Source organism: Citrobacter europaeus (assembly GCF_037482245.1).
Lineage (GTDB): Bacteria > Pseudomonadota > Gammaproteobacteria > Enterobacterales > Enterobacteriaceae > Citrobacter > Citrobacter europaeus.
This window is the reverse complement of sequence record NZ_CP148084.1, coordinates 2,531,407-2,646,749: the sequence shown is the minus strand read 5'-3', so window position 1 is coordinate 2,646,749 and position 115,343 is coordinate 2,531,407. Positions and strand designations below refer to the sequence as shown.

At 52.0% G+C, this 115,343-nt stretch carries 98 protein-coding genes and 4 pseudogenes (2 of these 102 only partly in view); 43 read left to right on the top strand and 59 right to left on the bottom strand.

Annotated features, from left to right (window positions below; all coding sequences use genetic code 11):
* Positions 1–292 carry the end of an aminobutyraldehyde dehydrogenase gene (gene patD, locus WHR59_RS12450; protein ID WP_043016261.1) on the top strand. It extends 1,136 nt beyond the left edge of the window, so the window shows 292 of its 1,428 coding nt (coding positions 1,137–1,428); its start codon lies beyond the left edge, outside the window; the stop codon is at positions 290–292.
* Between the two features lie 195 nt (positions 293–487).
* Here the strand turns inward: patD and WHR59_RS12445 are convergent, their stop codons facing one another.
* Positions 488–1,612, bottom strand: coding sequence for a multidrug effflux MFS transporter (locus tag WHR59_RS12445; protein WP_338843086.1), 1,125 nt, complete (start codon positions 1,610–1,612; stop codon positions 488–490).
* A gap of 98 nt (positions 1,613–1,710) precedes the next feature.
* On the opposite strand from WHR59_RS12445, the gene WHR59_RS12440 reads away from it, so the two are divergent.
* The gene (locus WHR59_RS12440; protein ID WP_043016263.1) at positions 1,711–2,490 is read left to right on the top strand and encodes an AraC family transcriptional regulator; all 780 of its coding nucleotides are present in this window, start codon (positions 1,711–1,713) and stop codon (positions 2,488–2,490) included.
* Positions 2,491–2,609: 119 nt separating this feature from the next.
* Here the strand turns inward: WHR59_RS12440 and yncL are convergent, their stop codons facing one another.
* Entirely contained in the window at positions 2,610–2,705 is a 96-nt protein-coding gene (yncL, locus tag WHR59_RS12435) for a stress response membrane protein YncL (RefSeq protein ID WP_071524268.1), read from the bottom strand.
* A gap of 192 nt (positions 2,706–2,897) precedes the next feature.
* Between yncL and WHR59_RS12430 the strand changes: the two genes are divergently transcribed.
* Positions 2,898–3,071, top strand: coding sequence for a GhoT/OrtT family toxin (locus tag WHR59_RS12430; protein WP_016153148.1), 174 nt, complete (start codon positions 2,898–2,900; stop codon positions 3,069–3,071).
* A 19-nt stretch (positions 3,072–3,090) separates the two neighbouring features.
* Here WHR59_RS12430 and WHR59_RS12425 read toward each other — a convergent pair whose 3' ends face one another.
* From WHR59_RS12425 to WHR59_RS12415, 3 genes are read right to left on the bottom strand one after another with little or no spacing between them, the layout of a single operon-like run.
* Positions 3,091–5,250 carry a virulence factor SrfC family protein gene (locus tag WHR59_RS12425; RefSeq protein ID WP_338843085.1) on the bottom strand — a complete coding sequence of 720 codons (2,160 nt, stop codon included), beginning with the start codon at positions 5,248–5,250 and terminating at the stop codon, positions 3,091–3,093.
* Complete coding sequence (locus tag WHR59_RS12420) at positions 5,247–8,228, bottom strand: virulence factor SrfB (protein ID WP_338843084.1); 2,982 nt, start codon at positions 8,226–8,228, stop codon at positions 5,247–5,249. Before WHR59_RS12420 ends, WHR59_RS12425 begins: the two co-directional genes overlap by 4 nt.
* 4 nt (positions 8,229–8,232) lie before the next feature.
* On the bottom strand, positions 8,233–9,540 hold the full coding sequence (locus WHR59_RS12415) for an SrfA family protein (protein WP_338843083.1): 1,308 nt from the start codon (positions 9,538–9,540) through the stop codon (positions 8,233–8,235).
* Positions 9,541–9,822: 282 nt separating this feature from the next.
* Here WHR59_RS12415 and WHR59_RS12410 point away from each other — a divergent pair, with 282 nt between their 5' ends.
* Both WHR59_RS12410 and WHR59_RS12405 read left to right on the top strand, forming a co-directional pair.
* Positions 9,823–11,421, top strand: a complete 1,599-nt coding sequence (locus WHR59_RS12410) for an ABC transporter substrate-binding protein (RefSeq protein ID WP_075146196.1) — start codon at positions 9,823–9,825, stop codon at positions 11,419–11,421.
* A gap of 17 nt (positions 11,422–11,438) precedes the next feature.
* Entirely contained in the window at positions 11,439–11,672 is a 234-nt protein-coding gene (locus WHR59_RS12405) for a YdcY family protein (protein WP_043016267.1), read from the top strand.
* A 57-nt stretch (positions 11,673–11,729) separates the two neighbouring features.
* Here WHR59_RS12405 and WHR59_RS12400 read toward each other — a convergent pair whose 3' ends face one another.
* Both WHR59_RS12400 and WHR59_RS12395 read right to left on the bottom strand, forming a co-directional pair.
* The gene (locus WHR59_RS12400; RefSeq protein WP_043016268.1) at positions 11,730–12,179 is read right to left on the bottom strand and encodes a DMT family transporter; all 450 of its coding nucleotides are present in this window, start codon (positions 12,177–12,179) and stop codon (positions 11,730–11,732) included.
* The gene (locus WHR59_RS12395) at positions 12,176–12,694 is read right to left on the bottom strand and encodes a GNAT family N-acetyltransferase (protein ID WP_043016269.1); all 519 of its coding nucleotides are present in this window, start codon (positions 12,692–12,694) and stop codon (positions 12,176–12,178) included. The genes WHR59_RS12400 and WHR59_RS12395 overlap by 4 nt, the downstream gene beginning before the upstream one ends.
* A gap of 37 nt (positions 12,695–12,731) precedes the next feature.
* Here WHR59_RS12395 and WHR59_RS12390 point away from each other — a divergent pair, with 37 nt between their 5' ends.
* Both WHR59_RS12390 and WHR59_RS12385 read left to right on the top strand, forming a co-directional pair.
* Positions 12,732–13,307 (top strand): XRE family transcriptional regulator, encoded by a 576-nt coding sequence (locus tag WHR59_RS12390; RefSeq protein ID WP_338843081.1) that lies wholly within the window; start codon positions 12,732–12,734, stop codon positions 13,305–13,307.
* 58 nt (positions 13,308–13,365) lie between these two features.
* On the top strand, positions 13,366–14,403 hold the full coding sequence (locus WHR59_RS12385) for an NADP-dependent oxidoreductase (RefSeq protein ID WP_043016271.1): 1,038 nt from the start codon (positions 13,366–13,368) through the stop codon (positions 14,401–14,403).
* 31 nt (positions 14,404–14,434) lie between these two features.
* On the opposite strand, the gene pqqU is transcribed toward WHR59_RS12385, so the two are convergent.
* On the bottom strand, positions 14,435–16,555 hold the full coding sequence (gene pqqU / locus WHR59_RS12380; protein WP_338843080.1) for a TonB-dependent receptor PqqU: 2,121 nt from the start codon (positions 16,553–16,555) through the stop codon (positions 14,435–14,437).
* Positions 16,556–16,813: 258 nt separating this feature from the next.
* Here pqqU and WHR59_RS12375 point away from each other — a divergent pair, with 258 nt between their 5' ends.
* Both WHR59_RS12375 and WHR59_RS12370 read left to right on the top strand, forming a co-directional pair.
* Positions 16,814–17,875 (top strand): YncE family protein, encoded by a 1,062-nt coding sequence (locus tag WHR59_RS12375; protein WP_043016273.1) that lies wholly within the window; start codon positions 16,814–16,816, stop codon positions 17,873–17,875.
* 137 nt (positions 17,876–18,012) lie between these two features.
* On the top strand, positions 18,013–18,234 hold the full coding sequence (locus tag WHR59_RS12370) for a YgdI/YgdR family lipoprotein (protein WP_043016274.1): 222 nt from the start codon (positions 18,013–18,015) through the stop codon (positions 18,232–18,234).
* A gap of 41 nt (positions 18,235–18,275) precedes the next feature.
* Here WHR59_RS12370 and ansP read toward each other — a convergent pair whose 3' ends face one another.
* Both ansP and WHR59_RS12360 read right to left on the bottom strand, forming a co-directional pair.
* Entirely contained in the window at positions 18,276–19,718 is a 1,443-nt protein-coding gene (gene ansP, locus WHR59_RS12365; RefSeq protein WP_047411154.1) for an L-asparagine permease, read from the bottom strand.
* A 280-nt stretch (positions 19,719–19,998) separates the two neighbouring features.
* Positions 19,999–21,540, bottom strand: coding sequence for a methyl-accepting chemotaxis protein (locus WHR59_RS12360; RefSeq protein WP_213732501.1), 1,542 nt, complete (start codon positions 21,538–21,540; stop codon positions 19,999–20,001).
* 515 nt (positions 21,541–22,055) lie between these two features.
* On the opposite strand from WHR59_RS12360, the gene WHR59_RS12355 reads away from it, so the two are divergent.
* The 7 genes and pseudogenes from WHR59_RS12355 (at position 22,056) to WHR59_RS12325 (ending at position 29,371) form a co-directional block, all read left to right on the top strand.
* Positions 22,056–23,054 carry an MsnO8 family LLM class oxidoreductase gene (locus tag WHR59_RS12355; RefSeq protein WP_080625203.1) on the top strand — a complete coding sequence of 333 codons (999 nt, stop codon included), beginning with the start codon at positions 22,056–22,058 and terminating at the stop codon, positions 23,052–23,054.
* On the top strand, positions 23,054–24,175 hold the full coding sequence (locus tag WHR59_RS12350; RefSeq protein ID WP_047411164.1) for an amidohydrolase: 1,122 nt from the start codon (positions 23,054–23,056) through the stop codon (positions 24,173–24,175). Before WHR59_RS12355 ends, WHR59_RS12350 begins: the two co-directional genes overlap by 1 nt.
* Before the next feature lie 25 nt (positions 24,176–24,200).
* Positions 24,201–26,459, top strand: a pseudogene (locus WHR59_RS12345) (NtaA/DmoA family FMN-dependent monooxygenase).
* Positions 26,460–26,469: 10 nt separating this feature from the next.
* Positions 26,470–26,979 (top strand): GNAT family N-acetyltransferase, encoded by a 510-nt coding sequence (locus tag WHR59_RS12340; protein WP_172863025.1) that lies wholly within the window; start codon positions 26,470–26,472, stop codon positions 26,977–26,979.
* A 9-nt stretch (positions 26,980–26,988) separates the two neighbouring features.
* Positions 26,989–27,915, top strand: a complete 927-nt coding sequence (locus WHR59_RS12335) for an amino acid ABC transporter permease (protein ID WP_043016282.1) — start codon at positions 26,989–26,991, stop codon at positions 27,913–27,915.
* The gene (locus WHR59_RS12330; RefSeq protein WP_199994709.1) at positions 27,899–28,672 is read left to right on the top strand and encodes an amino acid ABC transporter ATP-binding protein; all 774 of its coding nucleotides are present in this window, start codon (positions 27,899–27,901) and stop codon (positions 28,670–28,672) included. Before WHR59_RS12335 ends, WHR59_RS12330 begins: the two co-directional genes overlap by 17 nt.
* An 81-nt stretch (positions 28,673–28,753) precedes the next feature.
* Positions 28,754–29,371 carry a glutathione S-transferase family protein gene (locus WHR59_RS12325; protein WP_199994708.1) on the top strand — a complete coding sequence of 206 codons (618 nt, stop codon included), beginning with the start codon at positions 28,754–28,756 and terminating at the stop codon, positions 29,369–29,371.
* Positions 29,372–29,441: 70 nt separating this feature from the next.
* Here WHR59_RS12325 and WHR59_RS12320 read toward each other — a convergent pair whose 3' ends face one another.
* Entirely contained in the window at positions 29,442–30,752 is a 1,311-nt protein-coding gene (locus WHR59_RS12320; RefSeq protein ID WP_043016285.1) for an MFS transporter, read from the bottom strand.
* Positions 30,753–30,825: 73 nt separating this feature from the next.
* Entirely contained in the window at positions 30,826–32,022 is a 1,197-nt protein-coding gene (locus WHR59_RS12315) for an L-talarate/galactarate dehydratase (protein ID WP_043016286.1), read from the bottom strand.
* Positions 32,023–32,293: 271 nt separating this feature from the next.
* Between WHR59_RS12315 and WHR59_RS12310 the strand changes: the two genes are divergently transcribed.
* Both WHR59_RS12310 and pptA read left to right on the top strand, forming a co-directional pair.
* The gene (locus WHR59_RS12310; RefSeq protein WP_370867313.1) at positions 32,294–33,346 is read left to right on the top strand and encodes a LacI family DNA-binding transcriptional regulator; all 1,053 of its coding nucleotides are present in this window, start codon (positions 32,294–32,296) and stop codon (positions 33,344–33,346) included.
* Between the two features lie 34 nt (positions 33,347–33,380).
* The gene (gene pptA, locus WHR59_RS12305; protein ID WP_338843070.1) at positions 33,381–33,608 is read left to right on the top strand and encodes a tautomerase PptA; all 228 of its coding nucleotides are present in this window, start codon (positions 33,381–33,383) and stop codon (positions 33,606–33,608) included.
* A gap of 38 nt (positions 33,609–33,646) precedes the next feature.
* Here pptA and WHR59_RS12300 read toward each other — a convergent pair whose 3' ends face one another.
* Positions 33,647–35,623: an alkyl/aryl-sulfatase gene (locus WHR59_RS12300; protein ID WP_043016289.1), complete on the bottom strand. Its 1,977-nt coding sequence runs from the start codon at positions 35,621–35,623 to the stop codon at positions 33,647–33,649.
* A gap of 214 nt (positions 35,624–35,837) precedes the next feature.
* Positions 35,838–36,410, bottom strand: a complete 573-nt coding sequence (locus tag WHR59_RS12295) for a flavin reductase family protein (RefSeq protein WP_338843069.1) — start codon at positions 36,408–36,410, stop codon at positions 35,838–35,840.
* A 157-nt stretch (positions 36,411–36,567) separates the two neighbouring features.
* Here WHR59_RS12295 and nhoA point away from each other — a divergent pair, with 157 nt between their 5' ends.
* The gene (gene nhoA / locus WHR59_RS12290; RefSeq protein ID WP_043016291.1) at positions 36,568–37,413 is read left to right on the top strand and encodes an N-hydroxyarylamine O-acetyltransferase; all 846 of its coding nucleotides are present in this window, start codon (positions 36,568–36,570) and stop codon (positions 37,411–37,413) included.
* A 58-nt stretch (positions 37,414–37,471) separates the two neighbouring features.
* On the opposite strand, the pseudogene WHR59_RS12285 reads toward nhoA, so the two are convergent.
* The 7 genes and pseudogenes from WHR59_RS12285 to WHR59_RS12255 form a co-directional block, all read right to left on the bottom strand.
* Positions 37,472–37,645, bottom strand: a pseudogene (locus tag WHR59_RS12285) (PhzF family phenazine biosynthesis protein); the annotation flags it as partial.
* A gap of 39 nt (positions 37,646–37,684) precedes the next feature.
* Positions 37,685–38,365: a respiratory nitrate reductase subunit gamma gene (gene narI / locus WHR59_RS12280; RefSeq protein ID WP_003833047.1), complete on the bottom strand. Its 681-nt coding sequence runs from the start codon at positions 38,363–38,365 to the stop codon at positions 37,685–37,687.
* Positions 38,362–39,057, bottom strand: a complete 696-nt coding sequence (narW, locus tag WHR59_RS12275) for a nitrate reductase molybdenum cofactor assembly chaperone (RefSeq protein WP_079937278.1) — start codon at positions 39,055–39,057, stop codon at positions 38,362–38,364. The genes narI and narW overlap by 4 nt, the downstream gene beginning before the upstream one ends.
* Entirely contained in the window at positions 39,057–40,601 is a 1,545-nt protein-coding gene (gene narH, locus WHR59_RS12270; protein WP_008784807.1) for a nitrate reductase subunit beta, read from the bottom strand. Before narH ends, narW begins: the two co-directional genes overlap by 1 nt.
* A complete protein-coding gene (locus WHR59_RS12265) occupies positions 40,598–44,338 on the bottom strand; it encodes a nitrate reductase subunit alpha (RefSeq protein WP_080625200.1) in 3,741 nt (1,246 codons plus the stop codon). The genes narH and WHR59_RS12265 overlap by 4 nt, the downstream gene beginning before the upstream one ends.
* Positions 44,339–44,424: 86 nt before the next feature.
* Entirely contained in the window at positions 44,425–45,810 is a 1,386-nt protein-coding gene (locus WHR59_RS12260; protein WP_043016294.1) for a NarK family nitrate/nitrite MFS transporter, read from the bottom strand.
* 212 nt (positions 45,811–46,022) lie between these two features.
* On the bottom strand, positions 46,023–46,601 hold the full coding sequence (locus tag WHR59_RS12255; protein ID WP_043016295.1) for a TetR family transcriptional regulator: 579 nt from the start codon (positions 46,599–46,601) through the stop codon (positions 46,023–46,025).
* A 117-nt stretch (positions 46,602–46,718) separates the two neighbouring features.
* Here WHR59_RS12255 and WHR59_RS12250 point away from each other — a divergent pair, with 117 nt between their 5' ends.
* Positions 46,719–48,206, top strand: coding sequence for an MFS transporter (locus WHR59_RS12250; protein WP_087053337.1), 1,488 nt, complete (start codon positions 46,719–46,721; stop codon positions 48,204–48,206).
* On the opposite strand, the gene WHR59_RS12245 is transcribed toward WHR59_RS12250, so the two are convergent.
* From WHR59_RS12245 to yddG, 3 genes are all read right to left on the bottom strand, one after another.
* Positions 48,207–48,587, bottom strand: coding sequence for a GFA family protein (locus WHR59_RS12245; RefSeq protein ID WP_100194941.1), 381 nt, complete (start codon positions 48,585–48,587; stop codon positions 48,207–48,209).
* A 143-nt stretch (positions 48,588–48,730) separates the two neighbouring features.
* Positions 48,731–49,825, bottom strand: coding sequence for a porin OmpC (gene ompC, locus WHR59_RS12240; protein ID WP_043016298.1), 1,095 nt, complete (start codon positions 49,823–49,825; stop codon positions 48,731–48,733).
* Between the two features lie 459 nt (positions 49,826–50,284).
* Positions 50,285–51,166 carry an aromatic amino acid efflux DMT transporter YddG gene (yddG, locus tag WHR59_RS12235; protein WP_338843067.1) on the bottom strand — a complete coding sequence of 294 codons (882 nt, stop codon included), beginning with the start codon at positions 51,164–51,166 and terminating at the stop codon, positions 50,285–50,287.
* 287 nt (positions 51,167–51,453) lie between these two features.
* On the opposite strand from yddG, the gene fdnG reads away from it, so the two are divergent.
* The 4 genes and pseudogenes from fdnG to WHR59_RS12215 form a co-directional block, all read left to right on the top strand.
* Positions 51,454–54,501 carry a formate dehydrogenase-N subunit alpha gene (gene fdnG / locus WHR59_RS12230; protein WP_146040266.1) on the top strand — a complete coding sequence of 1,016 codons (3,048 nt, stop codon included), beginning with the start codon at positions 51,454–51,456 and terminating at the stop codon, positions 54,499–54,501.
* 13 nt (positions 54,502–54,514) lie between these two features.
* On the top strand, positions 54,515–55,399 hold the full coding sequence (gene fdnH, locus WHR59_RS12225) for a formate dehydrogenase N subunit beta (protein WP_003833024.1): 885 nt from the start codon (positions 54,515–54,517) through the stop codon (positions 55,397–55,399).
* The gene (fdnI, locus tag WHR59_RS12220; RefSeq protein WP_003020054.1) at positions 55,392–56,048 is read left to right on the top strand and encodes a formate dehydrogenase-N subunit gamma; all 657 of its coding nucleotides are present in this window, start codon (positions 55,392–55,394) and stop codon (positions 56,046–56,048) included. Before fdnH ends, fdnI begins: the two co-directional genes overlap by 8 nt.
* A gap of 129 nt (positions 56,049–56,177) precedes the next feature.
* Positions 56,178–56,778, top strand: a pseudogene (locus WHR59_RS12215) (inorganic diphosphatase); the annotation flags it as partial.
* A 45-nt stretch (positions 56,779–56,823) separates the two neighbouring features.
* Here WHR59_RS12215 and WHR59_RS12210 read toward each other — a convergent pair.
* The 3 genes from WHR59_RS12210 to WHR59_RS12200 form a co-directional block, all read right to left on the bottom strand.
* Positions 56,824–57,108, bottom strand: a complete 285-nt coding sequence (locus tag WHR59_RS12210) for a HigA family addiction module antitoxin (RefSeq protein WP_043016302.1) — start codon at positions 57,106–57,108, stop codon at positions 56,824–56,826.
* On the bottom strand, positions 57,108–57,386 hold the full coding sequence (locus WHR59_RS12205) for a type II toxin-antitoxin system RelE/ParE family toxin (protein ID WP_003833016.1): 279 nt from the start codon (positions 57,384–57,386) through the stop codon (positions 57,108–57,110). The genes WHR59_RS12210 and WHR59_RS12205 overlap by 1 nt, the downstream gene beginning before the upstream one ends.
* Before the next feature lie 220 nt (positions 57,387–57,606).
* Entirely contained in the window at positions 57,607–59,322 is a 1,716-nt protein-coding gene (locus tag WHR59_RS12200; protein WP_075146177.1) for an ABC-F family ATP-binding cassette domain-containing protein, read from the bottom strand.
* A 464-nt stretch (positions 59,323–59,786) separates the two neighbouring features.
* Here WHR59_RS12200 and WHR59_RS12195 point away from each other — a divergent pair, with 464 nt between their 5' ends.
* On the top strand, positions 59,787–60,689 hold the full coding sequence (locus tag WHR59_RS12195; RefSeq protein ID WP_043016304.1) for an endonuclease/exonuclease/phosphatase family protein: 903 nt from the start codon (positions 59,787–59,789) through the stop codon (positions 60,687–60,689).
* A 69-nt stretch (positions 60,690–60,758) separates the two neighbouring features.
* Here WHR59_RS12195 and maeA read toward each other — a convergent pair whose 3' ends face one another.
* Positions 60,759–62,456, bottom strand: coding sequence for a malate dehydrogenase (maeA, locus tag WHR59_RS12190; RefSeq protein ID WP_043016305.1), 1,698 nt, complete (start codon positions 62,454–62,456; stop codon positions 60,759–60,761).
* A gap of 180 nt (positions 62,457–62,636) precedes the next feature.
* A complete protein-coding gene (sra, locus tag WHR59_RS12185) occupies positions 62,637–62,777 on the bottom strand; it encodes a stationary-phase-induced ribosome-associated protein (RefSeq protein WP_043016306.1) in 141 nt (46 codons plus the stop codon).
* Between the two features lie 227 nt (positions 62,778–63,004).
* Between sra and osmC the strand changes: the two genes are divergently transcribed.
* On the top strand, positions 63,005–63,436 hold the full coding sequence (gene osmC, locus WHR59_RS12180; protein ID WP_042308368.1) for a peroxiredoxin OsmC: 432 nt from the start codon (positions 63,005–63,007) through the stop codon (positions 63,434–63,436).
* Between the two features lie 47 nt (positions 63,437–63,483).
* Here osmC and WHR59_RS12175 read toward each other — a convergent pair whose 3' ends face one another.
* From WHR59_RS12175 to WHR59_RS12150, 6 genes are read right to left on the bottom strand one after another with little or no spacing between them, the layout of a single operon-like run.
* A complete protein-coding gene (locus WHR59_RS12175; protein ID WP_043016307.1) occupies positions 63,484–64,254 on the bottom strand; it encodes a 3-hydroxybutyrate dehydrogenase in 771 nt (256 codons plus the stop codon).
* An 11-nt stretch (positions 64,255–64,265) separates the two neighbouring features.
* Entirely contained in the window at positions 64,266–65,660 is a 1,395-nt protein-coding gene (locus tag WHR59_RS12170; protein ID WP_196770167.1) for a GntP family permease, read from the bottom strand.
* 43 nt (positions 65,661–65,703) lie between these two features.
* Entirely contained in the window at positions 65,704–66,627 is a 924-nt protein-coding gene (locus WHR59_RS12165) for a 3-hydroxyacyl-CoA dehydrogenase family protein (protein ID WP_043016309.1), read from the bottom strand.
* The gene (locus WHR59_RS12160) at positions 66,617–67,822 is read right to left on the bottom strand and encodes an acetyl-CoA C-acetyltransferase (protein WP_043016310.1); all 1,206 of its coding nucleotides are present in this window, start codon (positions 67,820–67,822) and stop codon (positions 66,617–66,619) included. Before WHR59_RS12160 ends, WHR59_RS12165 begins: the two co-directional genes overlap by 11 nt.
* Positions 67,823–67,832: 10 nt before the next feature.
* On the bottom strand, positions 67,833–68,489 hold the full coding sequence (locus WHR59_RS12155; protein WP_047411246.1) for a CoA transferase subunit B: 657 nt from the start codon (positions 68,487–68,489) through the stop codon (positions 67,833–67,835).
* A 2-nt stretch (positions 68,490–68,491) separates the two neighbouring features.
* Positions 68,492–69,199 (bottom strand): CoA transferase subunit A, encoded by a 708-nt coding sequence (locus WHR59_RS12150; protein WP_043016312.1) that lies wholly within the window; start codon positions 69,197–69,199, stop codon positions 68,492–68,494.
* Positions 69,200–69,341: 142 nt separating this feature from the next.
* On the opposite strand from WHR59_RS12150, the gene WHR59_RS12145 reads away from it, so the two are divergent.
* Positions 69,342–70,232, top strand: coding sequence for a LysR family transcriptional regulator (locus tag WHR59_RS12145; RefSeq protein WP_286523326.1), 891 nt, complete (start codon positions 69,342–69,344; stop codon positions 70,230–70,232).
* 30 nt (positions 70,233–70,262) lie between these two features.
* Here the strand turns inward: WHR59_RS12145 and WHR59_RS12140 are convergent, their stop codons facing one another.
* From WHR59_RS12140 to WHR59_RS12110, 7 genes are read right to left on the bottom strand one after another with little or no spacing between them, the layout of a single operon-like run.
* Positions 70,263–71,198, bottom strand: a complete 936-nt coding sequence (locus WHR59_RS12140) for an oligopeptide/dipeptide ABC transporter ATP-binding protein (protein ID WP_172863032.1) — start codon at positions 71,196–71,198, stop codon at positions 70,263–70,265.
* Positions 71,191–72,177, bottom strand: a complete 987-nt coding sequence (locus WHR59_RS12135; RefSeq protein ID WP_043016315.1) for an ABC transporter ATP-binding protein — start codon at positions 72,175–72,177, stop codon at positions 71,191–71,193. The genes WHR59_RS12140 and WHR59_RS12135 overlap by 8 nt, the downstream gene beginning before the upstream one ends.
* Complete coding sequence (gene ddpC / locus WHR59_RS12130) at positions 72,174–73,070, bottom strand: D,D-dipeptide ABC transporter permease (protein ID WP_043016316.1); 897 nt, start codon at positions 73,068–73,070, stop codon at positions 72,174–72,176. The genes WHR59_RS12135 and ddpC overlap by 4 nt, the downstream gene beginning before the upstream one ends.
* The gene (locus WHR59_RS12125) at positions 73,067–74,089 is read right to left on the bottom strand and encodes an ABC transporter permease (RefSeq protein ID WP_338843058.1); all 1,023 of its coding nucleotides are present in this window, start codon (positions 74,087–74,089) and stop codon (positions 73,067–73,069) included. The genes ddpC and WHR59_RS12125 overlap by 4 nt, the downstream gene beginning before the upstream one ends.
* A gap of 44 nt (positions 74,090–74,133) precedes the next feature.
* Positions 74,134–75,696 carry an ABC transporter substrate-binding protein gene (locus tag WHR59_RS12120; protein ID WP_080625191.1) on the bottom strand — a complete coding sequence of 521 codons (1,563 nt, stop codon included), beginning with the start codon at positions 75,694–75,696 and terminating at the stop codon, positions 74,134–74,136.
* Between the two features lie 15 nt (positions 75,697–75,711).
* Positions 75,712–76,299 (bottom strand): D-alanyl-D-alanine dipeptidase, encoded by a 588-nt coding sequence (ddpX, locus tag WHR59_RS12115; protein WP_087050545.1) that lies wholly within the window; start codon positions 76,297–76,299, stop codon positions 75,712–75,714.
* Positions 76,300–76,313: 14 nt separating this feature from the next.
* Entirely contained in the window at positions 76,314–77,180 is an 867-nt protein-coding gene (locus WHR59_RS12110) for a MurR/RpiR family transcriptional regulator (protein WP_080625189.1), read from the bottom strand.
* Positions 77,181–77,578: 398 nt separating this feature from the next.
* Here WHR59_RS12110 and hdeB point away from each other — a divergent pair, with 398 nt between their 5' ends.
* The 5 genes from hdeB (at position 77,579) to WHR59_RS12085 (ending at position 82,338) form a co-directional block, all read left to right on the top strand.
* Positions 77,579–77,908, top strand: a complete 330-nt coding sequence (hdeB, locus tag WHR59_RS12105) for an acid-activated periplasmic chaperone HdeB (RefSeq protein ID WP_043016321.1) — start codon at positions 77,579–77,581, stop codon at positions 77,906–77,908.
* A gap of 155 nt (positions 77,909–78,063) precedes the next feature.
* Positions 78,064–80,010, top strand: coding sequence for a methyl-accepting chemotaxis protein (locus WHR59_RS12100; protein ID WP_087050546.1), 1,947 nt, complete (start codon positions 78,064–78,066; stop codon positions 80,008–80,010).
* 176 nt (positions 80,011–80,186) lie between these two features.
* On the top strand, positions 80,187–80,501 hold the full coding sequence (locus WHR59_RS12095; RefSeq protein WP_032943458.1) for a helix-turn-helix domain-containing protein: 315 nt from the start codon (positions 80,187–80,189) through the stop codon (positions 80,499–80,501).
* A complete protein-coding gene (locus WHR59_RS12090) occupies positions 80,494–81,765 on the top strand; it encodes a type II toxin-antitoxin system HipA family toxin (RefSeq protein ID WP_047411265.1) in 1,272 nt (423 codons plus the stop codon). Before WHR59_RS12095 ends, WHR59_RS12090 begins: the two co-directional genes overlap by 8 nt.
* Before the next feature lie 54 nt (positions 81,766–81,819).
* Positions 81,820–82,338, top strand: coding sequence for a DUF6622 family protein (locus WHR59_RS12085; RefSeq protein WP_075146170.1), 519 nt, complete (start codon positions 81,820–81,822; stop codon positions 82,336–82,338).
* On the opposite strand, the gene WHR59_RS12080 is transcribed toward WHR59_RS12085, so the two are convergent.
* From WHR59_RS12080 to WHR59_RS12060, 5 genes are all read right to left on the bottom strand, one after another.
* Positions 82,335–83,702: a glycoside hydrolase family 10 protein gene (locus WHR59_RS12080; RefSeq protein WP_338844050.1), complete on the bottom strand. Its 1,368-nt coding sequence runs from the start codon at positions 83,700–83,702 to the stop codon at positions 82,335–82,337. The two genes, WHR59_RS12085 and WHR59_RS12080, sit on opposite strands and share 4 nt — an antisense overlap.
* A gap of 12 nt (positions 83,703–83,714) precedes the next feature.
* A complete protein-coding gene (locus WHR59_RS12075) occupies positions 83,715–84,002 on the bottom strand; it encodes a VF530 family DNA-binding protein (RefSeq protein ID WP_087050548.1) in 288 nt (95 codons plus the stop codon).
* Positions 84,003–84,124: 122 nt separating this feature from the next.
* On the bottom strand, positions 84,125–85,453 hold the full coding sequence (locus WHR59_RS12070) for an HlyD family type I secretion periplasmic adaptor subunit (RefSeq protein ID WP_170928000.1): 1,329 nt from the start codon (positions 85,451–85,453) through the stop codon (positions 84,125–84,127).
* Positions 85,453–87,192 (bottom strand): type I secretion system permease/ATPase, encoded by a 1,740-nt coding sequence (locus tag WHR59_RS12065; protein ID WP_338844049.1) that lies wholly within the window; start codon positions 87,190–87,192, stop codon positions 85,453–85,455. The genes WHR59_RS12070 and WHR59_RS12065 overlap by 1 nt, the downstream gene beginning before the upstream one ends.
* Before the next feature lie 10 nt (positions 87,193–87,202).
* The gene (locus WHR59_RS12060) at positions 87,203–92,533 is read right to left on the bottom strand and encodes a peroxidase family protein (protein ID WP_338844048.1); all 5,331 of its coding nucleotides are present in this window, start codon (positions 92,531–92,533) and stop codon (positions 87,203–87,205) included.
* A 657-nt stretch (positions 92,534–93,190) separates the two neighbouring features.
* Between WHR59_RS12060 and WHR59_RS12055 the strand changes: the two genes are divergently transcribed.
* The 3 genes from WHR59_RS12055 (at position 93,191) to WHR59_RS12045 (ending at position 95,940) form a co-directional block, all read left to right on the top strand.
* Positions 93,191–94,348: an OmpP1/FadL family transporter gene (locus WHR59_RS12055; RefSeq protein ID WP_338844047.1), complete on the top strand. Its 1,158-nt coding sequence runs from the start codon at positions 93,191–93,193 to the stop codon at positions 94,346–94,348.
* 236 nt (positions 94,349–94,584) lie between these two features.
* Positions 94,585–95,214 carry a winged helix-turn-helix transcriptional regulator gene (locus tag WHR59_RS12050; protein WP_043016330.1) on the top strand — a complete coding sequence of 210 codons (630 nt, stop codon included), beginning with the start codon at positions 94,585–94,587 and terminating at the stop codon, positions 95,212–95,214.
* A gap of 108 nt (positions 95,215–95,322) precedes the next feature.
* The gene (locus tag WHR59_RS12045) at positions 95,323–95,940 is read left to right on the top strand and encodes an outer membrane beta-barrel protein (protein WP_338844046.1); all 618 of its coding nucleotides are present in this window, start codon (positions 95,323–95,325) and stop codon (positions 95,938–95,940) included.
* Positions 95,941–96,004: 64 nt separating this feature from the next.
* Here the strand turns inward: WHR59_RS12045 and WHR59_RS12040 are convergent, their stop codons facing one another.
* On the bottom strand, positions 96,005–96,274 hold the full coding sequence (locus WHR59_RS12040) for a hypothetical protein (protein WP_223306639.1): 270 nt from the start codon (positions 96,272–96,274) through the stop codon (positions 96,005–96,007).
* Positions 96,275–96,634: 360 nt separating this feature from the next.
* Here WHR59_RS12040 and WHR59_RS12035 point away from each other — a divergent pair, with 360 nt between their 5' ends.
* The 4 genes from WHR59_RS12035 to WHR59_RS12020 all read left to right on the top strand — a co-directional run bounded on the left by WHR59_RS12035 (position 96,635) and on the right by WHR59_RS12020 (position 101,522).
* Positions 96,635–98,617, top strand: a complete 1,983-nt coding sequence (locus WHR59_RS12035) for an alkyl/aryl-sulfatase (protein ID WP_338844045.1) — start codon at positions 96,635–96,637, stop codon at positions 98,615–98,617.
* A gap of 275 nt (positions 98,618–98,892) precedes the next feature.
* A complete protein-coding gene (locus WHR59_RS12030; RefSeq protein ID WP_043016333.1) occupies positions 98,893–99,609 on the top strand; it encodes a YebC/PmpR family DNA-binding transcriptional regulator in 717 nt (238 codons plus the stop codon).
* 900 nt (positions 99,610–100,509) lie between these two features.
* Positions 100,510–100,800 carry a hypothetical protein gene (locus WHR59_RS12025; protein WP_338844044.1) on the top strand — a complete coding sequence of 97 codons (291 nt, stop codon included), beginning with the start codon at positions 100,510–100,512 and terminating at the stop codon, positions 100,798–100,800.
* Between the two features lie 179 nt (positions 100,801–100,979).
* Positions 100,980–101,522, top strand: a complete 543-nt coding sequence (locus tag WHR59_RS12020) for a DMT family transporter (protein WP_338844043.1) — start codon at positions 100,980–100,982, stop codon at positions 101,520–101,522.
* Positions 101,523–101,531: 9 nt separating this feature from the next.
* Here the strand turns inward: WHR59_RS12020 and WHR59_RS12015 are convergent, their stop codons facing one another.
* Positions 101,532–102,053 (bottom strand): GNAT family N-acetyltransferase, encoded by a 522-nt coding sequence (locus tag WHR59_RS12015; RefSeq protein WP_338844042.1) that lies wholly within the window; start codon positions 102,051–102,053, stop codon positions 101,532–101,534.
* Between the two features lie 98 nt (positions 102,054–102,151).
* Between WHR59_RS12015 and WHR59_RS12010 the strand changes: the two are divergent.
* Positions 102,152–102,628, top strand: a pseudogene (locus WHR59_RS12010) (trans-aconitate 2-methyltransferase); the annotation flags it as partial.
* 131 nt (positions 102,629–102,759) lie between these two features.
* Entirely contained in the window at positions 102,760–103,137 is a 378-nt protein-coding gene (locus WHR59_RS12005) for a GFA family protein (protein ID WP_047411299.1), read from the top strand.
* On the opposite strand, the gene WHR59_RS12000 is transcribed toward WHR59_RS12005, so the two are convergent.
* From WHR59_RS12000 to sad, 7 genes are all read right to left on the bottom strand, one after another.
* Positions 103,134–104,048, bottom strand: coding sequence for a bestrophin family protein (locus WHR59_RS12000; RefSeq protein ID WP_043016339.1), 915 nt, complete (start codon positions 104,046–104,048; stop codon positions 103,134–103,136). The two genes, WHR59_RS12005 and WHR59_RS12000, sit on opposite strands and share 4 nt — an antisense overlap.
* Before the next feature lie 207 nt (positions 104,049–104,255).
* Positions 104,256–105,707, bottom strand: a complete 1,452-nt coding sequence (locus WHR59_RS11995; protein ID WP_043016340.1) for a tagaturonate reductase — start codon at positions 105,705–105,707, stop codon at positions 104,256–104,258.
* A gap of 106 nt (positions 105,708–105,813) precedes the next feature.
* Positions 105,814–106,341, bottom strand: coding sequence for a GNAT family N-acetyltransferase (locus tag WHR59_RS11990; protein WP_075146161.1), 528 nt, complete (start codon positions 106,339–106,341; stop codon positions 105,814–105,816).
* Positions 106,342–106,420: 79 nt separating this feature from the next.
* On the bottom strand, positions 106,421–106,780 hold the full coding sequence (locus tag WHR59_RS11985) for a DUF4186 domain-containing protein (protein ID WP_286523308.1): 360 nt from the start codon (positions 106,778–106,780) through the stop codon (positions 106,421–106,423).
* Positions 106,780–107,706, bottom strand: coding sequence for a glutaminase B (gene glsB / locus WHR59_RS11980; RefSeq protein ID WP_043016343.1), 927 nt, complete (start codon positions 107,704–107,706; stop codon positions 106,780–106,782). The genes WHR59_RS11985 and glsB overlap by 1 nt, the downstream gene beginning before the upstream one ends.
* Before the next feature lie 62 nt (positions 107,707–107,768).
* Complete coding sequence (locus WHR59_RS11975) at positions 107,769–109,346, bottom strand: methyl-accepting chemotaxis protein (protein ID WP_043016344.1); 1,578 nt, start codon at positions 109,344–109,346, stop codon at positions 107,769–107,771.
* Positions 109,347–109,449: 103 nt separating this feature from the next.
* On the bottom strand, positions 109,450–110,838 hold the full coding sequence (gene sad, locus WHR59_RS11970) for a succinate-semialdehyde dehydrogenase (protein WP_338844039.1): 1,389 nt from the start codon (positions 110,836–110,838) through the stop codon (positions 109,450–109,452).
* Positions 110,839–110,940: 102 nt separating this feature from the next.
* On the opposite strand from sad, the gene ptrR reads away from it, so the two are divergent.
* Entirely contained in the window at positions 110,941–111,816 is an 876-nt protein-coding gene (ptrR, locus tag WHR59_RS11965) for a putrescine utilization regulator PtrR (protein ID WP_043016346.1), read from the top strand.
* Here ptrR and WHR59_RS11960 read toward each other — a convergent pair.
* The 3 genes from WHR59_RS11960 to dtnK are packed head-to-tail and all read right to left on the bottom strand — an operon-like array spanning position 111,813 to position 114,799.
* Complete coding sequence (locus WHR59_RS11960; RefSeq protein WP_043016347.1) at positions 111,813–112,574, bottom strand: DeoR/GlpR family DNA-binding transcription regulator; 762 nt, start codon at positions 112,572–112,574, stop codon at positions 111,813–111,815. The genes ptrR and WHR59_RS11960 overlap by 4 nt on opposite strands.
* Position 112,575: 1 nt before the next feature.
* Positions 112,576–113,562 (bottom strand): D-threonate 4-phosphate dehydrogenase, encoded by a 987-nt coding sequence (locus WHR59_RS11955; RefSeq protein WP_338844038.1) that lies wholly within the window; start codon positions 113,560–113,562, stop codon positions 112,576–112,578.
* Positions 113,555–114,799, bottom strand: coding sequence for a D-threonate kinase (gene dtnK, locus WHR59_RS11950; protein WP_100194391.1), 1,245 nt, complete (start codon positions 114,797–114,799; stop codon positions 113,555–113,557). The genes WHR59_RS11955 and dtnK overlap by 8 nt, the downstream gene beginning before the upstream one ends.
* A gap of 171 nt (positions 114,800–114,970) precedes the next feature.
* On the opposite strand from dtnK, the gene WHR59_RS11945 reads away from it, so the two are divergent.
* Positions 114,971–115,343 carry the start of an iron-containing alcohol dehydrogenase gene (locus WHR59_RS11945; protein ID WP_100194392.1) on the top strand. 797 nt of this gene lie beyond the right edge of the window, so the window shows 373 of its 1,170 coding nt (coding positions 1–373); its start codon is at positions 114,971–114,973; its stop codon lies off the right edge, out of view.

The following is a 115,343-nucleotide window of genomic DNA, read 5'->3' as shown; positions in this document are numbered from 1 at the left end:
TTTCGGCCCGGTGGTCAGCGTAACCGTATTTGAGGATGAGGATCAGGTGCTGGCGTGGGCTAACGATTCGAAATACGGCCTGGCCTCTTCCGTCTGGACCCGGGATGTGGGACGCGCGCATCGATTTAGCGCTCGCCTGCAGTATGGTTGCACCTGGGTCAATACTCACTTCACGCTGGTTAGCGAGATGCCGCACGGTGGGCAAAAACAGTCTGGTTATGGCAAGGATATGTCGGTTTATGGACTGGAGGATTACACGATTGTTCGCCATGTCATGATCAAGCATGAGTAATTTCTTAAGCGCGAACGGTAAAGGGGGCACGGATAGCTAAATACTGGCAAACGTGTGTCTATACTATTCGCGCCACTGGCCTCGTCGCCATCGGACGGCGGTAAGTTGGAAATATCCGCGAGGTCAGGCTAATTGAAACAACAAAGCCCCAGCTTAATGTCGGGGCTTTGTGCTTTCTGGTTTACCGTCCGGGTATCAGCGGCGTAAGCTGCAAAGCCAGGCGAGTAGCGCACAGACGCTCAGAACCAGCCCCAACTGTTGCACCATGCCTGCCAATCCCAGCATCATTCCCAGTAACAGGTAATAGCTCAACCCGAACAACGCACCGGCAGCACCGGCTTGTTCACGGTAGTGACGCAGCGCCTGACTCAGCACATTAGGAATCGCGATCCCATAGGCTAACACCACGCCGAACACCGGTAACAGGATCCACGCGCAGTGCTGTAGCCACCACGCGACGAGACCTGACAACGCTGCCAGCGCACAGGCATAACGTACCAGTTGTTCCGGTGTAAGACCTGACGTTAGCAACCTCCGGTTCAGCAGGCTACCCGACAGTGAAGCAAACGCAAGCAACAACCCCGTCCAGCCAAAGGCTCGGGAACACCATCCTAATTGCCCGAAAAGAAACGGTGCCAGGCTGTAATAGCTAAACAGCATGGTATTTAGCAACGCAACCAGCATGATATTTTTCCAAAGATCGCTGTCCCGCCTCATGCGGGAGAGCAGTGCGATAAGCCTCGGGTTGAGCGTATGCTCGGGCCGGGTTTCTGGCAGTATGGTCGCTGTCAGTATTAGCAGTAGCAGCGCCAGCAGCATAAGGGCAACAAATACACCAGTATGACCGTACAGGCTTACCAGCCAACCTCCGCTTAGCAGGCCGAAAACCGGACTCAATGCCAGTGCGGCGCCCATCACAGAAAAGACGCGGGATAGCGCGGGTGATTCATAACTGTCCCTTAGCATGGTCTGTACCACCACTGACCCGGCAGCCGCTCCGATGGCGGAGACCATCCGTGCCAGCAGTAAAACGCTGAAGTCGGCGGCAAAAATGGCTAAGGCACAGCCTGTTCCATAACAAATAAGTCCTGCCAGCATAGCCCAACGTCGCCCGATGCAGTCGCTCAGCCAACCCCACATCGCCACACCGACGGCGAAGGCAGCAAAGTAAACGGAGAGTGTTTGAGCCGCACGCTCACTGCTGATGTGAAAAGCAGTGGCGATACCTGGCAGTGCCGGGCTGTAGATGGTTTCCACCAGTTGCGGGAACATAATCAGTAGCGTAAGAAGCCACAGCGGCGGGCGGCGAAGCGTATTCATACAATATCCAGAGAAACAAAACAGGCGGGCATTATTGCTGAAAGGGCAATGTCTCATTACCATTATCAGGACATTAAATATCAAATATCGGACAGATAATGAAAATTGCGCCTGATGATGCTTTCGATGCGGATAGCTTTGACAAACCGGTAATCGGTATAGCCGCCGATATGGGGCTACATGATTCAGGACGGCACAGCCACCTTCGTCATCAGCTACTTTTTTCGGCTGCGGGGAGCATTACGATCGAGCTGGAGCAGGCTCTGTGTCTGTTACCGCCACGGCGTGCGGTTTGGATCCCGGCCGGGACGGTACATCGCGCCATAATGCGAGGGGGGATGGCTTATCGTTCTTTGTACTTTTCAACCGCATTGCCATTATCTGAGTTACCGCTGCAGATAGTCGAGGTTAACCCTCTCTTTTTTGAAGTGATAGAACGTATGGCTTTCTGGCCATGGGATATGCCAGCCGCGCAGCAGGCCAGCCTCATCACCGTTTTTTGTGAGGAAATACGCGCTGCCCGCAGTGAAAACTGGACGTTGCAGTTTCCCTCAGATCCGCGGTTGAACGTGTGGCTAGAGGGATTACGTATGGGCGAACTCCCACCGCGACTGAATCAATTGTCCCGACGGGTTGGGGCATGTGAGAGAACAATCGGTCGAATATTTACCCGGGATACCGGGATGAATTATCAAAACTGGCGGCAGCAATTCAGGTTGCTAAAAGCCATGGAGATGCTGGCGGATGGATGCCCTATTAGCCAGGTGGCGCAATATCTGGAGTTTGTCAGCGACAGCGCTTTTATCGCGTTCTTCCATCAACATACCGGCACAACGCCGAGCCGTTATTCGGGCAATATAATGCCGCAGAAGGATTAGGGACATTACATACTAAGGATAATTTACCCGGCGGCGGGAGAGTGGGAAGATCGTGCACTAATGGCAGAGAGAAGACCCCCTCTGCCAGCGGACGCTGCAATTAATCAACAAGAATCACATCAAGCAAACCAGCCGAACCTTGCGGAAATCAGACTGAAAAGTCCTACAGCAGCAAATATATTTATCAGCACCACAGTTTTACTGGAAACATTCATTTGTGCCACCTTTCGTTATAACCCCTATGGGTATAGTACGGGTTATAACTATCCGCAATAGTACGGATTCTGAACATAATGAAAACGGCTTGTTTTCCCGCTGTTTCCCTTAAAATAATTAATAAAACTTGATGTGGGTCATGAAAAAGAGCATATTGCGCGCGATTTTACCTTTCGGCCCGGACGCCTTACATGTCTCTGTACCAAAAAATGTTGGTTTTTTACGCGGTGATGGCCGCTATCACGGCAATCATCACCTGGTTTCTTTCACGCGATAAAAAGCGAATTCGTTTTCTCAGCGCGGTATTAGTCGGGGCGACCTGGCCGATGAGTTTTCCCGTCGCGTTAATGTTTTCTCTCTTCTGATGACGGCGTTAACGCCGTTTCAGGAGGAAAACAGGGCATCTAATCGTTTTTTATCGGCTTCGCTGACATCCTGCGGATGCTGATATCCTACGTTTTCATTGGCGCGGGTATACAACGCGACCAGCCAGTCGTAAACGTACCGGCTTGCGCCGTGCGAAGGTTGTTCATCCAGCTTCGTCAGGCGTAACATCGGCTGTTGCTTCGGCGCGCTAAAAATAGCCGATCCTTTTTGGATCCTGCTGGCAGGACGCTGTTCTTCGGCGACATTGGCAAATCCAAGCCAGGTAATAAAATCACCAATATCGGCGTGAAGCTGCGCGGCGCAGACGTTTTCTCGCTGCATAATGCGCTGTAAGCGTTGCGGCATCTCCAGGCGATAGCTGGCGGTGACGAGGATATCGGCGACCTGCCTTAGCGTGCGCGGTTCGAGACGTAAACGACGGGCATTATTCTCATCGCGACACCACTGGCGCACGTGATTAACCCACATTTTGTGCGCCTGATAACCGCTCTCTTTGCTATCCGGTGAGAGCGGTGTGTCACGCACCTCGGCAAACAGGTCAATCTCCTCATTAAATAACCCGCTTACCTGTTCCTCGCGTGGCTGCTGAACCCGCAGCAGCGACTCAAAGAGACGCATCGGCGGGAGCAAACCATCCAGGAGTTCACCATGCTTTGCCGCCTGAGCTTGTAGCTGGCGGATCACCCACTCATTGCCTCCAGATTCGGTCTCAACGGGATTAATCCAGCCGATCAGGGTTTCGCGTACGCGCTGCTGGTGCTGCTCACGCAGGGAGGTCAATCTGGCCTGACGCTGCTGTGGCGAAGTTGCCTGAGTCAGCCATTCGACAAGGCGTTGTAAGCTATGTTTATCCAGCGCCTGCAGCGTGCCCCAATGTAGTCCGGGTTTGCCCATTAATTGCTGCACGGACTCATCAAGATTTTGCTGGGTGCTAAAGCGTGCATCCTGCGGGGTAATGGCCCAAACCACGCCCGGTAATGCGGCATCATGGACAGGCTGAGTATCGTTAACCCAGCCCAGTAGCTTGCGGGTGATAGCAGGAGTCTGGGAACGGGTCGATACCGCATTACAGATTAAGAGCACATCCGGTTGCAGATGCTGGCGATAATATTCCAGCATCCAGCCTAATTTGGCCTGCCACAGCGGATGGGAATGCGCATCCGGGGCGAGGGGGATATCGAGCAGATCGACATTCTCCAGTACGGCGTCTTCAACCGTCAGGACCAGTTCGCGCGTCAGCAGCGCCAGTGACGCCTGGGAGAGACTGACCGCATTGAGCAACTGATGGTTTTCAATGGGATGAACCACCACATCGCTCTGCGCCTCATTGCCAGTCAATGCCACCTGAGTCAGGAAACTCTCGGCAGGTAAACCAAAATGGTCAACCAGCAGGCTCAACGGAGCCGCCAGTTCCTGCGCGTTCCCGGTTTGTTGCAGCGTATGCGCCAGCGCCAGCCACTGCTGCGTGAGCTCTGGTTGTTCTCCCCACAGTAACGCCCAGGCGTTTGCCCGGGTCGTCAGATCCAGTGCCGGCAGCAGTGTGGCAAACTGATGCCAAAGCGCATCGTCGATTTGCTGCTGGTTGGCTGGCACGCTGGAGCGCCAGAAACGGCCAATTGCCGCAACATCGTGTGCGGTAATTCCCGGTACCGGATGACGCTGACGCAGCGTCTGCCATTTTTCCAGGCGCGCCTCAATAATCGATTTCTCAACCTGGCGGTTGTCCGGGAGGGCGCAAAACTGGGTAATAAAAAGCTGTACCAGTTCGGCTTCACTGAGTAATCGCAGACGCAACGGCCATTCACTATCGAGCGGATTTTCATCACGCGTAAAGCGGATCGCCATATTGGTTGGCGCATGGCCAGGATTAATATGCGAAAAATAATCAAAACTGCGATCCGGGATAACGATATTCACTTTGCCATTGGCATTGCTGCACAACGCCGCGAGCAGGTGTGCTTTTGCCGATTGCGAATGCCCGTATAACCCAACGCATCCTTGCGATGAAAAGGTCGTCTTCAACGCAGCTTCATTCACGGCGGCGAGGGTGAGCTGCGCCAGAAGGGCATCTGCTTCATCATCAAGACGCGCCGAACGTTGACGGGTATCAGCGACCCATGTGATGGCGGCCTGCGCGGTGTCTAACATCTTACTCATTTCAGGTACACGCTCCCGCTATCAATCCAGTAATGGCTACCGCTATGGCGACGGTCTGCCAGCGTATTCAGTTTTAACGTTAAGGCATTGGCGGCAACGGGGGTGCCATCCTGTAACCAGGCATCGCTCAGCACGAAGTATTCCGGGCCGTTTTCTTTGCTACCGCCGCGTAGCTGCAGCCGTACATTCAACACGCCATCTCCGGCGATGGTTTTTGCCAGTTCGGCAGAATTTATGCTGAGCGTATACAGCGGCGTGGCAGGCCAGCGGCTGTTTGCCAGTTGGCGGAAACCTAACGTCACGTTGCCACGTAATGGGAAATGCAGGCGGGCATCCAACTTCGCGCCGGGTTTATCCAGATCGATATCGTGATACCAGATGTTCTCATCGCGCAGGGTATTGACCGTATTATCCAGCACGCCGAGATAACGTACGGTTGAGTAAGCGCCGATGTCGGCAGCTTTAAAGTTAAAGCGCGGCAAGCGCAAATCCAGCGCCAGGCTGCACAACATAGCACCGACTGCCGCGGTGGATTTGGGGTTACCAATCCGCCCCTGTTGGCTAAACGGATACCACTCATGTACGCGGTAGTTATCCATCCAGATCATACGATTAACCGGAACGGGCTGCAGATGGCGGATCAACGCCTGTACGCCCGGTAAACAGGCGGGTCTGCCTGTTACTAATAAAATATCGCAGCGATAGTGTGAAATGGCCTCGCAGACCGCGTGTAGCGGAGAGGTCAGGGTAAATTGCCCCGCCAGTAACGCCTCTTGTAACTGTCTGAACTGCACCTGTAGCGGTACACTCAGGACATCAAACGCTGGCGATCCTGCTGGCAACGCATGATCGATGGCTTGCTGGATGTAATTCATTACGTTGCGCGTGGGTTGCTGGCTCAGGAGTTCGCCAAAGGTGGCATGCAGCCCGGCTACCGGATCGTTAATATCGCTTTGTTCCCAGGCTGAGAGTACCGCATGACCGAGCGGCATAAAGAGCTGTAATGCTGTTTGTTGACGCAGAATCGCCTGGGTGTCGATACGCCCGGAATCGCCAAATAGCGTGCCCAACAATGCGGAGGCATCGGTCACGCCAGCCTGTTGTAAGCGGGTTTGCAGCGCTGGCAACACGCAGCGCTGAATCACGTCCAGCAGCATGTCGTCGCCCGCGACCTTAAAACCTTCACGGAACAGCAGATGCGGGGTAATTTTGACGTTCGCGCCAACGCCGTCATCAAGCTGATAATGGACGACGGCCATATCCGTTGTCCCGCCGCCGATGTCGATCGATGCCACGCGCAACGCTCGGCCTTTAGTCTCACCAGGCTCCGGCAAACGGTCCGGGCGGGCCAGGGCGTTAAAGAATGATTCGGTGTGACCATCGTAGTGAGAGATAGCTTCGTTATACAGCCACACCAGTTGCCCACAGCTGGCCTCATCCCATTCCATCTGAATCTCAGGGACGGGAACCACGCTCTTTTCCTGCTGCTTACGGGTCGTAAAATCTTCATCCTGCGGATGCCAGCCCATCGCTTTCCAGACCAGCGCAATAGCCTCAAACATGCGCAGGCGGAAAATCTCGCGCTCCTGTTTGGGCATCGCCGACGGCAGAGTCAGGATCAGCGTCCGCAACTGACGAGGAGACGCCGGGAATCCGAGGCGCAAACGCGTCGCCACGCTGTTGATTTGCCCCAGCGCCTGGGCCAGTATTTCGCACAGCATATGCGTCATCAGCGTGCTGCGACTGTATTGCGGTGAGAACACCGGCAGACGATCGTCCTGCGGCAGACTGAACAGCGGTTGACCGTCATCGTTCATCAGGTTCATCAGCGGGAAGGCGGTAGCCAGCGGTTCGCGCTGGGTTTTGCCATTCATCTGGCTAAAGCGCCAGTCATGCAGTACCGGCGTTTCATCCCACAGATAACGGCGCGGGCTGGAGATCCCACTGCTGCCTTCGGTGCCCATGCGCTGCATCGCCAGCTTTCGGGCTTCGTCGCCAACGCGAACAATCGACGGCCAGATAAAGGCATCATCGCGACCGCTCTCAACGGAAAAGTGCTGCTTGCCAAAACGGGCTTCGGAAAACTCCAGCCGGCTGGTAAACAGCGGATCGTTAAGGAACTGTGGCTCGCTTAAGGAACGCACCTGCAATTCAGCGGTCTGGCGTAGTCCGTCATTGGCATCGCCGTGATCTTCAATCAGGACGCCACAGGTATGGGTATTACCGATATCCAGGATAAGATCGACCGGAATGGCGGGCGTGCTGAGGGTATGGGTGACCAGTTTCACTTCCGGGACAGAAAGCTGCTCGCCTAACAGGGTCAGAACATTCAACCAGTGCGCCTGGTATTCAAAGTTACGCAGCGCCTGCTGGATCTCTTGTTCAGAGCGATTCTCATGTTGAGTGACATGATGCATAAAGGATTCGCGCAACCAGCCGTCAATCCAGGTCTGGTCGAGGAAATCAGCAATTTCGTTGTCATGCCAGGCTAGCGCAAACCGTGTACCGTTTAGCAGGTCATTTTCGTTGGGGGTTAATGCCGCAGGGGCATTTTCAGTGAGCTGGCTGTCCAGCGCCACGGTAACGCGGTGAGTGTTGCCCGCGCTGTCAGGTTGCGCCAGTTTTCGTACCTGTACGCGCGCCCAGTTATCCGGGCCTTCAACAAACGTTCGCGGCGGGTTAAAACGCAGGAACGGCAGCGGCAGCCAGACGCCGTCGAGCACGTCCAGGGAATAATGCAGCATTTGGGTGCTTTCCGGCTTTACGACTTCGGGCTGACCGCCGGTGCTGCCTGGCAGGGTATAGCGTCCCGTTGTCAGATCGAAGTCCAGCCGTAGCAGGGGGCCGTTGGCCGTTTTGCGCACAAAGCGGCCATGATGCGCAGACTCCTGCGGCGTCAGGCCAAAATCCAGAAATTGCACACCGCTATTGGCGATGAGCGTCACGCTCTGTTTGTAGTCACACAGATTCACCAACATAAAATCAGGCACCTATCTTTTTGATCGTCAGAGGGATTTCCGCGTGAGCGTCATATCGTGCGGTACAGGCGGCGACGTCATTGGTTCCCGCTTTGCAGGTAATTTCAGGCATCGGATAACGAGAACCGTCCGTACAACGGGCATTGCCGCGACTCTTAATCATTAATTCACCTGACTGGTGCAAACCGGAGAAAATCTCGGCGCGACAAACGATATTGTCGCCATGAACCACGCGCGCAGTGCCTTTATTGGTCTGGATCTGATAGCGCAGCGACGGCGCTTTACCGCTGACCGGATCTTTAACATCGACTATGACGCGCCAGTTGCCGTTAAGAAAACGCGTCGTTCCAGCCTTCATCTGGTTGGCGTCCATCACCAGCGCATCTTTTGGAATAGCAGCGATCACAACCGGCCCTTCGACGGGTTTCTCTTTTTTCGCAGCCGGGATCACTTCAGCCCGATGCAGCGGCAGTGCCGATGTCAGTTCTGGCAGCGGCGCCACATCAGCTTTCGCAACCTCGCCGTGAGGCACTACGGGTACGGGCTCGGCGGTTTGTTGCTTCCACAGCAGTGGTCCAATAATGGCGGCAACGATCACTGCGGCAACGGGCAGGCTCCACAGCGGCAGGCGGCGTGCGGGCTTTTTCTGTACCGGGGGCGGTGTAACTTCAGGTTCGTTAACAACGACCGGGGGTTGAGGTTCAGGCTCTGCCGGTTTAGGCAGCTCAACGACCGGGGTCAGCAAAGGCGCGTCGGCCTCGGCGAAGGTGATTTCCGCGGTGGTTTCTTCTTCCAGTTCAGGCTCTGTTACGGTGATGACCGGAGGATTGTCAATAAGGCGCAGGCAATCAAGCACATCGTCGCGAGGATTTTCATTCAGATTGACGAAGCCCCAGAACGTAATAACGGGTTTGCCATCAACCAGAAACACGTGGTTTTCACCAGGAAACTGGATGGCTTTTTCGAGCAGTGAGCCAAATAGCTGCAGGGAGGTTTTACCCGATTGCAGGCTTTTACGGCTCAGGGCCGCCGCATTTTCCAGCGTGCTCCCCAGATAGCGCAGCGCACGAAAACGTGCCTCTTCATCAGCGGCTTTCCACGCAACGGCTTTCCCTTCAACCGGCGAGTACCAGTCCACCCGATCGCCGCTGTCGTTAATTTGTGGGATCGCCAGACAATCCACCATCGCCTGCTGTTTGCGCAGACGAAGCGTTTCACGAATTTGCAATGCTGAATCAAACACGGCCTGACCGCCGCCGCCCACGGCCTGATAGTCATCCAAATTGCCGCTGCGCAAGAGAGTTTTTGCCACGTTGTTACCCCTTAGACTTCTTCACGTATCTACTTTACGTTTTATAAAAACGAGCAAACGGTGGAAGAGAGGCAAAAAGGGGCGAATTTTCATGGCATAGAGTGCCGGGAAAAATCTTGACGTTTTGAAAAAGACTTAAGGGAAATTAATTCGCTCAGGCTGATGAATTATTCAGCGAAATACACCAGATTAGAATAACCTGATAGTGATTTGTTATTGGTCAGTTTTTGTCAGCTATGCTCTGATATTCCAGTTAATAATAAAATAAGAAGGCTTATAACCATGATTGCAAGGAAAACGTTACTCGCGCTGGCTCTCAGCGCCGTCTTACCGTCAGGCGCAGCGTTCGCGGCCAATACTGACACCATCATCTACTGCTCAGAAGCATCGCCGGAATCTTTTAACCCGCAAATTGCCAGTTCCGGTCCATCGTTTGTGGCCAGTTCACAAGTGCTCTACAACCGACTCATCAACTTCGACCCGGTAAAAAATACGCCAGTACCCTCTCTGGCAACGGACTGGACGATTTCCCCGGACGGTAAAACCTACACTTTTACCCTGCGTCAGGGCGTAAAATTTAACAGTAATAAATTCTTTAAACCGACCCGCGACTTCAACGCTGATGACGTGATTTTCTCGGTATTACGGCAGAAAGATGCCGATCATCCGTATCACAAGGTTTCTCAGGGAAGCTACGAATACTTTAACGATGTCGGTCTGGATAAACTGATTAAAGAAGTTAAGAGGGTCGATGACTATCACGTTCAGTTTGTCCTCAATGAACCTAATGCCGCATTTCTTGCCGACTGGGGAATGGATTTTGCCTCCATCCTCTCTGCCGAGTATGCCGACGCGATGTTGAAAAAAGGTACCCCGGAAAATGTCGATAACTGGCCGATTGGCACCGGGCCATACGTGTTGCAGCAGTACAAGCAGGATTCGCAAATCCGCTATCTCGCCAACCCGAACTACTGGGATGGCGCTGTCCCAACGAAGCACCTGATCTTCTCCATCACGCCAAACGTTCAGACCAGATTGGCAAAACTGCAAACCAATGAATGCCAGATAATCCCGGCGCCAGCCCCCGTACAATTTGACGAGATTAAAAAGAATAAAGATTTGACGCTGCATTCAGTTGAAGCGCTAAACGTCGGGTATCTGGCGTTTAATACCGAGAAAAAACCGTTTGATAACGTGCTGGTACGTCAGGCGCTAAACTACGCGACCGATAAAAAGGCCATTATTAACGCTGTCTTTTTAGGTTCCGGTACGGTGGCAAAATCGCCGATTCCACCGAATATGATGGGCTTTAATAAAGATCTGCAGGATTACGCTTACGACCCGCAAAAAGCGAAAGACCTGCTGAAGCAGGCTGGGCTGGAAAATGGCTTTGAAGCGACGCTGTGGTCAATGCCGGTTCAGCGCCCATATAACCCGAACTCCCGACGAATTGCTGAGATGATCCAGAGCGACTGGGCAAAGGTTGGCGTGAAGGCGAAAATTGTGTCGTACGAGTGGGGCGAATATCTCTCCGGAATGCGCAAAGGTGAGCATGACACCGCGCTGTTCGGCTGGATGTCAGACAACGGCGATCCGGATAACTTCGCCGATGTACTGCTGGGCTGCGACAGCATTAAAACCGGATCTAACGCCGCGCGCTGGTGCGATAAAGAGTATAATTCGCTGGTGCAAAAGGCGAAACTGGTAAGCAAACCAGAGGAACGCGCCGCGCTTTACCAGCAGTCGCAAGAGATTTTTTACCAGCAGGCTCCGTGGATTGCATTGGCAAACGGCAAAACGTTCTACGCTACGCGCAGCAACGTTAGCGGATACAGCGTCAGCCTGATGGGCAGTGATTTTTCAAAAGCAAAATTAAATTAATGAGTTAAGGAGAGGTTATGTCGCATCTGGATGAGGTTAGCGCACGTGTTGATGCCGCCATTGAAGAGAGCGTCATTACGCATATGAACGAATTGCTGATTGAACTCAGCGATGATGCCGCGCTGAGCCGGGAAGAACGCTATACCCAGCAACAGCGTTTGCGTACGGCGATCGCACATCATGGCCGTCAGCATAAAGAGGATATGGAATCCCGTCGCGAACAGTTGACCAAAGGCGGCTCTATTCTCTGACTTTTTGTTGCCTCTTATCCGGCCTGCATGCACGTTTCGTAGGCCGGATAAGCGTAATTAAAATGAGCGTCTCGCCACCAGCCAGGCCCCGACGACCAGCAGCACCGCGCCGCAGACCGGACCCACCAGCGCTCGCAGCGGCACGCCGTGGCTGCGCAGAATATCCAGCACCAGTCCGCCGATTAACTGGCTGGCCACCAGCACCGCGATAGTGGTCGCAGCCCCCACATTTTGGTACCCACTGATACTGGCAAAAACAAAGAACGATCCCAGTAATCCGGGGATTAGCGTCCACCAGCGTACGCTGGAAGCCAGCTCACCAAATCCCGCCGCACCTTGCTTAAACCACAGTATGCTGACAAACAGCACGATCCCGACCAGCGAGTTAAGCAACATGGCGATGAGGATCGTCGAGGATGTCTGCGTAATGCGTACCATCAAGGTATTTTGCACCACCAGACCAATACCTGCGGCAATCAGAAAGGAGAGGGTCAGCGTCTGGTTCATCTGCTGGCATCCGGATCGCGGCGATCGTCTAATTGTAATTGCATGAAGGTCAGATCCAGCCAGCGACCAAATTTGGTGCCAACCTGCGGCATTTGCGCGGTAATTTTAAAACCCAGCGTGCTGTGCAGATGTAGCGACGCCTGATTCTGAGACTCAATGCCCGCCACCATCACGTGCTTGCCGCACTCGCGCGCTTCTGCTATCAGTCTGCTGAGCAGCGCTTGTCCCAGGCCCTTTCCCTGATGATCCGGATGTACGTATACCGAATGTTCAACAGTATGACGGAATCCATCAAAGTTTCTCCAGTCGCCAAAGGAGGCGTACCCCGTGACCACGCCACGGTCTTCACTCACCAGCACCGGATAGCCCATCAACTGGCGGGCTTCATACCAGGAGATACGGTTTTCGGCATCGACGGTTTGATCGTTCCAGATAGCCGCCGTATGCAGTACCGCGTGGTTGTAGATTTCTGCAATGGCGGCACAGTCTTCTTTGCTGGCAAATCGAATTGACATGTTGAACCTCAGGGATTGTTCACTATAGTATTACAATATGAATACTATTGAAGACAGCATAAATCAACGGATCGGAGCAAGAATTCGCATTGAGCGGGAATCTCGCGGCTGGTCACTGACGGAACTTGCCGAGCGAGCAGGGGTGTCGCGGGCGATGATCCACAAAATAGAGCGCGGTGAGAGCAGCCCAACGGCCACGCTGCTGGGCAGGCTCTCCGGAGCCTTTGGTATCAGCATGTCTATGCTGATTGCGCGGGCCGAAATGCAGGAGGGCAAGCTGCTGCGCTTCGCTGACCAGCCCGTCTGGCACGACCCGCAAAGCCACTATCTGCGCCGCCATGTTTCACCGCGCAGCGATCTGCCTATCGATCTGGTGCAGATAGAATTGCCTGCCGGTAGCGATATCCCAATGCCAGCCTCTTCCTACGTGCAGGCCAGACAGCTTATCTGGCTACAACAGGGAGAACTCGTCTTTGTAGAAGGAGACGTACGTCATGAAATGCAGGCGGGCGATTGTCTGGAACTTGGCCCGCCGAATGACTGTCGATTTATCAATAAAACCGCGCAACCCTGCGTTTACCTGGTTGTGCGGTTAAATCATGCCGTCAGCTAAATGACAGGCACAGGCTGCTACTATTGATGGATTCATGCCAAAAGCAGAGGAGCACATCATGGGTCAACAGACTAATCGTAATCGTCGCTGGGTACTGGCTTCCCGCCCGCATGGCGCGCCGGTTGCGGAAAACTTCCGTCTTGAAGAAGATGAGGTGGCAACGCCGGGTGAAGGCCAGGTTTTACTGCGTACCGTTTTTCTTTCCCTCGATCCGTACATGCGTGGCCGTATGAGCGATGAGCCATCTTACTCCCCACCGGTAGAGATTGGCGGCGTTATGGTTGGCGGCACCGTAAGTCGAGTGGTGTCATCCAACCATCCTGACTACCAGCCTGGCGAGTGGGTGCTGAGCTACAGCGGCTGGCAGGATTATGACATCTCCGACGGTAGTGGCCTGGTGAAGCTTGGCGATAATCCCGAGCATCCTTCCTGGGCGCTGGGTGTTATGGGGATGCCCGGTTTTACCGCTTATATGGGGCTGCTGGATATCGGTCAGCCGAAAGCGGGAGAAACGCTGGTGGTAGCCGCCGCGACCGGCCCGGTTGGCGCAACGGTAGGGCAGATTGGTAAGCTCAAAGGCTGCCGGGTGATCGGCGTTGCTGGCGGGGCAGAGAAATGTCGACATGCCACCGAAGTACTGGGTTTTGATATCTGTCTCGATCACCACGCGCAAGATTTTGCGCAACAGCTGGCAAAAGCCTGCCCGCAGGGGATTGATATTTATTACGAAAACGTTGGCGGTAAGGTATTTGACGCAGTCCTGCCGTTACTCAACACCTCTGCGCGCATTCCGCTTTGCGGACTGGTCAGCGGTTATAACGCCACATCGCTTCCGGCAGGACCTGACAGATTACCTTTGCTGATGGCAACGCTACTGAAAAAGCGTATCCGCATGCAGGGCTTTATTATTGGTCAGGATTACGGTCACCGCATTCATGAGTTTCAGCGGGAGATGGGGCGCTGGGTTAAAGAGGGCAAAATCCATTACCGCGAGCAAATCACCGACGGTCTGGAAAATGCACCGCAGACTTTTATCGGTTTGCTGACCGGTAAAAACTTCGGCAAGGTGGTTATTCGTCTTGCCGATGATGCGTAAAAACTGATGGCGGGAGTCATTCCCGCCAGTTTTACTCAAAATGCCAGGCCAGATTAATACCTACGCCATAGTTTCGTCCTGGCGCCGGTTCGTAGTATCTGCCATTTGACTCATTCACAATCACCGAGCCGACATAAGTTTTATCGAACAGATTATCTACCCGACCGAACAGGTCTACCATGAGACTGCTGTAATAAAATTTATAACCGGTATTCAAGCCAACAACGGTATATGACGGGGCTTTCGCCGTATTTTCATCATTGGCCATAATGTCGCCCATATAACGAACATCTGCTCCCGCATACCAACCTTCATCAGGAACGTAGCCCAGTGACGCAAATCCCATGTTTTGCGCTATGCCGGGCAGTCGGTTGCCATTGCAGTTTTGATCCCCACAAACGTTGCTGCGGTAGGTGGCATCCAGCCAGGTCCATGACGCTTTTGCGCGCCAGTTTGCGGCAAAGCGTTGGTCCCAGGATAACTCGCCTCCCTGACGGCGAGTTTTTCCGGCGTTTTTATACGTTGTCCGTCCGCCGTTGCTGCTGTCAACGACGATTTCGTCGTCCGTGTTAGTCTGGAACAAGGCCGCGGTAAACAATCCATCGCCAACACGTGTTTTGCTACCGATTTCAACGGTGTCACTTGTGGACGGCTGTAAACCAAAATTCATGCCGCTTTGGCCGTCGGAACGGTAGGACAGTTCGTTGATGGTGGGTGTTTCGAACCCGCGACCCGCGGCCAAATAGACGTTCCAGGCATCGGTGATGGCATATTTTAACGATCCGGCAGGCAACCATTGGTGATAGCTGGCGTCACCGCTGTCATCTCCGTTACCGGGCGTAATATAGCGATCGTTAGAATCAAACCACACTGAACTGTAACGAACGCCGGCATCCAGTGAGAGTTTCTGCGTTAATTGCCACTGGGTTTGCAGATAGGGGTCGACATTCCACATCAGGTTGCGTTCGTTACGGCGTAAGTCGCCTTTTTGCCCATACTCCGGCACGCCATCATCAAGACGGAAGTTATTGTAGCCTTTACGGTTTTCGCTCATGTTTTCATAATTCAGACCAGTGGTGAAAGTCACGGGTATGCCCAGCTCACCCCGATGAGTCCAGCGGTTGTCTATCCCCTGATAATGACGTTGCAGGGTAATGACGCCTCCCGCATGAGACGGTTTTAACTGTGGAGCCATCGGGATAGACTGATACTGAGTGGTTTCACGTTCCCCCGCATAGGTCATGATGCTGATATCATCCTGCGCGCTAAGCTGGCGTTCATAGCGCAATCCCGCCTGGGTCTGCTTGATGGTTTTTCGCGTATCGAATTGCTCAGCGCGGGGCGATTGCTGCGGATCGACCTGCCATTCCGACTCGGTAAGACCGCCGGGATCGTCGGCTTTACTGTCTACACTATTGAAAATCAGAGTCAGTTTGCTCGCATCGTCTATGCGCACGCCAAGTTTGGCATTGGCCAGATTTTTTTGCGCGCTACTGTGATCGCGATAACCGTGGGTGGTAAACCGGGTTGTTGAAACGGTGTAATCCACATCGCCTTGCTGAGTACCATCGCCCAGAGCTCCCGTTGCTTTTAACCCGTAGCGCCAGGTGCCAAAACTGCCGTAATAACTACTGGCTTCAATGGTTGGCGGCTCATGTCCCGTTTCAGTACTGACATTCATCACTCCGCCGGACGCATTGCCATACAGAGCAGAGAAGGGGCCGCGTAAAACCTCAATGTTTTGTACGCTGCTAATGTCGATATTGGATGTTTGACCCTGTCCATCCGGCATGGTTGCTGGAATACCATCGACGTACAAACGAATACCGCGGATACCATAAGTGGTTCGCGAACCAAATCCACGAATCGATAGCTGGAGGTCCTGGGCGTAATTCTGTCGGTTTTGTACCTGTAGCCCCGGGACGCTGGTCAGGGATTCAGACAAGTTAATGCGCGGCGTTGCCAGACGCATATCCTCCCCGTCAACAACGCTGACGGCAGCAGGAGTATCCAGCTCAGAAAAGGACTGTGGCGTCGCACTCACGATCAGCGTTTGATCGTTTATCTCACTTTCTGCCAGGGCAAAAGGCGAGAAGAAGGCAGGCAATAAAGAAACAGGAACAACAGTATAGCGGGCTGAAAAAATCGTCATGAATAAGGCCAGTTATGATGCTTACGTTGAAAAACGAACGGTAAGCATGTGAATTTTTTTATAAAAGATGAATTTTAGCGCTGCGTAATTGCGGTAATTTTTCGGGCAATGAAAACGATTGTAGTCAATATGTGAAGAAGTGCTCCACTTTGCGATGAATAATGATTACTATTCTCATTCCTAAAAAAGCAAAACCATGATTTTGCTCATTGAAGCTATGTGAAGCAGTAACAAACGAATTTATCAAAGGGAGTCGTCATGTCTTTACGTCATCTGTTTTCACCGCGTCTGCGTGGTTCTTTACTGTTAGGTTCACTGCTCGTTGCATCATCTTTTACTACGCAGGCTGCAGAAGAACTGCTGCGCAAAGCCGTGGGCAAAGGTGCCTATGAAATGGCATACAGCCAGCAAGAGAACGCACTGTGGCTGGCGACCTCACAGAGCCGCAAACTGGATACCGGCGGGGTGGTTTATCGTCTTGACCCTGTCACCCTCGAAGTGACTCAGGTTATTCATAACGATCTCAAACCGTTTGGCGCCACCATCAACAACGCCACGCAAACGCTGTGGTTCGGCAACACGGTTAACAGCGCGGTAACGGCGATGGATGCCAAAACCGGGGCGGTGAAAGGACGCCTGGTACTTGATGCGCGTAAGCGTTCTGAAGATGTTCGCCCGCTGCAGCCGCGTGAACTGGTCGCCGATGATGCTACCAACACCGTATACATTAGCGGTATTGGTAAAGAGAGCGTGATTTGGGTGGTGGACGGTGATGCTATTAAACTGAAGGACACCATTCAAAATACCGGCAAAATGAGCACCGCTCTGGCTGTCGACAGTAAAGCTAAGCGCCTGTACACCGCCAATGCAGACGGTGAATTCATCACCGTCGATACTACCACCAACAAAATTCTCAGCCGTAAAAAGCTGCTGGATGATGGAAAAGAGCATTTCTTCATCAACCTGAGCCTGGACACCGCGGGCAACCGCGCCTTTGTCACCGACTCTAAAGCGGCGGAAGTGCTGGTCATCGACACCCGTAATGGCAACGTTCTGGCAAAAGTCGCTGCGCCGGAATCCCTGGCCGTGCTGTTTAACCCGGCACGTAATGAAGCCTACGTGACCCATCGTCAGGCCGGCAAAGTGAGCGTAATCGACGCAAAAAGCTATAAAGTCGTTAAAACGTTCGAGACCCCAACATTCCCGAACAGCCTGGCGCTCTCCGCCGATGGTAAAACCCTGTACGTCAGCGTGAAACAAAAATCCACTCGCGAGCAGGAAGCCACTCAGCCGGACGATGTTATTCGTATTGCGCTGTAATATAAATGGAGGGGGAAACCCCTCCTGTCATTTCTCTAAACCCCACGATACGCCTCGTTACACCCCGCCAGTAGCCTGACCCACTTCAGGGACTTACACTACGCCCTCAACGGCTAACTGAATAACGCAGGAATACCATGAAAAAGCCACTTATCTGTCTGTGTGCAGGCGTAATGCTGTTTACCCTGGCAGGATGCACCACCGATTACGTCATGACGACGAAAAGCGGACAAACCATCACCACCCAGGGTAAGCCAAAACTGGATAAAGACACGGGAATGACCAGCTATACCGATCAGGATGGGAATGCGCGGGAAATTAACAGCAACGACGTTGCGCAGTTGATTGAAGCGAACTAAAAAAGAAGGCCTGAAGGGGTAACCTGTCAGGCCTTCTGCCGTTATGGCGCGGTGCGGTGGATTTCTGCAACGCGTTTACGAACGCCGAACCAGCCCGCAACCAGCAGGATAGCAATCAGCGGTAATGAGGCGATGGTATAGGTGCCGTTCGGATAATCAAACGCCATCAGCACCAGAACGCTCAGCAGGAACAGCAGCGTTAACCAGGAGGTAAATGGCGCGCCCGGCAGTTTAAAGCTGACGTCTGCCGTTTTGCCTTCTTTTATGGCCCGGCGCAGACGCATCTGACAGATCATGATAAATCCCCACGACGCAATAATGCCTAATGACGCGAAGTTCAACACGATCTCAAATACCTGCGACGGCACCAGATAGTTCAGGAAAACACCGACGACATACACGACCAGCGTGGCGAGGATCCCAGCCCAGGGCACCTGTTGACGACTCATTTTAGCCATAAATTTCGGCGCCGATCCGCCCATCGACATGGAACGTAAAATACGTCCGGTGCAGTACAACCCTGAATTAAGGCTGGAAAGCGCCGCGGTGAGCACCACAATATTCATGATACTGCCAATGTACGGCACGCCCAGTTTGGAAAAGAAAGTAACAAACGGACTTTGCCCCGCCTGATAGGCGTTCCATGGTAATAACAGAACCAGCAGTACGACAGAACCCACATAGAACAGACCAATACGCCAGATGACGCTATTGATCGCTTTCGGCACCATCGTTTGCGGATCTTTGCACTCACCGGCGGCTGTACCCACCAGTTCAATAGAGGCGAATGCGAAAACCACACCCTGTACCAGAACTAACGCAGGCAGCAGGCCATGCGGGAAGAATCCGCCGTTGTCGGTAATCAGATGAAAACCCGTGGCGTTACCGTCCAGCGGTTTTCCGGTGCCTAAAAAGACGGTACCCACTACAAGGAAAATGACAATTGCCAGCACTTTCACCAACGCAAACCAAAACTCCATCTCTGCGAACCATTTCACGCCGATCATGTTCATGGTGCCGACAATGGCCAGCGCGCCGAGAGCGAACACCCATTGCGGTACATCACCAAAGGCGCCCCAGTAGTGCATATACAACGCCACCGCGGTGATATCGACAATACCGGTCATTGCCCAGTTGATGAAGTACATCCAGCCCGCCACGTAGGCGGCCTTTTCGCCGAGAAACTCGCGGGCGTAGGAGACAAAACTGCCGCTGGAAGGGCGATGTAAAACCAGCTCGCCGAGCGCGCGCAGTATAAAGAACGAAAAAATACCACACACCAGATAGACCAGCGCCAGAGCGGGGCCGGCCATCTGCAAGCGTGCGCCAGCGCCTAAAAACAGCCCAGTACCAATTGCGCCGCCAATGGCGATCATTTGTACCTGTCGATTGCCCATCGCTTTGTGATACCCCTCTTCGTGGGCATTCAACCAGCGTCGTTTCGCCGCATGTTGCTCCGCGGCTTGCGTGTTGTTTGTGTTCATTACGATTCCTGTTGACCTGACAAAAATACAAAATCCTTTTTGCCGCACCAGTTGCGGCGAAAACAGCCTTACCCTTCATGGTGTTACGGAGTAAAACGGCCGGCCGAGCATCCTACATTCAATTGATCGGTTCCGCAAAGCCCCGATAACAAGAATTCAGCATTTTTATGCAGCCACAGCTGGTGCGGTGTGGCCTCGATTCAGCCAATAAAAGAGAAGGGTATTAATACATGGAGAGGCGTGCGCTTATCGAGACATTTACCCGATAAGCGCTACAACGTTATGCTGATACGCCAAAGACCTGAACGGCCTGCTGTAAGCGCGATGAACGCTGGGTCAGATCGGCGGTAGCATCGGTAACGCGCTCCACCATCTCGGCATTATTGTGTGTCATGGCGCCAACGCGTGAAATCGAATCGTTAATCAGATCCAGCGCCTGGGTTTGCTCGCGCGTGGCCAGACTAATGTCTTTGATCATCATCGACATCTGCATTACATCGCCAATCATCCCGGTGAGATGCGTTTCCGTTTGCTCCACCATTTTGACGCCGCTGTTAACGTTAGCGACATTCTTCTCAATAAGCTGTTTAATCTCTTTTGCCGCCGACGCCGAGTGCTGCGCCAGATTGCGAACTTCTGCCGCGACAACGGCGAAGCCGCGCCCTGATTCCCCGGCTCGTGCGGCCTCAACCGCGGCATTGAGCGCCAGAATATTGGTCTGAAAGGCGATGCTGTCGATAACGCCAATGATGTCGACGATCTGTCCATTGTCACGCGATATCGCCTGCATCATGGCGATAGTTTGTTTCATGATATCGCCACCTTCTGCTGCGTTGGCGCTGGTTTTATCGGCCATAGTCATAGTATGTGCCGCGGTTTCAGCGGTTTGCTGTACCGCACTGCCAATTTCTTCGATGGCTGCAGCCGTTTGTTGCAGGTCGGCAGAGGTTTCTTCTGAACGCTTATGCAGCGCTGTACCTTCTTTTGATACCCGCTGACTGATAGCGCGAATACCGGTTATTTGCTTACTGACGTCATCGACCAGAGAATTCAGATTAAGCCCGGATTGATTAACCAGACGCATCAGCATTCCGATCTCATCCACCCGATTTAAATGACAGTTATCAGGTTTTCGCCCCGATACCACTTTCTTCATTTGCGTCAGTAGCGTATTAACTGGCTGACAAATTTGATACTTAAGGTAAATAGCAAGCATTAGAAATAATAACAACAATCCACCCGCCTGAATAAATGGATTGACAGGGGCGAAGATAAATATCAAAGAGAACAGGGAGATTACCCCTAAAGAATAATTGACGCGCTGACTAATACTCAACCATTTAAACATTGATGCCCATGACAATATGCCGCGACGAATCATAATGCCCTTAAAAAGTTGAAATCCTTTAAGCTGCTGATTATTAATTTTTTGATATAAGCTTTCGCTTTGAGTTATTTCATCGCGCGAAGGAACGGTACGCACCGAGATGTAGCCAGTGAGCTTTTCATTGTGCCAGACCGGCGTAACGTTGGCGCGAACCCAGTAATGGTCGCCATTCTGCCGGCGATTTTTCACCATCCCTGTCCAGCTGTCTCCCTGCTGTAGCGTGTACCACATATCGGCGAAAGCAGCCGGAGGCATGTCGGGATGGCGAATAATATTATGCGGTTCGCCCATTAACTGATGTTCGTCAAATCCACTGGCATCAATAAAAGCAGAGTTGGCGTAGGTAATATGACTTTCTTTATCCGTCGTTGAAAGCAGCGTCGCTTTGCCGTTAAGTGTGTGCTCAATTTGTGTAACGGGCATGTTACTTTTCATAGAGGCCCCATGATGGTATGTATAATCCATACAAAAATCCCCGCAATAAAATCGGGGGATATTAAAAAGCTGTTTTAAACCGTTTTAATAAGAAACGCTGCATTCTCTACTAATCATCATTGCTGTGGAAGTATTTAAATTTAAAAAAACCAGGTGAACTATTCATTCAGCGTCATAAAAGTGAAACATTTAATACAACCGCATAACGTTGCAAGTCGTTTAACCTGACTTAACGTAAATCGCGCTAAAAAACGTTTTCGTAAAAAGAAAACTGGTATGAAATTATTTTGATGCTATTTCTGTGAAACCAGTAACCCTATTATATTTTGTAGGCCATAAAGTCCGGATGTGTTCCGCTGAGTGTTCCGACCAGTAAAACAAGCCCCTGGTATTATCCCTGATGGCAACAGGGTTGGTTATCTACTTTTTAGCTGAACAAATGTGAATTAAATGTTTCTGTATGGTTATTCAATAAATTAATAATAAAGACATGTTAACAAGCATAGGCCCGTAACATGTCATATCGCCTGAGTATTCTGGATAAAAGCCCCATCGGGGAAGGTGAAACCGCCGCGATGGCGCTTGCCCGGACGTTACGTCTGGCGCAACAGGCAGAAGAGTGGGGATACCATCGTTTCTGGATCGCGGAACACCATAATACGCCACAGCTGGCCAGTCCATCGCCGGAGTTGGTGATCGCCTGGATCCTCGGGCAAACCCAGCGTATCCGCGTAGGTTCCGGCGGCGTGATGTTGCAACATTACAGCCCGTACAAAGTGGCGGAAAACTTCAATCTTCTGGCATCACTGGCCCCTGGACGTGTCGATCTCGGCGTAGGGAAAGCCCCTGGCGGTTTACCGCTGTCGACCCAGGCGTTACAGCAGGGACTACATCAGGATGAAAAAGGCAGTTTTGCTGACCAGCTTTCCCAGCTTAACGACTGGCTGGTGCTGAGTGGAACGGAAAGTGGGGTAACGGTATTCCCAACGCCAATTCCACCGTTACCGCCGGAAGGATTTGTGCTGGGAGCCAGTGTGCAAAGCGCTCAATTAGCAGCGCAATCCGACTGGAATTTTATCTTCGCTGCGCACCTTAACGGTGACAGAGCGTTATTGCATGACGTTTTGTCTTTCTGGCAGGCCCACAGCACACGCCCGACGATAGTCGCCGTCCAGGTGATTGTGGCGGACAGTCACGACACCGCTGCGCAACTGGCGGAAAACGTACAAATCTGGGGCGTAGAGCTGGAAGATGGTCAACGTGTCACAGTAGCCAGCGAAGAACAGGCGCTGGCATTTGCCGCACAGGCTGGCAGTCCCCCACGCAAAATAGCGCGTCGTGAGCTGGCGTTGTTACACGGCACCGCTCAGGAAGTGATGGCAAAGTTGAATGCTCTGCATACGCAATTTGGTATTGACGAGTTCATTATCGACACGCCAGTGGCGGAAGGGCACGCGCGTCTGACATCGCTGCGTTTGTTGGCGCAAGCCCATAACGCCGTGGAGGTGCTCTGATGACCTTCGGCTCAACGCTTATCGACTGGCGTCGTGAATTACATCAGCATCCGGAGCTTTCCCTGCAGGAGGAAGCAACCACGGCGCGCATTCACGCCTGGTTGCGCGCAGCGGACGTCGACATTTTGCCGTTTGAGTTGAAAACCGGTCTGGTCGCGGAAATCGGCCAGGGAGAAGATATCATCGCGCTGCGCGCGGATATCGATGCGCTACCAATTGAAGAAAGTGCCGATGTTCCGTTTCGCTCCCTCACGCCGGGTGTGATGCATGCCTGCGGGCACGATGTTCACACCAGCGTCATGCTTGGCGCTGCGCTGCTGCTTAAACAGCAGGAAACATACCTACCGGGGCGAGTACGTATTTTATTTCAGCCAGCTGAAGAGAGTTTCGGTGGCGCAAAAACGCTGATCCGCGCTGGTGCGCTACAAAACGTAGCGGCTATTTTTGGTATGCACAATGAGCCGGGTTTACCGGTGGGCGAATTTGCCACACGCGGCGGCGCATTTTATGCCAATGTCGACCGCTTCGTACTGCGCATTAATGGCAAGGGCGCACATGCGGCGCGTCCGCATGAAGGCAAAGATGCCATCCTGCTCGCCAGTCAACTGGTAACGGTGTTGCAAAGCGTTGCCAGTCGCGACGTTAACACGCTGGATTCAGTCGTACTAAGCGTAACCCGTATTCAGGGAGGAAATACATGGAACGTATTACCAGAGTCCGTTGAGCTGGAAGGGACGCTCAGAACGCACAGAACCCAGGTACAGCAGCAGGTTAAGGCCCGGGTTAATGACATCGCTGCCGGATTTGCTCACGCCTTTGGCGCACAAATCGACGTAATCTGGCATGCGGGACCGACCGCGTTGGTTAATGATGATCGTTGGGCCGGTATTGCCACCGCGGTGGCGAAACAGTCAGGTTATACCACCCACCATGCCGATCTGCATATGGGCGGGGAGGATTTTGCCGTCTACCTGCAAAATACGCCTGGCGCATTCGTCAGTATTGGCAGCGCCAGTGAATACGGATTACATCACCCGGGATTCAAACCGGACGAGCGTTTAATTGAACCTGCCGCGCATTATTTTGCGCAGTTAGCAAAAACGGCATTCGCACATCTTTAAGTTTATCTGTTGGGTAGGGGGTATTATGGCTGAAAATCGGCAACTACGGCTCGGCACTATTCTGCATGGCGCATCGGGAAATATGTCCGCATGGCGTCATCCAGCGGCTCAGGCCGATGCCAGTATTAATTTTGATTTTGTCAAAGAGACAGCGCTTATTGCGGAAAAAGGGAAGCTGGATTTTATTTTTGTCGCCGATGGTCTGTATATTAATGAAAAATCAATCCCGCACTTTTTAAATCGTTTTGAGCCGTTAACGGTATTATCCGCTTTGGCCAGCATCACTCAGAATCTGGGGCTGGTTGGCACGGTGTCCACCTCATACAGCGAGCCGTTTACGACTGCACGGCAGTTCGCCAGTCTGGACCACCTCAGTCAGGGGCGCGCAGGATGGAACGTGGTTACGTCGCCTCTGGAAGGATCGGCAAAAAACTATTCCCGTGCTCAGCATCCAGAGCATGCTCAGCGTTATCGTATTGCCGATGAATATTTACAGGTAGTGAAAGGATTGTGGGATTCCTGGGAAGACGATGCTTTTACCCGTAATAAAACAAGCGGGGAATTTTTTAATCCGCAAAAACTGCACACGCTTAACCATCATGGAGATTATTTCCAGGTCGCCGGGCCATTAAATATTGGGCGTACGCCACAAGGCCGTCCGATTATATTTCAGGCGGGCGCTTCAGCAGATGGCAAGAAATTAGCGACGGAACATGCTGATGCTATTTTTACCCATCAGGAGTCGCTGGTAGAAGCGAAAGCGTTCTATCAGGATGTAAAAAGCCAGCTGGAAAACGCCGGACGACATCCCGATCAACTGCATATATTCCAGGGCGTTAGCGTTATTGTTGGCGACAACGCGGAAGACGTTGAGCTGCAGTATCAGACTACCGCTGCGCTGGTCTCTATTACCGACGCGCTGAACTACCTTGGTCGCTACTTTGAACATCATGATTTTGCCCAATATCCGCTGGATGCACCGTTCCCGGATCTGGGCTCTCTCGGGCAAAACAGCTTTCGCAGTACGACTGATGAGATCAAACGCACTGCGCGTGAGCGTGGCTTAACTCTCCGCCAGGTTGCACTGGAGGCGGCCAGCCCACGTCCGCGCTTCAGTGGCACGCCGCAACAGGTTGCCGACGGTCTGCAGCAGTGGTTCGACGAAAAAGCCGCTGACGGTTTTATCATCCAGGGCGGAACGCCGGATACCTTCCCGCGGTTTGTCGAACAGGTTGTCCCCGTGCTTCAGGCGCGCGGCCTGTTCCGCCATGAATATCCCGGTACGACCCTGCGCGCAAGCCTGGGATTAGCGACACCTGCAAATCAATTCACACAATAAGAGAAAAACGCTATGCAGAAAAAATCACTATTCCTCGCGCTGTCACTGGCTTTCAGTGCTACCGTCTGGGCAAATGAGGTGACGATTAATGGCACGGGCGTAAGCCTGGAAGCGAATAAAGCGCCGATTAATACGGTAAAAAATCCGCAGGCGATTGCACAGTTGCCAGCAAACCTGCACCTGGCCGTACCGGGCAAATTCACCGTGGCGATTGCCGGGCTCAGCCAGCCGCCGCTGACCGTCTTTGCCGATGACAATAAAACGCTGATCGGCAGCGAGGCGGACATCGCACGTCTGGTGGCTGACAGTCTGGGGCTGGAGCTCAACGTTGTACCCACGTCATGGGAAGACTGGCCGCTGGGCGTCACTTCCGGCAAATACGATGCCGCGATCAGCAATATTACCGTCACCAAAGCGCGCAAAGAGAAATTCGATTTCGCGACGTACCGGAAAGACTCTCTTGGCTTTTATGTCAAAACCGGCAGCAAGCTGAAGAAAATCGATCAGGCGGAAGATATCGCCGGTCTGCGCATCATCGTCGGTTCGGGGACGAACCAGGAAGCCATCCTGCTCGCCTGGAACGATGAGAACGTGAAGAAAGGGTTGCAGCCGTTTACGCCGGTGTATACCAAAGACGATGCCGCGCAAACCCTGGCACTGCAGTCGGGCCGTGCCGATGCCTACTTCGGGCCTAACGTTATTGGCGCGTGGAAAGCCGCGCTCAACGGTAAAACACAATTAGTGGGCAGCGTTGATGGCGGTTGGCCAAAAGCAGCGCATATTGCCGTGACGCTGAAAAAGGACAGCGGTCTGGTTTTGCCAGTACAAACTGCCCTCAACGGAGTCATTGGCAACGGCGACTATGACAAGGTGCTGAATCGCTGGGGTGAAGGGGTGGAACGTATTCCGCAATCTGAAATAAACCCGGCCGGTTTAGGCGACTAAGGAGGTCATCGTGAGCGATAAATTTCGCGTGGTCTCACCTGAAGCCAGCGAACTGCAGCCCATTTTGAACGGTCTGTTCGGTGAATATGCCGCCCGCTATGGCGATTATTTTTCTCGCGACGCTGAAGTAGAACTGACGGAATGGTATCTGGCGCCTCAGGGACTTTTCGTGGTACTGGAGCGCCACGGTGAGATTATCGCCACCGGAGCTTACAAACCTTACGACAAGGACACCGCTGAGATTAAGCGCATCTGGACGAAAAGCAGCCTGCGTCAGCAGGGGTTGGCGGCGCGTGTGGTGCAGGAGCTGGAACGCCGGGCGCTGCTCGCGGGCTACAGCCGGATTTATCTGACCACGGGATTTCGCCAGCCGGAAGCCGTCCGGCTTTACTTAAGTCAGGGCTACGATCCGCAATTTGATACGACGCGCGATCCCGAAGAGCACAGCCTGCCGCCGTTTGATGGCCGGTTGCGCTTTACCAAACTGTTAACTATCGCCGGTCAGGCCAGAATCGCCTGAGGAGAGAAGATGAAAACGACGGATAGCATTAAAGTCGTACCGGCGCGTTATCCCATGCGCACCGTTGGCGCGGTCATTGCTTTGTTTGTACTGGCGGTGATTATCCAGTCTGTGGCGTTTAATCCGCGCTGGGAATGGGGCGTGTTTGCCCGCTGGTTCTTTGATCCGGTTATCTTGTCCGGCCTCGGGCAAACGCTGTTACTGACGCTTATCGGGACGCTGTTGAGTATTCTTATCGGCGGTCTGTTGGCGCTGGCACGGCTTTCATCTTCCTGGCTATTGAACTTTCTGGCATGGGGATACATCTGGCTGTTTCGTTCGTTACCGCTGATTGTGGTGCTGATCGTTTTATACAACTTCTCCTATCTGTACGACACGCTGGCGATTGGTATTCCGTTTACGCCCATTCAGTGGGGAAGTTTTGAGACCATCAATGTGCTCGGCCAGTTTTCCACTGCGGTGATTGGCCTGACACTGGTGCAAAGCGCCTATACCGCTGAAATTATTCGGGGTGGATTTTTAGGGGTTGATCACGGCCAGTATGAGGCGGCGGCAGCGCTGGGTTTACCGGCATGGCGACGTACGCTGCGGATTATTCTGCCGCAGGCGCTGCGCACCATTTTGCCTGCTGGCTTCAATGAAATCATCAGTCTGGCGAAAGGGACAGCGATGGTATACGTGCTGGCAATGCCGGAGCTGTTCTATACCATCCAGATGATCTACAACCGCACGCAGGAAGTGATCCCGCTGCTGATGGTGGGCGCGGTATGGTATCTGGTGATCACCAGCGTTTTGTCGCTAATTCAGCACCTGGTCGAACGCGCGCTGGCGCGCAGCGAACGACGTTCAGCCATCAATACTGCCCGGGTGAGTCGTGCAGAAAAACGCAGTCGTCAACATCCACAGCAGGAGGCCGTCCATGTCCCACTCGCCTGAAGGCCATATTTCCATTACCGGCGTCAGCAAATACTTTGGCCGCCACAAAGCATTGGATAATGTGTCGCTGGAGATCCCTCCTGGTACGGTAACGGTCATTCTCGGGCCGTCCGGGTCAGGGAAATCCACACTCCTGCGGACCATCAACCATCTGGAACGCGTCGATGAGGGATTTATTCAAATCGATGGTGATTACATTGGCTATCGTCGGCAGGGAGACACGCTGTATGAGCTGAAAGAGGCGGAAATTTTGCGCCAGCGCGTTAACGTCGGCTATGTGTTCCAGAATTTTAATCTTTTCCCGCACTTAACCGTGCTGGAGAATTTGATTGAAGCGCCCATTGCGCACGGTCTGGCATCGCGAAAAGCCGCCACCGAGCGAGCATTAACTCTGCTTGATGCGGTAGGGCTGCGGAATAAAGCCGATGCCTGGTCGCGACATCTGTCCGGCGGTCAGCAGCAGCGGATCGCTATTGCCCGTGCGCTGGCGCTAAATCCGCGCGTTATACTGTTTGATGAACCGACATCTGCGCTGGATCCTGAACTGGTCGGTGAAGTGCTGGATGTCATTAAAGCACTGGCACAGTCGGGAACCACGTTGGTTGTGGTGACGCACGAGATTGGCTTCGCCCGGGAAGTCGCGGATCAGGTGGTGTTTATGGTCGATGGCAAAATCGTCGAGCAGGGCAGCAGCGAGCAGGTGTTGAATCATCCGCGCCACACACGTACCCAGCAGTTCTTGTCGAAAGTGCTGTGAGTTTCAGGGAAAGATGGGCATGTCTGCATAGGATGTCGAATGCTGCTCTACACTTAGGGTTTTAACTTTGTGGGGTGCAGCATGATTAAGGTCTATGGGGTACCGGGCTGGGGATCGGCCATCAGTGAAGTGATGCTCACACTGGCGGATATCCCTTACCGCTTTATTGATGTGGACGGTTTTGACAGCGATGGTCCTTCGCGGGAGTTGCTTAAAACAATGAATCCGCTATGCCAGGTGCCCACACTAATACTGGAAAATGGCAGCGTGATGACGGAAACGGCGGCGATCGCGCTGATGATCCTCGATCGTTGTCCAGCACTTTCACCACCCGTTGGTCACCCTGAGCGCCATCAGTTTCAGCGTCTGCTGATATGGCTGGTGGCAAATGTCTATCCCACGTTTACCTATGCCGATTACCCACAACGCTGGGCACCGGACGCCCCGGCGCAGTTGAAAAAGAACTGTATTGAGTACCGTAAATCGCTTTATATATGGCTGAACGACCAGCTAAGCGCCGAGCCGTACGCGTTCGGGGAGCAGTTAACGCTGCTGGACGTTTATATTGCCGTTATGCGCACCTGGGGACCGGGTCATGACTGGTTTCAGGACAACACGCCGAATATTAGCGCTATCGCCGATGCGGTTTGTCAGCACCCACGGCTGCGTACTGTACTGAAAAACAATAAGATTATTTAAATAAAAAAAACGCTGTTCCGCAGGAGTGCAATTCCCGGAACAGCGGGCGGACTATCGCCATAAGTTTAAATTACGCAACAGAAGGGGTGAGCGTAATACGATCCAACGGACCCACGATAAACAGATAGGAAACCAGGCCGATCAGCCCCATCGAGCCGACATACAGGATGGCGTAATCAAAGGACTGGGTATTCGCCAGAATGACGCCGATCACCAGTGGTGTGATGATACTGGCCATATTGCCGCACATATTGAATACGCCTCCTGCAATGCCAAGCACTTCTTTTGGTGAGGTATCGCTGAGAACGCACCATCCCAGATTGCCAAAGCCTTTGGCGAAGAACGCCAGACTCATCGCGGCGATAACCACAAATTCTGACGATGTGTAATTCGCGATAACGATGACGCAGGAAAGCAACATCCCACAGATAACCGGCAGCTTACGGGCAATTGTCAGGCTGTAGCCGCGTTTTAAAAGCCAGTCGGAGAAAACGCCGCCCAACAATCCACCGATAAAACCGGCAATGGCAGGGATACTGGCGACAAATCCCACTTTAAGGATCGACATGCCTTTAGCCTGATACAGATAGGTAGGAAACCAGGTCAGGAAAAACCAGGTGATTGACGTCACGCAGAACTGTCCAATATAAACGCCAATCATCATGCGGTTGACGCAGACGCTTTTAATTTGCGCAAAGGTAATTTTCTGTGGCTCTTTTTTATTACCCAGCGATGGTTCGCCACCGCCTTCCCTGATATAGTCAATTTCCTGCTGGTTTACCTTCGGGTGATGCATAGGGTCTCTGACCTTCACCAGCCAGAAAATGCCAAGAATAACGCCAATCGCCCCAATGTAATAAAAAACAAAGTGCCAACTTAGATTATGCAAAATAATCGTCATTAACGGCGTAATAATCCCTAACGAGATATATTGTGCGGCCTGATAGACAGAGGTAACAAAGCCCCGTTCGTTATTAGGAAACCACTGCACGCTTAATCGGCTGTTGGCCGGAAAGGCTGGAGCTTCAATCGCCCCCATCAGTAGTCGTAAGATAATCAATACGACAAGTGGGCTGGCGTACAGATAAATGGTGCCCTGAAACATCGTTACCAGCGACCAGCCAATCAATGCGCAGCCGTATACCAGACGAGAACCATAGCGATCCAGGAGCCAGCCGCCGGGCAGTTGCATAATGACATAAGAAATACCGAAGGCAGAAAAGGCCAGCCCCATTGCTTCAGGATCAAAACCTAATTCTTTGCTCATAATCGGAGCCACGACGGATAATGTCGCGCGATCGGCGTAATTAAATACGGTAGCAAGAAACAGAAATATCAGAATGCCGTAACGCACTTTTGTACGCTTTATTATTGTGTTCATCACCCACTCCTTTCATAAGGTTGAGAGCGTTTCTGTAGGGAAGAGGGCGGGTATTACTTACCCGCCAAATAAATTAAGGACGTTTACCAAACTCGCAGGTCAATTGTGTCCAGCGGCGCGTCTGCTCGCTGATGCTAAACCCCAGGCCGTGACGGTCGGAAACCCACATCCGGCCATCACGCAACTCAAGCTGTTCATTAAATAACGGGTTCAGCCATTCAAAATGTTCCAACCATGGCTCAAGGGGATACGCTGCGGACAGATGCAGGTGAACTTCCATGGCGAAGTGCGGAGCCAGTTTGCGTCCGTGTTTTGCCGCCAGGTCCATAATTTTCAGAAACGGTGAAATTCCCCCCACACGCGGAGCATCGGGCTGCACATAATCGCTGGCATTTCCGAGGATCAACTGTTCATGTTCGCGGAAGCTGGTCAACATTTCACCGGTGGCAATCGGGGTATCAAGCGCGGCGGCCAGTTGGGCGTGACCTTCAACGTCGTAGGCGTCCAGAGGCTCTTCAATCCAGATCAGATTGAACTGCTCCATTTTACGTCCCATACGGATGGCGGTTTCCCGGTCCCACTGCTGATTGGCATCGACCATCAGTGGGAAGTCATCACCCAGCGCTTCACGCACCGCGGTTAAGCGACGAATATCCTCAGCGCAGTTTGGTTGACCAACCTTGAGCTTGATACCGCCAATGCCGTTTTCACGGGAAATAACCACGTTTTTAAGCACCTGATCCAGCGGGGTATGCAGGAATCCACCGGAGGTGTTGTAGCACTGCACGGAGTCCCGATGCGAACCCAGCAGTTTTGCCAGCGGCAACCCTGCACGCTTGGCCTTCATATCCCACAAGGCGATATCGATAGGGGAGATTGCCTGAACCGCCATGCCGCTACGTCCCACGGAGGCGCCAGCCCACAGCAGCTTGGTGTAGATCTTGTCGATATCGTTTGGGTCTTCGCCTAACAGGTTATCGGCAATTTCTTTGGCATGCGCATAGATCCCCTGACCGCCAGCCCGCTTTGAGTAACTGAATCCAACGCCTTCAAACCCGTCACGGCTGCGGATCTCGGCGATGATAATGGCGACTTCGGTTAGAGGTTTCTGACGACCGGTCAGCACTTTGGCATCGCTTACTGGTGTTGCCAGGGGAAGGAAAGCGAGGGATAGCTTAACCCATTCGATCCGATCGCCGGTTTCTGCCGCGGTTTTTGCATTGGCCGATTTGGCATAGGTCACGGCATCAGAATTGGCACTTAAAGACATAATGTTCTCTCCTGGTGATAACAAATGATTGCGCTATCATTTTTAATGTTAGCGCAATCACTGTGCCAGTGAATTGACTGCGATTTGAACAATCGCTCACAAATACTGAGAGAAAAGGGTGGTAAATTATAAACGACGTCACATTCCAATACTTTATGGAGAAATGCACAAATCGTTGTGATTGCGCTATCATTTTGAGCGGCGATAATTAACTAAGCTGCTGTTTTCCCTGCATTATCACCGAGCGACGCTGGCAATAGCCCAAATCATGATGAATAATGCCAGGATACATCGGCGATTTTTGACAAGGGCATCGACAGTGAAAAACTCCAGACCTCCGCGCGCCCCCACGCTGGAAGATGTTGCCCGTACCGCGGGATTGTCACCCATGACGGTGAGCAGGGCGTTGAATACCCCGCAACTGGTGCGCCCGAAAACGGTGGAAAAAGTAATGCAAGCGGTACGCACCACCGGCTATATTCCCAACGCGCTGGCCGGCGGACTGGCGTCACGACGCAGTAAGCTTATCGCCGTGGTGGTCCCGCAAATTAACAACAATATGTTTGTCGATACCATCCAGTCATTGAGCGATGAACTGGCTGAACGCGGATACCACATCTTACTCTGCGTGTCGGGTTATACGCCGCAAACAGAGGCTGAGCTGGTGGCGACACTGCTTTCTCGCCGCCCGGATGGCGTACTGCTCACAGGCATTCATCATACCGCCGAACTGAAAAAGGTGATTCTTAATGCAGCCATTCCGGTCGTGGAGATCTGGGATTTAACGCCAACACCTATTGATATGCTGGTCGGATTTTCGCATGAAAAAGTCGGGATGGCGGTGGCAGATTATTTGCTGGAAAAAGGCTATCGCCGTCCTGGCTTGCTATGGACAGCCGATCGTCGGGCAGGCCAGCGTAAACAAGGACTGTGCGATGCGCTGAGTCGTCATGGTATTGCCGCTGAGGCTCAGGTGGATGTCCCGCTACCGGCCTCTCTGGCATTGGGGCGCAGCGGATTAGCTCAACTATTGGCTGAAGGCGCTTTTGATGTCATTGTCTGTAGCTCAGATACGCTAGCCCAGGGGGCGATCATGGAAGCCGAAAGTCGTGGTCTACGCGTGCCGCAGGAGTTAGCGGTTATCGGTTTTGGCGATCTCGATTTTGCTGCCAGTAACCGACCAGCCATCACCACCGTCAGCGTCGACCGACGGGCCATTGGACAACGTGCCGCCTCTCTGCTTGCCGATCGTATCGAACAAATTCCGCGTGAAGACGATATTATTGATGTCGGATTTCACCTGGTTGAACGAGAGTCCGCATAAGTTACCTGCATCCCAAAACATTAAGGAATCTGCTATGCCGCACGTTGATATTAAATGTTTTCCCCGCTCCCTTACCGACGAACAAAAAAATGCGCTGGCGGGGGATATTACCGAGGTCATTATTCGTCATTTGCAAAGCAAAGACAGTTCCGTGAGCGTGGCGCTCAATGAAATTGAGCCCGAGGCGTGGCAGGGCGTGTGGGATGCGGAAATAGCGCCGCAGATGGCAAAGTTGATTAAAAAACCCGGCTACAGTATGTAAGAAAAAACGGGCGGATAATCCGCCCATTTTCGTTGTGCTTACGGCGTAACGATGTTGAACCAGAATTCGAACTTATCCATATAGCCGAGCATGGCATCAAGCTTGGTGCCGTCACCGGTTATCTTCACGTCACCGCTGTCTTGCGCCTGTTTTAGCGTCACTTCCTTGAGGATGATTTTGTTCAGCGTGTCGCGATTCAGCGTGACGGTGGCGTCGGCGTCTTTTGCTTCGGCATTGGCGGTATGGTTCAGTACGCCATTCTCCAGCTCAAGTTTATATTTACCACCGTCGCTGCCAAGGTCGATGTTAAACACCGACTTCGCATCGCCCGCTTTTTGTCCGTTGATATGCACCGCCAGATAATCGAAGAACATTTCCGGCGTCATGGCGCGAACGGTATCCGGGCTGGCGGTATTCGGGGTTGGGCCTTTGACTACGCCGTTACGCAGCTCTTGCGCCCCGGTAAGATAGAAGTTACGCCACGGGCCGGATTCAGCCTGATACCCCAATTGCTCCAGCGCATCCGCTTCCAGATTACGCGCGGCCTGGTTATTCGGATCGGCAAACACCACTTTGCTCACCACCTGAGCTACCCAACGGTAGTTACCCTGGTCATAGTCGGCTTTTGCTTTCTGCAAAATAGCGTCAGCGCCGCCCATATAGTCGACAAATTTCTTCGCAGATTCTTCCGGCGGCAGTTCATCCAGCGTTGCCGGGTTGCCGTCAAACCATCCAAGATAGAGCACATAGGTTGCTTTTACATCATGGCTCACGGAGCCATAGTAACCGCGGTTAGCCCAGGTGTGGGCCAGTGAGTCCGGCAGCTTAAAGTTTGCGGCGATCTCATCGCGGGTCAGACCTTCGTTAGCCATGCGCAACGTCTGGTCGTTGATGTAACGGTACAAATCGCGCTGGCTTTTCAGCAGGCTTACAACCTTGTCATTACCCCAGGTAGGCCAGTGGTGCTGCGCCATCATCACTTCTGCTTTATCACCCCAGCGGACAATCGCTTCGTTGATGTATTTGGACCACGGCAGCGGTTCACGGATTTTGGCTCCGCGCAGAGAGTAGGTATTGTGCAGGGTGTGGGTGACATCTTCAGCAGATTCAATCAGTTTCTTCTCTTCGATGTACCACAGCATCTCCGAAGGCGCTTCAGAACCCGGAGCCAGCATGAAATCATAGGTCAGGCCGTCAATGACCTCTTTTTGTCCATCTTTCTCAATGATATTCGTTGGCGCAATCAGGGTAACGGTTCCCGCAGAAGTTGTGGTTCCCAGTCCCGCGCCGACCTGACCTTTGGCATCAGGTTTTAGCAGGTTGCCGTACATGTAGCTCGCGCGGCGGCTCATGACGTTACCTGCCATGATATTCTCAGCGACCGCAGCTTCCATAAATCCGGCAGGCGCATAAATTTTCACTTTGCCCGCTTTAACGTCGGCTTCATCAACAACGCCGCGTACGCCGCCGTAATGGTCAACGTGGCTGTGGGTATAAATCACCGCGACAACCGGTTTTTGACCGCGGTTTTTAAAGTAAAGATCCATCCCGACCTTAGCCGTTTCTGCAGAAACCAGCGGGTCAACGACGGTAACGCCTTCTTTACCTTCAATAATGGTCATGTTCGACAGATCGAGGTTACGAATCTGGTAAACGCCATCCGTTACTTCAAATAGCCCGCTGATGTTGATCAACTGGGACTGGCGCCACAGGCTCGGATTTACCGTATCCGGCGCTTTATCGCCTTCTTTGATGAACGCGTATTGCTGCGGATTCCAGATAACATTTCCCTCTTCACCTTTGATCACTTCCTGCGGGAGTGGAGCGATAAAGCCTTTGTGGGCGTCGGTAAAGTCGGTGTTATCGGAGAATGGCAGTTGGTTGTATAGCGCGTTGTTGGCTTGTTGCGTGGAGGCGGTGGCGTCTTTGGGAGCTTCAGCGGCCATAACGGGAACAGATAACGATGTGAGTAACCCAGCCAGTATAAAACTCTGTGCGATTCTATTAAGTTGCATCGTAAAACCTCTCTGACACTTCATAAGTACAGTTGGGGGATGCTGCTTTCACGGATAATGTTTTGATTAGATATTTGCGTTAGTGCAAGATTAACTATAATTCACGCGAATGATTCAGCAAGGAAGGAGGGAGAATTTATCTGATTGGTTTTTCAGCAGTTTTAAGAAAACAGTTGCGGATGACAGCGGAGAACTGCCATCCGTTGGCAGAGTATCATTCACCAGCGATAAAACGCTTCCCGCTGGAGACAAACGTTCCGGCTCCAAGGTGATGCAACGTATTGAGCTTGCCATCATCAAACTGCCAGCGTCCTTCGACAAAGGCTCTCTCATCAGCGGCAGCCGAGACGACTTCCCCAAACAGCGTGTCATATTTTTCTAGTGCCGCAGTGGCCGGCAACAGGCGACACTCCATCCAGGCCAGGCATTTCGCTTCTATCAGCGGTAAACCCAGGACCGGTCCTTGCACTACGGGAATGCCGTAGCAGTTGAATTTATCTTCCGCTCGACCAGAAACGCTGCCTACGGCCCAGGTCCAGTTGACGGCGGCAACGCCCGGAATAACGATGCCGAATTTACCGCTACGTTCGATTAGTTCACGCGACCAGGCGGTCTTATCAACAACAATTGCTACCCGCGGTGGTTCAAACTCCACGGGCATTGACCATGCCGCTGCCATCACATTGCGCCGCTCGGTATGCTCATCCCGGCTGGTTATCAATATCGTAGGACCGTGATTGAGTAGCCGACTGGCGTGTTTTAATTCGAACGGACGAAAATGGCTCATGGATGCTCCTTGGCTGAGAGATAACACACCACAATAAACATAGATATTAACGGTATTAGCGATTTTGTCGCCTCGCCAGGAGGAACAACGCACAAAATCGACGGCGTAAATTTAAAAATGCGTTATAAGTACTGCATTAACCGAACAGGAACTCCGTATGACGCCTTTTTTAACCGCTTATTTTGCCCGTATTGGTTGGTCAGATTTGGCCAGGGTCGACATTGAAACCTTACGAGCGCTGCATTTATTGCACAACGCCGCCATACCTTTTGAAAACCTGGATGTATTGCTGCCCCGTGAAATGCAGCTTGACGATTTGTCGCTGGAAGAGAAGCTGGTAACGGCGCGTCGCGGCGGTTATTGCTTTGAACAGAACGGAGTGTTTGAACGAGCGCTACGTGAGATCGGTTTTAACGTACGCAGTCTGCTCGGGCGTGTGGTACTGGCAAATCCGTCAAGCCTGCCGCCGCGCACGCATCGTTTGCTGCTGGTCGAGTTACAAGGAGAACAGTGGATTGCCGACGTTGGCTTCGGCGGGCAAACGCTGACGGCGCCGATTCGTCTGCAGGCTAACATTGAGCAGAAGACGCCACACGGCGAGTATCGGCTGATTCAGGAGGGTGAAGACTGGATCCTGCAGTTCCGTCATCATGAACACTGGCAATCGATGTACCATTTCGACCTGGTGGTACAGCACCAGAGCGATTATCTGATGGGCAACTTTTGGTCTGCTCACTGGCCACAATCGCATTTTCGCCATCATCTGCTGATGTGTCGTCATCTGCCTGACGGCGGGAAATTAACATTAACCAATTTTCATTTTACCCATTATCAGGATGGACACGCGGTGGAGCAGATTAATCTGCCGGACGTCGCCAGCCTGTATGCTTTGTTGCAAGAACGTTTTGGACTAGGCGTGGATGATGTGAAGCATGGGTTTACACTCGGTGAGCTGGCGACGGTCATGGCGGCGTTTGATACGCATCCGGAGGCGGGAAAATAGGGGCATCGTAAGTCATGCCGGATGCGGCGTCATCGCCTTATCCGGCTTACGGAAATGATTAAAAATCTATTGCCCATTCTGCGTGAAACAAGATCACCGCCGAACCGGTAATGGTGACTTTTTCCGGCAGGTTTTCACGGATAGTCACCGTTACATCAACAATCCCGTCACGCCCGAGCGCGCGGCCCTGATGTCCCTGAACACGTAACGTTTTCCCATCATGCGCCATCCAGGCCCGGTAAGCGCAAGCGCTACCGGGCAGCAGAGGAAATTAGCGGCGGGAACGCACTATTTGGTAGCGACGGGTAAAGTACTCAAACGGCGCACTCCAGACGTGGACCAGGCGAGTGAACGGGAACAGCAGGAAGATTGTCATCCCAAGAACCAGATGCACACGGAAAATCAACGCCACGCCATCCAGATGCGCAGACGCGCCGCCCTGGAAGGTCACCACCGACTGCGCCCAACCGACCAGTTTCAGCATTTCACTGCCGTCTGGATGTTGCGCAGAGAACGGGATGGTGGTTAAGCCGAGGATACACTGAATCAACAGAACGCAGAGGATCAGAATATCGGCGGTAGAAGATGTCGCACGAATACGCGGGTTGGTCAGACGGCGCACCAGCAAACCTGCGCCACCAACCAGCGTTAGCACGCCGCATAGCCCACCGGCAATCATTGCCATCTGTTGCTTAACCGCAATCGGCAGGAACCAGGCATACATCCAGTGCGGCGTTAACATGCCGAACAGGTGTCCGAAAAAGATCCCCAGAATGCCGATGTGGAACAGGTTGGACCATAATACCATACCGCGTTTGTCCAGCATCTGGCTGGAAGAGGCGCGCCAGGTGTATTGCCCGTAGTCATAGCGTAGCCAACTGCCGAGGATAAACACCGTCCCACACAGATACGGGTAGATATCGTAAAAAAAGACGTTCAGGTACTGTATCATTTCGGGCCTCCCGCGCTGACGTCGACATACTGCGGCGCCACGTCCTGGCTAAAGCGTCGTTGATAGTTTTGTAACGGTGAACTGTCGCAGGCGGTGGCGTTATCTTCGATAAACTTCACCTGTTCCTCTTCCCAGACTGCATCCAGCGCCTGACGGGTATCATCGCGGGTTTCCGCGCCAACCTGTTTGGTGACACTGTCACTTGAAAGAGGGCTTCCGGCAAGCAGCAGCAGGGCGTCGAACAGTTGATACCACGGTGTATCGCGCTGTTTTAAGCGCCCACCCAGTAACGCCAGAATCGGTGCGACGTTCTGCAGTCCTTCTTTGGCCTGGGCTTCCGGCAGCACGCTCAGATACTCCAGATACAACGGCAAATGATCCGGCAGTTCGCGGCAGTCAAGCTGTAGCCCGACCTTTTCGTACTGTGCCAGCAGATCAACCATCGCCTGGCCCCGATCACGGGACTCGGCGTGGACGTGTTCAAACAACAGCAGAGAGGTGGCCCGGCCCCGGTCGAATATTTCGCACCATTCTGCTTGTTTATCCAGCAGTGGGGCATTGAGCAGCCCCTGGCTAAATTCGGTAAGCATAGGGGCATCGCTGGCCACAAGCGCCAGCGCGTCGTCTTTACACTCCCACAGCAGCTCGTCGGGATATTCCATCAGCAGGCCGATAACCTTCAGGATTTGCATTATTCCCCCTCCGCTTTATCGCGCACTTCGGTGATGTCGATGGCATCAATACGACTGCTGTTAAACAGGTTGAATTTGGTATCTGAACCATGGCAGCCGTCACCAAAGGTAAACCCGCAACCATTTTTCTCCGGGAAGGCGTCACGCGCCATTTCACGGTGACTGGTTGGGATCACGAAGCGGTCTTCATAGTTGGCGATGGCCAGATAGCGGTACATCTCCTCAACCTGCTCAACGGTCAGACCCACTTCCTCAATCGCGCGGGTGTCCGTCACGCCTTCGACGGTTTGCGCGCGCATATAGTGGCGCATGGCCATCATCCGTTTGAGCGCGCGTAGCACCGGACCGGTATCGCCTGCGCTTAGCATGTTGGCGAGGTACTGAACCGGAATTCGCAGTGATTCAACCGCAGGAAGAATGTTGCCATTGTGCGGCAGTCCGCCTGCGTCAGCGACCGACTGAATCGGTGACAACGGCGGAACATACCAGACCATCGGCAGGGTGCGATATTCCGGGTGCAGCGGCAGCGCCAGCTTCCAGTCCATCGCCATTTTGTAAACTGGCGAACGTTGGGCCGCTTCGATGACGTTGTGCGGAATACCTTGTTTTAACGCTTCTTCAATGACCGCCGGGTCGTGCGGATTAAGGAACACATCGCACTGACGCTCATAGAGATCGGTCTCATGCTCGGTGCTGGCCGCTTCTTCAATACGGTCGGCGTCGTACAGCAATACGCCGAGATAACGAATACGTCCAACGCAGGTTTCCGAACATACCGTCGGCTGGCCAGACTCAATACGCGGGTAGCAGAAAATGCACTTCTCAGACTTACCGCTCTTCCAGTTAAAGTAGATTTTTTTGTACGGACAACCGCTGATGCACAAGCGCCAGCCGCGACATTTGTCCTGATCGATCAGCACGATGCCATCTTCTTCACGCTTATAGATAGCACCACTCGGGCAAGTGGCGACGCAACTTGGGTTCAGGCAATGTTCGCACAGGCGCGGTAAATACATCATGAAGGTGTTTTCGAACTGGCCGTACATCTCCTTTTGCATTTTCTCAAAGTTACGGTCGCGGGCGCGTTTTGAGAACTCGCCGCCCAGCAGCTCTTCCCAGTTGGGACCCCAGATTATCTTGTCCATCCGTTTACCATCGATCAGCGAACGTGGGCGTGCGGTGGGCTGATTCTTGCTTTCCGGCGCGCTATGCAGATGCTGATAATCGTAGGTAAACGGTTCATAGTAGTCGTCAATTTGCGGGATCACCGGGTTGGCGAAAATTTTGGTGATTACGCCCATCTTGCCGCCCAGACGCGGTCTTATTTTGCCGTTAACATCGCGAACCCAGCCGCCTTGCCACTCTTCCTGATCTTCCCAGTTCTTCGGATAACCTATACCCGGTTTGGTCTCGACGTTGTTAAACCACGCGTATTCCATCCCTTCACGTCCGGTCCAGACGTTTTTGCAGGTAACGGAGCAGGTGTGGCAGCCGATGCACTTATCCAGATTAAGAACCATGCCTACCTGTGAGCGTATTTTCATTTTTTCGCCTCCTGTACCTGATCGCGACCTTCATCATCCAGCCAGTTAATATTTTTCATTTTTCTAATCATGATGAACTCATCGCGGTTAGAGCCGACCGTGCCGTAATAGTTGAAGCTGTATGCCAGTTGCGCATAGCCGCCAATCATATGCGTGGGTTTCGGGCAGACGCGGGTGACCGAGTTATGGATCCCGCCACGCATTCCGGTGACTTCCGAGCCGGGGATATTCATGATTCGCTCCTGAGCGTGATACATCATGGTCATTCCCGGCGGCACGCGTTGACTCACCACTGCACGCGCGGTAAGCGCGCCGTTGGCGTTGAAGGCTTCAATCCAGTCGTTATCCTCAATGCCCAACTCTTTGGCATCGGTCTCGCTGATCCAGACAATGGGTCCGCCACGTGACAGCGTCAGCATCAGCAGGTTTTCGCTGTAGGTAGAGTGGATCCCCCATTTTTGGTGTGGGGTCAGGAAGTTGAGCGCTTTTTCCGGGAAGCCGTTAGGCGGAACTTCGCGCATTTCGCTGACGCTGCGGGTATCAATAGGCGGGCGATACGCCACCAGACTTTCACCGAACGCACGCATCCACGCGTGATCCTGATACAGCTGCTGGCGACCGGACAGCGTACGCCAGGGGATCAGCTCATGGACGTTGGTATAGCCAGCGTTATAAGAGACATGTTCACTTTCCAGCCCGGACCAGGTAGGGCTGGAGATGATTTTGCGCGGTTGGGCCTGAATATCGCGAAAACGGATCTTCTCGTCTTCTTTGTTCAACGCCAGATGCGTATGGTCGCGTCCGGTCATCGCCCCCAGCGCTTCCCAGGCTTTCACCGCCACCTGACCGTTCGTTTCCGGCGCCAGGGCAAGGATCACCTCAGAGGCATCCAGCGCGGTGTCAATCAGCGGACGTCCTTTCGCCGGACCTTCGCGCTTGGTGTAGTTAAGCTTGCCGAGGAAATCGACTTCCGCCTGGGTATTCCACGCTATGCCTTTCCCACCGTTGCCGAGCTTGTCCATGAGTGGACCAAGTGAAGTAAAGCGTTCGTAGGTGGCAGGGTAGTCGCGTTCCACAACGGCGATATTGGGCGCCGTTTTCCCCGGAAGAAGATCGCATTCGCCTTTGCGCCAGTCCAGAATGTCAAACGGCTGCGCCAGCTCTGCCGGGGAGTCGTGTTGCAGCGGTTGCAATACCACATCCGTTTCTTGTCCAAGATGTCCGACGCAAACTTCAGAGAATACTTTGGCGATGCCTTTATAAATTTCCCAGTCGCTCTTCGATTCCCAGGCGGGATCGACCGCCGCCGACAGCGGATGAATAAACGGATGCATATCCGAGGTGTTCATATCGTCTTTTTCATACCAGGTAGCGGTTGGCAAAACGATATCGGAGAACAGGCAGGTGCTCGACATACGGAAATCGAGCGTGACCAGCAGATCAAGTTTGCCCTCTATCGCCGCCGACTGCCATTCAACCTCTTCAGGTTTGATACCCTCGCTTGAGCCAAGCGCTTCCCCCTGGATCCCGCTTTCGGTACCCAGTAAATACTTGAGCATGTATTCATGCCCTTTACCGGAGGAGCCGAGCAGGTTAGAGCGCCAGACGAAGAGGTTGCGCGGATGGTTGCTACCGCTATCCGGCTGCTCGCAGGCAAAACGAATATCCCCCGATTTCAGCGCCTGGGCGGTGTATTGCGCAGGAGACAGCCCCGCCTGTTCGGCTTTTGCTTTAACGGTCAGTGGGTTGAGGTTAAGCTGCGGCGCGGACGGCAGCCAGCCCATCCTTTCTGCACGCACGTTAAAGTCAATCAAATGTCCGGTAAACTTAGACGCATCGGCCAGCGGAGAGAGGAGTTCTTGCGCGGTGAGTTTTTCATAACGCCACTGGCTGGAGTGGTTGTAGAAAAACGAAGTGCTGTTCATCTGACGGGGTGGTCGGTTCCAGTCCAGCGCAAAGGCCAGCGGTAACCAACCGGTTTGCGGTCGCAGTTTCTCCTGACCCACATAGTGCGCCCAGCCGCCGCCACTTTGCCCCACGCATCCACAGAACACGAGGATGTTAATCATGCCACGGTAGTTCATATCCATGTGATACCAGTGGTTGACGCCAGCCCCGAGAATGATCATCGAACGGCCATGCGTTTTATGCGCCGTATCGGCAAACTCGCGGGCGATTTGTTCGATATGACGGCGTGGCACGCCGGTAATTTGCTCGCCCCAGGCAGGGGTATAGGCTTTCACTTCGCTGTAATCTTGCGCGCTATGAACGTCATCCAGACCACGGTCGAGGCCGTAATTCGCCAATACCAGATCATAGACGCTCACCACCGGGCAACGGCTGCCATCGGCGAGGGTAAGATGTTTTACCGGCAGTTGACGGATCAGCACCGGTTCTTGTTTTACGCTGCGAAAATGCGGGTTTTCATTTCCGCCAAAATAGGGGAATGCTACGCCGGTCACTTCATCATGCTGACCGAGCAGCGAGAGAGTAAGCTCAGTTTCCGCGCCAGCCGCCAGGGGTTCCAGGTTCCATTTGCCTTGCTCACCCCAGCGAAAACCGATAGATCCGTTCGGGACAACCAGTTCGCCAGCACTGTTAAAGGCTACCGTTTTCCACTCCGGATTGTTGCTTTCACCCAGACCATCGACAAGGTCTGAGGCGCGCATCATGCGTCCAGGCACATAGCTGCCATCTTCCCGGGCATCCAGTAAAACCAGCATCGGCATATCGGTATAGCGACGACAGTAATTGAGGAAATAATCGCTGGGATTGTCGAGGTGGAACTCTTTCAGGATGACGTGGCCCATTGCCATCGCCAGCGCACTGTCGGTGCCTTGCTTAGGTGCCAGCCACTGGTCGCACAGTTTAGCGACTTCCGAGTAATCCGGCGTAATGGCAATCGTCTTGGTGCCTTTGTAGCGTACTTCGGTGAAAAAGTGCGCATCCGGGGTACGGGTTTGCGGCACGTTAGAGCCCCAGGCGATGATATAACTGGAGTTATACCAGTCGGCGGATTCTGGCACATCGGTTTGCTCACCCCAGGTCATTGGTGAGGCGGGCGGTAAGTCGCAGTACCAGTCATAGAAACTCAGGCAGGTTCCGCCCAGTAGCGAGAGATAGCGCGTACCTGCAGCATAGGAGACCATTGACATCGCAGGGATCGGGGAAAATCCAGCCACGCGGTCCGGGCCATAGGTTTTCACTGTCCAGACGTTAGCGGCGGCAATCAACTGATTAAGCTCTTTCCAGTTGGAGCGGATAAAACCTCCGCGCCCGCGTACCTGCTTGTAGCTCTGGCATTTTTGCGGGTCGTTCATAATGGATTCCCAGGCCAGCACCGGATCGGGCTGGCGGGACAGGGCATCGCGCCACAGTTCTATCAGACGTTTACGCACCAGCGGATACTTCAGGCGGTTGGCGCTGTAAAGATACCAGGAATAGCTGGCGCCGCGCGGGCAGCCGCGGGGTTCATGATTTGGCAAGTCAGGGCGGGTTCGTGGGTAGTCGGTTTGCTGCGTTTCCCAGGTTACCAGTCCATTTTTGACGTAGATTTTCCAGCTGCATGAGCCGGTACAGTTAACACCGTGGGTAGAACGCACAATTTTGTCGAACTGCCAGCGCTGACGATAACTGTCTTCCCAGTCCCGGTTGGTGTGCATCACTTGCCCGTGCCCCTCGGCAAACGTATCGCCCTTTTGTTTAAAGTAGCGAAAGCGGTCTAACAGTTTACTCATGACATAACTCCTGCTTCGATAATATTGCCGACGGTGAATCGAACTCCCGGCCTGGCCGAATGTCCGATCCTGCGGTATCCATTTCGTTATTTTTTTTGTGATTTACGGCCATAGACCAGCCAGGTCACCAGCACGCAGACGATGTAAAACACGAGGAATATTTTCATGGCACCCACCGGAGAGCCGGTCAACGCCAGTGATGAGCCAAACGCTTTAGGGATGAAGAAGCCCCCTACAGCGCCAATGGCTGAGATGAATCCCAGGGCGGCGGCGGTATCGGTTACCGCTTCACGTTGAGCCTGCTCTTCGGTACCACCATGCAGCTTCACCCGGTAAATCGTGATTTTGCGAAAGATCACCGCAATCATCTGGAAGGTCGACCCGCTTCCCAGACCCGCGGTCAGGAACAATCCCATAAACACCAGGTAGAAAGCGACAAAGTTCCCTTCGCCTGATCCTGGCAGGGTGAGAAACAGCAGGGCGCTAAACAGCGCCATAAAGATGAAGTTAATTAACGTGACGCGTACACCGCCGAACTTGTCAGAGATAACGCCGCCCGCCGATCGCGCAAGCGCGCCGATGAAAGGGCCGAAGAACGCCAGTTGCAGGATATTCACGTCAGGAAACTGGGTTTTTGCCAGCATGGCAAAACCTGCAGAAAAACCGATAAATGAACCGAAGGTGGCAAGATACAGCAGGCTTAATAACCACAGATGAAAACGCTTGAGGACCGGTAATTGGGAAGCGATCGAAGCCTTCGAACTGGCAATGTCGTTCATTCCCATACCTGCCGCCACGGTGGCTATCAGCAGTAACGGCACCCAAATCCATGCGGCATTGGCCAGCGACAATAACGAGCCGTCAGCTTGCGGTACGCCCTGAACGCCCAAAAAGGTAAAGATGGGCAGAAAGATAACCAAAGGCGCAATCAACTGCATTACGCTGACGCCGAGGTTTCCGAGACCGCCGTTTACGCCTAACGCACTGCCTTGCTTCGCTTTGGGGAAGAAAAAGCTGATATTGCCCATGCTGGAGGCAAAGTTAGCGCCAGCAAAACCACACATCAGCGCAATAATAATAAATACGCCAAACGGAGTAGCGGTATTTTGCACGGCAAATCCGAGCCAGACGCAGGGAATAATCAGAATGATCGTACTGAAAATGGTCCAACGGCGCCCACCAAATATAGGTACCATAAAGGAGTAGGGAACGCGCAATATTGCACCAGAAAGAGAGGGCAATGCCGTTAATAAAAACAGTTGGTCGGTGGTGAAATTAAAGCCTATTTTATTCAGATTGACGGCAACGGCGCTGAACAACATCCAGACGCAGAAAGCAAGCAGCAAGCAACTCACTGATATCCATAGGTTTCTGCGTGCAATGTGCTTGCCTTTGTTTTCCCAAAAGCCGGGGTTCTCTGGTTTCCAGTCAGTTAAAAGATAACGATTATTTTTCTCATTTGATGATGACATATTATTCTCCATGCACATGCCGTTCATGAAAAAGAAATAAACGCATGCAGCGCCGCGCGGCTTCTTTTTAGAAACTATTGAAAAGTTTTAGGAATATTGACTGAAAGAATAGATAAAAAAGCGCAATAACGCGGCGTGATGGGAGAATTACACGTTGCTTAAGTGTTACCAATTGTAAACATAAAAGATGTATTGTTAATTCATCTATTGCGTCAAATAAATAACTCCAGCGTAATCATACGGTCAAGATGGCGATCGAATGCAGGATCGGCCATTTCCTCAATGCCTAATATGTACATACCATCCAGACCGCAGACCAATGCGATTAAGCGCCAGGCTACGTCGGCAGCATCTGGGGTGGAGGAAAACTCACCGGCTTTCTGTCCCTGAGTGATGATGTTGGCGGTTTCTTCGTGCCACATCCGCATGGTCAACAGGTAGGCGCTTTTGATTTCTGGATCTTTACCCGCCACAACCTGCGCTTCACGCCATAGCTTAATATAGGGTTCGAATCCGCCATCTTCGCTGCCCAGCATGGCATGCAGTCGCTCACGAAAACTGGCATTTTCACTGACCAGTTCCGCGTCGAGCAGGGTACGGATCAGACGTACAAATGCCTGGGATTTAAGTTCGCCGGCAGAGGCAAAGTGGTGGTGTAGTTGGCCCGTTGCCACGTGTGCTTCAGCTGCAATGCGTCGCACCGTCATAGCGGTAAACCCTTCCTCAAGCGCGACACGCATGGCCGCCTGCAGAATAACTTCCCGACGTTCATCCCGATTCAGATAGCTCATCTTTCCTCCTGTACCCGTGTATCACGCAGTCTAACAAAAAGTTGGACATATGTTCAATTTTCCGTAGGATCGCTCAAGTTGGACATGTGTCCAGTTTAAGTTTCGTTAGGGAGTTTTATGTTTCGTCAGTGGTTAACGTTAGTCATTATTGTGCTGGTCTACATCCCTGTTGCGATTGATGCAACGGTGCTGCACGTTGCCGCGCCCACGCTGAGTATGACGCTGGGTGCCAGTGGTAACGAGCTGCTGTGGATCATTGATATTTATTCCCTGGTAATGGCCGGTATGGTATTGCCAATGGGCGCGCTGGGCGATCGCATCGGCTTTAAACGCCTGCTGCTGTTAGGCGCTGGACTGTTTGGTCTCGCATCGCTGGCGGCCGCTTTTGCCCACAGTGCAAGCTGGCTGATAGCCACCCGGGCAGTATTGGCGATTGGCGCGGCGATGATTGTGCCGGCAACGCTTGCGGGGATTCGCGCCACGTTCGCAGAGCAACGGCATCGTAATATGGCGCTCGGCGTCTGGGCCGCGGTCGGTTCTGGCGGTGCGGCATTTGGCCCACTCGTTGGCGGGATGCTGCTGGAGCACTTCTACTGGGGATCCGTGTTCTTAATTAATGTGCCGATTGTCCTGGTGGTAATGGCCTTAACTGCACGCTTAGTGCCGCGTCAGGCCGGACGTCGCGATCAATCGTTAAATTTTGGTCATGCGATAATGCTGATTGTCGCCATTCTGCTGCTGGTCTACAGCGCTAAAACCGCCCTGAAAGGGCATACGGCGACCGTTGCGATCGCGCTGACGTTGTTAACCGGCGCTTTATTGTTGTGGCAGTTTGTCCGTATCCAGCTAGCTGCTTCCCGCCCGATGATTGATATGCGGTTGTTCACGCATCGCATTATCTTAAGCGGCGTAGTGATGGCGATGACCGCGATGATAACTCTGGTAGGGTTCGAGTTACTGATGGCTCAGGAGCTACAGTTTGTTCATGGTTTAACGCCTTATCAGGCGGGCCTTTTTATGCTGCCGGTGATGCTGGCAAGCGGCTTCAGCGGACCGATTGCCGGCATGCTGGTGTCACGTCTGGGATTACGGTGTGTGGCCACGGCGGGTATGGCGCTGAGCGCTGTGAGCTTTTACGGTCTGGCGATGACGGATTTCAGTAGCCAACAGGTACAAGCCTGGATTTTGATGGCTTTGCTCGGCTTCAGCGCCGCCAGTGCGCTTCTGGCTTCAACGGCGGCTATCATGGCGGCAGCTCCGGCAGAAAAAGCCGCAGCCGCGGGCGCCATTGAGACGATGGCTTATGAACTGGGCGCCGGGCTTGGGATCGCTATCTTTGGTTTGCTGTTAAGCCGCAGCTTTTCAGCCTCGATTCTGCCGCCAGTTGGCCTTAATCCGCAGGAGATAGAACGAGCCTCATCGTCAATGGGGGAGGCGGTGCAGTTGGCGCATTCGCTCCCATCGTCGCTGAGTGAGGCGTTGCTGTCGGCTGCTAAAGAAGCCTTTACCTGGTCGCACAGCGTAGCCTTAAGCAGCGCCGGCAGCATGCTTATCGTATTAGCGGTAGGAATGTGGTTCAGTCTGGCAAAGGTACAGCGTCAATAACTAATGAGCTAAATGACAGGGGTAATCCATTTCTTCGACTTCTTTCCCACTGAGTCGAGCGTATTGCCCCGTCAGTCTCCAGAATGCGGGCTGCGTTTCCGTATAGATCTCTGCCGCTAACACCAGGCGGCGGCGATCTACCTCATTAAGCTCCAGCAGCGTCCACGGCACAAAATAGCGATCGCTGCCCGTCAGGGTAAACCACAGCGGGCACCCGCAACCAGAACAAAAGAAACGTTCACCACGATTTGAAGAAGGAAAGTGCGCAGGTTCTGCTGAATCTGGCGACATCAGCGGATGAGTGCTGGCTTCCAGATACATAGCGATGCCGCCCGACCACTTCTGGCACAGGGTACAATGGCAGGCATAGACATCCAGCATTTCGACGTCGACGGTAAAATGACTCTGTCCGCAAAGACAACGACCAGTGAATGTCTGCACGGCATACTCCTTATGACCGAGTCTACATTAAGAGAAAAAGCCAGCCCTGGAAGGACTGGCTTTTTATTCAGGCTACAACAAAATTAGAACTGGTAGTTCAGACCAACAGCCACGATGTTGTCAGTGCTTACACCGGCAGCGCGGGTGAAGTTGTTGTCGTCCAGCAGATTGATTTTGTAATCAACGAAGGTAGACATGTTTTTGTTGAAGTAGTAGGTAGCACCCAGGTCTACGTATTCAACCAGATCCTGGTCGCCGAAGAATGCAATGTCTTTACCTTTGGATTTCAGGTAAGCGATGGACGGACGCAGACCGAAGTCGAACTGGTACTGAGCAACAGCTTCAAAGTTCTGTGCTTGATTTGCAATACCGTTGATCTTACTACCGTTAACAGTACCACCAAAGGTAGTCATGTTACGGGTTTCAGAGTAGGTAGTTGCCAGGTAGATATTGTTCGCATCATATTTCAGGCCAGCAGCCCAAACTTCAGCGTTCTTACCGTCAGCTTTGAACAGACCATTGTGGTTGTTCTGAGAATCAGTACGGTCAGATTTCGCATAGGTTGCACCTACACCGAAGCCTTCGTACTCATAAGTCGTAGACAGACCGAAGCCGTCACCGTTAGCTTCTTTGTCGTTGCTACGGGCGTTTTTACCCTGGTACTGCAGGGCAAAATTCAGACCTTCAACCAGACCGAAGAAGTCGGTGTTACGATAGGTTGCAACGCCAGTAGCACGCTGGGTCATGAAGACGTCAGTCTGGGTCCAGGTATCGCCACCGAACTCTGGCAGAACGTCGGTCCATGCGCCGATGTCGTATGCTACGCCGTAGTTACGACCGTAGTCGAAAGAACCGTATTCAGCGAATTTCAGGCCAGCGAATGCCAGACGAGTTTTGTCTGCTTCGGAACCCTGATCTTCAGAACGGTTGCCCTTGAATTCATATTCCCACTGACCGAAACCAACCAGTTGGTCGTTGATCTGGGTTTCGCCCTTGAAGCCCAGACGCGCGTAGGTTTTGTCGCCATCGCTGCCGTTGTCGTCAGAGAAGTAATGCTGAGCGTGAACTTTACCGTAGATATCCAGTTTGTTTGCGTCTTTGTTATATACCTCAGCTGCGTTTACCGCACCTGCCGCCAACAGGCTAGTCACTGCCACTGCAACTAATTTAAGTTTCATTCTAAATAATCCTTATAATTTTTTCTTGGTGTGTTTCCTAAACCATTGCTAAACGAATGGGTTCGTCAATGGCAAACTATTTTTAAATGACGCAGTGGTATAAGTTCAATAATAAGTTTCATATTATTGCGAAATATTTGAAGTTGTGTGATCCAGATCTACATAATATAGCTGATTGTATTAATCATAATATGTGACAGATCTGAATGGGTATATTTACATACGGGACTATTGTGCGGGCTATGGTTTAAATGGTGTTAGTTTCGCAGGTGTAATATATACAAGTGAAGAGATATAGATAACCAGATAATACTTTCGAACGTTAATTAATTACCATATATTTAACATTTAATTAAACAAATATAAACATAATCGCAGGTGGAATGGACAAATATTATTCATCAATTTGCCTAAAGTATAGTCGGGTTTTATTTGTTTGTGATAAAACCCGACTTTTTATCAGGCGCGTCGCGTTGCCAGCCAGCAAAGCAGAGAGCCTGCGCAGACCATCAGCGCACCTTGCCAGAACGAAAGCGACAGCGGGGCGCTGAGCAACACAGCGGCCAGCGCGGAGGAGAGCACCGGGGTAAAATAAGACCCAACAGCCATGACGGTCACGTTGCCGTGCAAAATGCCAATATTCCACGCAGCATAGGCAAATCCTAACGTTAATGCTGCAGTGAACATTTTAATCGTCACCGAAGTACTGAAAACCATTTTCGGTTGAGGGGTAATAAAATAGTAAACCCACAAAGTTGCTGCCGTCAGTAAAACGAACACGGTGATGCCGTTAAAACCTTTTGCATATTTATTGGTCACCGTGCAATACGTTGCCCAGATAAAAGCGCCGAGAAAGGCGAGAAAATAGCTGAGCGGACTGCTGGCAACATTGCTTATAATTTCATCAAGGTTAAGGCCATTTTCGCCACCCAATACCCAACACACCCCGGTCAATGCGATAATTAATCCAGGGATTACCAGCCAGGTTGTTTTCTGACCATTAAATAAAATAGCAAACAATATCGTCAGACTTGGCCAGAGATAATTAACCATACCGACTTCAATAGCCTGGTGACGAGTAGCCGCATAACCGAGAGCCAGCGCTAAACAGATTTCATAGCTAACAAAAAGCACGCTACCGGCGATTAAATAGCGAACAGGTATTTTCCTGATATTCGGAAAGCCGACGGTAAAAATCAGTAACAGGCCGCTTAACGAAAAAATCATTGCCGCGCCGCCCGCAGGACCCAGCCCTTCACTTACTCCACGCATGAGTCCGACCATAGTGCTCCAGAGCACTATGGCAATGAGCCCAATTAACGTTGCTTTTTGTTTTGTCATTCTGATTGTCTGTCCATGGTGCTGGCAAAAAATTAAGCTGAAATTTATAGCACTTTTATACCGTAGCGCGCTAATCAATTGCCTTTCCCATACTCCCTTATGGGTACAAAGGTTAAACAAAGTGCACTATTTAGTAGCGGAACCGTTTCGTTATTGATTTGACGCAAAAAAAATATGGATATAGCTGATAGTTTCGTCGCGAAGTTGTACATGGCATCTTTCAGACTGCCGCGCTCGCGCAATTTGAGAGATTTCCTGTACGAACCCCTGCAAAAAAGAGGAAAGCAATGGACGTCAGCCGCAGACAATTTTTTAAAATCTGCGCGGGCGGTATGGCGGGAACAACAGTAGCCGCTCTGGGTTTTGCACCCAAAATGGCACTGGCTCAGGCGCGAAACTATAAGCTGTTACGCGCCAAAGAGATCCGAAACACCTGCACATACTGTTCCGTAGGTTGCGGGCTATTAATGTATAGCCTGGGAGATGGAGCAAAAAACGCCAAAGAGTCGATTTACCATATTGAAGGGGATCCGGATCATCCGGTGAGCCGCGGGGCATTATGTCCTAAGGGCGCAGGATTACTGGATTACGTGCACAGTGAAAACCGTCTGCGTTACCCGGAATATCGCGCTCCTGGTTCCGACAAATGGCAGCGCATCAGCTGGGATGAAGCATTCACCCGCATCGCGAAGCTGATGAAAACTGACCGTGACGCCAACTTTATTGAGAAGAATGAGCAGGGCGTAACGGTAAACCGCTGGCTTTCAACCGGGATGCTGTGTGCATCTGCGGCAAGTAATGAAACTGGCATGCTGACGCAAAAATTTGTGCGCTCACTCGGCATGCTGGCAGTAGACAACCAGGCGCGCGTCTGACACGGACCAACGGTAGCAAGTCTTGCTCCAACATTTGGTCGCGGTGCGATGACCAACCACTGGGTTGATATTAAAAACGCTAACGTCGTGATGGTGATGGGCGGTAATGCCGCTGAAGCACATCCGGTGGGATTCCGCTGGGCGATGGAAGCCAAAAACAACAATGATGCCACGCTGATTGTTGTTGACCCTCGTTTTACTCGTACAGCCTCGGTGGCGGATATCTATGCGCCAATTCGTTCCGGCACGGACATTACGTTCCTGTCCGGTGTCTTGCTGTACCTGATTGAAAACAACAAAATTAACGCTGAATACGTGAGGCATTACACCAACGCCAGCCTGCTGGTGCGGGATGACTTTGCTTTTGAAGACGGTCTGTTCAGCGGCTATGACGCGGAAAAACGCCAATACGATAAATCGTCCTGGAACTACCAGTTCGATGAAAACGGCTACGCGAAACGCGATGAAACGTTAAGCCATCCTCGCTGCGTGTGGAATCTGCTAAAACAGCACGTTTCCCGCTACACGCCGGATGTGGTGGAAAACATCTGCGGTACGCCGAAAGAAGACTTCCTGAAAGTCTGCGAAGTACTGGCTTCCACCAGCGCGGCGGATCGCACCACTACGTTCCTGTATGCGCTGGGCTGGACACAGCATACCGTAGGGGCGCAGAACATCCGTACCATGGCGATGATCCAGTTGCTGCTCGGCAACATGGGGATGGCAGGTGGCGGGGTTAACGCCTTACGTGGTCACTCCAACATTCAGGGATTAACCGACTTAGGTCTGCTCTCTACCAGTCTGCCAGGTTACCTGACGCTGCCGTCAGAGAAACAGACGGATCTGCAAACCTATCTGGCTGCTAATACGCCAAAAGCGACGTTGGCCGACCAGGTTAACTACTGGGGTAACTATCCGAAGTTCTTCGTCAGTCTAATGAAATCTTTCTACGGCAATGCGGCGCAGAAAGAGAACGACTGGGGCTTTGAGTGGCTGCCGAAGTGGGATCAGTCCTACGACGTCATCAAATACTTCAACATGATGGATAGCGGAAAAGTTACCGGCTACATCTGTCAGGGCTTTAACCCCGTTGCGTCCTTCCCGGACAAAAACAAAGTGGTGCAGTGCCTGAGCAAACTGAAGTATCTGGTGGTTATCGATCCGCTGGTGACCGAAACCTCAACGTTCTGGCAGAACCACGGTGAATCAAACGACGTCGATCCGGCATCTATTCAGACCGAAGTCTTCCGTTTGCCATCGACCTGCTTTGCGGAAGAGGACGGCTCCATTGCCAACTCCGGCCGCTGGCTACAGTGGCACTGGAAAGGTCAGGACGCACCGGGTGAAGCCCGCAACGACGGCGAAATTCTGGCCGGTATTTACCATCGTCTGCGCGACATGTATCGCACTGAAGGCGGTAAAGCGGTAGAACCCGTTCTGAAAATGAGCTGGAACTATAAGCAGCCGGACGAACCGCACTCCGAGGAAGTGGCAAAAGAGAACAACGGCTATGCGCTGGAAGACCTCTATGATGCCAACGGCGTGCTGGTTGCGAAAAAAGGTCAGTTGCTCAACAGCTTTGCGTTGCTGCGTGATGATGGTTCTACCTCATCATCCTGCTGGATTTATACCGGTAGCTGGACCGAGCAGGGCAACCAGATGGCCAATCGCGATAATGCCGACCCGTCAGGTCTCGGTAATACGCTGGGCTGGGCCTGGGCATGGCCGTTGAACCGTCGCGTGCTGTATAACCGCGCTTCGGCGGATCCACAGGGTAAACCGTGGGATCCAAAACGCATGCTTATCCAGTGGAACGGTACGAAGTGGACGGGGAACGATATCCCGGACTTCAATACCGCAGCGCCAGGCAGCGGCACCAATCCGTTTATCATGCAGCCGGAAGGGCTGGGGCGTCTGTTTGCTATCGATAAGATGGCGGAAGGTCCGTTCCCGGAACACTACGAGCCGATGGAAACACCGCTGGGTACTAACCCGCTGCACCCGAACGTGATCTCCAACCCGGCAGCGCGTCTGTACGAAGCGGATAAGCTCCGCATGGGTACGAAACAGGACTTCCCGTACGTCGGGACGACCTATCGTCTGACCGAGCATTTCCATACCTGGACCAAGCACGCATTGCTGAATGCGATTGCCCAGCCAGAGCAGTTTGTGGAAATCAGCGAAACGCTGGCGGCAGCGAAAGGTATCAACAACGGCGATCACGTGAAAGTCAGCAGCAAGCGTGGATTTATTCGCGCAGTTGCCGTGGTGACCCGTCGTCTGCGTACTTTGAACGTCAACGGTCAGCAGGTTGAAACGGTTGGGATCCCAATCCACTGGGGCTTTGAAGGAGTCGCGCGTAAAGGCTATATCGCCAACACCCTGACGCCGAATGTCGGTGATGCAAACTCGCAAACGCCGGAATACAAAGCGTTTTTAGTTAACATCGAGAAGGCGTAAGGGAGGCGAACATATGTCTATGGAAACGCAGGACATCATCAAAAGGTCCGCAACAAACTCCATCACGCCGCCGCCTCAGGCCCGTGATTATAAAGCGGAGGTCGCGAAGCTGATCGACGTTTCCACCTGTATAGGCTGTAAAGCTTGTCAGGTGGCATGCTCAGAGTGGAACGATATCCGCGATGAAGTCGGCCACTGCGTCGGGGTGTATGACAACCCCGCCGATCTCAGCGCCAAGTCCTGGACGGTGATGCGGTTTACCGAAACCGAACAGAACGGCAAGCTGGAGTGGTTGATTCGTAAAGACGGCTGTATGCACTGTGAAGATCCGGGCTGCCTGAAGGCATGCCCGTCTGCCGGAGCTATCATCCAGTACGCCAACGGGATTGTCGATTTCCAGTCAGAACACTGTATTGGCTGCGGCTACTGTATTGCCGGGTGTCCATTTAATATTCCGCGCCTCAATAAAGAGGATAACCGCGTGTATAAATGTACGCTGTGTGTGGACCGGGTCAGCGTCGGGCAGGAACCTGCCTGCGTGAAGACTTGTCCGACCGGAGCAATACATTTCGGCACTAAGCAGGAAATGCTGGAAATGGGCGAACAGCGCGTGGCAAAACTGAAGGCACGCGGTTTCGAACACGCCGGTCTCTACAATCCGGAAGGTGTGGGTGGTACGCACGTTATGTACGTTCTGCATCATGCCAACCAGCCGGAGCTGTATCATGGCCTGCCGAAAGATCCGCAGATCGATACCTCTATCAATCTGTGGAAAGGGGCGCTGAAACCGCTGGCCGCTGCCGGATTTATCGCCACCTTCGCCGGGCTGATTTACCACTACATTGGTATCGGCCCGAATAAGGAAGTGGACGACGACGAGGAGGATCATCATGAGTAAGTCGAAAATGATTGTGCGCACGAAGTTTATCGACCGCGCCTGTCACTGGACGGTGGTGATCTGCTTCTTCCTGGTGGCGTTGTCGGGGATTTCTTTTTTCTTCCCGACTCTGCAATGGCTGACGCAGACCTTCGGTACGCCGCAGATGGGACGCATTTTGCACCCGTTCTTCGGCATACTGATCTTCGTGGCGCTGATGTTCATGTTTGTACGCTTTGTTCACCACAACATCCCGGATAAAAAAGATATCCCGTGGCTGAAAAACATTGTGGAAGTGCTGAAAGGCAATGAACATAAAGTGGCGGATGTGGGCAAGTACAATGCCGGGCAGAAAATGATGTTCTGGTCAATCATGAGCATGATTTTCGTGCTGTTGATTACTGGTATCATTATCTGGCGTCCGTACTTTGCGCAGTTCTTCCCGATGCAGGTTGTGCGCTATAGCCTGCTGATCCATGCGGCGGCGGGGATTATCCTGATGCACGCCATCCTCATCCATATGTATATGGCATTCTGGGTGAAAGGATCGATTAAAGGCATGGTTGAAGGGAAAGTGAGCCGTCGCTGGGCGAAGAAACATCACCCACGCTGGTATCGCGAAGTTGAAAGACAAGAAGCGAAAAAAGAGAGCGAGGAAGGGGTTAACTAACTCCTGACGTTCCCTGTACGTAATGGCGCTACCGATGTAGCGCCATTTTTTTGCCAAAAAAACGTCATGTTTCTGTCATCTGCTGAACGTAAGGTGTTGTCTTTCCAATAATAGAAGAGTTAAAAGACAATGCATCTGGTGAAAAAATTACTCGCAGTCAGCCTATTTCTCTGTGCATCCGCTCAGGCGCAGAATGTCCTCGAATTTCCGCAGCCGGAGAATAACCCGGAAGAGTTTTATGCCGTGACCGAAATCCCGGCAGGTGGAATAATCAAATATGAAACTGACGCCAAAACCGGTTTTATCATTGCCGATCGCTTCCAGTCCATGCCGGTTGCCTATCCCGCCAACTACGGTTCTCTGACCCAGTCTTTAGCCGGTGACGGCGACCCGCTGGATGTTATCTTTTATACCCGCGCGCCGCTGGCTCCGGGAACGTTGATTAAGCTGCGCGCTATTGGCGTACTGAAGATGATCGACGGCGGTGAAAAGGACGACAAAATTGTTGCCGTACCGGCCAGTAAAATTGACCCTACTTATGACAACATCAAAGAGCTGAGCGATCTGCCAAAGATTGAAGTTCAACGTCTGGAATCTTTCTTCCGCGTGTACAAAGATCTGCCGGAAGGGCGCAAGAAGGTCGAATTAAACGGTTTCAACGATGCCGTTACGGCGAAGCAAGAGATCAAACAGGCCTGGGAGGCCTGGAAAGAGAAAAAACCGCAGCAATAATTAGCATGCCGGATGGCAAAAGTTGATCCGGCATTTACTTTTATCATTGTACTGCCAGCTTACGCAGGCGTGAAATATCCACGCTTTTTTGGGCCTCTGCCAGACTCCAGGTATTTTGCAGGTTTAACCACATTTCGGGTGAACTGCCAATCACCACAGAGAGTTTAATCGCCATCTCAGGCGTCAGGGCCGCTTTCCCGGTTAATAGTCGACTTGCCGTTGAAGGTGCAATTTCCATAGCCCTGGCAAACTCGCGCAGGCTGACATTGAGTTCGTCCAGCGCTTCCTGAATGATATCCCCAGGACGGGGATGATTTGCCATCTTCATCAATGATAGTCCTCGTAGTCCAGTATGTACGCATCGCCATTGACGAATTCAAACGTAATACGCCAGTTACCTGAAACAGAAATTGCCCATATGCCGTCACGCTCACCCACCAGAGGATGCAGCTTATAACCGGGCATATTGATATCTGTAACCTTACTAGCCGCATCAATAACGGCAAGCCTGTGTCGTAATCGTCGGACATGTTTCGCCATAACGCCTGATGTTCGCCCATGAAGAAACAAATCGCGCAATCCTTTGTGTCTGAAGTTCATGATCATCCATATCTTCCTTGTTCCTTCAAGAGGAACATTACCATTAATGTTCCTTTAAGCGCAACACCAGGATTGCGATGTTTTAAATTTTGCGGCGAATGTGCAAAAAGAAAAAGGGAGAAGGGGAATATCTGGAAAGCGTCACGCAAGAATTGCCGGATGGCTGGCCTACACGCGCATTTTGCTGATGTAGGCCGGATAAGCGTTCGCCATCCGGCACCAGAGTTTACTCCAGTTGTGAGTTCAGACGCTCAATCTCCTTTCGCCATTGTGCCTGTAACAACGGCTTTTGATGTTTTGGCTTGCGCGCAAGATCGTCGGCCAGACGTTGCTCCAGCTCGAGGAGTTGTTCCAGCAATCCATCGCTGTCAACGCTGATTTCGGCCCTCGCTTCGACCACCGTTTTGGGAACAGTTATCTCAGAGGATGTTTCCCGAATACGCGCATTGACCGCGTCCAGATCGTGCCATTCGCTCAGTTCGCCATTGTCGATTAACCAAAACCGGTTACAGCTTTGGCTGATAAGCTGACGGTCGTGACTGACCAGCAACACGCCGCCGTTATAACTTTGCAGCGTTTCTGCCAGCGCCTCTTTACCTTCCATATCCAGATGGTTGGTGGGTTCATCGAGCATCAGCAGGCTGTAGCGCGCAAGCGTCAGACCCACAAACAGCAGCCGGGATCGTTCACCGCCGCTTAATGTACTGACTCGCTGCGCATGTCGGACCCACGGAAAACCCGCGCTAATCAGCGCCATCTTGCGAATCTCCGGCTGCGGGGCAAACGCTTCCAGCGCGTCAAATAACGAATCGTTGTCTGCGAGCTGATGCAGCGTCTGGTCGTAATACCCCAGCGTAACGCGCGGGTGTAACACCAGTGAAGGTGATGCCATCTGTGACTGAAACTGTTGCCAGATAAGCCTTAACAGCGACGATTTCCCGCAACCGTTACGCCCGACAATCGCCACGCGATCGCCACTTTTTAACCGGATACCGGCAATGGAAAACAGCGTATCAGCGCCGGGAGCAGGGGCTACGGACAGATTTGTCATCTCCAGCAAACGATCCGCACGCAGAGCATCCCCCTGCAATGTTAGCGTCCACTGACTCCCTGACGTCACTTCCGTCTGTACCTCTTTCAGGCGTTGTACCTGTTTTTCCATCTGTTTGGCCTTGCGGGAGAGATCTTCGTTGTCGTAGACCCGCCCCCAGGTAGCCAGCCGCCTGGCGCTGGCGGCCACACGGTCGATCTCCTTTTGTTCAGCCTTATGGCGCAAAGCATCGCTGACGTCTCTTTCTGCCAGCGCCTGACGCGCCGCGCTACAGGGCAGATCAAAAGCATGGAGAGTGCGATCGCGCAAGATCCACGTTCCGTGAGTCACCGCGTCCAGCAGCTGCGGGTCGTGAGAAACCACCACAAAACTGCCAGACCAGTTCTGTAAGAACTGTTCCAGCCACAGTAATGTGGGCAAATCCAGGTGGTTCCCCGGCTCATCCAGCAGCAGTAAGTCAGGATTTCGCATCAGCGCCCGCGCTAATAGCAGACGCGTATGTTGGCCGCCGCTCAGCGTTTGTGCTGTCAGGGATAAATTCTCCGGCGTGAACCCCATTTCGGCAAGCAGTGCTTCAACCCGCCACTGCTGAGCTGCGCGTTCATGCTCGGGAAGTTGAGCGAGAACGGCTTCCTGCAGCGTAAGCGGCAGTATATCGTCAGGTAGATGTTGTTCCACACGAGCGAGATGACAGTGATTCGCCTGCGCGATTGCCCCACTTGTGGGCGAGATCGTGCCGTCGAGCAGTTTTAACAGCGTGCTTTTGCCACAGCCGTTGTAACCGATAAGCCCGATGCGGTCGCCTTTTTTCAGGGTAAAGGAAAGATCGTCGAATAGCGTGCCGAATGCCGTATCAACGTGTAAGGATTGTGCGGTTAGTAATGTGCTCATTGTTGCTTACTCAAGAGTTACAGGCGTGAAAACGCCTCGTCAAACATCGCTGACGATAACCCGGTAAGCCCGAGAGAAGGGGATTTAGAAGTTAGCTTCGCTCAAGCAGAAGTTATCGCAGCACGATACCGATAACGCTTGAGCACTGGCGATCGCCAAAAGCATGTGAAACGATAAAACGTTCACAGTACAGCATAAGTATCCTCCTTTTTTTTTTCAGAATGTTGATCGGTAGCGAAAGTGTAATCGCAAGTTACGCAGTCGCGCAAGCTTTGCACGCGGCAGCATTGGAACCGTAAACACTGATACGGGAACAGTTACCTTGATTCAGAAGGAATGAACGCAGATTATTCATGCGAAAGTTAATTTTCATCGCGTCAAAAGTATGAGTTAAGGATCACAACAACGATCTACATTCTCCAGTATCCTCTGCACACTATTTTATTATTTGGAGAATAGATAACATGAAAAAAACAATTACATTAACGATGATTGCGCTGGGATGTTTATTTGCAAATGCACAGGCAAGTGAAAAACTTGCGGGTAATGAGATACTTAAAGTTCAAAAAGGTGGGGTTCCCGACAAAATTTACACGCAACAAAAACCTCATTTAAAGATTGCCACCTATAACATTGGTAAAAATGAAGCCTCTGCTGATGTAGCGGATTTTACTGCACTTAATTCGGCGATTGAAAGAATAAATGCCGATATTATTGCGGTTCCGGAGGTTGATAATAAAACAGGTCGTAGCCAAAAAATTGATCAACTCAAAAAAATCGCTGATGCTAATAAACTGCATTATGTCTTTGGAAAAGCTATCGACTTTGACGGCGGTGAATACGGCTTAGGTCTTCTTTCCAAATATAAAATACTGCATTCGCAGGTCGTGAAATTACCGTCGGGTGATGCAGAACAACGTGTGGCATTACTGGCGCAGATTGATGTTCCCGGCTTTGATTCCGCACCGATCATCATGGTAACTCACCTCGACTGGCAAAAAGATCCAACCATGCGAACTGAGCAGGCGCGTTACCTGTTAGATATTAGCATTGGTGACGCAACAACAGATTTCCCGGATATCGCATCTTCAATTAAAATCCTGGCGGGCGATTTCAATTCAACCCGGGATGAACAACCCCTAAAAGAAATACGTTACTTTTTCAATGAAGTGACGAAAGAGGGAATTGATACGCGCAGTTGGCCAGCCGTTAACCCAGCGATTGATATAGACCATATTTTCACATTTAAAGGGCAAAAGTGGAACGTCAAAAATCTGCAGATCCCACATAATTCATCCGAATTTACGTGGTCTACGGCGAGCGATCACCTGCCGGTTATTGCTGAACTTGAACTTTCAGAGCAGTAATCCACATACAGCCTTTTGTTCATCAAACGCTTAACATTGCCCGGCAGCAGTTTGCCGCCGGGCAAAGCGTCAGATAGAAGTACGGCGGTAGTCGCGATATTCCGCCTGCCAGAAATTATCGTCAATCGCCTGTTGTAGCGCTTCGGCGGACGTTTTAACCGCCACGCCTTGCTGCTGGGCCATTTTCCCCACGGCAAAAGCGATGGCGCGCGACACCGTCTGAATGTCTTTCAGCTCCGGTAACACCAGTCCTTCGCCGTTGAGCACCAGCGGTGAATACTGCGCCAGCGTTTCGCTTGCCGACATCAGCATTTCATCAGTGATGCGCGACGCGCCAGAAGCAATAACCCCCAGACCAATACCCGGGAAGATATAGGCGTTGTTACACTGGGCGATCGGATAAATTTTCTCTTTCCACAGTACCGGTGCGAACGGACTACCGGTCGCAACCAGCGCATTACCTTCTGTCCAGGCGATAATATCCTGTGGCGTAGCTTCTACGCGGGAAGTCGGGTTAGACAGCGGCATGACGATCGGCCGCGGACAATGTTTATGCATTTCGCGAATGATTTCTTCTGTAAACAGGCCGGTCTGTCCGGAAACACCAATCAGGATATCCGGCTTAACGTTGCGTACCACGTCGAGTAGCGACAGCACATCTTCTTGCGTATCCCAGTGCTGGAGGTTTTCTCGTTTTTGCACCAGTTTGGTCTGGAAAGAGAGCAGGTTCGGCATCTTATCGGTTAACAGGCCAAAGCGATCGACCATGAATACGCGTTGACGTGCCGCTTCTTCGCTTAAGCCTTCACGCTGAATTTGCGCGATGATCTGCTCGGCAATACCGCAACCGGCGGAACCCGCCCCGAGGAAGACGATATTTTGTTCGCTCAACTGGCTACCGGCCGCGCGGCTGGCAGCAATCAGCGTGCCAACGGTCACCGCCGCGGTACCCTGAATATCGTCGTTAAACGAGCAGATTTCATCGCGATAACGGGTCAGGAGAGGCATGGCGTTTTTCTGCGCGAAGTCTTCAAACTGCAACAGTACGTCCGGCCAGCGATGCTTCACGGCCTGGATGAATTCATCGACAAATTCGTAGTACTCATCATCAGTGATGCGCGGATTACGCCAGCCCATATACAGCGGATCGTTGAGCAGTTGCTGATTGTTGGTCCCGACGTCAAGTACCACTGGCAGGGTGTAGGCCGGGCTAATTCCGCCACACGCGGTATACAGCGACAGTTTACCGATTGGAATCCCCATTCCGCCGATGCCCTGATCGCCAAGACCCAAAATACGTTCGCCATCGGTAACGACGATAACCTTGATATTGTGGTTAGGAACGTTTTGCAGGATGTCGTCCATATTGTGGCGGTTCTGATAAGAGATAAATACGCCGCGCGCGCGACGATAGATCTCAGAGAAACGCTCACAGGCAGCACCAACCGTTGGGGTGTAGATAACCGGCATCATCTCATCGAGGTGATTATGCACGAGTCGGTAAAACAGGGTTTCGTTGGTGTCCTGGATGTTGCGCAGATAAATGTGTTTATCAATTTCAGTTTTGAATCCCTGATATTGGATCCAGGCGCGTTCGGCCTGTTCTTCAATCGTCTCGACCACTTCCGGCAGTAACCCCAGCAGGTTGAAGTTACGGCGTTCTTCCACACTGAAAGCGCTCCCTTTATTCAGTAAGGGGAATTCCAGCAGTACCGGGCCAGCGTAAGGGATGTAAAGGGAACGCAGTTTTTTAGTTTCGTTTTCCATGTCACTCACTCTTTTTTGAATAACCGTCCCTGGCACTCTTTATGATCGTATGTGGCCTGTTCGCCAGGGAAACGGGCGAAGTATAAAGCATTGTGAATGGGTAAAGGGGTTTTATAAGCAAAAACACCACTGCGGTTGCAATGGTGTTTATCTCGTTATTCAGTCAGACGTGCGAAAGGTCTACTTGCCGTCAGCGCGGCGCTTTCTTCCGGTAGGATTATTGACCACGCTGGTTTTGTCACCTTCGGTCACGGATTTACGTTGATTTGAGATTTTGTGGTCCAGTCCGAGAATATGACGGGCCTGACGGTTCGATTTCATTCTAACTCCTTAATCCTGTTACTGGTTTCAAGGGCGAGCCCGTATGACAACGGACGAAATACAACCTGATAGAAAGCCGATGTTCAAAAGAACGGCTTTCTGGATGGTCGGTCATTTTATCTGAAAGGTCAATGCTTAAGCGGCAAATGAGAACTTTCCCGTATGTGCCATGCTTTTTCCCAGCCGTCCTATACTTGTAACTCCAACGACAACACAGGAGAACGATAATGACTATCCATAAGAAAGGTCAGGCACACTGGGAAGGCGACATTAAGCGCGGTAAAGGTACCGTATCGACCGAAAGTGGCGTGTTGAATCAGCAACCGTATGGGTTTAATACCCGATTCGAAGGGGTGAAAGGCACCAATCCCGAGGAGTTGATTGGCGCGGCCCATGCGGCCTGCTTCTCAATGGCGCTTTCTCTGATGTTGGGCGAAGCGGGTTTTACGCCAGATGCCATTGATACCACTGCCGATGTTTCTCTGGATAAAGTGGATGCCGGGTTTGCTATCACCAAAGTCGCGCTGCACAGCGAGGTGAGCGTCCCGGGGATCGATGCCGCCACGTTTGACGGCATTATCCAGAAAGCGAAAGCGGGCTGCCCGGTATCGCAGGTGCTGAACGCGGAAATTACGCTGGATTATCAGTTGAAGTCTTAATCGTGGCGTGCCGGATGCGACTGCGTCTTATCCGGCACCAGATGATGTTATTGCGCTACCCAACCGCCATCCATATTCCACGCAACGCCTCGCACCTGCGCCGCGCCGTCTGAGCACAAAAATAGCGCCAGCTCACCCAACTGTTCCGGCGTGACGAATTCGCGCGACGGCTGCTTTTCCGCCAGCAGGGCGTCACGCGCGGCTTCAGGCTCAGCGCCTTCGGCAATTCGTTTATCAATCTGCTGCTGGACCAGCGGTGTGAGCACCCAACCGGGGCACAGCGCATTGCAGGTGATGCCCGTTTGCGCGGTTTCCAGCGCAATGGTCTTGGTTAGTCCCACCACGCCATGCTTCGCTGCCACATAGGCGGACTTCTCTTTTGAGGCCACCAGCCCGTGAACAGAAGCGATATTAATAATGCGCCCCCAGTTACGCTTACGCATGCCGGGAAGCGCCAGGCGCGTGGTGTGAAAGACAGAAGAGAGATTAATGGCGATAATCGCGTTCCATTTATCAACCGGGAAGGTTTCCACCGGTGAAACGTGCTGGATCCCGGCGTTGTTGACCAGGATATCCACACCGCCAAATTCGCTTGCAGCATAGCGCATCATGTCAGCAATTTGCGCTTCATCGCTCAGGTCCGCGCCATGATAGCCCGGCGTTTTGCCATACTGCGCCACGGCGTCTTTGGCGGCTTCAACATCGCCAAACCCGTTAAGGATCAGGGTTGCTCCCGCTTGCGCCAGCACCTGTGCGATGCCTAATCCGATACCGCTGGTTGAACCGGTTACAAGGGCAGTTTTTCCCGTTAAGTTCATGATGATTCTCCTTAAACAATTCCGGTGGTGTAGAAGACGCCGATAACAAACAGCACGGCCAGACTTTTAATGACGGTAATGGCAAAAATCCCACCGTACGCCTGACGATGGCTGAGACCGGTAATGGCCAGCAGGGTAATGACCGCGCCGTTGTGTGGCAGGGTGTCCATACCACCGCTGGCCATTGACGCCACGCGGTGGAAGACTTCAAGTGGGATATTGGCGGCATGGGCAGCGGCAATAAAAGTGTCAGACATGGCGGCGAGGGCAATACTCATCCCGCCAGACGCCGAACCGGTGATCCCGGCAAGCGTGGTGATGCTGATAGCCTCATTGAGCAGTGGATCGGGAATGGCCGCCAGCGCTTTGGACAGCACAAGGAAACCCGGCAGGGCGGCGATCACTGCGCCAAAGCCGTACTCTGATGCGGTATTCATCGCTGCGAGGATCGCACCGCCAACCGCCGTTCTGCTCCCTTCCGCCAGGCGACCTTTAATGTTGCGATAGCCGAAGAGTACCACCAGTAAAATTCCAGAAATCAGCGCCGCTTCTACCGCCCAGATAGCAGTGATTTTACCGACTTCGGTGGTAATCGGTTTGGCAAGACCCGGAAGCTCTAACTGATGCGTGGCGCCATACCATTGGGGGATCCAGCGGGTGAACAGCAGGTTAAATACGCCAACCAGGATCAGCGGAGAGATAGCAATTATCGGGTTCGGCAGATTAATGTTATCTGGCGTTTCGGGCTCGTTTAACAGTTCAGTGCCATATCCTTCATTCTTCGACTGGGCTTTACGACGCTGGCGCTCGAGATAAACCAGACCGACAACGATAATAAACACGGAACCTATCAAACCCAGCCACGGCGCGGCCCAGGCGTTAGTCCCAAAGAAGCTGGTCGGAATAATATTCTGGATCTGCGGCGTGCCTGGCAGGGCGTCCATAGTGAAAGAGAAGGCCCCCAGCGCAACGGTTGCCGGGATCAGGCGCTTTGGGATATTACTCTGGCGGAACAGTTCCGCCGCAAACGGATACACCGCAAACGCCACTACAAACAGCGACACGCCACCGTAGGTCAACAGCGCACACACCAGCACAATCACCGGGATGGCGTGGCGACGGCCGAGAATGTTGATGGCGGCGGCGACAATGGAGCGTGAAAAACCAGATAACTCGATTAACTTGCCAAACACTGCTCCCAGCAAGAACACCGGGAAGTAAAGCTTCACAAAACCGACCATTTTTTCCATAAACAGGCCGGTAAAAGCAGGTCCGACGGCGCTGGGTTCGGTAAGCAATACAGCACCTAATGCCGCGATGGGGGCAAAAAGTATGACGCTATATCCGCGATAGGCTGCCAGCATCAGCAGGCCCAGCGCTGCCAGGGCGATTAATACACTCATCATGACTCCTCAATATCATTGTTATAGTGGGGTACAGAAAGAGAAGTTACGGTTTCAGGGCAAAGCGCAGCTGATGCTCTCTGCGTTGCTGGATATATTCCTTGCGCGAATCATCCCAACGATAAAATCCCTGACCGCTGCGTAAACCGGTATCACCGTTGGCAACTTTGTCAGCGACCAGCGACATCATGTCGCTACCGGTTGCCAGTTCCGGTAGCAGATGCCGACAAATATCCTGCACCGTAGAAAGTCCGGTCATATCTGCCGCCTCCAGCGGACCAACCATCGCATAGCGACGACCAAGCGAGGCGCGCATGACCTGGTCCACCACCTCTGCGCTGGCGATACCGCTTTTGACGATATGCAACGCTTCGCGCAGCAGGGCAAACTGCAGGCGATTACCAACAAACCCCGGTGCGGCGCGATCGAGCACCACGGCTTCCAGTTGCATTGAAAGCAGTCGCTGTTGCAGCGCATGCAGGTATTCTGGCTTCGTGGCCGTGCCGGGGACAATTTCGACCAACGGAATAAAATGCGGCGGGTGCCAGAAATGGGCGATCAGCAAGCGTTCGGGATGGGCGAGCTTTTCTGCCAGCGCATCCGGCGGCAGGCCGCTGGTATTACTGGCAATCACGGCCTCCGGCGCGATCAGCTCTTCCAGTTGCGCATACAACGCGTGCTTGAGTTCGAGTCGCTCCGGGATGGCTTCAATCAGCAACCCACACGCGGCAATATCTTGTAGCGAGGTAGTGCCATGCAGACGGCTCACAACCTGTGTTTTTTCGTCTGCGGCAAACTGTTCGGTAGCAATCAGTTCATCCATAATGCCGCTGGCAACGGCGCCAATGTCCGCAATGCGGCTGCTGTCGGTGTCATACAGCCAGACATCGTGACCATACCGGGCGAAGTGAGTGGCAATACCGACGCCCATCAAACCCGCACCCAGTACGCAGATAGGTTTACTTTGCATGAGATGCCTCCTGAGAACGTTCCACCGCCAGTGCTACGCCCTGACCGCCGCCTACGCACAGCGTAGCCAGCCCTTTGACGGCATTGCTGCGGGACATTTCATGCAGCAGTGTCACCAGAATTCGACAACCTGAGGCACCAATGGGATGGCCCAGCGCAATCGCTCCGCCGTTCACGTTCACCCGATTACCGTCCCAGTTCAGGGATTCGCCAACCGCCAGCGCTTGTGCGGCAAAGGCTTCGTTGGCTTCAATGAGATCGACATCATTTAACGTCCAGCCCGCTCGCTTCAGGCACTGGAGTGACGCTTCTACTGGCCCAATGCCCATAATCGCAGGGTCGACGCCGGAGACGGCGTAGCCCGCCACCCGGCCCATAACCGGCAGGTTGAGTTCTGCCGCTTTGGCGGCGCTCATCAACATTACCGCGGCGGCGCCATCATTGATTGACGAGGCATTCCCGGCGGTCACCGTGCCGTTACCTGGGCGAAATGCTGGCTTGAGCTGCGCCAGTTTATCGGCCTGAGTATCCGGACGTGGCTGTTCGTCATGATCCACTACACGCGGCGGTTTTTTGCCCTGTGGGACGCTGACCGGCGTGATTTCCGCGCTAAAACGACCACCTTCAATGGCGGCGGCGGCTTTTTGCTGGGAGCGAAGGGCAAAAGCGTCCTGCTGCTCACGACTAATGGCAAACTTATCCGCCAGATTTTCGGCGGTAATGCCCATGTGATAGTCGTTGAACGCATCCCACAGACCGTCATGCACCACGCTGTCTTTCATGCTGGCATGACCCAGTCGCAGGCCCGCCCGAGCGCCATCGAGAAAATAGGGCGCATTGCTCATGCTCTCTTGCCCACCGGCAATCACGATTTGCGCATCGCCGCAGCGAATAGCCTGTACCGCCTGATGCACCGCTTTAAGGCCCGAGCCGCACACCAGATTAATGGTTAACGCCGGCGTAGTTACCGGCAGGCCTGCGCGTAATGCCGTTTGTCTGGCCGGATTCTGGCCGCAGCCCGCCGTCAGGACCTGACCTAAAATCACTTCATCAATTTGCTCAGGGGTCACGGCTGTTTTTTCCAGCAACGAACGGATCACCACCGAACCCAGTTCAACCGCCGAAAGCGGCGCCAGTGCGCCATGAAAACTGCCAATCGGGGTGCGCGTTGCCGCGACAATAACAACATCCTGCATGGTCAGCTCCTCAGCTAAAGTGCATTTCGGGGACATTTTCGGGAACGATCAGCTTGCCGGCGGTTCTGGCGACAATCTCATCCACACTGATGCCCGGCGCACGCTCACGCAGAATGAACGCGCCGTCGGCAATTTCCAGTAGCGCCAGATCGGTAAGCACGCGTTTAATGCAGGCTACGCCGGTCAGCGGCAGGGTGCAGGCGGGGAGCAGTTTCGACTCTCCGCTTTTGGAGGCATGCGTCATCACCACGATGATGTTGTCGGCTCCGGCAACCAGGTCCATCGCGCCGCCCATGCCTTTCACCATTTTTCCGGGGATCATCCATGAGGCGATATTGCCGTTAACATCCACTTCAAATGCGCCAAGCACCGTAAGATCAACGTGGCCGCCGCGGATCATGGCGAAAGATTGCGCCGAATCGAAGATCGCCGCACCTTTGCGCGCCGTCACGGTCTGTTTCCCGGCGTTGATCATGTCAGCATCAATTTCATCTTCCGTAGGAAACGGGCCCATACCCAGCAAACCATTTTCCGATTGCAGCATTACGTCCATGCCATCGGGAATATAGTTCGCCACCAGAGTGGGGATACCAATCCCAAGGTTGACGTAATAACCGTCGCGCAGTTCGCGGGCAACACGCATCGCCATTTGTTCACGCGTTAACATGGTCAGGCTCCTTTCTGGCGCAGGGTGCGTTGTTCAATACGTTTTTCAAACTGCCCTTGAATCAGGCGGTTAACGAAAATTCCTGGGGTGTGAATTGCGGCGGGATCCAGTTCTCCGGGAGGGACAATTTCTTCGACTTCCACAACGGTAATACGCCCGGCGGCGGCCATCAGCGGATTAAAATTCTGCGCGGTGTGGCGATAAATAACGTTGCCGTACCAGTCGGCTTTCCAGCCTTTAACCAACGCAAAATCACCGGTTATCGCCTGTTCTAAGATGTAAGGGCGTCCGGCAAACTCGCGAACTTCTTTGCCTTGCGCAACCGGGGTCCCGTATCCGGTTGCGGTATAGAAGGCCGGGATCCCCGCACCGCCCGCACGCAGTTGCTCTGCCAGCGTGCCCTGCGGCGTCAGGATAGCTTCCAGTTCACCATTAAGTACCTGTTGCTCAAAGAGGGCGTTTTCACCCACATAAGATGCGACAACCTTGCGTACCTGGCGCGTTTCCAGCAGTACACCAAGGCCAAAACCATCCACGCCGCAGTTGTTTGACACAACCGTAAGCCCTTGAACCTCCCGACGACGTACTTCGGCAATCAGGTTCTCAGGGATCCCACATAAGCCAAAACCGCCAGCCAGCAACGTCATGTTATCGGTTAGTCCTTCCAGCGCCTCTTGATAAGTGGCAACCCGTTTATCCAGTCCAGCCATACACTTGCCCCTTCTGTTGTCCTTGCTGACATCATTGGGGGTGAAAAATGATTTGTTAATTTTAAATTTGTGACTCACTCATTGGGTTTTTTTATCAATTTAATGTTAATTAAAGGTATTCAACAAGTTAAGGGAATGCGAAATGGGAATGAGCATCAAACATTTACGCGCGTTTTTAGCGGTAGCTCACACTCTGAATTTTGCTCATGCCAGTGAACGACTGAATATGTCGCAACCCGCACTAAGTCTGGCGATTAAAGGACTGGAGGATTCGCTGGGCGGGGCGTTACTGTTGAGAACCACACGCAAAGTGACCCTGACGCAAGAGGGCGAAACGCTGCTGAACATGGGGCGACAACTGCTGGCGGACTGGGAAAATACGGAAGAGGCAATGCGCCAGCGCTTTACGCTACAGCGCGGGAAAATCTCTATTGCCGCCATGCCCTCATTCGCTGCTAACGTCCTGCCATCGGTACTAAAAACGTTTCGGGACTCCTACTCCGGTATCAACGTAACGGTTCACGATGTGATTAACGAACACGTAATTGAAATGGTCAGTGAAGGGCGGGTAGAGATGGGGATTGCCTTTGAGCCGGACTATTCAGGTCATCTGCATTTCACGCCGCTCGGTGTGGATCGTTTTATCGCCATTGTGCCGCCAACGTGTCGGCTGGCGGGCAGGGATCGTATTGCGTGGCGCGAACTGTTAACGCTGGATTTCATCACGCTGCAACGTCCTTCTGCCGTGCGCCTGATGCTGGAAGAACAACTGGTGCAAAGTGGACATACGCTGGAGGTGGCGCTGGAGAGCCATCAACTGGTGACCATTGGCCGGCTGGTAGCCAACGGACTGGGCGGCAGTGCCGTACCCGCCCTGTGCCGCACGCAAATGACCGAGCTGGGCGCAACCTGTATCGATCTGGATACGCCGGTGATCCAGCGGCGGATCGGCGTTTTGCGTTCGGCGCATCATAAGTTGTCCACCGCCTCAGAAGTGTTGGTGGATTCACTGAAAAAGGCCTATTGCGCCTGATGCTCTCACGCATTACGCCAGCCGTTAAGGTTATGCCACCGCCCGCCAGCAGCGAACCTCACATCCGGTGTCACTTTTCAGCAATGGCTGTTTCTGCTCACAACCTCGGGTTGCCAGCGGACATCTGTCACGGAAAAAGCAGCCCTGAGGCAGCGTACGGTTCCCCGGGAGTTCGGTTTTGCGCAACACCAAATCTTCCGCCAGCGGTGCGCCCGTTTTGGGGACCGAGTCCAGTAATAATCGCGTGTAGGGATGAGCGGGCTGAGCGAGTACCTGCTGCGCATCGCCCAGCTCGACAATTTGCCCGAGGTACATTACCGCCACCCGGTCGCTCATATGGCGGACCACTGACACGTTGTGCGATATCAGCACGTAAGTCAGATTCCTGCGCGCCTGCAATGACACCAGCAGGTTGAGAATTTGCGCCTGCACGGAGATATCCAGCGCCGAGGTAGGTTCATCGAGAACAATCACATTGGGCTCTGATGATAGCGCCCGGGCGATGGCAATACGCTGACGCTGTCCGCCAGAAAACGCATGCGGCAGGCGATCGAGGTATTCCGGGCGAATCCCCACCTGGCGCGCCAAATCCTCGGCAAGCATGCGTCGCTCACGCTCCGGACTCCGCTTTTGGATCCACACCGGCTCGGTAATTATCCGCCACACCGGTAAGCGCGGATCCAGCGATGAAAGGGGATCCTGAAAGACCATCTGCATACCGTTGTGCTGCGTGTCCCCCCGGCAAGCATAGTTACCCTGACTGGGTTTCAGCATCCCCATCAGCAGTTGCGCCAGTGTACTTTTTCCGCAGCCGGACTCACCGACAATCCCCAGCGTTTCTCCCTGACGGATCTGTAAATCCAGGCCGTTGAGCGCATGCACCCGTTCCGTTACTTTGCCGAGCCAGTTTTTACGCGCAGGGAAGTTGACATGAACATCCTGCAGCGCCAGTAAAAAATCAGACATGTGTTGTCTCCAGTTGCGGATACCAGCAGGCAGATTGTTGATCCGCGCCTCCCTGACTGCTTAACGCAGGCGTTTCTTCACAACGTGGGCCAGCGGCAAAGCAGCGCTCGCGAAATGCGCATCCGGCCGGTAAACAGGTTAAGTTCGGCACGGTACCGGGAATGGCGGGCAGTAATGCGCGTGGCTCACCGTGTTCCGGCGCGCATTTCAGTAGACCAATGGAATAGGGATGCGTTGGGCGTTGAATAACAGTTTGCGTCGGGCCACTCTCAATCACACTCCCGGCATACATGACGTATAACCGATCGCATAACTGTGAAACCACCGCCATATCATGACTGATAAATAATACGGCTGTCCCGCTGGCGCGCGCTTTTAACTTCAGCAAACGCAGCACCTGCAGTTGTACCGTGACGTCCAGCGCGGTGGTCGGTTCATCGGCAATGATAAGCTCCGGCTCGCACGAAAAGGCCAGGGCAATCATTACCCGCTGACGCATCCCGCCGGAAAGCTCAAACGGGAAACGTTTCATGACTTCCGACGCGTCCGGGATTTGCATTTCGTCGAGTAAAGCGATGGCTTTCTGACGAGCATCCGTGCGGCTTAACGCCTGATGATGGCGAATAACTTCCACCATTTGCTGACCTATACGTCGGGTCGGATTCAGCGCCGTCATGGGTTCCTGAAAGATCATCGCCACACGTGCGCCGCGCCATTGGCGCATTTGCTTCTCGCTGGCGTTGAGCACATCTTCACCCAGCAGCGAAACGCGCCCCTGGTGAATATGATAGCTTCCCTCCGGCAGCAAACGCATGGTGAGCATAGCCGTCACGGACTTACCGGAACCGGATTCACCCACCACGCCAACGATTTCTCCGCGGTTGATATGCAGCGATACATGGTTCAGCGCATGCACGTCAGCTTTATAGCCGGGGAAACTCAGATGCAAATCTTCAATTTCCAGCACAGGTTGTGTCATGACTGTTTTCCTCCGGCTTTCGGATCCAGCAGATCGCGAATACCATCGCCAAAGAGATTAAAACCCACGGCGGTAATCAGAATGGCGGCGCCAGGAAAAGCGCAATACCACCACTGATCAAGCACGTAGTTGCGGCCAATTGCGACCATCGCCCCCCATTCAGCACTGGGCTGCTGTGCGCCCAGACCAATAAACCCGAGCGTGGCGGCCATCAGGATCGCGCTGCCGATGTCCAGCGACGCCTGTACAATGAGCGGCGGCAGAGAGTTACGTAAAATGTGCCAGCTAATCAAATGCCAGCGTGAAGCCCCGTAGGTTCGTGCGGCCTGCACATAGGTAAACTGGCGCACCACTAACGTTTGACCGCGGGCGAGGCGCACATAAAACGGAATACGTACGATGGCAATCGCCAGCATGGCGTTAAACAGGCTTGGACCCAGCGCGGCGGCCAGCGCCATCGTCAGCACCAGCGAGGGAATAGACAGCATAATGTCCATTATCCGCATAATAATCGCATCGGCACGTCCGCCCATGACGCCAGACAGACACCCCAGCAGCGAACCCAATCCCCCGGCAATACCCACCACCACCAGCCCCGCAACGACCGACTGCTGACTTCCCACCAGAACGCGACTGAACAGATCGCGGCCAACTTCATCGGTACCAAACCAGTGCGCGGCTGACGGGGGCAGCAGACGTGCACTCAAATTGATAGCATTGGGATCGTAAGGGGTTAGCCACGGCGACAGCACCATTAGCAGTAGTATCAGTACAATGATGACCCCGCCAACCATCGTCAGTGGGCTGCTTTTCATCATCCAGAACAGTTTAGCCCAGTCCGTGCGGCGGCGTGTTGTCTGAGGGGCGGTCGGCGTTTCTTGTGTGAGCATCATTGTGCGCCTCCACGTCCAATTCGTGGGTCTATCCACAAATAGAGCAAATCCACCACCAGGTTAACCAGCACATAGGCGAAAGAGACCACTACGGCAAATCCCATTACCGCCGGGAAGTCGAGCGCCTGAATCGACGTCACCACCCACGCGCCCATGCCTGGCCAGGCGAAGACCGTTTCAGTCAGCACCGCGCCGTAGAGCAGATCGCCTAATGCCAGGCCGAGAACGGTTATCGAGGGGATGAGCGCATTGGGCAACGCGTAACACAATACGATGTACCAGCCCGGCAGCCCGCTGGCGCGAGCGGTACGAATGTAATCTTCACTCAGTTGCTCAAGCATGGCGGAGCGAATCTGGCGAGCGACAATCCCCAGGTGCACAAATGCCAGCGTCAGTGATGGCAGGATCAGGTGCTGAAGCGCATTGAAAAAGACTTCGCCATTGCCTTCCAGCAGTGCATCTATCAGATAGAACCCGGTAACGTGAGCAGGCGGATCCAGCCAGTCGTCTAAACGCCCGCCGCCGGGTAAAATTTGCAGATGCCCATAAAACAGCACGATAACCCCCAGCCCCAGCCAGAATGCAGGCGTGGAGATGCCGGTGAGCGCCATCAGGCGAACGAGATGATCAAGCCAGCGATTGCGCCATACTGCAGATAAAATACCTAACGGAATCCCAATAATCAGCGCCAGCAACAAGGAGCAGAAAGCCAGCTCAAGGGTAGCGGGGAAGAAAATGCGTAGCTCATCCAGTACCGGACGTCCGGTGCGAATAGAGATGCCTAAATCGCCATGAAAAATGTCGCTGACATAGCGAAAAAACTGCACATACAGCGGCTGATTCAGCCCCAGCTGTTGGCGAATATTTTCGACAATTTCATCGCTGGCGCGATCGCCCGCCAGCAGCCGCGCGGGGTCGCCTGGTATCAGGTGTGAAATAATAAAGGTGATTACGCAAACACCGATAACCACCAGAATAAGTCCCCAGCATCGCTGGCGTAAAATACTCCAGAACGTCATTAGCTTCCCCTTGCGGAGCCAGAGCGGCTCCGCATCATCGTGGCTTATTTACTCATGGTGGAGATATTGAAGACCTGTTCCAGCATCGGATTGAATACAAATCCTTTGACGTCTTTGTTCATCGCCAGCTGATAGTTTTTCTGGAATAGATAGACGTAGGCTGCTTCATCAATCACGATGGTTTGCGCCTGCTGGTAGTCATTGGTTCTGGCAACCTGATCGGTCGTGGCCAGCGCGCTACGCAGGAGTTTATCGACCTCAGCGTTTTCATAGAACGAACGGTTACCCGGCAAGCCTTTCTTGTCTGATTCAAACCAGTAGTTCATAAACATGTACGGGTCGGCGAAGTCCGGGCTCCAGTTGCCAATGGCAATGTCGTAATCGCCTTTACCCACGCGGTCACGCATGGTGGCGTTCGCCAGTTTTTCCAGCTTCACCTTAATGCCCAGTTTGCCAAGGCTTGCCTGGGTCGCGAGCGCGATAGGTTCCCAGTTAGGGTCATTATCAGAGTACAGGAAGCTCAGGCTTTCAGGTTTGGTGGCAACTTTGTCCAGGGCCGCTTTCGCTTTGGCTTCATCGAAGCTGTACTGCATGGCCTTGTCGTCAAAACCCCACATGCCTTCAGGGATCGGGCCACGCATTTGCTTCCCATTGCCGCTCAGGATCCCGTTGACCATGCCTTTATAATCGGTGGCCCACGAGATGGCTCGGCGTAAATCCACCTGATTGAGCGGGGCCTTACTGTTGTTGAGATACAGATAGGTCACGCGCAATGAGGGGTAATCCGCCACGTTCACTTTGCCTTCTTGTTTTAAGGCGGCCAGTTGGTCAACAGGAAGCGCATCGGCAATGTCGATATCGCCACGCGATAATTGCAGGCGGCGGGAGGCGCTTTCACCGATGATTTTCACCGAAACCCGCTTAAACGTCGGTTTAGTGCCGGAATAATGCGGGTTAGGCACCAGCACCAGCTGTTGTCCTTTTTGCCAGCTTTTAAGCATGAATGGCCCGGAACCCGCCGTGTTCTGCGCGAGGAATCCACGGGCATCGTCTGCGGCATGCTCTTTTAAGATAGCCGGGTTAATAATTGAAGCCCCGTCATTTGCCAGCGTATACAGAAACGGAGCAAACGGCTGGCTCAGGGTAAATTTCACCGTGGTGTTATCGATCGCCTCAACCTTCAGATCTTTCGGGAACGCTTCTGCGGGACCCTGACCAATTTTGAGCAAACGTTCGAAGGATTGCTTTACCGCATCAGCCGTCACCGGCGTTCCGTCGGCGAATTTGGCATCGTTTTTCAGAGTAAACGTCCACTCTTTCTGGTCGTCCGAGGCTTTCCAACCGCTGGCTAAATCGCCTTCAACTTCCGTGGAACCTTTGCCACCATCGGTTTTGTACTGAACCAACCGCTGATAAGAGGGATAGGTGACCGTCCAGTCGTTGTTATCGATGGTCACGGCGGGATCGAGCGTCTGAGGATCGGCGGCTTTACCAATCACCAGCATGTCTTTAGGCACGGCGGCCTGCGCGGCGGGCAGGGCAAACGCCAACGCAACGGCTATCAGAGCGGGGCGAAAAAACGCGTTTAACGCAGGTGTAGTCTTCATAACCAGGCTCCAGAATTAAAGGGGATGTTGTGTTGTTATGGGTGAAGCGGGGAAACAGGCTATCTGGTCGTCAAGCAGCGGATAACGAGCGGCATCAGGTAATTCAAAATGCCACCACTCGCTGTTGATACCGACAAAACCGCCCCCGAACATAATGGCATTGAGCAGCAGCCGATTGCGCTGCGCAGCCGGAGGAACAGAAGGGTGCCAGGCATGGGAACGGTCGTGCATTTCATCAAAACCGGCCCCCATATCGAGTAGAACGCCACGATCGTCCATTAACGTAACGTCAATGGCCGTTCCGCGACTGTGATTGGATCCTATCGCCACATCAACAACGTACTGGGGATCAGGACAGGCATTCCACAGTACTGCCTGCGCCTGCTGAGGGCGATACGCGTCGTACACCACCAGCGACAATCCCGCCAGTTGCGCAATACTAATGCTTTTAGCCAGCGCGGTTACCGCCTCGGCGTGCAACAGGCAGCGCGCTTCCCGATAGATAGGCGCACCGGTAATGTTGTCGGCAGTGGCGTATTTAAGATCGATATGCAGCGACGGAAATATCACCGACAGATCGACCAGTTCTGGGGTTTCTGACATAGCACGTTTCCTGTTCATTGTTCGAATTGACCAAATTGTTGTTGTAACTGGCGATTGGTTTGCAGGCGTCCTGCGAGGGAGTCACCCAGTTGGGCCACCACCGCAGAGAGTAATAAATTGAACAAACAACTCACCGGCGCCAGTGAGTCCCAGAAATGTCCGGTGTCGGTTTTTACCTGAAGTAAATCAATAGAATAGTCTCTGGCCCATGGACACCACACATCGGTGATTAGCGCCAGCGGAATGCAACGTTCCGTGGCGACGCGGCAATATTGTCGCGAGATAGCGGAATAGGCGCGCATATCGGTGATCACCACGTAAGGCTGGCTGAATCCCGAATTCAGCGACTCCACCCAACTGCCGGAAAGCCCTTCGGAGTAGCTAACTTTAGGTCGCAGGTATTCCAGGTGACTAAAAAAGGCGTTGGCGATCCCACGGGTGGACTGGATCCCGAGAATATACACGGCTTCCGCATGCGCCAGCTGCTGCGCAATGCGTAAAAACGTTTCGCCTTGTGCAAGTTGATAGACGTGGGTAATGGCGTCGATTTCCAGTAACAGCGACTGCTGCGCGCGATCCGGCAGGCTTTGCTGTTGGTGCCAGGAGTCCAGCCGCTCGTTCATTCCCCAGGGCTGATACGGGACAACGGGTAGCTCTCGCAGACTGGCTTTTGCATCTTCCAGATTGCGAAACCCCAGTTTACGCAGATAGCGTCCAACGGTAATACCGCTGGTTCCGGTTGCTTTAGCGATACCATCCGCGGTTTCAAAAGGGATCTGTACAGCATGGGCTAACAGCCACCCGGCCACGCGCTTTTCGCTGGGCGTCAGCTGGCTAAAGGTCTGCTCTATGCGGGTAAATAACTCAGGTTTCGCTGTCATTACCTTCTCGCTGTTAGTTGTCTGTCAGATTACGGTTCACTGTTAGCAAATTAACAATGCAGGACGCGTGCCAGGTCGGTAACAGCGGCACACTGGCTGTTTTTGTTAAAACAAACTCATATTCGTTAACTAATGATCAACATTTGTGCAGCGTAGTTCAGTTTTGGTGCAGCGGCAGGGGGAGCGGGGCAGGATTCTGTTGATTTCGTCGGAACGATCACATTGTGGCCACGTTTTACGCCCAAACATCAGAATCAGTAATGTGAAATATAAATTTCAGCTATATCCATGGCGGCAATCTTTATTCTCATGATGGTAGGGGTATTATTTTTGCGAACTACATTAACGGTTTGAAGCGCAAGTGTAGATATTATTTATATTATAAATGGAGTTCTACAATGAATAAATTTTCTCTTTCTACAGCTGGTATTCTGGTCGCAGCGCTGTTAACCAGTGTCAGCGTCAATGCAGCAACTGATAACGCTAAAACTGAAGTGACTCCAAAAGGCATGAGCTGCCAGGAGTTTATTGATTTGAACCCGCAAACTATGGCTCCGGTGGCTTTCTGGGTGCTCAATGAAGACGAAGACTTCAAAGGTGGCGATTACGTAGACTATAACGAAACCGTGACGACTGCAGTTCCCCTGACCGTTGAACTTTGTAAAAAACATCCTCAGAGTGAATTAAGCAAAATAAAAGACGAAATCAAAAAAGAATTATCCAAATAAGATTAAGCAGTTATTAAAACCCAGCCAGAGTGCTGGGTTTTGCTATTCGTGACAATGTCACTTATTTGTTTTGTAATACTTAAGAAAACTTTATAAAGATATAAACTCCTGTGCCGATACTGGATAAAAGTTAGCCTTTTGCAGAAGGAGTTTGTATGGCCTGGTATCCTACTCGTATTTCAACGCGTTTAACCATCGGCGGCATTCTGCTGCTTGTAGTCACGAGCCTTGTGATAGTGGTGATTATGCTCTGGCGTGGTCAGCCGCGCGTCGTTGAAATCAACACCGCCCTGATCGAAGAAACAGGGCAAGGTTTAACCCGTCAATTGAGTACCGTATTGTCCAGAATTGAAGGCGAGACCGTCAGCCTGTCACGGCTGGCTGAGGTGCTGCCAAATGATGAATCTCTGTACCAAAACGTCGTTCCACATCTGATTGGTGAAGGTAAAGACTCGATTATCACCGGCGGCGGCATCTGGCCAGAACCTGATGCATTCACCGCTGGTGTAGAGAAAAGAAGCTTTTTCTGGGCGCGTAATGCTGAAGGAAAACTGGTGTATTCCAACGACTACAATGTCGAAGGATCAAGCGGATACCACAATGAAAGCTGGTATCAGCACGCCAAAGGGCAATCACAAAACAACTGCCTATGGTCTGATGTTTACCAGGATGCCAGTTCTGGCGTCAACATGGTGACATGCAGCGTGCCTTATCAACTGGCGGGCAAGTTTGCCGGGGTCGCCACCACCGACATTCGCCTGGATAATGTCGCTACTTTCATGCAGCAGCAGGGCAACAGCACCGGCGGCTACGCGTTTGTGGTAGACAAGCAGGGACAAATTCTCTATTTCCCGCAGGCCGACCTGGCAAAATATAAAACCATTAACGATCTGGCGCAAAGCGCGCAATGGCTTATCCCGGTGGAAAAGGGGCTGAAATCTCTGCGCCCGGCCGATGGGGTGAAGACGATTACGCTTGCAAACGACAACGTTCTGAATACGGCGTCACGGGTAATGCTGTTCCCGATGGCGGATACCGGTTGGGTTGTCGGTCTGGTGACACCTGAGTCGCGTATCGTCGGCCTTGCCAAAGTAATGATGCAGGACGTCCTGGAAGTATTAATCCCGATAATGACGTTGTTGCTGGTGGGATCCTGGCTGGTGGTTCGCCGACTGATTTCACGTCTCGATGATACCCGTCAGGCTCTTGATGACATCGCGCAGGGCGAAGGCGATCTTACCCGTCGTCTGGATGTTCGCGGCAAAGATGAGATCTCTGCTATTGCCGAGGCGTTTAACCTGTTCGTCGATAAAATCTCAGCCATTCTGATCACCGTCAGAAGCAGTAGCACAGTGGTGGCGAATAACGCCGTTAGCCTGGCTGACAGTAATATGGAGCTTTCATCTCGCGTAACGCAGCAGGCTGCTGCTCTGGAAGAGAGTTCGGCGGCTATGGAGCAGTTAAATGCGACCGTTCATCAAAATGCCAGTAACACACAACTGGCGGATGAGCTATCCGACAGTACCGCGCAAACGGCAAACCGTTGCGGCGATGTGATGCAGGGCGTGATCTCTACGATGGATAACGTCAGCGCCTCATCCGGCAGAATGGTGGAAATTGTCGCGGTCATCGACAGCATTGCGTTCCAGACCAATATTCTCGCCCTGAATGCCGCGGTTGAAGCCGCCAGAGCGGGTGATGCTGGCAGAGGGTTTGCCGTCGTGGCCTCAGAAGTGCGCACGCTGGCTCAGCGCAGTGCCACTGCTGCCCAGGAAATTAAAGCGTTGATTGATGAATCCGTTTCTCATGTAGGTAGCGGAAGTCAGCAAATCCACACTGCCGGCGAACGTCTGGGAGAACTGGTGAGCAATGTGCGTCAGGTGCGCCAGTTGATGGGGGAAATACGCGTTGCGGGTGAAGAACAACGTAAGGGCGTTTCCGAAGTTACACTGGCCGTTACCGAAATGGACAGCACCGTTCAGCAAAACGCCTCATTAATTGATGATGCCGCAGCACGGACGCAGGCGCTGAAAGAGGAGGCGGAACAGTTGGCACTGCTGGTCTCATCCTTCAGATTACCTGAGCCTGGCGTTGCCGGATAACCACACCCTATCCGGGTACAGGCAATGTGCCCGGATAACTCCAGTATAATGGCCCTTAAGCAAGATTTTCCGGTTTAACTCCCTTTTATTGTGCCTTATAAGGCTTTGAATCATTCCCCGCTTAACTCTATAATATTGGGTGTAAAGTCGTTTTTATCCCAATAAGAGCCAATATTATGGATTTAACGCTAAATACTGCAGCCGATATCGTCAAACTACTTTGCGACAGGTTGCGTAAAGAACGACTCGCCCGGCAAATGACGCAAGCTGATGTTGCCGCGCGTTCAGGGGTCGGTGTGAATACCGTTTCAAATCTGGAAGCGGGGAAAAATGTAGGATTTGAGAATCTGGTCAAAGTCGCGATGGTGTTAGGCTATGGCGATGCGCTGGAGGGGTTATTCAAACCCAGGATTGATAGTCTCGATGATATTTTGCGTTACGAAAAGAGCGCGGCACGTCAGCGGATCAAAAGGAAAAATTCTGATGCCTGAGCAAGTTGATGTCTTCTATGAAGGCTGGGGTGAGAAATGGCTGTGGGGCAAACTGGTGTCTTCCACAGCCCTGACCGGACGTCCGTTGATCGCCTTTGAATACAGTGAAGAGGCCTTACGTAAGGGGCTGGAACTGTCCCGACTGATGTTACCGCTAAACGGTCCCCGTTTACGCAGGGATTTCCCGGCTCATCAGTTGGGATTACCTGGGCCGGTCTATGATTCGCTACCTGATGGCTGGGGTATGCTGCTGATGGACCGACTATTTAAACGCCGCGGGCTCAACGCAGCACGCATCGGTCCATTGGAGCGCTTAACCTGGGTCGGCAACAACGCGATGGGCGCCATGACATTCCAGCCCGTTCAGTCAGATGTCGAGACGCTGTCAAAAGAGGATGTTCCTCTCGCACAACTGGCCGCGGAGGTTCAGGAAGTCCTGAGCGGGGAAGGCGGGGAATTCTTGCAAAAACTACTCCAGATGGGCGGTTCGCCACAGGGAGCAAGGCCTAAGGCGCTACTTTATCGTGACACTGTCACGTCTAAATTCACCACGGCGCCGCTACCCGGGAGCGAAAGCTGGCTGATTAAATTTCCCGCCAGGCATGAGCATGCTGAGGTATGTGCCATCGAAGCGGTTTATGCTGAATGCTTGCGCCAATGTGGGATCACCACGCCAGACACGGCGTATTTTAATCTGCCCGGCGGACAGGCTGCATTTGCCACTCGCCGTTTCGACCGTGACCAGTCGATACGTATTCCTATGCAGAGCCTGGCGGCACTTACCGGGGCAAATTACCAGATACCCGGCGCTTTAGACTACCGGGATTTTCTGCGCGCTACGCAGATTTGTACCAATGATGTCAGAGAAAAGGCAAAAGCGTTCGAACGCGTGGTTTTCAACGTGGCATTTAACAATCGCGACGATCATCCGAAGAATTTTGCCTATTTAATGTCAGCCGATGGAAACTGGACTCTGGCTCCGGCCTACGACGTCACCTGGTGTGAAGGGCCTGGTGGATATCACCAAATGGACGTACTGGGAGAGGCGCTGGATATCGAAAGAAAGCACCTTCTGTCGCTAGGCGTTCAGGAAGCTGAGTTATCTGCTGATCATGTGAACGGCATAATCGAAAAGGTCTGTCACTCTGCCACAGGATTGAGCGCTGTCGCCAGGGATAAATATCCCGATCAGATAACGCAATCCACGCTGAATACGATACAGAAACAAATTAATGATAATGTCCGCCGGTTAATGTCCCGGTGACGCAGATATAGCCGCTACACTTACCGGAGAATTAAAGCTGAGCGGGGCAATGTTATGGCTGAATTTGTCTTGGGTATGCTGCAACACACACCAGTTTGGGTGTATCTGTTGTTTGTCTTTCTGCTTTACCGGGGGATTAAAGCCAGAACGCCCGCCACCGTCACGCTGGAAAAACTGGCGCTAATCCCCGCTATTTTTCTGTTCTGGGATATCTACGATTTAATCACTTATCGTGATCCGACCCTCATTACCTATATACAGTGGGTAATAGGTATTATCAGTGGCGCGATAATTGGCTACATGTTGATTAACCCCAGCCGTTTGAGTCGAGGTAGCGCACCGCGGAGTATTCACCGTCCGGCGGACTATTCCGCATTGCCGTTTATGCTGCTGGCATTCAGCGTTAAGTACGTACTTGGCGTACTTAACGCCGTTTCCCCCGACGTTTTACGCCAGCCCGCAATGAGTGCCATGGCTATCATTACTGGCGGCATCTTCGCCGGTGTTTTTGTGGGGAAATTTAGCCGCTACGTGAGCGTCTGGCTCAGGCTTCGCGGTCAGGACAACCATTAGCGCCCCCAACGATTGCGAATGTAGGTCACGGCTTCCTGCGTTTGCGGCTGATTAAGGTAATCTTCGCGAAACAGAATTGTGCCATTAATGTGCGGTTCAGACTCGTTCAGATCGAGCTGTTTTTTCAGCTCCGGTACGCCGCCTTTGACCGTCCAGTCCGGCTCTTTTCGCGACGGTTCGCCGACTTTATACAGCGCCACCCCAATATACAGGCGGGTGTTGGTTGATTTGACGACATCAGCCCACCATTTTGCCAGTACATCGTAGCGCGCCGCGTCGCGGGCAAAAGGCCAGTACAGCTGCGGAGCGATGTAGTCCAGCAGACCTAGTTGCACCCAACGACGGGTGTCAGCATACGATTCATCATACGCTGCCGCACCGCGCGTGTCGGAACCTGCCGGATCGTGCGAACGGTTGCGCCACACGCCCGCAGGACTGACGCCAAACTCGACTTCAGGTTTGAGTTTCTTGATGGTTCGCGAAACCTGAGCGATCAGACGTTGCGTGTTATCCCGCCGCCAGTCCGCTTTGGAAGCGAATCCCTGGCCGTATCTTCTGAAGGTCTGAGTGTCGTTGAGCGCAGATCCGGGAGACTCGGTATAGAAGTAATCATCAAACTGCACGCCGTCAACCGGGTAATTCTCAACGACTTCAGCCACGATGCTGGTTATCCAGTCACGCACTTCGGGAATACCGGGATCTAACACAAAACGCTCACCCGAGGTGCGGATCCAGTCCCGGTGCAGGACATAAACGCTGGAGGGCGTCTGCGTCAGGGTATTGTTTAGTTCGGTGACCGTCGAAGGCCTGGTGTTCACGGACACACGGTAGGGGTTAAACCAGGCATGGACTTTCATGCCGCGTTTATGCGCTTCATCGAGCATAAACTGGAGCGGATCGTAACCCGGATCCTGACCAATCCTACCGGTCAGGGTATCTGACCATGGCAAGATTTTAGACTGCCACAACGCGGTGGCATCAGGTTTCACCTGGAAAAAAACGGTGTTAATACCAAGCCGCTTCAGGTTGTCCAGCTTGTCCGTCAGCGCTTTTTGCTGCTGGCTGATGCGAGCGGCAGGCGAACTGATGTTGACAGATGAAATCGGCGGCCAGTCCAGACGCGAAACCGTTGCCAGCCAGATACCACGCACCGGCTCCTTGCTTTGCTGTGGTTTACTCACCGGAGGCTGTGGCGTAACTCTGGAGCCGGGCGGTTGCGATGAACAACTGCCCAGTAGCAACATACTGCCTACCAGCAGCGCGAACCACTTCATGTTGGTTAGCGGCAGCCTGGCGCGGTAACGGGCGAGAACATTCGCCAGTTTTTTCTGATAATTTCCTGAAATAAAACCGGATGCTGACATCAGATTTTGCTCTTAATTCTTCTTGTTGCGGCTGTTAGCCCATGGGTCGAAGGCCGGTTCGGGGGGGGTGTTTGAGACCTGGTCATGCAGCGAATCAAGGTACAGCGCTTCGACTTCTGCCCGCGCCCACGGCGTACGGCGCAAAAACTTCAGACTGGATTTAACGCTCGGTTCATTTTTAAAGCAGTTGATATTAATGCGTTGCGCCAGTTCAGCCCAACCATAACGATCAACCAGGGCATTGACCTGCATTTCAAGCGTTACGCCATGTAATGGGTCTTTAGAAATATGAGCATTCATATGAAGTCCAGTTCAGTGGTTCCAGATTTTACGGGAAGAAGGTTACAAGAAAGCAAAGCTGCCAGCAATGGCAGAAACCGGCATGGCGCCACAAGACGAGCACCCAACCGGCAATGGATGGATCAATACTCTTTAAAGGCCAGTTCCAGACGGGCAATCAACGGTTTAAACAGGTAACTCATCAGGGTTCGTTCACCGGTCTTGATCGTCACGCTGGCGGGCATTCCCGCTTTAATTTTGTAATCACCCAGCAAACGCGCGCCCTCTGCTGAAACCTGTACTTCAGCAAGGTAGTAAGGCTGCTGTGTGGCCTCATCAATTAAACGATCCGCCGAGATGGTGAGAACCCGGGCCGGGACCGACGGTAACAGCGCGTGGTTAAGGGCAGGGAATAGCACATCAACGGTTAAACCGGGGACCAGTTTATCAATGGCGTGCACCGGTATTTTGGCATCGATTTGCATCGGTTGCCCGGCGGCAACGATATCCATTAAATGTTCTCCAGGCTGGATGACGCCGCCAACGGTACTGACTTTAACATCCAGCACGATGCCGTTAATCGGCGAGCGGATCTCGGTGTTATCCAGTTCATGACGCGTGGATACCAGTTCATCCTCCAGCATTGCCACCTCTTTTTGGTTTTCGGTCAGTTCAGACTCAACTTCACGTAAATATTGATGACGCACCTGGTAGGCTTTAATTTTTAATTCATTCTGCTGGGATTTCAGTTTTGCAATATTAAGTATATCTTCTGAAACGCTGCTGGATATTTCTGCTGCTTCGCGCTCAAGCACCAGTAACTGCGCTTTGGGGTAATAGTTCTTTTCACTCAGTGCGCGAATAGCACCCAGTTCCCTGTTAATCAGATTGAACTGGCGGTCGCGATAGCCTTTTATTTTATAAAGATTATCCGTTTGTCCCACCAGGCCATCGAGCGTCTCCTGAATCATCGACAGTTCGTCCTGAATGGTCTTGCGGCGCGTATCGAAAAGTTTAGCCTGCAGATTTCTCACTTCCGCCAGCCGTTTATTGCCGGAGAACTGCTGCGTCAACGTCGTATTAAAGCCGATTGTTTCCAGACCATCGCGTTCTGCCAGCAGGCGGTCTTCAATACTTTTAGCAGAAATATACTGGGCATTTAAGGCGCTGAAACGCATTTCGAGCTGCATTTTATCCAGCCGGACGAGAACCTGGTTTTTCTTCACCAGGTCGCCTTCTTTGATAAAGATATCCGTTACCCGACCGCCACTCAGGTGCTGAATAGTTTTGCGGTTACTCGATACGGTTACCGTGCCATCGGCGACCACGCCCGCATCTAACGGTGCTTGTACCGCCCAGAGGATAAAGCTGCCGACACCCAGCATAATGACGATCACGCCCCGAATAATCGGCGACCAGATATTGGTATCTACGCCAGCGGAGGCCGCGTTGTGGGGATTCTTTTTCATCATCAGGCCTCACGTTGCTGTTCAGTAGTGGATGGAGAAGGCGTAGCCACCGGTTTCAGTACGTTGGCCTGACGCAAATGGGCAAAAACCTGATCGCGGGTGCCAAACTCCTGTATAGCGCCATCGTTAAGCAGCAAAACTTTATTGACCACGCCGAGCAGCGTGGGTCGGTGCGAGATAATGACGGTAGTTTGTCCCTGCGTGCGCAGGGTATTGATGGCTTTAATGAGTGCGAATTCCCCCGCGTCGTCAAGATTGGCATTCGGTTCATCAAGCACGATAAACGCAGGGTTTTTGTAAACGGCGCGAGCCTGCCCGATACGCTGTCGCTGCCCGCCGGAGAGCTGGTACCCACCTGCGCCAAGCGGTGTGTCGTATCCTTGCGGCAAACGCAGAATCATCTCATGTACGCCGGCCAGCAGGGCGGCAGCGACGATAAGCTCACTGTCATTTGTGGTGAAACGGGCAATGTTTTGCGCGATGGTGCCGTCAAACAGTTCAACATCCTGCGGCAGATAGCCAATGGACGGACCCAGCAGTGCTTTATCCCACTGACAAATATCCGCCCCGTCTAATCTGACCTTTCCTGATAACGGCTTCCAGACGCCAACCAAAACCTTGGCCAGCGATGTCTTCCCTGAGGCAGAGGGACCGATAATCCCCAGCACTTCGCCTTGTTCCAACTGGAATGAGATATTACGCAATAGTGGGGAAGACTGACCGGGAGCCGCAGCAAAAACACCTTCAACGCTGATGTTGCCGTTCGGACGAGGCAGGGTCAGCACCTCTTTCGGTGCCGGATACTCTTTCAGCAGGTCAGAGAGCTGGTGCCAGGCGCTACGAAACTGCACAAACTGCTTCCAACTGCCGATCACCTGTTCTACCGGGTTGAGGACGCGGCCAAGAATAATCGACGCGGCAATCATCAGGCCCGGGGTAATATGGCCGCCGATCACCAGTAAAGCCCCGGCGCCCAGCGCAATCGACTGCAGCAACACCCGCACAAAGCGGCTGAGACTGCTTAACCCGGCCGTTTTGTCGGCAATCAGCGTTTGTAACGCCAGCACTTTGTTATGCTGTTCCTGCCAGTTGGACTTCAGGGTTGAGAGCATTCCCATCGCCTCAATGGCATCGGAGTTTTGTAGCTGTTTATTCAGTTTACTGGCATTGTTAATCGTTAAGGCGTGTGCTTGTTGAATAGGGCGCTTGGTAGCGATTTCCGAGACCAGCGTCAGAATGAATAATAACGTTATTCCACCGAGGGAGAGATAGCCCAGCAGAGGATGGACCAGAAAGGCGATGAACAGATATATCGGCGTCCAGGGAATATCCAGCAGGGCGAACAGACTATTCCCGGAAAGAAACTGACGGAGCTGATCCAGTTCGGCTAAAGATTGCGCCGGGTTATTATCACCGGTAACCATCTTTCTTTTAAATGCCGCATTAAAGACTAACTGGCTTAGCTTTATATCCAGCCGGTTGCCAAGCCTGACCATGACCTGCGCGCGGGCGGATTCAATCATGGCTATAACGATGTACAAGCCGACAATCAATAAGGTTAGCATTAACAGCGTGGTGGTATTTTTACTCACCAGCACGCGGTCGTATACTTGTAGCATATAAATTGCCGGCGCCAGCATAAGCATATTAATCACACAACTAAAAAACAGCAGCATCAGAAAAGTGGGTTTCGTTCCTTTTAATGCATCATTCAGTTCTGTTGGCGTATGCTGGCGCGACATAGTCTTCTCCTTATACGATCAATGAACTATTGCCATTGTTGCTGGCAAGGGTGGTGGGCATTTCCAGATAAAAGTCACCAATATTCACGGTGGTCGAATTGACGCCCACTAATGTGATGGTGTCAGTGCCGATAGTCACAATGGTGTTGCCATTGTTTCCGGTGATAGACACGCTGCTGGCAAAATTACCCGCGTTGATGCCTAACAAGACGAGATCGAGGAAGTCCTGGCCGCCGTTGGGGTTACTGTCAAAACCGGTGATCCGGTCCTGCCCAAAGTTAGCACCGAAGGCGAAGATATCGCTCCCGGCCCCTCCGTCAAGAATGTCGTTACCCTCCTGACCATTGAGAATATCGTCGCCGCTACCGCCGGAGAGGGTATCCGCGCCCGCGCCGCCAATCATGACGTCGTTGCCGTTTCCGCCCTGCAGGTTATCAGCGCCATCTCCGCCATCGAGGAAGTCATTCCCGGTACCGCCAAACAACTGGTCATTACCTCCCATACCAAACAGATAGTCATTGCCAGAACCGCCCGTAATGGTGTTAGCAATGGCATTCCCGGTACCGATAAAACTGCCGCTGCCGGTAAAGACCAGTTCTTCCACGTTGTCAGTGAGGTCATAGCTGCTGAGGCCGGTACGCACAATGTCCGTACCGCCATTCACACCTTCAATAACCACATCACCGAAATCATCAACGATGTAGGTATCATCGCCCGCGCCGCCGGTCATACTGTCGGCGCCAAGACCACCATCAAGCGTGTCATTACCCGCATCCCCCTGCAGGATATCTTGCCCCGCCTGACCAGACAGACTGTCGTTACCCGCACCGCCCACGAGCAGATCGTCACCTGCGCCGCCCAACAAAGTGTCATTCCCACCTTCACCGCGCAGAATATCGCTCCATGCGGTACCGACGAGCGTGTTCGCGCCGTTGGTACCGACAATCAGATCGCCCACAGGCTGTGTGGTGGTCGAGGTCAGAACAACAGGGGGGTTGCCTTCATCGTCGACGACGGTAACCACCACCTGCAGCATTCGACCGACCATGGCCTGGCCCGGCGTATAGGTCGCGGATGTCGCGCCGTTAATGTTGACGAATCCGGTTGGCGAACTCATTCTCCATTGATAGGTGAAATTACCGCCGCTCAGACCGTCTGCGTCCGCAATGCCCGAAACCACCGCGGTCAGCGTCAGACTTTCAGTCGGAGTGAGGTCATTAATTACCGGCGCACCGGTGGTGGCCTGATTTCTCGGCAGGATTGCCTGAGTTTGTGCCGACACCAGCGTTTCTGCGTCACCCATACGGTCGTTAAAACTGGCTACCACACGCAGCGGCGCGCCCTGAATAGCGCCAGGCACTCTGAACTCCGTACCGGTTGCCTGATCCCGCCATTGGCCGTTGACGAATGCCTGCCAGGTCATCGTGATGGCCACATCCGCTGCCAGCCCATTACCGTCCAGCAAATTCGCCACGTTGACGCGCAGCAGATCGCCCACCGAAGGGTTAGGATTGCTGATGGTGAGATCGCCCGTCGCTTGCTGCGCCGTCACCCACAACTGCTGAGCATCGCCAAACTCCAGTTTTTCGATGTTCAACAAACGATCAATGCCATCATTCAGGTTCAGCGCGGCATTGGGCGTAGCGTGATCGACACGCAGGCTACCGTCAGCCATACGGGTGAAGACATAGTTGCTGCTGACATCACGGTACACCGCAACGTCGGTTTCCGTGCCGTTACCTTCATGCAGAATTTCGCGCACAATCGACAGTTGATTCGGTTTCAGCGTGCCAGCAAGCATGTACGACTTCAGTTCGGCCATGCCTTCGGCGCTGGTGAGTCCTGCCATACCGGTAACGGCAATACGCACGTTGAGCCACGCATCGCCATCAATAATATCGTTACCGGCTTTACCCATAATGCGGTCGCTACCGCCGCCGCCGAGTAAAATATCGCTACCATCATCAGGGTTCAGTAGCACCGCGTCCGGGTTGGCAGAACGTTCTACGCCGAGAATGGCCTGAAGCCCGTTGATCCGGTCTGCACCTTCCTGGGTCAGGTTGTTAGAGAGGGGAACACCCTGAACCGGGGCGGTGCCTATCGGCTGTTCCGTCCCGGTCAGGATATCGTCGTATTTCCAGCCCGACAGCCCCTCAACCAGGTCAAAACGATCGCGCAGAATAAATTCCTGCTGGTTAACGAAAATTGGGATCCCAAGATCAGAGTTCGCGCCATTTGGGTCGCCTTTATGGATAGCCCAGTCGAAACCGGCCATACCATTATTACGCTGGATCCCCGCGCCCTGAACCATGATGTCGTCACCGGCTTCGCCATCGTAGTCGGTGTCGTTACCCTGACCGTTAAGGACATCGTGACCGATAATGGTACTGTTGAAGAACAGCTCAGAGTTATCACCCGCCAGCGTGTCAAACCCGTCGCCGCCTTCCAGCCAGTCATCGCCTTCGTTGCCCATCAGGAAATCACCACCCGAGCCGCCAAGCGCAAAGTCATTATCCTGACCCGAGAAGACCTCCTGCGCATCTTCACCGACCACCACGAAGTCGCTGCCGCTGCCGCCAAAGACCAGATCGTTGCCATTTCCGGAGAAAATAACGTCATGTCCGGCATCGCCGTGCAGGAAGTCAGCATCGCCAACGGGTGTACCGGTATCGGTAATAATGTCATCACCGTCACCGCCGTGGACCACATCGGCTTCGTCACCGCCTTCCAGTCGGTCATCTCCGCCATCGCCCCACAGGCTGTCGATCCCTTTACCGCCGATTAACGTATCGTTGCCTGCCGTTCCGCCAAGTACCACATGCCCATCACCGGTATATTTCAGATAACCACCGTCCGCAAAGCTATCGCCGTCAACATCCGCGCCAGGGTCGCGACGCACCAACAACGGCGAGAGCAGATCTTTCAGCGGATTACCCCATTTCGGGTCGATTTCCGTTTGCAGCACGCGGTTCACTTCAAAAATATGGTCCGGCGTCTGAAACAGGTTGGCGGGCAGGTGAGAGGAACCCTCCTCACCAAGATCGCTGTTACGCATTACCAGCGCGGAAAACGAGTTGGCCTCCAGTTCATTGAGTAAGTTCAACCCCTGAACGCGGCTCAGGTAGTAGAAACGATCGCCGTCCTGCAACATTTCCATTTGCGTTTCAAAGACAAAGTTGAAGGTTGAACCCAGCATGCCGCCAAATTCATTTTTGCGCTCAGCCAGTCCGCCAATCCAGAAATCGACCATATTCAGGCCGGTTTCTTTCGTTGCCCACGCCCCGGTGCTATTAAAGAAATCCATTGCATCCGCAGGTGGGGCGTTATTGGCATCGCCAAACAGCAGGAAGTTAACCGCCGCGCGTTTACCTTCAAGGCTGGTGGCATTGAGGATTAACTCATGCTGACCGTAAGCAGCCATAAAGTTAATGATAGAGGCCGGGTTTTTCAGGTAGGTGGTAAAGTCAGCCCAGCTGGTATAGGGCCTCAGTTGGCTATCACCGCTTAATGCAAAAAACTGCTCGCGAGCCTGGTTCAGCGAAGGCATTGCCGTATCACGGCCACGGGCAATATTAAGCGCGCCTAAATCAAGGGGCAGGCCGATGAGATTATTACGCAGAGCATCGGTAATAAACTCATCAATTTCATTGCCCACCTGACGCGTCATACCACGCACAATCGCGCCGATGGCCTGGTCGTCAGTGACGGTGGCACCGTTGATTTCATTGAATGCCACAGGATTCAGGAACGCGGCTATCAGGCCGATATCGCCGCTTTGCATATCAATGTTGGTACGCGCCACGGTTTCTGTCAGCATTGAATGCCCGAAACGGTAAACCACGTGCGCAAACTCGGCAAAGATAAGGGGGTTAATATCCGCCGTGTTGGAGAAGACAAACGGATCGACGGCGGGTTGTACGGTACGTGCAAACTCCTCAAACACGAGGTGCTGGTACTGCATTTCCGTGGAGAAGCGACCGGCCTGGAATAAGTACTCGCCATTCCATACCAGAGTACTGGTATTGGCAGGCATCTCAGTGATTTGGTGATTCGGCATCAACCACTGGTTAATGAGGTCGATGTCGCCGGTTTCCAGCAGTGTGGTTTTATACTGTTCAACCAGGCGATTATGTTCGCTGTGAAAAACGGCATGCACAGCGGTTAAGCCAATGTTTTCATTACCACGCCCATCGCCGGTGATAAAGTGGCGGTCGAGCAGTTCGTTATCATAGGTTCCCGCAGGTTGCGCTCCTTCGCCGCCGATAGCACTGTCATCATCCGCCAGCAGGCCCGCTTTTGGCGCGGCAGTATGAGCAATATCATCCAGAAACGCGTGGCCGGTGCGGAACGTCTCCGCAGGTAACAGGCCGCCATTGGCTTCAACCAGGCCGTTGGTAGTCACAATCTGTACCTTCCCGTTTTCACTTAAAATCAAATTACCGTAGCGGTCCGTTGCCAGCAGAGGAACATTAAAAACATCCTGATCGGTGAGTTTTATACCCAGTAGAGTTTCAGCCTGATTTTTAACGTCAGCCCAGGTCGCCAGTCCTCCGTTAGCGCCGCCTAACAGATTTCCCGTTGGCTCGGGTTTACCGTCAATGATTACGTATTCGCGGATGAAAATCTGATGTGAAGGGTGGGAGGTGTAGGTCTGGTTTTGATCAATGAAAGGGGTTGTCAGGTTTACCGTCTCTCGGTTTTCGTTGACCGTCGCCCGGGTTAATAGCATAAAGTTTGTATCCGACCCCTCAACATATAATGGGTCGTCTGGCTGTAGCGGAATGAAAACAATACCGTTGCCACCTTTCGGTATCAAATCCAGACCGTGGTCGAAAAACTGACCAAAGAAGGTCATCCAGCCATTAAAAGCGGGGGAAAGTCCAATATCCGGAGACTGGTTGGGAATAGATAAGCTGCCTTCTCCTGTAATAGTACCACCACCAGGCGCATCTTTTAATGCGTTGAATACCTCCATAGCCGCCGGGTTTGAAGCCGTCTGGTCCGAAATTAAGTTACTGATAATTCGCGGGTCAGCATCAATAACCATCCCGCCAATTTGGATATAACTGGTCATTTCATCCGCGTCTTGCCAGTTTAATGCGGTTAATCTTGGCATAGTCTGGTCGGCAGAGCCGTATAACTCTTGACCCGGCAAAAGGTTATTCCATGAACCATCCACCGTACGAAGGCCATAAGGTAATAGCGGACTGGAGACTAATTCTCGAAGCATTTCATCATTAACGCTACCATCCGCGTTAGTTGCCGCTTCGGATATTTTGATCTGCTTAAGAATAAAAGCCAGATCGTGCAGAGTGACAGTAAAGTCATATTGTGAGGCCATAAGTCATTACCCCTATCTTTACCTGAATTAGCTATCATCACTCTTTTCTTCTGCTTATAAAAGCTGACAGAAGAATGAGTCGCATCAGATATCTGATTGTTAGTACATGATTAAGCTCCGTATTTTAAAACACAAACGATATCCACGACCGGGTTGGTGTTATTCTCCAGATATTTAACCAGACCAATAAGATATTCACCTCACTTATGAATTGGGTTTTAGTGACCGATGCTAACCGTGCCTTATTGAAATTAAAGGCATATTCGGGGCGCGAAGTTTTGAGAAGACGAGGTCTTCTCAAGCAGTGAATGTGTAGGTTTTTTTAAACTCAGATTACATTTATGTGCTGATCATAACTATGGTTTTTCCGTTGCCGACTTCACTCATACTTTTTTATGAAAACATTAAATTTTCATTTCTTTACATTTGAATTAATGCCAAATTTCTTATTAAGAATAATTCTCATTAAGGCGATATTTAAGAGAGCAGGGGCAGATTATAAAATTTAATATTGGATGAAACTTAACGCGACATCATTCCAGAGGCCTGATTATGCTATTAGCGTAAATCAATACTGTGTGATAACTGGCCTACGTTTTGTTAAGTTCCCATCCAGACAGGTAATACAATGAAAAAAATATAATTCTTCTTTCCGGAATGCTCTTTTCGGCATTCGGTAACGCCAGTACGCTCTATTTTTATGAAGTCGGAACGGAGGATACAGCACTCGCTGGTGCAGGGCAGGCCGCTCGCGCTCAGGATGCCTCAACGCTATTAACGAACCCAGCGGGAATGACCCGTCTGTCTGACCATATGGTCACCGGAGGGTTGCAGGCGATGGGGGGAGATATTCCCTATACGCTGAACAATAGCGCTGACGAAAGGCAAAGTCCGGGGAACGTAATGACGCTGTTCCCCAATTCCAGTATGTTTTATGCGCAACGCCTGAGCGATACCGTTTCAGCCGGGCTGGGATTATATGGCAACTATGGGTTGGGTATCGATTTTGGCAACTGGGCCGGGGATCGGTTGATTAAACAAAGCACCCTGGTTGCGATGACGCTGAGTCCAGGCGTTGCATGGGAACTGAGTGACAAGGTGTCGGTTGGTGCTGCTGCGGGTTTGAACTACGGTTTTCTGTCTTTAAAAAGAAATGTCGACGGCCACGATGAAAAACAAAGCGATCATGACTGGGCGATGAATTACCGCCTTGGCTTATTGATGGATTTAAATGACAAAACACGGGCGGGCATAACCTGGAGCAGCAAGACTGATTATCATTTCAATATTGACGGCAAAGCGCGTTTCCCACATCTACCTAATATTGGCTATGACCTGCCGATTTCCGCCCAGGTCCGCGCGCCACAGCAGGTAATGGTTAGCGTGGTTCACGATATTAACCGAAGATGGTCAGTGATGGGGGATCTTGGCTGGCAGGACTGGAGTCAGTTTGGTAGCCCTCAGGTTACAATAAATGGTCAACCTGACGATCGTGATAATAGGCTGAAAGATACATGGCATACGGCGGTTGGTGTGCAATATCATCCCGATGAGCAGTGGCGAATTAATGCCGGGGTCGCATTTGACAGTTCACCGTACAAAACACAAAGTAATGCCGCGCTTTCGTTACCGACCGGGGATGAATGGCGATTTGCCACCGGAGCTCAGTACCAGATTACCCTAGCCAGTAATATCGGGGTAGCCGTTGAGTATTTGCATATGCAGTCATCCAGCGTTAAATCTGATATCTATGCCGGTGAGTATAAAAATCCGTGGCTTTGGTTTGCCAGCGTTAACTACAGCTATCAGTTTTAGCATCGTTGTTATCAAGTCGAAATGTTATGTATTGTCAATAATCACCACGGCAAAGCATCCATCCACTAATGTTCAGTGACCGTCTGCTGGTGGACTTCTAAAAATCATTTAAATAAAAATAAATTTGTACTTTTAGTATTGCGCAACCTATGGTTTTAATATGAGGCTGTACTATTCTTCATGGAATATACGTAGAATCATAGCGTTATCTCAATCAAAAGAATACAGGTTTGAACATGCAAATTTCACCACCGGTACGCCCTGAACAAAGTATACAACGTTTAATACAAGTGCTTGAGCCGATTGCAGAAAAGCTTAAGGTTGTACCTCGACGCCGTATCATGTGGAAATACAAAAATAAGCCTCAGCTATATCTTTTCCTGCAAGGAGAACTCTCCATTTTACGTTCGTCTGATGGCCTGTTAATTGTGACTGTCTATGAACCTCATCTGTTCGGTATTGCCGAGATGATCCAGCCGGTCCATGGTCACTTATTACGCGCAGAAGCCGAGTCGACAATATTACGCGTGGATGCCGATAAAGCGCGAGAGCTCTTCCATCAACAAGGGTTGTGGGAAGATGCGGCGGCTGTGCTTTCATATCACACGGGTTATCTCTTTTATCGCGATGATCTAGTGGTACAGCAGCGTACCTATTCGGTGATACGAAACCATCTCGAGGAAATGATTTTGTTACCGGAAGAGACCCGCAAACGCATGTCTATTTTGGATTACATTCAGGATCGCACCCACTTATCACGCAGCAGCGTTTTAAATGTCATTTCAGCCCTAAAAAAAGGAGACTATATTGATTTTGAACGCGGGGGATATCTTACCACCATCAATAAATTACCTGAGCGATTTTGAGGAAATCCAAAAATAAATTAAAAAGCAATTATCACCACAACTTAAATACCCTATTGTAGCGACACGTTATTTGTATCAATCGTAACTGAAAGCCTCGATAGGAAAATCATGAAAAAGACGCTTATTACACTTATTATTGCTAACGCTTTTACAGCCACAACCGCTTTTGCTGCAGCGGATGTCGGAACCTGGTATGCTGGCGGAAAATTTGGTTGGTCACACTATTTTGACTCCAGCACCAATCAACAGAGCAATAATCACGGTGAAAAATTTGGAAATGTTGGCACCGATGGCGATAATGTTGGTGGCGGTGTATTCACCGGTTATCAAATTACACCATGGCTCGCCGTTGAAGGTGGTTATGATTATTTAGGTAATATGCAGTTCAATGGTAAAAATGGCGCATCAGGTTCGCAAATGAAAAGCCAGGGGCTGCAACTCACACTGAAAGCAAGTTATGGTCTGAACGACGCCTGGGATGTATACGGTCGGGCAGGTGCCATGGGATATCGCGCAGAGTCCGATATTAAAGGGAATAATCGTTTTGATACCGGTGTCCGTCCGGTAGTGGCGGTAGGTACTGAATATGCCTTTAATAATAATTGGGCAGGGCGCCTTGAGTATCAATGGGTAAGCAATGTCGGTAACGAAAACCAGATTGGAGCAACCAGCGATGTCAGTTCTGTTACGGCGGGGCTGTCATATCGTTTTGGCCAGCATGACTAACCTTAGTTAATCAAACAGCCCATATTTAAGAGCCTCCTCATTCATCAATGAGGAGGCTCTTTTATTATTCAATAAGAGAATTAACCGACTGATTGATGCTCAACAGACCCGTTTGATTATGCTCCTTATAATAAAAATTGTTCATCTGTTGCATTTGCTCAAGCTTAGATAATGAAGCATACACCTGGTATGCCTGGCTATGAACATCAAACATCTCATTACGCTTAACATCATGAAGATAATCACTTTTTAGCGTGTTTGCCACGTTTTCAATTTGCAGTTTATTTTCTTGATATAACGACAAGGATCTCGAATTACTGCTCGATTTAGTCACGGAGTTATTCTGGATAACAGGAATAATCATTTTATTAATTCTAATTACTTTCTCCGATGGCGAAGAACTACAACCAGAGAGGGTTCCAATGATGAGTAATAGATATAGTGCACGCATATTTATTGACCTAAGGAGATGGATGCCAGTCATTATCTTTTTAAACAATCCATTGTCTACGGATGATTTATTTAAATAAAAATTTATAATTAAATATTTTTTAATGATACTGGCTTGTAAGGTTATGTTAACCTTTCAATACTCAATCACGCCGTCCTGATAAACATCGCATCGCAGATGCATATCAATAATCAATGAAGCAGTTTTGATCCTGCTTGAAAATTTATTATTAGCAGAGAATTTATGAAACTAAATAGACGAGTAAGCTATCTGGCTTTAGCCGGTGTCTGTTCGACATCGTTAATGTCACTTCCTGCAATCGCACAGGAAGGGGCAAAAGATGCTACAGCTCAAACCAAAAGCGCGAATGATGCCTTATACGGGCAATTGCCATTCACTAATAAAACAGATTTCGTAAATGCCCATAAGGGATTTATTGCTCCGCTTCCCGATGAACTAATCAAAGGAAAGCAGGGGAACATTGTTTGGGATCCGCAGCAATATGCTTTTATCAAGGAAGGCGAAAAAGCTCCCGCTACGGTTAATCCAAGCCTGTGGCGCCAGTCGCAGTTGATCAATATCGGTGGTCTGTTCCAGGTTACCGATGGTGTATATCAAATCCGTAATCTGGATCTCTCGAATATGACCATAATGGAGGGGAAAGAGGGAATTACGGTCATTGATCCGCTGGTATCGGCAGAAACGGCAAAAGTCGGAATGGATCTTTATTATAAAAATCGCGGTAAAAAACCCGTTGTTGCCGTCATTTATACGCACAGCCATGTTGACCACTACGGCGGCGTACGTGGTGTCGTGGATGAAGCTGATGTTAAATCCGGCAAAGTGAAGGTATATGCACCGGCTGGTTTTATGAAGGAGGCCGTATCTGAAAATATTATGGCAGGTAACGCCATGAGTCGCCGGGCCAGTTATATGTATGGCAATCTGTTAAAACCGGATGCAAAAGGTCAGGTAGGTGCAGGCCTTGGTACGACAACCTCTGCGGGTACGGTGACACTGATTGAACCTACTAATTACATTACCCACACCGGGCAGAAAGAAGTTATCGACGGTCTAACCTATGATTTCATGATGGCGCCTGGTTCAGAAGCGCCCTCTGAAATGCTGTGGTATGTAGAAGAGAAGGGAATGATTGAGGCCGCTGAAGATGTAACCCACACGCTGCATAACACCTATTCGCTGCGGGGCGCGAAGATCCGCGATCCGCTGGCATGGTCAAAATATATCAATGACGTTATTGGCCGCTGGGGAGGTAAGGCGAGCATTATTATTGCTCAGCACCACTGGCCAACCTGGGGTAATGAAAATGTTGTGAAGTTAATGAAGAGCCAGCGCGATATGTACCGTTACATCAACGATCAGACATTACGAATGGCTAACCAGGGTCTGACTCGTGACGAAATCGCCGCTAACTTCAAACTGCCGTCTGGTCTGGAAAAATCATGGGCCAGCCGCGGATACTATGGTTCCGTTAGCCATGACGTGAAAGCAACTTATGTCTTTTACCTCGGTTGGTTCAACGGTAACCCGGCAACGCTGAACGAACTACCGCCAGTAGATGCCGCGAAGAAATATGTCGATTATATGGGAGGGGCCGATGCCATCATGCAAAAAGCAAAAGCGGATTATGCCCAGGGTAATTACCGTTGGGTGGCGCAGGTGACTAACAATATCGTCTTTGCGGATCCGAGCAATAAAGAGGCTCGTAATCTGGAAGCCGATGCTCTTGAGCAGATGGGTTACCAGGCAGAGTCCGGCCCATGGCGTAATTTTTATCTGACTGGTGCGCAAGAATTACGCAACGGTGTGGTAAAAGGCGCAACCCCCAATACCGCCAGCCCGGATACGGTTAAAGCTATGTCGCCGGAAATGTTCTTCGATTATCTGGCTGTACATATTAATGGCGAAAAAGCGGCAAATGCCCAGGCTGTCTTCAACGTTGATTTAGGCGCTGACGGTGGTAAATACAAGTTGGAACTGGAAAACGGTGTTCTTAACCATAGTGCTGATACTCAGGCCAGTCATGCTGATGCCTCCATTACGCTGAATCGGGCGACGTTGAACAAAATTATCCTGAAGGAAGAATCGCTGAAGCAAGCGGAAGAGAAGGGTGAGGTACAGATCACTGGCAATCACGCCAAACTTGACGAGTTCGTCGGATATTTAGACAGTTTTGATTTCTGGTTTAACATTGTGACGCCTTAATTGTAGATAGAAATCATGTAATAACCCGTCAGCAATGGCGGGTTTTTATTATTGCTGCGGTTCAATTATTAAGAATATAAAAGATCTAAAATATAATGTGGAAATATTTTATCCATAATGTTAATAATTAATGTAATTAAAGTAACACACCATATAATCTGTATATTTTTGTTTTCATGGACGAGAGTTTGTGTATCATGATATAATACGGCGGTAAAATATGCAGGTTATTAACCTGTCCGTAGCATAAATGAATTTCTGAGGAGACCATTCCAGTGGGACGTAAATGGGCAAACATTGTTGCTAAAAAAACAGCTAAAGACGGTGCAACGTCTAATATATATGCAAAATTTGGTGTAGAAATCTATGCTGCCGCTAAGCAAGGTGAGCCTGACCCAGAATCAAACTCAGCTTTAAAATTCGTTATTGAGCGTGCAAAACAAGCCCAGGTTCCTAAGCACGTTATTGATAAAGCAATCGATAAAGCCAAAGGTGGCAGCGATGAAACGTTCGTGCAAGGGCGCTATGAAGGCTTTGGCCCAAGTGGTTCATTGATTATCGCTGAAACATTGACTTCCAATGTTAATCGTACAATTGCTAATGTCCGCTCAATCTTCAATAAAAAAGGCGGGAATATTGGAGCAGCAGGTGCAGTCAGCTATATGTTTGACAATACCGGGGTGATTGTATTTAAAGGAACAGACCCTGACCATATTTTTGAAGTTTTGCTGAATGCCGAAGTGGATGTCCGTGATGTAACCGAAGAAGAAGGGAACATCGTTGTTTATACTGAATCTACAGATCTCCACAAAGGAATTGCTGCTTTAAAAGAAGCTGGCATTACTGAGTTTTCAACAACAGAATTAGAAATGATTGCTCAATCAGAAATTGAACTTTCACCTGAAGATTTAGAAATCTTTGAAGGACTCGTTGACGCTCTTGAGGCTGACGATGATGTTCAAAAAGTATATCATAACGTTGCAAACCTTTAATTGTAAATTAAAAGGGAAGTGTCACTGTGGCTGATTTTGAACTTATAAATTTGTTATAAAAACATCCAGCCAGATGCATTGATTATAAGAAATAGATAAAGTTTACGTAGAAAATCCAGGTGACTGTCTGTTTTACACTCAAAGCAGACAGTCATGTTCACTGTTTGCCCACAGGATGAGTCAGGGCGTTCTTTTCCCGGGAATCAAAAACCGCCTCCACGATCAAATGCGACTATAGCTTTGACCTTGTCGTTTATCATCACCGTTATCAACCCATTGAAAATGTAGCCAGGTCGGGCTAATTCGTAGCAGCGGACATCGCATCAGAGAGACTATAGATATCAAACGAGTTTTTATTCGAAGGATCTGACTGAAGCTTTACCGCAGCAGTCGCAAGTAAACACACGGATTGCTCAGCGCATTGATGAGCAGGAAAAAATAGCGGAAGCGATTTTTCGCTGAAGTTAGTTTCATTAAAGGATTCTGTGAAGATTGCTGGCAGACAGTTGGTGGCCAGGACCGCATGTATGAGTTCGACGAACAGAAACTCACGCCATGTTTCCGGCACCCGGATTGGGGAAGGGTAAGCACGCGAGTGAGCACCATATGCTGAGGGCCATGAACTGAGAGACCATTATATTGCATTTAACATAATATACATTATGCGCACTAAGATGGAATGGGGAAGAATCTAAGGTTTTATGGTAGTCCTTGTGCTGCTCAATAATGATGTCGAACCGTTGTTTAAAGCGCCGCGACCTAACTTGAAATGTTTCATTTAAAAACGGAAAGCAGCATGTCGGCGATTCTAAAGCAGATGCATGTAATCGTTATATACTGCTCCATGAGGCATCGCTCACTTTCAGAAAAACGGTAATAAAATTGACCACTATCCAGACAATGCGTAATAAAAATGCTCAACCCATCCAACGCCTGGCACTCTTACTGCTCTTTGCCTGTACGCTAACGGGATGCGTATTGACCCGCGTTTCCGACAGCGCACATGCCAAAGAAGTCGACAGCCTGAATGTTGTTGGTCTGAGTCTGGATGCCGCGAGACAAAGAGCGACTGAAAAAGGTTTTGTATGCAGCGAATATAGCAATCTCAATACGGTTGTCACCGATTATGGTCAACATCGATGGCTGCAAACTGAATGCAGCAAGAAAAGTTCTGAGCAATTCTCAGGTTAATCAGTGGTGCGATTGCCCTTTATTTATTCATCACGATAGCATCTGAGAGTAAAAAAATAGAGTTTAGATGGTTAAACGCCCTGCTACTTTGCATTTATGTTTTCTCATTCTCCGTTGCCTATGTTTCGCTCAATACCGGCACCGGCGCCCTGCTGCTCTTTGGTACCGTTCAGCTCGTCATGACGGTATGGGGATTAGCTCAGAAAGAAAAACTCGCAAAATTAAAAATAACAGGGATTCTGGGAGCATTGGTTGGAATAGCGATATTGCTACTTCCTGGTGCTGAGCGGCCTTCCTTGTATGCCTCAGTCATGATGATTATTTCCGGTGTTGCCTGGGCTATGTACAGTATCGCAGGGAAAAAAATCACGCATGCCGTAGCCTCAACGAGTGGTAATTTCATCCTGACGGTCCCGGTTGCACTGATTATTCCCCTCATCTTTCATACCCATCTTCACATTGATATAAACGGAATAATGCTGGGAGTATTATCAGGCGCACTAACATCGGGAGGCGCTTACCTGCTATGGTACTCGCTTCTTCCGTTGCTCAAAGCAACGACGGCCAGTACCATCCAGCTCAGCGTTCCTTGTCTCGCCACGCTCGGCGGGATCGTGTTTTTGGGTGAAACGCTCACCGCCAGGATCCTTCTTGCAAGCATTATTATTTTAGCTGGAATAGGCTTAGTTATTTTTTCTGATATGAGAAAGGGTTCAAAATAGTCTGACTAATTATGGGCAAAGACGATACAGGACGTGTTGTGCTAGCCGATGATCAGTCGGCAACGCGGGATGCAGGAACTCTTCAGTCTTATTCATGCCCAACCGTATCATCAGGCGCTCTGACGGTTTATTCAGTACGGAAGTAAATGAAACCACCTCACTTAACCCCAGCTCCTCGAAAGCAAACGTCAGGCATGCCTCGGCGGCTTCCAATGCCAGCCCCTGGTGCCAGTAGTCTTTAGCCAGACGCCAGCCTATTTCGGTACAGGGTGAAAAGTGAAATTTATCAGGCTGTGGATGTAAACCTACACACCCCACAAACTGGTGTGTTTCTTTAAGTTCAACGACCCAGAATCCCCAACCGCGCTCTGTAATGCCTTCCTCGAACCTTGCAGCCAGGTTGTCGCTTTCCGTTCGTTGCAGCGGAGTCGGAAAGAAACGCATCACGTCCGGATCGGCATTTAGCGCAGCAAACGGGGCTCTGTCTTTGGCTTCCCACTGGCGTAAAACCAGTCTCGAAGTTTCCAGCATATTTCTGCCCTTATCTTTCATTTTCATATAATCTTCTAAAAGAAATGGCTCATCGGCAAGGATTTATGCACCCTTTCCGCCTGGTAGAGCATCCCGTAGATCTGCTTTATGCCAATGCGTCATTACAGTGGGTACCCAATCACTATGAACTGTTGCCAAATCTGGTATCGCTTCTTGGTCGCAACGGCGTTTTGGCCGTGCAAATGCCGGATAACTGGCTGGAACCCACGCATGTTCTGATGCGCGAAGTAGCTTATGAACAGGGTTATCCCGACCGGGGCCGGACGCCACTTCCAGGCGTACACGCCTACTATGATATCTTGAGCGAGGCAGGTTGTGAGGTAGATATCTGGCGCACAACGTATTATCACATTATGGATTCTCATCAGGCGATTATCGACTGGGTAAGTTCTACAGGCCTGCGCCCCTGGTTGCAGGATTTGAGCGAAAGAGAGCAACGCCAGTACCTGGCGCGCTACCACGAACTCCTGCAGGAGCAATATCCATTACAGGAGAATGGCAAAATTTTACTGGCGTTTCCGCGAATGTTTATGGTTGCCAGACGCAATAGTTAAGCGTTAATCATCAGACAGATCACAGGAATGAACTATCGTCTATGCGCGCCCTCGCCTTTTTATTATAAGGTTCTAGTGGCAATGGCATGCATCTGCTAGTGTCTTGCCACGTATTTCTGACGGGAGTTGTTATGTCTAAAGTCTACATTGGTGGGTGTCTGTGTGGCTCGATCCGCTTCACTGCCAGCAGTCCTAATAATTCCCATACCTGTTCCTGCGATATATGCCGGAAACATACTGGCGTGCCGACCGTCGTCTGGATTGAGTTTGCTGCAGAAAATGTAGAATGGACGGGAAAAGCCGGAAAACCGACAACCTGGCGCTCATCTGAAACGACCAGTCGGGCCTTTTGCCCTCAGTGCGGGAGTTCCGTGGGCGCCATTGATGACGCCCCGGTAATTGCACTTTTAGCCGGAGCTTTTGACGATCCTAACGATGAAGATCTGGCCCCAGAGTTTCATTCGTTTTCCGATATGCAACCCGCCTGGTGGCAAAACGAACGTCGCTAAGTGAGTTGATAATGTTTATCCGGCATGTGTTTTGCTGGCACATTTGTTTCATCGTTCATTTGCAGTAAATCGATTTCGATAGCATTGCAAATCGCATCCAGCGGCAGGTCGTTGTTCTCTGTGCCAAACGGATCTTCCAGTTCTTCTGCAAGCGTGTCGAGCGAAATAAAAGTGTAGGAAATAAGCACTGAAATGAAAGGTGTCATGTAGTGCAGATCTACCACTAAGGCGAATGGCAACATGATACAAAACAGGTACACTGTGCGATGAAGGATCAAAGTATACGCAAACGGGACCGGAGTATTCGCAATCCGCTCACAACCTGCCAGCACCGCAGACATATCATTTAACCTATTGTTTAAACTATGGAATAATATATCTGATAGTTGTCCATTACGCCTGCGCACGGCCAACCACTCCCCCATCAGCAACAATATGCGGTTTGCCGGTGATTGTGAGGCAAATACCGTCTGCAGATCTTTCTCGCTGAGGTACTTCGCCAACGGCGCTGCCTGCGGTTTTCGGCGTAAAGTCATGCGTAAACAGTGGGCAAACGCGATTTGCAGACGAACAAACTGCCCCAGTTCGACGTCATCCGGTAAGGTGGTCTTTACCTCTCGTAAAAGCGATCGGGAAGCAATCATCAACTGCCCCCAAAGGTGGCGGGCCTCAACGTAACGTGAATAGCAGGCGTTATTGCGAAAGCCTAAAAAGATAGCAATAGCCACGCCGAGAATGCTGAACGGCGCCAGAGTAAATTTAATACCCAGCATCGTATACCACGGAAGCATGATAATAACGGCGATGGAGAGCAGGAAGTTCAGCAACAGACGTGAAAAGATTTTTGATAATACGGAACCATGCCAGACGAAAATCAGGCGTAGCCAGTGTTGTTGGGGGCGAACGATCATGGTTATCTTCGGAAAAATGTGAAACCCGTCACATTAGACGCGATAGTGATCAATGTTGCAAGTTAATCGCAACATTAACTAAACATCTTTTTCCTGCCAGACAATTCCCGCACCTGAGTTACAGAATGGCTTAGTATTTAACATACAATAGTATGTTGTAACTAATAATTGTTTTGCAAAAAACCCGGCCTGAGCCGGGCTGTTTTCTTAGCACAGTGGTTTAACGGCTTCACGCATGCCTTTTGCCAGAATGGTATCCAGATCGGCAGAAACCTGCTCCACCAGCCCAGAAACCTGAGTCAGGTCCTGCTCCCAGTGCTCTTTAACGCCCAGTACAGATTTAACCAGATCTTCGGTGTTTATCTGGCGGTCATGATGCTGGGACCAAAGCTGTTGAAAGCGCTCCACCCAGTGCGCATCATCCTGAACCGGATATGACTCACCGTTACGCTCTCCACGATAAAAGGCAATCAGCGCGGCAAGCGCAAACGTCAGGCGCGCCGGCAGTTTGCCGCTGGCCTGTTGCCCTGCCAGCAACTGCGGCAATATACGGGTACGGAATTTAGTCATGCCGTTCAGGGCAATCGACAGCAGCTGATGCTTAATGTACGGATTGCAGAATCGACCGGTCACCGCGCTGGCGAAAGATGCCAGCTCATCGCGAGGTAAATCCAGTACCGGAATGATCTCTTCATAAATAGCTTTTTCAACGAAGGCGCAAATCTCTGCGTCATTCATCGCCTCACCCACAGTATCGAGCCCTGCCTGCCAGGCAACAGGAACCAGTGCGGTGTGCGCGCCGTTGAGAATGGCCACTTTCCGTTCTTTGTACGGTTTGATGTCATCAACAATCAGGACATTGAGCGGATATTTATCCAGACGCAGCTCGGCGGCTAATGACTTTGGCCCCTGAATGACAAACAGATAGAAGTGTTCAGCCGTATCCAGGAATGCATCATGATAGCCAAGCTCAGCTTCAAGTTGCGCTACTTCGTCACGCGGATAACCGGTAACAATGCGGTCCACCAGCGTGGAACAAAATGCGTTGGCTTGATCCAGCCACTGAATAAATGCTTCCGGTAGCGCCCACTCCTGAGCGTAGCGCAGGACCAGTTCACGCAGCGCATCACCATTGTAATCAATCAGTTCGCAAGGGATGATAATCCAGCCTTTATCCGACGCACCATTAAAATGGCTGAACCGCTCGAACAGCAGCCGGGTCAGTTTAGCGGGATAACTCACCGCCGGTGCATCCTCAAACTTATCGCCCGCGTGGTAACTGATGCCTGCTTCAGTGGTGTTAGAAAAAACAAAACGCATATCTGGATTATGCGCCAGCTTCAGGAACTCATCGTATTCGCTATAGACGCTGATTTCGCGGTTAACTGAACGAATTAAACGAGCATCACTTACGGCATCGCCCTTCTCATTCAAGCCACGAATAATGGTGGTGTAGAGACCATCCTGTGTACTCAGCGATGGTGGGAAGGTACTTTCGATAGGACGAACAATGACCACACCTGCGTTCAGATCGGTATGCTCATTCAGCAGATCAACCTGCCAGTCAACGAAGGCGCGCAGGAAGTTTCCTTCACCAAACTGAATGATGCGTTCAGGATACTGAGCACCGGGGAAATCGCGACGATTTAGTGTTTGCACAATGGGTTCCCTTTATGATTAGTCATACAACCTGATTGAATTGGTCCAATAGGTTAGCAAACTTTAATACATTGAAACCCTGTTTTGATCAATCCCCGATAATAAATTAGAGCGTTTTATAGAAAAGTGTGGTCCCGGTCAGCGTCCCGTCGGGCATTTTGGCATAGTCGGGTATCACCCCAACTTTTTGCCATCCGCAATTGTGGTAGAACAACTCAGCGGAACTGCCCGTGGCCGTATCAAGCACCAGCAGCGTCTTGCCTTGTTGATGCGCGCAACGTTCGAGTCCGTTCATCAATTCCCGAGCCACACCGCCCCGTCGCGCAGAGGTGTGAACCAGTAGTTTGGCGACATCTGCACGATGGGGTTGGTTTTCGGGTTGATCGATAATGAGCTGGACGGTACCAACTAGAACACCCTGTGCGTCCTGTGCCCCCAGAACAATCCTTTCTCCACGGTCGACACTTTGCGCGACGCTCATCCAGAAAGGTCGTGACTTTTCACTCGTAAAAGGCAGCATAAAGCTGACAGAGGCGCCGTCATTGACGCATGTTTCAAGGATGTCGCTGAGCTCGTCGATTCTCGACAGAATCTGTGCCGAACTCATCACAAAGCAGGGTTTGCAGGTAGCCATTTTTTCTCCTTAGATTGACCCCTTATACTGCTTTTAACAAAAGCACAACACAAGGAGACATATCATAGGATTATGTTATCTATGGCTTATTCATTTGAAGCACTAACCAGTGATAAATAACCGTGACAACGTAACGTTGCTGCTCATCGTTAAGCGCGACACCCTGAGGAATATCATGCCATTTCGCCAGACAGCCCCGACAACAGGTGGCCGTAGCATGTTGAGCGATAAAGACCGGATGCCCACGCATGGGCGTCTGCTTACCATCATTGACCGGTAACGCCGGAGCCAGCCGTTTGGCAATAAAATCCGCAGCGTGTTGCTCGATAACTGGCGCACCTTTATCCAGACAATACTGCCTTTCTTTCTGACCAAGACGAAACCGCGAGCGAAACGTTGATTTCGCCAGCCTGGCAAAAAGAGGACCGAGCGTATTCATCAGTAAACCGAGCGCCCCAGTTGTTGTGTTAATTGCTCCAGCACGGCGATACCCGCCAGCGAATTTCCCGCAGGATCCAGTTCCGGACTCCAGACGGCAATCGCCATCTCGTGGGGAACGATAGCCACTATACCGCCGCCAACGCCAGATTTCGCCGGTAAACCTACTCGCCAGGCAAATTCCCCTGCGTTCTGATACATGCCACTGGTAGCCATCAACGCGTTGATCTGCCTGGCCTGCATGGGCGTAACCACGGGCTCCGCAAGATGAAAGGCATGTCCCTGATTCGCCAGAAAGACGAACGTACGCGCCAGTTCTACACAGCTCATTTTCAACGCACAATAGTGAAAGTAATTTTGTAAAACGGTGGTCACATCATGATGGAAATTGCCAAATGATTTCATCAGCCAGGCGATAGCCGCGTTACGCGCCGAGTGCTCAAACTCAGAACGCGCCACTGTCGAATCATAGGCGATATCCGATACGCCGCTTAATGCCCTAACCACTTCCAGCATCCGTTGACGCGGTGCGCTCAGTCGCCCTTGCAGCATGTCGCAAACCACCAGCGCCCCGGCATTGATGAAGGGATTACGCGGGATCCCCTGTTCCATTTCCAGCTGTACCAGGGAATTAAAAGGATGACCGGATGGATCTTTGCCGACACGTTGCCAGATCTCATCCTCCTGATAATGACGCATCGCCACGACCAGACTGAGCACCTTTGAAATTGACTGAATAGAAAAGCGCTCTTGCGCATCCCCCGCCTGATAGTGCTGTCCATCGACGGTGCAAATGGCAATACCCAGTTTTGAACCGTCCACGGAAGCTAATGCAGGAATGTAATCAGCGACTTTACCTTGACCAATCAGCGGACGAACCTGCTGCACAATGGTCTCTAAAATTGAATTGTCCATGGCCCTGGCCACAACATGCTCCTTGCTCGCAGGTATGAAAGGCCTGCGAGTATAACAGAGCTGAATACGCAGCGTCAGGCCGGAAGGCGGAATCTGGCCACTGCCTGCATAAGCTGGTGAGATTCATGATGTAGCTGCAAGGAAGAATTGGATGCGGCATTCACCAGATCGCTGGTTTGCCGGGCCTCTCCGTTCAGAACATGAAGCTTACGAGTCAACTGGTGAATACTGTCCCCCTGATTTAACGTTGCCGCCGAAATATCGTTCAGCAATGCGCCGAGGTTTTCCACCAGCGAAATAACCTGCTGTAGATTCTCATCCAGCCCGTTTACGGCATGAAAGCCCTCTTCAATGCCCTGTAAAGAGTGTTGAATGAGCGCCTGAATATTCTGCGTCGACTGACCGCTTTTTCGCGCCAGAAGTCCAACTTCTTTGGCGACCACTGCAAACCCGCGCCCTTGTTCCCCAGCATGTGCAGCCTCGATTGCCGCGTTCAGTGCGAGGATGTTTGTCTGAAACGCGATGTTGTCGATTAGCGTTATAATTCCGCGCATTTCAGACGAGCGCGTCACAATCGCCTGCATTGACGCATTTACCGTCGCCATCATTCGGTCTCCGCCCGCCGCAATATCACGGGCCTGCACAGCACGCTGATTCGCCAGTTGAGCAAAGCCACTGTTATCCTCAACATGCGTTTCAAGAAAACCAATATGCGAAGTCACGGTACTCAACTCTTCACTTTGCTTCGCCGATTGCTGATACAACTGCTTATTATTTTGCGCAAGTTCGCTGATGTTCCCCACCATTGCGGTTGTGGCGTCATTCACCTGCTGTACCAGCGCGCAGAGTCCCTGCTGCATTGCAGCAATTCGCAAACTTAATTGCATCACTTCCCGATTGAACTGACTCACCTGCGGAGCTGGTCGGGAAAGATCGCCTGCCGCTAAAATATCGATATGATCGATCAGCCGTCGCAGCGGTGTTATCACCCAACGAGACATACTGCGCCAGACCAGCACAGCGATAACCACCAGCACCAGAGGAATAAACAAAAACAGATGCTGTAAACGCTCAAGACTGGTCAACAATTGCTGACGCCCAACTTCCGCATGTCGCCCACTTTCCTGCTGAAAGCGGGCGTAGTTGTCGTTAAAATCTGACTGAAACGCCTGTACGGGCACGGCAAAAAAAGCGTCAATCGAACCGGACTGCATCAGCCCGTCCGCCTGTTCCTGAATGCCGCTATAAAAGCGCTGATAGCTCTCCGTGAGTTCTGGATCCGGCTGCGGTTTTAAATGACTCCATGCATCCCATGCGGTTTTTGACTGTGTCAGCGCCCGATGAGCCTCCTCCATTAATGGCCGCCAACTTCCATCAGAGCCGGTGGCGGCATCCTGCATAAAATAAACTCCAGCCCGGTTAAGCAGATCGCTGGCAGACAATAATGCCACCCTCGCTTCATCGATCTTCGCCTGCTGTATTAGCGCGAGCTGATTACGACCTTCATTATGCTGCGCGTCGCTGACTGAGGCCGAGAGCATCAAAGAGGACGCGACCTGCAATACAGAGAACAGTGCAATTATGCAGAAAATACCAGTTAACAAACCAAACTGACGGGGGATCAGACGTTGAAAAATTTGCGTTATGTTCATATTACTCTTCTGTATCAAAGCGTTAGACGCGAATATACGGAGAGTAAATGACAGAAAAATTGCAGAAATAAGACAGGTGCCCCCGATGGAGGCACCCACACCATCAGAGGCGGTTTTTCCAGACGGTCTGCACGTTACAGAACTCATGCAGGCCAAAGTGAGAGAGCTCGCGGCCAAAACCACTTTTCTTCACGCCGCCAAATGCAACACGGGCATCGCTGGCACTGAAGCCATTGATGAATACGCCTCCACATTCCAGGCGTGACGCCATATTCTGCGCCAGCGCTTCATCTGCGGTGAACACCGTGGCGGATAAACCGAAATCACTATCATTTGCCAGTGCTAAGGCATGTTCCGCATTCTTTGCCACGGTAATCGCTGCAACCGGGCCAAACAGCTCCTGACGAAAAGCCGTCATCTCTGGAGTGACATCACCCAGTACCGTCACAGCATAGTAATTGCCGTGGCCTGCAATTTTTTCCCCGCCGAGAAGTAATCGCGCTCCTTCAGCAAGGGAGGCTTCAACCTGCTGATGAAGCTCATCACGCAGATCAAATCGCGCCATCGGACCCAGATCGTTTTCTTCGTTCAGCGGATCGCCCATTTTGAGCGCGCTCGCGGCCGCGACAAAACGAGCCGTAAATTCTGCCGCAATACCTTCTTCAATAATGAAACGCTTCGCTGCCGCACACACCTGCCCAGTGTTCTGGTAACGCCCGGCAACTGCCGCCTTAACGGCCAGGTCAAGATCAGCATCATTAAGGACAATAAACGGATCGGAACCACCCAGCTCAAGCACACATTTCTTCAACGCCGCCCCTGCCTGAGCGCCAATCGCCGCACCGGCACGAACACTGCCCGTCACCGTTACCGCCGCAATACGCGGGTCATTGATCATCTGACTTACCCCAGCGTTGTCGGCATTCACCCAACCGTAAACCCCGGCAGGAACATTCGCATCAGCAAATACCTGGGCGATAACCGCAGCACAGCCGGTTACATTCGGTGCATGCTTTAACAGGTAGCCATTTCCGGCCAACAGAATTGGAATGGCGCCACGCAGTACCTGCCAGAGTGGGAAGTTCCACGGCATGATCGCCAGAATGGTTCCTACGGGGCGATACTGAATCACAGCCTGATTGTTTTCCACCAGCGTAGGTTCCGGATTGAGCATCGCCGGGCCATGTTCGGCGTACCAGTCGCACAATGCGGCCGATTTGGCAACTTCACCCCGTGCCTGCTTGATGGGTTTGCCCATTTCACGGGAAATACATTGCGCCATCTCTTCCGCACGATGACGCAGAGCCTGCCCAATATCACGCAGCGTTTGCGCACGGTGTTCAACGGAAGTATGTTTCCATTCGCTGTAGCCTTTCGCAGCAAGGCTCAGCGCATGTGCAATCTCTTCAGCGCTCGCCCATGGCATCGCTGCCAGCCTTTCTCCATTAGCAGGATTAACGGAAATCGCATGTGTTGCTGCTGTGATAGTCATAGTTGCCTCTCTTCATCGCAGGGTATGGTTATATCATGCGCATATTTACTCTTTCTGAAAAATGAATAATATTAACCACACCATTCACGAATAGAGAACACCATGGATCTGACGCAACTGGAAATGTTCAATGCCGTCGCAGAGACCGGCAGTATTACGCAGGCCGCTGCGAAGGTGCATCGCGTGCCATCTAATCTCACCACCCGCATTCGCCAGCTTGAAGCCGACCTTGGCGTCGATCTGTTTATTCGTGAAAACCAGCGTCTGCGACTTTCCCCATCCGGGCACAACTTTTTGCGCTACAGCCAGCGGATCCTCGCACTGGTTGAGGAAGCGAGAATGGTCGTCGCCGGGGATGAACCTCAGGGGTTGTTCTCTCTTGGCTCGCTGGAAAGTACTGCCGCTGTGCGAATCCCCGCCACGCTGGCGGAATATAACCAGCGTTACCCCAAAATTCAGTTTGCGCTGGCGACAGGCCCTTCGGGCACGATGCTGGATGGTGTGCTCGAGGGGACGCTGAACGCCGCCTTTGTTGACGGTCCGATTACCCATCCTGGCCTTGAAGGAATGCCGGTCTACCGTGAAGAGATGATGATTGTCACGCCGCACGGTCACCCTCCCATCCAGCGGGCCAGTGATGTTAACGGTTGTAGTATTTACGCCTTTCGCGCCAACTGTTCCTATCGCCGCCACTTTGAAAGCTGGTTTCATGCCGATCGCGCAATGCCCGGCACCATTCATGAAATGGAGTCGTATCACGGAATGCTGGCCTGCGTTATTGCCGGCGCGGGTATCGCGCTGATCCCGCGTTCGATGCTGGAGAGCATGCCTGGGCATCATCAGGTCAACGCCTGGGCGCTAAGCGAAAACTGGCGCTGGCTGAATACGTGGCTGGTCTGGCGCAGAGGCGCAATGACGAGGCAACTGGAAGCGTTTATTGAGGTCTTGAACCCCCAGTTGTCGCAGAATAGGGATTAACTGGCAATCGTCAGTTGGCAGGGTAACTGTTCTAGTTGCTCGCGCACGCCCTCATTGAGCCGGGCATCGGTCACAATATCCGTCAGCGCATTCAAATGGGTAACATTAAACAATGACCACGCGCCATATTTTGAACTGTCTGCCAGCAGTACCCGGCGACTGGCGTTGGCAATCAGGTCACGTTTTACCCCGGCCTTCTCTTCCGTCGGCGCGGTGATCCCACGCGCCAGATCCCAACCGTTACAGCTTAAAAACGCGATATCCGGCCAGACGCTCTGCAACAGTTTACGCCCATGCTCGCCGATGCATGACTGGCTGGAGTCATCAATCCGCCCGCCAATGATCGTCACTTCAATTTGTTTAAACTCGGAGAAAAAAAGTGCGATGTGCAGATCGCTGGTGATGACCCGCAGCGGCAGATGGGTGAGCTGACGAGCCAGTTCAATCATTGTCGTACCTGCATCCAGAACAATAGAATCCCCTGCCTTCACCAGGCTTGCTGCCGCGCTGGCGATCGCTTGTTTTTCTTGCAGGCTGCGTTGCATTTTCTCATGCGTAGTAGGCTGCGATGGGATAAATCGGTTAAGCGTCACACCACCATGGGTACGGCTGATCACGCCTTCCTGATCGAGTTTAATCAGATCGCGACGAATAGTCGCCGGAGAGGCGCCCGTCACGGCAACCAACTGTTCTACCGTCGCCAGATTATGCCCTTTCAGATAATCCATAATCTGTTCTAACCGATTATATCCCTTCATTTTAATCCCGCGTGATTTGCATTGCTAACTGGATGGACACCGCCATGCTCTCAGACTTGGCTTTACCTGTCCAGGCAATATCAAACGCCGTACCGTGGTCTGCAGAGGTGCGAATAAACGGTAACCCGGCGGTGATATTCACCCCATCATAGAATCCAAGCAATTTTAGCGGAATATGCCCCTGATCGTGATACATCGCTACCACCATGTCGTACATTCCTTCGTGGCACTGCATAAATACCGTATCCGGTGGGCACGGCCCGGTGACATTTAGCCCCAGCGCCTGCATAGTCTGGATTGCGGGTCCAACTATTTTGATTTCTTCATCGCCAAAAAGACCATTTTCTCCAGCATGTGGATTCACCCCTGCCACCGCAATACGCGGATTTTCATACCCAACGCGACGCAGGAAATCATGTGCTACCTGAATAACAGTTTTCACCCGCTGTTCGCTGAGCGTATCCAGGAATTTTCGTAACGCAATATGGGTGGTGACATGGATGACTTTGAGCTGGTCGGTATACAGCACCATTGCATAATCTTTACTGTTGGTCAGTTGCGCCAGCAGTTCGGTATGCCCAGGATAATGATGACCCGCCAGATGTAATGCTTCTTTATTCAGAGGCGCAGTGGCTATCGCTTTAACTTCGCCATTCAGCGCCAACATCGTGGCACGCTTGATACAGCGATATGCCAGATCCCCGGCCTGTGCTTGCACTACACCGGGCTGGAGAGAATCTGGATCGGCAAGCGGTTCATCAATGACATTGATTACACCTGCGGCGAATTGCGCCTGGGCTACACTTTCAATCACCCGAAGTTCCGCTGGCGGTGTTATATTCAATGAATGGATCCGTCGCAGCGTCTGCACGCATCCAACAACAATGACCGGCGCGCCAGAAAGCTCTCCTTCCGCCAGTGATTTAAGAATGATCTCCGGTCCAATACCCGCCGGATCGCCCATGGTTACCGCAATAGTGTTATTCACTCATTTTCTCCTCAACATAATTCAAAACCTGACGCAAGGTCGTTTCGTCACCAAACCCCCCTGCCTTTGTCATAACCGGGCGCTGCCAGTATCCACCAACAAAATGACCATACGGCACGCACTGGGCCACACGGTCGCTGATACGAAATCCTGTTGCTCCGAGCGCTTCAGCAACCGCCATAGCAACATCGCCGCCAGAGAGATACAGCGCTGCGGGTGAGATATCATCAGCAACCTGTCGGGTAAGTTGCCCAAGGAACTGGCAGATTTTTTCGCCCAACTGAGCGCGACTTACCTGCCAGCGGGCGCAAAGATGCGGAATATGGTGCCGCGCATCAGTATCAGGACAAGTGTGAACAATGCAGTGTTTACCGGATGCCAGAACGCCAATGATGCGGGCGACGTACCCCGTCACAGCCCCCTTCAACATATCTTCGATATCAATGAATACCGTCTCTACCTGCGGGTTTCTGCGCACAACAGCAATCTGGCGTTGAGCAATTTCACTCATTGAGCCCACAATCGCCAGTAAACGCCGGGAAGATGCCGTCTGGATATGGCGAGCCAGTGCGTCACAGATTCCTGCTGACCCCACCAAAAGCGGCGTATCATTTCGCTCCATTGCTTCAACAACAATGGCATCGAGATCGGCATTACTCTGCGCATCAACCACCCAAATTTGCGGCATATCAGCGGCAGGTTCTGTCAGGCGTTGCAAATAGTCACTCAGTGACATAGCCCGGCATGTGATGGTGGTTTGTGCCTGAAGTACCGCACAAATATCAGCGCTAGCTACCGGGGTTTTCGGGTCACTGGCAAATTCGGTTTGGGTAACCGGGACACCGTTGATAAGGCAAAGACCTTGTTCAGTCGTCCGACCGGCCAGGGGAAACGCTGGCGCAACAATGGCCAGATTTTTACCGGTGACCTGCATTAACGCCTCAACTTCGGCCCCTGGGTTGCCACGTAATGTGGAATCCATTTTCTTTAGCCACAGCGCCCGCGAGTCTGTATGACAGGCAAGCGCTAAAGCTCTCACGCGGGAAGATGCCTGCGGTGCATCCAACGCACGACTATCACTGTTAACGACCAGTACGTCGGTCTCCTCGGTGGAGGGTAACGTGAAGGCGACATTCACCGTCATTCCCGTCAGCGCAAGGCTGACCCCCGCATCGTTCCCCCCGGTAAAGTCATCGGCGATAACCAGGATTTGCGGTCTAGCTACTTGTTTACTCATCCATGCTCCGGGTCGTTATGTGTTGTTAATGATTATATTCAATCACAATTGATTAAGTGTGAGCAAGCTCAAGTTATTCAGTTCCGAGATAAATTATAAATTTAGCCCATGATGTCATCGTTCCTGAATCACAGTGAGCGAATTCAATCACTCAAACAACAGGAGAATGTTGTGGCAACAATTAATAGCACCGTGATCAGCGGTTCGCATGCCATCCCCGCTCTGGAGCCATTACTGAGCGGTAAACGCCAGTTACTGCTGGTAACTGATGCAAATATTGTTCGACTGGATGCAGTAGCGCAGATCCGTACCCTGCTGGCTAATGATGGCCGTCAGGTGACACTGATTGATAACGTACCCGCCGAGCCGGGACATCATGACGTCAGCAAACTCGTCAAACGCGTGGCTGACCTCAATGTGGAAATGGTGATAGGCATTGGCGGCGGTAGCGTACTGGACGTGGCGAAACTGCTCTCCGTCTTATGTCACCCTGAGTCCCCGACGCTTGACGCCATGCTGGCAGGTGAAAAACCGCAACAACGTG

Coding starts and splice junctions, on each gene's coding strand:
- ddpC (WP_043016316.1), bottom strand. CDS start 73,070: ATGATGCTCACACAAGAAACGCCGACCGCCCCTCAGACAACACGCCGC.
- WHR59_RS12200 (WP_075146177.1), bottom strand. CDS start 59,322: ATGAGCACATTACTAACCGCACAATCCTTACACGTTGATACGGCATTC.
- WHR59_RS12110 (WP_080625189.1), bottom strand. CDS start 77,180: ATGACAGCGAAACCTGAGTTATTTACCCGCATAGAGCAGACCTTTAGC.
- pqqU (WP_338843080.1), bottom strand. CDS start 16,555: ATGACGATTTTTTCAGCCCGCTATACTGTTGTTCCTGTTTCTTTATTG.
- WHR59_RS12015 (WP_338844042.1), bottom strand. CDS start 102,053: ATGCTGGAAACTTCGAGACTGGTTTTACGCCAGTGGGAAGCCAAAGAC.
- WHR59_RS12370 (WP_043016274.1), top strand. CDS start 18,013: ATGAAAAAGCCACTTATCTGTCTGTGTGCAGGCGTAATGCTGTTTACC.
- WHR59_RS12045 (WP_338844046.1), top strand. CDS start 95,323: ATGAAAAAGACGCTTATTACACTTATTATTGCTAACGCTTTTACAGCC.
- WHR59_RS12360 (WP_213732501.1), bottom strand. CDS start 21,540: ATGAAAAGTAACATGCCCGTTACACAAATTGAGCACACACTTAACGGC.
- WHR59_RS11975 (WP_043016344.1), bottom strand. CDS start 109,346: ATGAACATAACGCAAATTTTTCAACGTCTGATCCCCCGTCAGTTTGGT.
- WHR59_RS12420 (WP_338843084.1), bottom strand. CDS start 8,228: ATGTTGGTGAATCTGTGTGACTACAAACAGAGCGTGACGCTCATCGCC.
- fdnH (WP_003833024.1), top strand. CDS start 54,515: ATGTCTATGGAAACGCAGGACATCATCAAAAGGTCCGCAACAAACTCC.
- WHR59_RS12395 (WP_043016269.1), bottom strand. CDS start 12,694: ATGTCAATTCGATTTGCCAGCAAAGAAGACTGTGCCGCCATTGCAGAA.
- narH (WP_008784807.1), bottom strand. CDS start 40,601: ATGAAAATACGCTCACAGGTAGGCATGGTTCTTAATCTGGATAAGTGC.
- WHR59_RS12325 (WP_199994708.1), top strand. CDS start 28,754: ATGATTAAGGTCTATGGGGTACCGGGCTGGGGATCGGCCATCAGTGAA.
- WHR59_RS12425 (WP_338843085.1), bottom strand. CDS start 5,250: ATGAGTAAGATGTTAGACACCGCGCAGGCCGCCATCACATGGGTCGCT.
- WHR59_RS12095 (WP_032943458.1), top strand. CDS start 80,187: ATGGATTTAACGCTAAATACTGCAGCCGATATCGTCAAACTACTTTGC.
- WHR59_RS12025 (WP_338844044.1), top strand. CDS start 100,510: ATGCGTAATAAAAATGCTCAACCCATCCAACGCCTGGCACTCTTACTG.
- WHR59_RS12310 (WP_370867313.1), top strand. CDS start 32,294: ATGAATAATGCCAGGATACATCGGCGATTTTTGACAAGGGCATCGACA.
- pptA (WP_338843070.1), top strand. CDS start 33,381: ATGCCGCACGTTGATATTAAATGTTTTCCCCGCTCCCTTACCGACGAA.
- WHR59_RS12085 (WP_075146170.1), top strand. CDS start 81,820: ATGGCTGAATTTGTCTTGGGTATGCTGCAACACACACCAGTTTGGGTG.
- WHR59_RS12430 (WP_016153148.1), top strand. CDS start 2,898: ATGTCTCTGTACCAAAAAATGTTGGTTTTTTACGCGGTGATGGCCGCT.
- WHR59_RS12090 (WP_047411265.1), top strand. CDS start 80,494: ATGCCTGAGCAAGTTGATGTCTTCTATGAAGGCTGGGGTGAGAAATGG.
- WHR59_RS12320 (WP_043016285.1), bottom strand. CDS start 30,752: ATGAACACAATAATAAAGCGTACAAAAGTGCGTTACGGCATTCTGATA.
- WHR59_RS12250 (WP_087053337.1), top strand. CDS start 46,719: ATGTTTCGTCAGTGGTTAACGTTAGTCATTATTGTGCTGGTCTACATC.
- WHR59_RS11985 (WP_286523308.1), bottom strand. CDS start 106,780: ATGAATACGCTCGGTCCTCTTTTTGCCAGGCTGGCGAAATCAACGTTT.
- WHR59_RS12075 (WP_087050548.1), bottom strand. CDS start 84,002: ATGAATGCTCATATTTCTAAAGACCCATTACATGGCGTAACGCTTGAA.
- sra (WP_043016306.1), bottom strand. CDS start 62,777: ATGAAATCGAACCGTCAGGCCCGTCATATTCTCGGACTGGACCACAAA.
- WHR59_RS12155 (WP_047411246.1), bottom strand. CDS start 68,489: ATGTTAACGCGTGAACAAATGGCGATGCGTGTTGCCCGCGAACTGCGC.
- WHR59_RS12145 (WP_286523326.1), top strand. CDS start 69,342: ATGGGAATGAGCATCAAACATTTACGCGCGTTTTTAGCGGTAGCTCAC.
- WHR59_RS12350 (WP_047411164.1), top strand. CDS start 23,054: ATGACCTTCGGCTCAACGCTTATCGACTGGCGTCGTGAATTACATCAG.
- WHR59_RS12205 (WP_003833016.1), bottom strand. CDS start 57,386: ATGATCATGAACTTCAGACACAAAGGATTGCGCGATTTGTTTCTTCAT.
- yddG (WP_338843067.1), bottom strand. CDS start 51,166: ATGACAAAACAAAAAGCAACGTTAATTGGGCTCATTGCCATAGTGCTC.
- narW (WP_079937278.1), bottom strand. CDS start 39,057: ATGCAAATCCTGAAGGTTATCGGCCTGCTGATGGAATATCCCGACGAG.
- WHR59_RS12020 (WP_338844043.1), top strand. CDS start 100,980: ATGACGGTATGGGGATTAGCTCAGAAAGAAAAACTCGCAAAATTAAAA.
- WHR59_RS11990 (WP_075146161.1), bottom strand. CDS start 106,341: ATGGCTACCTGCAAACCCTGCTTTGTGATGAGTTCGGCACAGATTCTG.
- WHR59_RS12385 (WP_043016271.1), top strand. CDS start 13,366: ATGGGTCAACAGACTAATCGTAATCGTCGCTGGGTACTGGCTTCCCGC.
- WHR59_RS12035 (WP_338844045.1), top strand. CDS start 96,635: ATGAAACTAAATAGACGAGTAAGCTATCTGGCTTTAGCCGGTGTCTGT.
- WHR59_RS12140 (WP_172863032.1), bottom strand. CDS start 71,198: ATGTCTGATTTTTTACTGGCGCTGCAGGATGTTCATGTCAACTTCCCT.
- WHR59_RS12295 (WP_338843069.1), bottom strand. CDS start 36,410: ATGAGCCATTTTCGTCCGTTCGAATTAAAACACGCCAGTCGGCTACTC.
- WHR59_RS12160 (WP_043016310.1), bottom strand. CDS start 67,822: ATGCAGGATGTTGTTATTGTCGCGGCAACGCGCACCCCGATTGGCAGT.
- WHR59_RS12000 (WP_043016339.1), bottom strand. CDS start 104,048: ATGATCGTTCGCCCCCAACAACACTGGCTACGCCTGATTTTCGTCTGG.
- WHR59_RS12410 (WP_075146196.1), top strand. CDS start 9,823: ATGATTGCAAGGAAAACGTTACTCGCGCTGGCTCTCAGCGCCGTCTTA.
- WHR59_RS12210 (WP_043016302.1), bottom strand. CDS start 57,108: ATGAAGATGGCAAATCATCCCCGTCCTGGGGATATCATTCAGGAAGCG.
- narI (WP_003833047.1), bottom strand. CDS start 38,365: ATGATACAGTACCTGAACGTCTTTTTTTACGATATCTACCCGTATCTG.
- WHR59_RS12245 (WP_100194941.1), bottom strand. CDS start 48,587: ATGCTGGATGTCTATGCCTGCCATTGTACCCTGTGCCAGAAGTGGTCG.
- WHR59_RS12125 (WP_338843058.1), bottom strand. CDS start 74,089: ATGACGTTCTGGAGTATTTTACGCCAGCGATGCTGGGGACTTATTCTG.
- ddpX (WP_087050545.1), bottom strand. CDS start 76,299: ATGTCAGAAACCCCAGAACTGGTCGATCTGTCGGTGATATTTCCGTCG.
- WHR59_RS12065 (WP_338844049.1), bottom strand. CDS start 87,192: ATGTCGCGCCAGCATACGCCAACAGAACTGAATGATGCATTAAAAGGA.
- WHR59_RS12150 (WP_043016312.1), bottom strand. CDS start 69,199: ATGGCTGGACTGGATAAACGGGTTGCCACTTATCAAGAGGCGCTGGAA.
- WHR59_RS12300 (WP_043016289.1), bottom strand. CDS start 35,623: ATGCAACTTAATAGAATCGCACAGAGTTTTATACTGGCTGGGTTACTC.
- WHR59_RS12170 (WP_196770167.1), bottom strand. CDS start 65,660: ATGATGAGTGTATTAATCGCCCTGGCAGCGCTGGGCCTGCTGATGCTG.
- WHR59_RS12255 (WP_043016295.1), bottom strand. CDS start 46,601: ATGAGCTATCTGAATCGGGATGAACGTCGGGAAGTTATTCTGCAGGCG.
- WHR59_RS12355 (WP_080625203.1), top strand. CDS start 22,056: ATGTCATATCGCCTGAGTATTCTGGATAAAAGCCCCATCGGGGAAGGT.
- WHR59_RS12265 (WP_080625200.1), bottom strand. CDS start 44,338: ATGAGTAAACTGTTAGACCGCTTTCGCTACTTTAAACAAAAGGGCGAT.
- WHR59_RS12005 (WP_047411299.1), top strand. CDS start 102,760: ATGTCTAAAGTCTACATTGGTGGGTGTCTGTGTGGCTCGATCCGCTTC.
- WHR59_RS12100 (WP_087050546.1), top strand. CDS start 78,064: ATGGCCTGGTATCCTACTCGTATTTCAACGCGTTTAACCATCGGCGGC.
- nhoA (WP_043016291.1), top strand. CDS start 36,568: ATGACGCCTTTTTTAACCGCTTATTTTGCCCGTATTGGTTGGTCAGAT.
- WHR59_RS12055 (WP_338844047.1), top strand. CDS start 93,191: ATGCTCTTTTCGGCATTCGGTAACGCCAGTACGCTCTATTTTTATGAA.
- WHR59_RS12050 (WP_043016330.1), top strand. CDS start 94,585: ATGCAAATTTCACCACCGGTACGCCCTGAACAAAGTATACAACGTTTA.
- ansP (WP_047411154.1), bottom strand. CDS start 19,718: ATGAACACAAACAACACGCAAGCCGCGGAGCAACATGCGGCGAAACGA.
- WHR59_RS12195 (WP_043016304.1), top strand. CDS start 59,787: ATGAAAAAAACAATTACATTAACGATGATTGCGCTGGGATGTTTATTT.
- WHR59_RS12060 (WP_338844048.1), bottom strand. CDS start 92,533: ATGGCCTCACAATATGACTTTACTGTCACTCTGCACGATCTGGCTTTT.
- WHR59_RS12440 (WP_043016263.1), top strand. CDS start 1,711: ATGAAAATTGCGCCTGATGATGCTTTCGATGCGGATAGCTTTGACAAA.
- hdeB (WP_043016321.1), top strand. CDS start 77,579: ATGAATAAATTTTCTCTTTCTACAGCTGGTATTCTGGTCGCAGCGCTG.
- WHR59_RS11960 (WP_043016347.1), bottom strand. CDS start 112,574: ATGAAGGGATATAATCGGTTAGAACAGATTATGGATTATCTGAAAGGG.
- WHR59_RS12135 (WP_043016315.1), bottom strand. CDS start 72,177: ATGACACAACCTGTGCTGGAAATTGAAGATTTGCATCTGAGTTTCCCC.
- ompC (WP_043016298.1), bottom strand. CDS start 49,825: ATGAAACTTAAATTAGTTGCAGTGGCAGTGACTAGCCTGTTGGCGGCA.
- WHR59_RS12390 (WP_338843081.1), top strand. CDS start 12,732: ATGAATACTATTGAAGACAGCATAAATCAACGGATCGGAGCAAGAATT.
- WHR59_RS12260 (WP_043016294.1), bottom strand. CDS start 45,810: ATGTCATCATCAAATGAGAAAAATAATCGTTATCTTTTAACTGACTGG.
- sad (WP_338844039.1), bottom strand. CDS start 110,838: ATGACTATCACAGCAGCAACACATGCGATTTCCGTTAATCCTGCTAAT.
- maeA (WP_043016305.1), bottom strand. CDS start 62,456: ATGGAAAACGAAACTAAAAAACTGCGTTCCCTTTACATCCCTTACGCT.
- dtnK (WP_100194391.1), bottom strand. CDS start 114,799: ATGAGTAAACAAGTAGCTAGACCGCAAATCCTGGTTATCGCCGATGAC.
- WHR59_RS12165 (WP_043016309.1), bottom strand. CDS start 66,627: ATGCAAAGTAAACCTATCTGCGTACTGGGTGCGGGTTTGATGGGCGTC.
- WHR59_RS12080 (WP_338844050.1), bottom strand. CDS start 83,702: ATGTCAGCATCCGGTTTTATTTCAGGAAATTATCAGAAAAAACTGGCG.
- fdnI (WP_003020054.1), top strand. CDS start 55,392: ATGAGTAAGTCGAAAATGATTGTGCGCACGAAGTTTATCGACCGCGCC.
- WHR59_RS12120 (WP_080625191.1), bottom strand. CDS start 75,696: ATGAAGACTACACCTGCGTTAAACGCGTTTTTTCGCCCCGCTCTGATA.
- WHR59_RS12405 (WP_043016267.1), top strand. CDS start 11,439: ATGTCGCATCTGGATGAGGTTAGCGCACGTGTTGATGCCGCCATTGAA.
- ptrR (WP_043016346.1), top strand. CDS start 110,941: ATGGATCTGACGCAACTGGAAATGTTCAATGCCGTCGCAGAGACCGGC.
- WHR59_RS12315 (WP_043016286.1), bottom strand. CDS start 32,022: ATGTCTTTAAGTGCCAATTCTGATGCCGTGACCTATGCCAAATCGGCC.
- WHR59_RS12175 (WP_043016307.1), bottom strand. CDS start 64,254: ATGAACTTAACGGGAAAAACTGCCCTTGTAACCGGTTCAACCAGCGGT.
- WHR59_RS12400 (WP_043016268.1), bottom strand. CDS start 12,179: ATGAACCAGACGCTGACCCTCTCCTTTCTGATTGCCGCAGGTATTGGT.
- WHR59_RS12070 (WP_170928000.1), bottom strand. CDS start 85,453: ATGATGAAAAAGAATCCCCACAACGCGGCCTCCGCTGGCGTAGATACC.
- yncL (WP_071524268.1), bottom strand. CDS start 2,705: ATGAATGTTTCCAGTAAAACTGTGGTGCTGATAAATATATTTGCTGCT.
- WHR59_RS12330 (WP_199994709.1), top strand. CDS start 27,899: ATGTCCCACTCGCCTGAAGGCCATATTTCCATTACCGGCGTCAGCAAA.
- WHR59_RS12335 (WP_043016282.1), top strand. CDS start 26,989: ATGAAAACGACGGATAGCATTAAAGTCGTACCGGCGCGTTATCCCATG.
- WHR59_RS12445 (WP_338843086.1), bottom strand. CDS start 1,612: ATGAATACGCTTCGCCGCCCGCCGCTGTGGCTTCTTACGCTACTGATT.
- WHR59_RS12375 (WP_043016273.1), top strand. CDS start 16,814: ATGTCTTTACGTCATCTGTTTTCACCGCGTCTGCGTGGTTCTTTACTG.
- osmC (WP_042308368.1), top strand. CDS start 63,005: ATGACTATCCATAAGAAAGGTCAGGCACACTGGGAAGGCGACATTAAG.